The organism is Acetobacterium sp. KB-1 (assembly GCF_003260995.1).
Lineage (GTDB): Bacteria > Bacillota > Clostridia > Eubacteriales > Eubacteriaceae > Acetobacterium > Acetobacterium carbinolicum.
This window is the reverse complement of record NZ_CP030040.1, coordinates 173,015-288,357: the sequence shown is the minus strand read 5'-3', so window position 1 is coordinate 288,357 and position 115,343 is coordinate 173,015. Positions and strand designations below refer to the sequence as shown.

At 40.7% G+C, this 115,343-nt stretch carries 104 protein-coding genes, 2 tRNA genes and 1 riboswitch (2 of these 107 running past the window's edge); of the genes, 14 read left to right on the top strand and 92 right to left on the bottom strand.

Annotated elements, in window-relative coordinates; genetic code table 11:
• The 3 genes from DOZ58_RS01345 to DOZ58_RS01335 all read left to right on the top strand — a co-directional run.
• Nucleotides 1–286, top strand: partial view of a nucleotidyltransferase family protein gene (locus DOZ58_RS01345; RefSeq protein ID WP_111886650.1) — the final stretch only. The gene continues 959 nt to the left of window position 1, outside the view; the window shows 286 of its 1,245 coding nt (coding positions 960–1,245); the start codon falls outside the window, past its left edge; it ends in the stop codon at nt 284–286.
• A gap of 73 nt (nt 287–359) precedes the next feature.
• Complete coding sequence (locus DOZ58_RS01340; RefSeq protein WP_111886649.1) at nt 360–1,916, top strand: carboxylesterase/lipase family protein; 1,557 nt, start codon at nt 360–362, stop codon at nt 1,914–1,916.
• Nucleotides 1,917–2,112: 196 nt separating this feature from the next.
• Nucleotides 2,113–4,686 (top strand): chemotaxis protein CheW, encoded by a 2,574-nt coding sequence (locus DOZ58_RS01335; protein ID WP_242988569.1) that lies wholly within the window; start codon nt 2,113–2,115, stop codon nt 4,684–4,686.
• Between the two features lie 91 nt (nt 4,687–4,777).
• On the opposite strand, the gene DOZ58_RS01330 is transcribed toward DOZ58_RS01335, so the two are convergent.
• Entirely contained in the window at nt 4,778–5,164 is a 387-nt protein-coding gene (locus DOZ58_RS01330) for a Rieske 2Fe-2S domain-containing protein (protein WP_111886648.1), read from the bottom strand.
• A gap of 117 nt (nt 5,165–5,281) precedes the next feature.
• Between DOZ58_RS01330 and DOZ58_RS01325 the strand changes: the two genes are divergently transcribed.
• Nucleotides 5,282–5,554, top strand: coding sequence for a DUF5661 family protein (locus DOZ58_RS01325; RefSeq protein WP_111886647.1), 273 nt, complete (start codon nt 5,282–5,284; stop codon nt 5,552–5,554).
• Nucleotides 5,555–5,704: 150 nt separating this feature from the next.
• Here the strand turns inward: DOZ58_RS01325 and DOZ58_RS01320 are convergent, their stop codons facing one another.
• The 6 genes from DOZ58_RS01320 to polA form a co-directional block, all read right to left on the bottom strand.
• Nucleotides 5,705–6,391, bottom strand: coding sequence for an adenylate kinase (locus DOZ58_RS01320; RefSeq protein WP_111886646.1), 687 nt, complete (start codon nt 6,389–6,391; stop codon nt 5,705–5,707).
• Nucleotides 6,392–6,417: 26 nt separating this feature from the next.
• The gene (locus tag DOZ58_RS01315; protein ID WP_111886645.1) at nt 6,418–7,488 is read right to left on the bottom strand and encodes an HD-GYP domain-containing protein; all 1,071 of its coding nucleotides are present in this window, start codon (nt 7,486–7,488) and stop codon (nt 6,418–6,420) included.
• A gap of 269 nt (nt 7,489–7,757) precedes the next feature.
• Nucleotides 7,758–8,585 carry a DUF1002 domain-containing protein gene (locus tag DOZ58_RS01310; protein WP_162624372.1) on the bottom strand — a complete coding sequence of 276 codons (828 nt, stop codon included), beginning with the start codon at nt 8,583–8,585 and terminating at the stop codon, nt 7,758–7,760.
• Nucleotides 8,586–8,767: 182 nt separating this feature from the next.
• Nucleotides 8,768–8,854, bottom strand: a tRNA-Leu gene (locus DOZ58_RS01305).
• A gap of 150 nt (nt 8,855–9,004) precedes the next feature.
• Nucleotides 9,005–9,583 carry a dephospho-CoA kinase gene (coaE, locus tag DOZ58_RS01300; protein ID WP_111886643.1) on the bottom strand — a complete coding sequence of 193 codons (579 nt, stop codon included), beginning with the start codon at nt 9,581–9,583 and terminating at the stop codon, nt 9,005–9,007.
• A gap of 12 nt (nt 9,584–9,595) precedes the next feature.
• On the bottom strand, nt 9,596–12,238 hold the full coding sequence (polA, locus tag DOZ58_RS01295; RefSeq protein WP_111886642.1) for a DNA polymerase I: 2,643 nt from the start codon (nt 12,236–12,238) through the stop codon (nt 9,596–9,598).
• A gap of 204 nt (nt 12,239–12,442) precedes the next feature.
• Between polA and DOZ58_RS01290 the strand changes: the two genes are divergently transcribed.
• Nucleotides 12,443–12,640 (top strand): helix-turn-helix transcriptional regulator, encoded by a 198-nt coding sequence (locus tag DOZ58_RS01290; RefSeq protein WP_371414202.1) that lies wholly within the window; start codon nt 12,443–12,445, stop codon nt 12,638–12,640.
• A gap of 4 nt (nt 12,641–12,644) precedes the next feature.
• Nucleotides 12,645–13,388, top strand: a complete 744-nt coding sequence (locus tag DOZ58_RS01285; protein ID WP_111886640.1) for a DUF3169 family protein — start codon at nt 12,645–12,647, stop codon at nt 13,386–13,388.
• 304 nt (nt 13,389–13,692) lie between these two features.
• Here DOZ58_RS01285 and DOZ58_RS19150 read toward each other — a convergent pair whose 3' ends face one another.
• The 15 genes from DOZ58_RS19150 to DOZ58_RS01215 form a co-directional block, all read right to left on the bottom strand.
• The gene (locus tag DOZ58_RS19150) at nt 13,693–17,199 is read right to left on the bottom strand and encodes an FAD-dependent oxidoreductase (RefSeq protein ID WP_111886639.1); all 3,507 of its coding nucleotides are present in this window, start codon (nt 17,197–17,199) and stop codon (nt 13,693–13,695) included.
• Between the two features lie 14 nt (nt 17,200–17,213).
• Complete coding sequence (locus DOZ58_RS01275) at nt 17,214–18,965, bottom strand: NADH-quinone oxidoreductase subunit NuoF (protein ID WP_111886638.1); 1,752 nt, start codon at nt 18,963–18,965, stop codon at nt 17,214–17,216.
• Nucleotides 18,962–19,528 carry an NADH-quinone oxidoreductase subunit NuoE gene (nuoE, locus tag DOZ58_RS01270; protein ID WP_111886637.1) on the bottom strand — a complete coding sequence of 189 codons (567 nt, stop codon included), beginning with the start codon at nt 19,526–19,528 and terminating at the stop codon, nt 18,962–18,964. Before nuoE ends, DOZ58_RS01275 begins: the two co-directional genes overlap by 4 nt.
• Before the next feature lie 365 nt (nt 19,529–19,893).
• Nucleotides 19,894–20,202 (bottom strand): iron-containing alcohol dehydrogenase, encoded by a 309-nt coding sequence (locus DOZ58_RS19195; RefSeq protein WP_371414187.1) that lies wholly within the window; start codon nt 20,200–20,202, stop codon nt 19,894–19,896.
• Nucleotides 20,186–21,067 carry an iron-containing alcohol dehydrogenase gene (locus tag DOZ58_RS01265; protein ID WP_371414186.1) on the bottom strand — a complete coding sequence of 294 codons (882 nt, stop codon included), beginning with the start codon at nt 21,065–21,067 and terminating at the stop codon, nt 20,186–20,188. The genes DOZ58_RS19195 and DOZ58_RS01265 overlap by 17 nt, the downstream gene beginning before the upstream one ends.
• A gap of 571 nt (nt 21,068–21,638) precedes the next feature.
• Nucleotides 21,639–22,136: an acetolactate synthase small subunit gene (ilvN, locus tag DOZ58_RS01260; protein WP_111886636.1), complete on the bottom strand. Its 498-nt coding sequence runs from the start codon at nt 22,134–22,136 to the stop codon at nt 21,639–21,641.
• An 11-nt stretch (nt 22,137–22,147) separates the two neighbouring features.
• Nucleotides 22,148–23,791 carry a biosynthetic-type acetolactate synthase large subunit gene (gene ilvB / locus DOZ58_RS01255; protein ID WP_371414201.1) on the bottom strand — a complete coding sequence of 548 codons (1,644 nt, stop codon included), beginning with the start codon at nt 23,789–23,791 and terminating at the stop codon, nt 22,148–22,150.
• A gap of 105 nt (nt 23,792–23,896) precedes the next feature.
• On the bottom strand, nt 23,897–25,069 hold the full coding sequence (locus DOZ58_RS01250) for a DUF362 domain-containing protein (RefSeq protein WP_111886635.1): 1,173 nt from the start codon (nt 25,067–25,069) through the stop codon (nt 23,897–23,899).
• Nucleotides 25,059–25,898, bottom strand: coding sequence for a S1 RNA-binding domain-containing protein (locus DOZ58_RS01245; RefSeq protein WP_111886634.1), 840 nt, complete (start codon nt 25,896–25,898; stop codon nt 25,059–25,061). The genes DOZ58_RS01250 and DOZ58_RS01245 overlap by 11 nt, the downstream gene beginning before the upstream one ends.
• A 73-nt stretch (nt 25,899–25,971) precedes the next feature.
• Nucleotides 25,972–26,418 carry a hypothetical protein gene (locus DOZ58_RS01240; protein WP_111889651.1) on the bottom strand — a complete coding sequence of 149 codons (447 nt, stop codon included), beginning with the start codon at nt 26,416–26,418 and terminating at the stop codon, nt 25,972–25,974.
• A complete protein-coding gene (coaD, locus tag DOZ58_RS01235; protein ID WP_111886633.1) occupies nt 26,415–26,912 on the bottom strand; it encodes a pantetheine-phosphate adenylyltransferase in 498 nt (165 codons plus the stop codon). The genes DOZ58_RS01240 and coaD overlap by 4 nt, the downstream gene beginning before the upstream one ends.
• Nucleotides 26,875–27,471 carry a 16S rRNA (guanine(966)-N(2))-methyltransferase RsmD gene (gene rsmD / locus DOZ58_RS01230; RefSeq protein ID WP_111886632.1) on the bottom strand — a complete coding sequence of 199 codons (597 nt, stop codon included), beginning with the start codon at nt 27,469–27,471 and terminating at the stop codon, nt 26,875–26,877. Before rsmD ends, coaD begins: the two co-directional genes overlap by 38 nt.
• Before the next feature lie 8 nt (nt 27,472–27,479).
• On the bottom strand, nt 27,480–29,522 hold the full coding sequence (recG, locus tag DOZ58_RS01225) for an ATP-dependent DNA helicase RecG (RefSeq protein ID WP_242988568.1): 2,043 nt from the start codon (nt 29,520–29,522) through the stop codon (nt 27,480–27,482).
• A 38-nt stretch (nt 29,523–29,560) separates the two neighbouring features.
• Nucleotides 29,561–31,174: a DAK2 domain-containing protein gene (locus tag DOZ58_RS01220; protein ID WP_111886630.1), complete on the bottom strand. Its 1,614-nt coding sequence runs from the start codon at nt 31,172–31,174 to the stop codon at nt 29,561–29,563.
• Nucleotides 31,175–31,186: 12 nt separating this feature from the next.
• Entirely contained in the window at nt 31,187–31,531 is a 345-nt protein-coding gene (locus DOZ58_RS01215) for an Asp23/Gls24 family envelope stress response protein (protein WP_111886629.1), read from the bottom strand.
• A 138-nt stretch (nt 31,532–31,669) separates the two neighbouring features.
• Here DOZ58_RS01215 and rpmB point away from each other — a divergent pair, with 138 nt between their 5' ends.
• A complete protein-coding gene (gene rpmB, locus DOZ58_RS01210) occupies nt 31,670–31,858 on the top strand; it encodes a 50S ribosomal protein L28 (RefSeq protein ID WP_111886628.1) in 189 nt (62 codons plus the stop codon).
• A gap of 167 nt (nt 31,859–32,025) precedes the next feature.
• On the opposite strand, the gene DOZ58_RS01205 is transcribed toward rpmB, so the two are convergent.
• From DOZ58_RS01205 to DOZ58_RS01145, 14 genes are all read right to left on the bottom strand, one after another.
• Entirely contained in the window at nt 32,026–32,661 is a 636-nt protein-coding gene (locus DOZ58_RS01205; RefSeq protein ID WP_111886627.1) for a thiamine diphosphokinase, read from the bottom strand.
• Nucleotides 32,661–33,548: a ribosome small subunit-dependent GTPase A gene (rsgA, locus tag DOZ58_RS01200; RefSeq protein ID WP_111886626.1), complete on the bottom strand. Its 888-nt coding sequence runs from the start codon at nt 33,546–33,548 to the stop codon at nt 32,661–32,663. The genes DOZ58_RS01205 and rsgA overlap by 1 nt, the downstream gene beginning before the upstream one ends.
• A 186-nt stretch (nt 33,549–33,734) precedes the next feature.
• Entirely contained in the window at nt 33,735–35,654 is a 1,920-nt protein-coding gene (gene pknB, locus DOZ58_RS01195) for a Stk1 family PASTA domain-containing Ser/Thr kinase (protein WP_111886625.1), read from the bottom strand.
• Entirely contained in the window at nt 35,644–36,390 is a 747-nt protein-coding gene (locus DOZ58_RS01190) for a Stp1/IreP family PP2C-type Ser/Thr phosphatase (RefSeq protein WP_111886624.1), read from the bottom strand. The genes pknB and DOZ58_RS01190 overlap by 11 nt, the downstream gene beginning before the upstream one ends.
• The gene (gene rlmN, locus DOZ58_RS01185; protein WP_111886623.1) at nt 36,387–37,418 is read right to left on the bottom strand and encodes a 23S rRNA (adenine(2503)-C(2))-methyltransferase RlmN; all 1,032 of its coding nucleotides are present in this window, start codon (nt 37,416–37,418) and stop codon (nt 36,387–36,389) included. The genes DOZ58_RS01190 and rlmN overlap by 4 nt, the downstream gene beginning before the upstream one ends.
• Before the next feature lie 158 nt (nt 37,419–37,576).
• The gene (gene rsmB / locus DOZ58_RS01180; protein ID WP_111886622.1) at nt 37,577–38,902 is read right to left on the bottom strand and encodes a 16S rRNA (cytosine(967)-C(5))-methyltransferase RsmB; all 1,326 of its coding nucleotides are present in this window, start codon (nt 38,900–38,902) and stop codon (nt 37,577–37,579) included.
• Nucleotides 38,899–39,600, bottom strand: a complete 702-nt coding sequence (locus tag DOZ58_RS01175; protein WP_111886621.1) for a zinc metallopeptidase — start codon at nt 39,598–39,600, stop codon at nt 38,899–38,901. Before DOZ58_RS01175 ends, rsmB begins: the two co-directional genes overlap by 4 nt.
• 58 nt (nt 39,601–39,658) lie before the next feature.
• Nucleotides 39,659–40,600: a methionyl-tRNA formyltransferase gene (gene fmt, locus DOZ58_RS01170; RefSeq protein WP_111886620.1), complete on the bottom strand. Its 942-nt coding sequence runs from the start codon at nt 40,598–40,600 to the stop codon at nt 39,659–39,661.
• The gene (gene def, locus DOZ58_RS01165; protein WP_111886619.1) at nt 40,597–41,037 is read right to left on the bottom strand and encodes a peptide deformylase; all 441 of its coding nucleotides are present in this window, start codon (nt 41,035–41,037) and stop codon (nt 40,597–40,599) included. The genes fmt and def overlap by 4 nt, the downstream gene beginning before the upstream one ends.
• A gap of 26 nt (nt 41,038–41,063) precedes the next feature.
• Nucleotides 41,064–43,457: a primosomal protein N' gene (gene priA / locus DOZ58_RS01160; protein ID WP_111886618.1), complete on the bottom strand. Its 2,394-nt coding sequence runs from the start codon at nt 43,455–43,457 to the stop codon at nt 41,064–41,066.
• 12 nt (nt 43,458–43,469) lie between these two features.
• Nucleotides 43,470–43,733, bottom strand: a complete 264-nt coding sequence (rpoZ, locus tag DOZ58_RS01155; RefSeq protein ID WP_111886617.1) for a DNA-directed RNA polymerase subunit omega — start codon at nt 43,731–43,733, stop codon at nt 43,470–43,472.
• Nucleotides 43,734–43,735: 2 nt separating this feature from the next.
• A complete protein-coding gene (gene gmk / locus DOZ58_RS01150; protein WP_204355449.1) occupies nt 43,736–44,407 on the bottom strand; it encodes a guanylate kinase in 672 nt (223 codons plus the stop codon).
• Nucleotides 44,408–44,424: 17 nt separating this feature from the next.
• Entirely contained in the window at nt 44,425–44,667 is a 243-nt protein-coding gene (locus DOZ58_RS18780) for a DUF1732 domain-containing protein (protein WP_242988566.1), read from the bottom strand.
• Nucleotides 44,582–45,157 (bottom strand): YicC/YloC family endoribonuclease, encoded by a 576-nt coding sequence (locus DOZ58_RS01145; RefSeq protein ID WP_242988565.1) that lies wholly within the window; start codon nt 45,155–45,157, stop codon nt 44,582–44,584. The genes DOZ58_RS18780 and DOZ58_RS01145 overlap by 86 nt, the downstream gene beginning before the upstream one ends.
• A 336-nt stretch (nt 45,158–45,493) precedes the next feature.
• Here DOZ58_RS01145 and DOZ58_RS01140 point away from each other — a divergent pair, with 336 nt between their 5' ends.
• Nucleotides 45,494–47,263: an NFACT family protein gene (locus DOZ58_RS01140; RefSeq protein ID WP_111886616.1), complete on the top strand. Its 1,770-nt coding sequence runs from the start codon at nt 45,494–45,496 to the stop codon at nt 47,261–47,263.
• 1 nt (nt 47,264) lies between these two features.
• Here DOZ58_RS01140 and DOZ58_RS01135 read toward each other — a convergent pair whose 3' ends face one another.
• From DOZ58_RS01135 to mutL, 49 genes are all read right to left on the bottom strand, one after another.
• Nucleotides 47,265–48,182: an RluA family pseudouridine synthase gene (locus DOZ58_RS01135; protein WP_111886615.1), complete on the bottom strand. Its 918-nt coding sequence runs from the start codon at nt 48,180–48,182 to the stop codon at nt 47,265–47,267.
• Nucleotides 48,183–48,203: 21 nt separating this feature from the next.
• A complete protein-coding gene (locus tag DOZ58_RS01130; protein WP_111886614.1) occupies nt 48,204–48,941 on the bottom strand; it encodes an RNA-binding protein in 738 nt (245 codons plus the stop codon).
• A gap of 35 nt (nt 48,942–48,976) precedes the next feature.
• Nucleotides 48,977–49,246 (bottom strand): YggT family protein, encoded by a 270-nt coding sequence (locus tag DOZ58_RS19190; RefSeq protein WP_162624371.1) that lies wholly within the window; start codon nt 49,244–49,246, stop codon nt 48,977–48,979.
• Nucleotides 49,247–49,253: 7 nt separating this feature from the next.
• Nucleotides 49,254–49,742 carry a cell division protein SepF gene (locus DOZ58_RS01120; protein WP_111886612.1) on the bottom strand — a complete coding sequence of 163 codons (489 nt, stop codon included), beginning with the start codon at nt 49,740–49,742 and terminating at the stop codon, nt 49,254–49,256.
• Between the two features lie 14 nt (nt 49,743–49,756).
• A complete protein-coding gene (locus DOZ58_RS01115) occupies nt 49,757–50,404 on the bottom strand; it encodes a YggS family pyridoxal phosphate-dependent enzyme (protein WP_111886611.1) in 648 nt (215 codons plus the stop codon).
• A 13-nt stretch (nt 50,405–50,417) separates the two neighbouring features.
• On the bottom strand, nt 50,418–51,488 hold the full coding sequence (locus tag DOZ58_RS01110) for a hypothetical protein (protein ID WP_242988564.1): 1,071 nt from the start codon (nt 51,486–51,488) through the stop codon (nt 50,418–50,420).
• A 187-nt stretch (nt 51,489–51,675) separates the two neighbouring features.
• Nucleotides 51,676–51,752, bottom strand: a tRNA-Pro gene (locus tag DOZ58_RS01105).
• Between the two features lie 128 nt (nt 51,753–51,880).
• A complete protein-coding gene (locus DOZ58_RS01100) occupies nt 51,881–52,351 on the bottom strand; it encodes a SoxR reducing system RseC family protein (RefSeq protein ID WP_111886609.1) in 471 nt (156 codons plus the stop codon).
• Entirely contained in the window at nt 52,351–54,120 is a 1,770-nt protein-coding gene (gene aspS / locus DOZ58_RS01095) for an aspartate--tRNA ligase (RefSeq protein WP_111886608.1), read from the bottom strand. The genes DOZ58_RS01100 and aspS overlap by 1 nt, the downstream gene beginning before the upstream one ends.
• 88 nt (nt 54,121–54,208) lie before the next feature.
• On the bottom strand, nt 54,209–55,267 hold the full coding sequence (locus DOZ58_RS01090; RefSeq protein ID WP_162624370.1) for a glycosyl hydrolase family 18 protein: 1,059 nt from the start codon (nt 55,265–55,267) through the stop codon (nt 54,209–54,211).
• Nucleotides 55,268–55,282: 15 nt separating this feature from the next.
• On the bottom strand, nt 55,283–57,142 hold the full coding sequence (locus DOZ58_RS01085; RefSeq protein WP_111886606.1) for a glycoside hydrolase: 1,860 nt from the start codon (nt 57,140–57,142) through the stop codon (nt 55,283–55,285).
• Nucleotides 57,143–57,172: 30 nt separating this feature from the next.
• Complete coding sequence (locus DOZ58_RS01080) at nt 57,173–59,074, bottom strand: glycosyltransferase (RefSeq protein ID WP_242988563.1); 1,902 nt, start codon at nt 59,072–59,074, stop codon at nt 57,173–57,175.
• 24 nt (nt 59,075–59,098) lie between these two features.
• Entirely contained in the window at nt 59,099–61,780 is a 2,682-nt protein-coding gene (locus DOZ58_RS01075; RefSeq protein ID WP_111886604.1) for a polysaccharide deacetylase family protein, read from the bottom strand.
• A 16-nt stretch (nt 61,781–61,796) separates the two neighbouring features.
• Complete coding sequence (locus DOZ58_RS01070; RefSeq protein WP_111886603.1) at nt 61,797–63,116, bottom strand: nucleotide sugar dehydrogenase; 1,320 nt, start codon at nt 63,114–63,116, stop codon at nt 61,797–61,799.
• A 79-nt stretch (nt 63,117–63,195) separates the two neighbouring features.
• A riboswitch (cyclic di-GMP riboswitch) is annotated at nt 63,196–63,290 on the bottom strand.
• Nucleotides 63,291–63,466: 176 nt separating this feature from the next.
• Nucleotides 63,467–64,918, bottom strand: a complete 1,452-nt coding sequence (gene hemZ, locus DOZ58_RS01065; RefSeq protein ID WP_111886602.1) for a coproporphyrinogen dehydrogenase HemZ — start codon at nt 64,916–64,918, stop codon at nt 63,467–63,469.
• A 7-nt stretch (nt 64,919–64,925) separates the two neighbouring features.
• Entirely contained in the window at nt 64,926–65,555 is a 630-nt protein-coding gene (locus tag DOZ58_RS01060) for an MBL fold metallo-hydrolase (protein ID WP_111886601.1), read from the bottom strand.
• Nucleotides 65,556–65,574: 19 nt separating this feature from the next.
• Nucleotides 65,575–66,027, bottom strand: a complete 453-nt coding sequence (gene dtd / locus DOZ58_RS01055; protein ID WP_111886600.1) for a D-aminoacyl-tRNA deacylase — start codon at nt 66,025–66,027, stop codon at nt 65,575–65,577.
• A gap of 9 nt (nt 66,028–66,036) precedes the next feature.
• Nucleotides 66,037–68,208 (bottom strand): bifunctional (p)ppGpp synthetase/guanosine-3',5'-bis(diphosphate) 3'-pyrophosphohydrolase, encoded by a 2,172-nt coding sequence (locus tag DOZ58_RS01050; RefSeq protein ID WP_111886599.1) that lies wholly within the window; start codon nt 68,206–68,208, stop codon nt 66,037–66,039.
• 32 nt (nt 68,209–68,240) lie between these two features.
• A complete protein-coding gene (locus DOZ58_RS01045; protein ID WP_111886598.1) occupies nt 68,241–68,759 on the bottom strand; it encodes an adenine phosphoribosyltransferase in 519 nt (172 codons plus the stop codon).
• A 12-nt stretch (nt 68,760–68,771) separates the two neighbouring features.
• On the bottom strand, nt 68,772–70,790 hold the full coding sequence (gene recJ / locus DOZ58_RS01040) for a single-stranded-DNA-specific exonuclease RecJ (RefSeq protein ID WP_204355448.1): 2,019 nt from the start codon (nt 70,788–70,790) through the stop codon (nt 68,772–68,774).
• A 214-nt stretch (nt 70,791–71,004) separates the two neighbouring features.
• Complete coding sequence (gene secF, locus DOZ58_RS01035; protein ID WP_111886596.1) at nt 71,005–71,898, bottom strand: protein translocase subunit SecF; 894 nt, start codon at nt 71,896–71,898, stop codon at nt 71,005–71,007.
• A 13-nt stretch (nt 71,899–71,911) separates the two neighbouring features.
• Nucleotides 71,912–73,180, bottom strand: a complete 1,269-nt coding sequence (secD, locus tag DOZ58_RS01030; RefSeq protein WP_111886595.1) for a protein translocase subunit SecD — start codon at nt 73,178–73,180, stop codon at nt 71,912–71,914.
• 27 nt (nt 73,181–73,207) lie between these two features.
• Nucleotides 73,208–74,683: a glutamate--tRNA ligase gene (gene gltX / locus DOZ58_RS01025; RefSeq protein WP_111886594.1), complete on the bottom strand. Its 1,476-nt coding sequence runs from the start codon at nt 74,681–74,683 to the stop codon at nt 73,208–73,210.
• A gap of 76 nt (nt 74,684–74,759) precedes the next feature.
• Complete coding sequence (gene queG, locus DOZ58_RS01020; protein ID WP_111886593.1) at nt 74,760–75,692, bottom strand: tRNA epoxyqueuosine(34) reductase QueG; 933 nt, start codon at nt 75,690–75,692, stop codon at nt 74,760–74,762.
• A 144-nt stretch (nt 75,693–75,836) separates the two neighbouring features.
• On the bottom strand, nt 75,837–76,421 hold the full coding sequence (gene yihA / locus DOZ58_RS01015) for a ribosome biogenesis GTP-binding protein YihA/YsxC (protein ID WP_111886592.1): 585 nt from the start codon (nt 76,419–76,421) through the stop codon (nt 75,837–75,839).
• 36 nt (nt 76,422–76,457) lie between these two features.
• A complete protein-coding gene (lon, locus tag DOZ58_RS01010) occupies nt 76,458–78,842 on the bottom strand; it encodes an endopeptidase La (protein WP_111886591.1) in 2,385 nt (794 codons plus the stop codon).
• A 145-nt stretch (nt 78,843–78,987) separates the two neighbouring features.
• Complete coding sequence (gene clpX, locus DOZ58_RS01005) at nt 78,988–80,259, bottom strand: ATP-dependent Clp protease ATP-binding subunit ClpX (RefSeq protein ID WP_111886590.1); 1,272 nt, start codon at nt 80,257–80,259, stop codon at nt 78,988–78,990.
• A gap of 11 nt (nt 80,260–80,270) precedes the next feature.
• A complete protein-coding gene (gene clpP / locus DOZ58_RS01000; RefSeq protein ID WP_111886589.1) occupies nt 80,271–80,888 on the bottom strand; it encodes an ATP-dependent Clp endopeptidase proteolytic subunit ClpP in 618 nt (205 codons plus the stop codon).
• Nucleotides 80,889–80,915: 27 nt separating this feature from the next.
• Nucleotides 80,916–82,214, bottom strand: coding sequence for a trigger factor (gene tig, locus DOZ58_RS00995; RefSeq protein WP_242988562.1), 1,299 nt, complete (start codon nt 82,212–82,214; stop codon nt 80,916–80,918).
• A 186-nt stretch (nt 82,215–82,400) separates the two neighbouring features.
• Nucleotides 82,401–83,105 (bottom strand): ABC transporter ATP-binding protein, encoded by a 705-nt coding sequence (locus tag DOZ58_RS00990; protein ID WP_111886587.1) that lies wholly within the window; start codon nt 83,103–83,105, stop codon nt 82,401–82,403.
• 10 nt (nt 83,106–83,115) lie between these two features.
• Entirely contained in the window at nt 83,116–83,874 is a 759-nt protein-coding gene (locus tag DOZ58_RS00985) for an ABC transporter ATP-binding protein (protein ID WP_111886586.1), read from the bottom strand.
• Complete coding sequence (locus DOZ58_RS00980; protein WP_111886585.1) at nt 83,871–84,878, bottom strand: branched-chain amino acid ABC transporter permease; 1,008 nt, start codon at nt 84,876–84,878, stop codon at nt 83,871–83,873. The genes DOZ58_RS00985 and DOZ58_RS00980 overlap by 4 nt, the downstream gene beginning before the upstream one ends.
• A 3-nt stretch (nt 84,879–84,881) precedes the next feature.
• Nucleotides 84,882–85,787: a branched-chain amino acid ABC transporter permease gene (locus DOZ58_RS00975; RefSeq protein WP_111886584.1), complete on the bottom strand. Its 906-nt coding sequence runs from the start codon at nt 85,785–85,787 to the stop codon at nt 84,882–84,884.
• Nucleotides 85,788–85,872: 85 nt separating this feature from the next.
• Nucleotides 85,873–87,024, bottom strand: a complete 1,152-nt coding sequence (locus DOZ58_RS00970) for an ABC transporter substrate-binding protein (protein ID WP_242988561.1) — start codon at nt 87,022–87,024, stop codon at nt 85,873–85,875.
• A gap of 88 nt (nt 87,025–87,112) precedes the next feature.
• Complete coding sequence (gene nth / locus DOZ58_RS00965; RefSeq protein WP_111886583.1) at nt 87,113–87,754, bottom strand: endonuclease III; 642 nt, start codon at nt 87,752–87,754, stop codon at nt 87,113–87,115.
• Entirely contained in the window at nt 87,751–88,107 is a 357-nt protein-coding gene (locus DOZ58_RS00960) for a cupin domain-containing protein (protein WP_242988560.1), read from the bottom strand. The genes nth and DOZ58_RS00960 overlap by 4 nt, the downstream gene beginning before the upstream one ends.
• Before the next feature lie 9 nt (nt 88,108–88,116).
• Nucleotides 88,117–90,321, bottom strand: a complete 2,205-nt coding sequence (locus DOZ58_RS00955; protein ID WP_111886581.1) for a transglycosylase domain-containing protein — start codon at nt 90,319–90,321, stop codon at nt 88,117–88,119.
• Nucleotides 90,318–91,181, bottom strand: coding sequence for an RluA family pseudouridine synthase (locus tag DOZ58_RS00950; protein ID WP_256372212.1), 864 nt, complete (start codon nt 91,179–91,181; stop codon nt 90,318–90,320). Before DOZ58_RS00950 ends, DOZ58_RS00955 begins: the two co-directional genes overlap by 4 nt.
• Before the next feature lie 535 nt (nt 91,182–91,716).
• Nucleotides 91,717–92,718 (bottom strand): 4Fe-4S binding protein, encoded by a 1,002-nt coding sequence (locus DOZ58_RS00945; RefSeq protein ID WP_111886579.1) that lies wholly within the window; start codon nt 92,716–92,718, stop codon nt 91,717–91,719.
• A 12-nt stretch (nt 92,719–92,730) separates the two neighbouring features.
• Complete coding sequence (rsxA, locus tag DOZ58_RS00940; RefSeq protein ID WP_111886578.1) at nt 92,731–93,309, bottom strand: electron transport complex subunit RsxA; 579 nt, start codon at nt 93,307–93,309, stop codon at nt 92,731–92,733.
• A 12-nt stretch (nt 93,310–93,321) separates the two neighbouring features.
• The gene (locus DOZ58_RS00935; RefSeq protein WP_111886577.1) at nt 93,322–93,912 is read right to left on the bottom strand and encodes an RnfABCDGE type electron transport complex subunit E; all 591 of its coding nucleotides are present in this window, start codon (nt 93,910–93,912) and stop codon (nt 93,322–93,324) included.
• A gap of 14 nt (nt 93,913–93,926) precedes the next feature.
• The gene (locus DOZ58_RS00930) at nt 93,927–94,550 is read right to left on the bottom strand and encodes an RnfABCDGE type electron transport complex subunit G (protein WP_111886576.1); all 624 of its coding nucleotides are present in this window, start codon (nt 94,548–94,550) and stop codon (nt 93,927–93,929) included.
• On the bottom strand, nt 94,550–95,506 hold the full coding sequence (locus DOZ58_RS00925; RefSeq protein ID WP_111886575.1) for an RnfABCDGE type electron transport complex subunit D: 957 nt from the start codon (nt 95,504–95,506) through the stop codon (nt 94,550–94,552). The genes DOZ58_RS00930 and DOZ58_RS00925 overlap by 1 nt, the downstream gene beginning before the upstream one ends.
• An 11-nt stretch (nt 95,507–95,517) precedes the next feature.
• Nucleotides 95,518–96,849 (bottom strand): electron transport complex subunit RsxC, encoded by a 1,332-nt coding sequence (gene rsxC, locus DOZ58_RS00920; protein ID WP_111886574.1) that lies wholly within the window; start codon nt 96,847–96,849, stop codon nt 95,518–95,520.
• A gap of 325 nt (nt 96,850–97,174) precedes the next feature.
• Nucleotides 97,175–98,611, bottom strand: a complete 1,437-nt coding sequence (locus DOZ58_RS00915) for an aminopeptidase (protein ID WP_111886573.1) — start codon at nt 98,609–98,611, stop codon at nt 97,175–97,177.
• Nucleotides 98,612–98,639: 28 nt separating this feature from the next.
• Nucleotides 98,640–98,813 carry a DUF896 domain-containing protein gene (locus tag DOZ58_RS00910; protein WP_084633607.1) on the bottom strand — a complete coding sequence of 58 codons (174 nt, stop codon included), beginning with the start codon at nt 98,811–98,813 and terminating at the stop codon, nt 98,640–98,642.
• 30 nt (nt 98,814–98,843) lie between these two features.
• Nucleotides 98,844–100,166 (bottom strand): methionine gamma-lyase family protein, encoded by a 1,323-nt coding sequence (locus DOZ58_RS00905; RefSeq protein WP_111886572.1) that lies wholly within the window; start codon nt 100,164–100,166, stop codon nt 98,844–98,846.
• Nucleotides 100,153–101,118 carry a tRNA (adenosine(37)-N6)-dimethylallyltransferase MiaA gene (gene miaA / locus DOZ58_RS00900; RefSeq protein ID WP_111886571.1) on the bottom strand — a complete coding sequence of 322 codons (966 nt, stop codon included), beginning with the start codon at nt 101,116–101,118 and terminating at the stop codon, nt 100,153–100,155. Before miaA ends, DOZ58_RS00905 begins: the two co-directional genes overlap by 14 nt.
• Nucleotide 101,119: 1 nt before the next feature.
• On the bottom strand, nt 101,120–103,267 hold the full coding sequence (mutL, locus tag DOZ58_RS00895; RefSeq protein WP_111889648.1) for a DNA mismatch repair endonuclease MutL: 2,148 nt from the start codon (nt 103,265–103,267) through the stop codon (nt 101,120–101,122).
• Between the two features lie 84 nt (nt 103,268–103,351).
• Here mutL and DOZ58_RS18625 point away from each other — a divergent pair, with 84 nt between their 5' ends.
• Entirely contained in the window at nt 103,352–103,489 is a 138-nt protein-coding gene (locus DOZ58_RS18625) for a hypothetical protein (RefSeq protein ID WP_204355447.1), read from the top strand.
• 32 nt (nt 103,490–103,521) lie between these two features.
• Here DOZ58_RS18625 and lon (DOZ58_RS00890) read toward each other — a convergent pair whose 3' ends face one another.
• Together lon (DOZ58_RS00890) and DOZ58_RS00885 are read right to left on the bottom strand one after the other, a co-directional pair.
• Nucleotides 103,522–105,909, bottom strand: a complete 2,388-nt coding sequence (gene lon / locus DOZ58_RS00890; protein WP_111886570.1) for an endopeptidase La — start codon at nt 105,907–105,909, stop codon at nt 103,522–103,524.
• 37 nt (nt 105,910–105,946) lie between these two features.
• Complete coding sequence (locus DOZ58_RS00885; protein WP_242988559.1) at nt 105,947–106,366, bottom strand: MarR family winged helix-turn-helix transcriptional regulator; 420 nt, start codon at nt 106,364–106,366, stop codon at nt 105,947–105,949.
• 295 nt (nt 106,367–106,661) lie between these two features.
• Between DOZ58_RS00885 and DOZ58_RS18775 the strand changes: the two genes are divergently transcribed.
• On the top strand, nt 106,662–107,420 hold the full coding sequence (locus DOZ58_RS18775) for a peptidylprolyl isomerase (protein WP_111886568.1): 759 nt from the start codon (nt 106,662–106,664) through the stop codon (nt 107,418–107,420).
• Nucleotides 107,421–107,487: 67 nt separating this feature from the next.
• Here DOZ58_RS18775 and DOZ58_RS18425 read toward each other — a convergent pair whose 3' ends face one another.
• The 3 genes from DOZ58_RS18425 to DOZ58_RS00870 form a co-directional block, all read right to left on the bottom strand.
• Entirely contained in the window at nt 107,488–107,655 is a 168-nt protein-coding gene (locus DOZ58_RS18425; protein ID WP_162624369.1) for a hypothetical protein, read from the bottom strand.
• A 175-nt stretch (nt 107,656–107,830) separates the two neighbouring features.
• Nucleotides 107,831–108,037: a YjfB family protein gene (locus DOZ58_RS00875; RefSeq protein ID WP_111886567.1), complete on the bottom strand. Its 207-nt coding sequence runs from the start codon at nt 108,035–108,037 to the stop codon at nt 107,831–107,833.
• A 197-nt stretch (nt 108,038–108,234) separates the two neighbouring features.
• A complete protein-coding gene (locus DOZ58_RS00870; protein ID WP_111886566.1) occupies nt 108,235–109,611 on the bottom strand; it encodes a GntP family permease in 1,377 nt (458 codons plus the stop codon).
• Nucleotides 109,612–109,766: 155 nt separating this feature from the next.
• On the opposite strand from DOZ58_RS00870, the gene DOZ58_RS00865 reads away from it, so the two are divergent.
• Entirely contained in the window at nt 109,767–110,183 is a 417-nt protein-coding gene (locus DOZ58_RS00865) for a hypothetical protein (RefSeq protein WP_111886565.1), read from the top strand.
• A gap of 53 nt (nt 110,184–110,236) precedes the next feature.
• Here the strand turns inward: DOZ58_RS00865 and DOZ58_RS00860 are convergent, their stop codons facing one another.
• Nucleotides 110,237–110,881 (bottom strand): HAD hydrolase-like protein, encoded by a 645-nt coding sequence (locus tag DOZ58_RS00860; protein WP_242988558.1) that lies wholly within the window; start codon nt 110,879–110,881, stop codon nt 110,237–110,239.
• A gap of 16 nt (nt 110,882–110,897) precedes the next feature.
• On the bottom strand, nt 110,898–112,718 hold the full coding sequence (locus tag DOZ58_RS00855) for a sensor domain-containing diguanylate cyclase (protein ID WP_111886564.1): 1,821 nt from the start codon (nt 112,716–112,718) through the stop codon (nt 110,898–110,900).
• A 372-nt stretch (nt 112,719–113,090) separates the two neighbouring features.
• Between DOZ58_RS00855 and DOZ58_RS00850 the strand changes: the two genes are divergently transcribed.
• The 3 genes in view from DOZ58_RS00850 to hisD are tightly spaced (at most 55 nt apart) and all read left to right on the top strand, a layout consistent with a single transcriptional unit that may run on beyond the window.
• On the top strand, nt 113,091–114,347 hold the full coding sequence (locus DOZ58_RS00850; RefSeq protein WP_111886563.1) for an ATP phosphoribosyltransferase regulatory subunit: 1,257 nt from the start codon (nt 113,091–113,093) through the stop codon (nt 114,345–114,347).
• Nucleotides 114,348–114,968 carry an ATP phosphoribosyltransferase gene (hisG, locus tag DOZ58_RS00845; protein WP_111886562.1) on the top strand — a complete coding sequence of 207 codons (621 nt, stop codon included), beginning with the start codon at nt 114,348–114,350 and terminating at the stop codon, nt 114,966–114,968.
• Between the two features lie 55 nt (nt 114,969–115,023).
• On the top strand, nt 115,024–115,343 hold the beginning of the coding sequence (hisD, locus tag DOZ58_RS00840) for a histidinol dehydrogenase (RefSeq protein WP_204355446.1). It continues 961 nt past the right edge of the window; the window shows 320 of its 1,281 coding nt (coding positions 1–320); its start codon is at nt 115,024–115,026; its stop codon lies off the right edge, out of view.

The following is a 115,343-nucleotide window of genomic DNA, read 5'->3' as shown; positions in this document are numbered from 1 at the left end:
CCTGGAACTTGATAAAGAGCTCTTAAAACTTTTCCTAACTGAATCCTTTGTTCCTTATCTACGGGTACTGGGGTTTAATGAAAAAGGCAAAACTATCCTGAGAGCGATTAAAGCTCGCGGACAACTGCCTATTTTAACAAGTTTAAAAAAGAGTCGGTTTTCATTGACCCCCACCCAAAGAAAAATGTTATACTACGATTGTCGAGCGACGGACTTTCATAATCAATTTTACGAAATAAACTATTGCTATCATCGGGATTACATTCAAGGCCCCATTCAATTTTAAATCGCGCGTACCCGTTCACAATCATTGCGAACTGTTTCGCTACAACTTAAGTTTCACTAAAAAGGAGAACACCATGTCATTTTTCACCACTGATAAAACAGCCTTACCAAAACGACCAATCCTCAGGCCCCACTGCGGGCCTGTTCAAGGACAATTCCGCCGGGGACTGTCCTACTATAAAGGAATTCCCTACGCGATGCCGCCGATCGACAACCGGCGGTTTAAAGCGCCCGAACCAATGCCACCCTGGGAAGAGGTCCTTGACTGTTCAAAATACGGTAATTCCTCGCTTCAAATGGGGGGGATAACCCTTGATTCCCCCGGCACCTATCAAATGGACGGCAAAAGCGAAGACTGTCTGTTTTTAAACGTCTGGACGCCAGCGCTAACGCCAGAGGATCGCTATCCGGTTTATGTGTTTATCCACGGTGGTGCTTTTTCCTCGGGCTCCGGCTCTGAAATTGTTTATGACGGCGGACGAATGGCTCAGGAAGGGGTGGTGGTGGTCACCATTAACTACCGGCTCGGTGCTTTGGGATTCCTCGCTACCCGGGGGTTGCTTGAGGAAGCCGGGACCACTGGCAATTACGGATTACTGGATCAGATCCTGGCCCTGCAATGGATTCAGGAGAACATTGAAACCTTTGGCGGGGACCCCCATCAAGTCACCATCGGCGGTCAGTCAGCCGGTGCATATAGTGTCACGGCCCTGATGCTTTCCCCGCTGGCCAAAGGTCTTTTTCACCAGGCCATTGTTGAAAGCGGATCGATCTTCTCAATTTCAGCTTTTTCTGCGCTTAACCGGGGTGATTTGGAAAAAACGATGGATAACGGAAAACTCTTATGTAACTTATACGGCGTCGAGGATTCTTTAAATGGTCTGGATCAGCTAAGAGCCCTTCCCGGTGACGTTTTTGCCGCCCTCTCAATGGTCAAAGCAGACCAGTCGAGTGTTCCCAAAGCTTTCGGTTTCTGGCCGGTATATGATGGCGTAGTTCTCCCCAAAGATCCTGTTAAGGCGCTCAAAAGCGGTGACGTCAATACGGTTAAAATGCTGGTCGGGTACAATACTGATGAATCTTCCTTATTTATAAAGGGCCACACCAATCTGGGTATTTATCAGATGCTCTGCTATCATACCTTTGGTCCTGAACGTGCACCAAAAGCGCTGGACCATTTTTTTGTCGACGATGACCACTCACCTCTCGATCGAGCCCTGGAAATCTATACCTATTCGGCTTTCCTAATTGGAATGGTGATGATGGCTAAAGTATACGCACAGTTGGGAGAAGATGTCTATTTTTATAATTTTGATTTTGATCCGGCCATCCTCAAAATTGTCGGACTTAATACGGCCCATGGCATGGAATTGCCCTTTGTCTTTGGTAACGGAATCGGACAACGGCGAACAACTAAGGTCAGTAATTTATCGTGGATCATGCAACAATCCTGGGTCAATTTTATTAAATTTGGTAATCCCAATTTCAAAGAAGAATATAAGGGACAGATCGTCTGGCCAAAATTTGACCCGGAGAACAAATACATCATGGTTTTTGACGCCCGTCTTTCCAGTAAAAACCTCCCCAATCAGGATGATCTGGATTTCCTAGAGATGCTGATGTTTAGCTAGAACACGCTTTTCCCCATCGATTTGAGCGCAATCAGTTATTTGCCGAAATCGTATTGAGTTCCGCTATTCTTACCATAATTGACTTGCAAAAGAACCAAAAAAATGATACATTTAGCCGATACTAAGATTAAACGAATGATGCTTAACTCGGACTGATCATTTCAGAAGGTGTCATATTATTTTAACGAGGAGATTTATGATGATTATATATAAGCAAAAAGATTTTTTAAATTACATGCCCGACGTCCAGGAATGCAACAAGAGCATTTCTGATCTGAATGACCAGTGGGATAATATTAAACTACTTTCAGAGATCAATTGTCCCATCCAATCAAAAAGTGTTCTCCCCAATATGACTAAAATCCAAAGCGGTTTTATCGATTTACAAGAAGAACTGATTGATACCCTTGTTTCTGAGAAGTTAAAAAAAATGGAACAAAAAATCATTTCAAAAACCCAGGTAGCCATCGATATTCTGATCCGCAACCTTTTTGAACGAACTGCCGACATTGGTTTCCTGGCAACCGATGATGACATCCGCCGCTTCGTCGAAAATACTGACCGTAATGAAAACGACCGCAATATGATTTTATCGCGGATGCGGGAGTATGTAGCCAAGTATTCCGTTTATGAAGACATCATCGTTATGGATAATAATTATCGGGTGCTGGCAAATCTTGATGAACAAAACAATATTCTCGGCAAACAGATTAAAGGCCCCAATCTGGTCAAGACAATGGATGGCGAACAGAGTTTTGTGGAATACTTTAAAAACTCAAAACTGCAATACGGCAATAAGAACTCCCATATCTTTTCCAGTCGAATCTGTCGGGAAGGTACAACCCAAGCCATTGGCCTGATCTGCTTGTGTTTTCGCTTTGAAAATGAAATGACTCAGATCTTTGAAAAACTGACCAATGATTACGATGGTTCCGTTATGACCATCATCGACGATGACAATATGGTTATTGCTAGCAGTGATGAAAATCACGTGCCAATCGGGATCATTGTTGAACCGGTTGAGTCCGGGGTCAATGGTGTTGTCTATTATCGCGGTGCGGATTATATTTCTAAGACCATTGCCACCCAAGGGTACCAAAAATATTATGGGCTTGGTTGGAAGGGTCATGTTATGATCCCTCTTAGCCTAGCTTTTCGGGATAATCGCAATCTCAAAAGCATTGACTCCTCTGTCACAACCGGCCTGATGCATCAGGCCGATTCGTTCTCCACTGAACTCAATGAAATCATCAATAAAACCCAAACCATCAATGGCTCACTAAAACGGATCGTATATAACGGTCAGATCATTGCCCGAGATGACAGCATTGATGCTGAGTACTCCCGTCTAAAACCAATTCTTCGCGCAATCGGACGGATCGGTACCAACACCAGTAGCCTGTTTCAGAGCTCAGTTTCTAATTTATTTTCAACTGTCGTATCAACCAGCCTTGTAGACACCAGCTTTTTGGCCTCGCTTTCTGTTGATATCATGGATCGAAATCTCTATGAGCGAGCCAACGATTGTCGTTGGTGGGCACTTGATTCAAGCATTCGACGGATTCTCGCCAAAGATGATATAACCGCATCGGATAAAAAACAATTAACTGATATTTTAATTTATATCAATGAACTCTACACGGTTTATAGTAATTTATTTGTCTTTGATCAAACCGGCACCATTATCGCCGTGTCCAACCCCAAGCGCAGCGAAGATATTGGCAAGACCCTCACCGACCCCTATATCAATGAAATTTTATCAAATGCAAAACCAGAAAAATACTTTGTTTCCACTTTTGATAAAACCGAGTTATACGATCATCGTTACACCTATATCTATGGTGCCTCGATTACTGATTTTAGCAATCACAACCGCACAGTCGGAGGGATCGGGATTGTGTTTGACAGTGAATACCAATTTAAAACTATCCTTGAAGAATCCCTTCACTCTGATAACAACACCTTTGCGGTGTTTACCGATCGTAACAAAATGATCCTCTCAACAACTAATGATACCTATAAAGTAGGTGAAACCTTAACTTTACCAGACGAGCTGTTTACCGTACCGAACGGCAAAACCCGTTCCGAAATCTTAGTTTATGAAAACAGCTATTATTCGATCGGTTGTGCCTGTTCATCCTGTTATCGTGAATATAAAAATTCAGATGGCTATCATAATGATGTCCTTGCCTTTGTTTTTGAAAAAATGGCAGACTATGCAGAAATCACGGTAAGTAAGTCTAATGATAAAGAAATTGAACAATCTGATTTTGCCTTCTCAATGACTAATGAGTATAAAAAGCTGGCCACCTTTATTATCAATGGACAAGCCTATGGTCTGGAGCAATCCTATGTAGTTGAAGCCTTAGAAGCCAGTAAGGCCATTTCTGTCCCAGGTACCAATACGGTTATTCGGGGTGCTGTGGAATTTAATGATCGTTATTATGCCGTGGTGGATGCGCTAGCACTATTTGATAAGAATCAGCCCAGTCGCAACGCCTTACATGTATTGATGCTTCAACTGTCTGACGATGAAATGATCGCTATACAGGTTGAAAAACTGGTAAGTGTTCTTGAAGTTAATACAAATGACATTCAACCCGTAGAAATCTCATCAGCGATTACCGGCATTATCTGTTTAACCGATGGTTCCGAACGGACGATTTTGGAAATGGATCCTCAGATCATTCTTGAAAAGCTGGTTGAAAACCAGGTCGATGAAAATCTGGAAGCCGCACTTCCTTTACTGGAATCAATCGATAGCAATTAAAAATCATTCGTATTAATAAATCAGAACCCGGATCAAACAAAAAGTCCCAGGTGCAAAAAAGTTACAATGCAGCTGGGGCTTTTTAATTATTTTATGTTATATCAATCAGTATATTACGGTCCTCAATCTTAACCGGATAGCTACGATCATCTTCTAATTTAAATTCAAAAAATAAAATCTTCGGTTTCTTTAGACCTTTACCAGTCTTTGCATCATATTTGGCACCATGTCTTGGACAAGTGATGACCCCGTCCTGTAAGTCACCTTTAAATAACGATCCTCCCATATGCGGGCATTTGTTGGAAATAGCATAATATGCACCCGCCACTTTTGTCAGCAAAATGGCTTTGTCGTCCACTTCAACCAGTTTTTTTTCATTCTCTTCAAAATCTTTTATTTCTGCAACTTTTTGAAATCCCATTTTTTCCTCCATTTTTTCAAGTTTTGTTATTTTATTTACCCTTTTACTTAACTTCAAAACAAATCCCTCTGGTCCTTGATTGACAAATTTAAAAATTCTGCCTATAATGGGGTTAAATCATTATGAAACCAACCAGAATCGTCATATTTTGAAATTTTAAGAAGAGGTGATCTTATGTCTGCAAAAAAAGTATTTACGACCGAACAAGCAAAAGAAACGGGTAGAATGCTTGGAATTAGTTGGAACAAATTTGACATTGAACAGTTTCGAATGGGCATGGATGTTGAGCTTGAGCATGGCACGGATAATTCCCGCACAAATGTAACCGGCGATGATCCTTTCGTCACTGGTAAAATTGCCTTGGCTCATTTAAATGAGTTTCCCGATTATTATACCCGTCTTGAAAAAATGGAAGAAGAGGCTGAAGCTTTTTGGGAAGGTAAATAACTAGTTATCCTTCCTGTTGCCAGCACGTTAAAAAGAGCGTCCCAGAACTTAGGGATGCTCTTTTTATGAACTTTGCAACTTATTAAACAAGCCGTTTTGGGACATTTTTAAATCTGATTGTCAAACATACTGCTTAACCCGATCCGAAAATCAAAGTCTTGGAGGACTCATTTCCCAAGGTGCCTTTTTTTGCTCTTTTTCTATAATCTCACTGATTTGGGAAAATATTTCATGGATCCCGCTATCACCTTTTATTTTATGAAGAATCGCTTTCTTCTCATAAAATTCCAGAATCGGCTGTGTTGTTTGATTATAAATATCCAGGCGCTCCAAAATAATTTCTTCCTGGTCATCCGCCCGGTGAATCAATGCGGTTGAGCAAACATCGCAGGTTGCCGATATCTTTGGTGGATTATATTTAATGTGATAACTTTCTCCGCATTTTGGGCAGACCCGTCTCCCTAAGATACGATCGACAATAATTTCTTTGGGGACATCGATTAGAAAAACATAATTGATCTGTTCACTCTTTTTGTTCATAAAAAGATCTAGAGCCTGCGCTTGCTTTTTATCGCGCGGAAATCCATCCAGTAAAAAGCCCTCTTGGCAATCTTCTTTTTCTAATCGTTCCTCCACAAGCGCAATCGTGATACGATCTGGGACAAGCTGCCCTTTGCTGGTATAAGCACTTATTTCTCTTCCTTCTGGCGTTCCCGATGTTATTTTCCCACGGAAAATATCTCCGGTCGAGATATGCGGAATATTAAAACAATCACATATCAATTTCGCCTGCGTTCCTTTTCCACCGCCGGGTGTTCCTAATAAAATAATTTTCAAATAACCAACCTCCAAAATTTGTTGTACTACCTGATAAAATCGACAACGGTAATATTTAAGGCCCGACGATCGGCCAGGCAGATATCAAAGGGTTTTACATTCTCATCACCATTTTTAAATACCCGAATATTCGGGCGCATGCAGTAACTTTCAAAATTGTCAGTCACTACACCCGTCATACCATTGCTTAATTTAACCGAGGTTCCAATCGGGTATGGCGCGATTTTTCTGACAAACAGACTAACGAGATCTGGATCAAATAAGCTTTCAGTTCCGCCCATGATGTACTCGATCGCTTCTGATGGAAGTAACCCTTTTCGGTAAGGCCGATCCGATGTCAGGGCATCATAAACATCGGCGATTGAGATAATTCTTCCATAGAGTGAAATTTCCTCGCCTTTGGCATTATTGGGGTAACCACCACCTGAAAACTTTTCATGATGATCCAAAATACCGGTCTGAGCTCCAACACTTCCTACATATTCATTTGTCAGATATTCAAACCCTAGATAGGAATGCTTTTTCATTTCTGTAAATTCACTATCAGTCAATGGTCCTTGCTTATGGAGAATATACTTCGGAACAAAAACTTTTCCGATGTCATGCAGTAATGCACCAAATCCCAGATTACATAAATCTGTTTTATCAAGGCCTAAAGCAGTCCCAAGGCCAATCGATAAAACCGCTACATTGACCGAATGAAAATAGGTATAGTCATCAAATACTTTCAGATCAACCATATTGAGCATCATTTCTTTGCTTTTAAGAATTGCGTCCACAATCGTTTCAACCTGGTTCTCCATTTTTGTGAATTGTTCTTTTGGGACCGACACGTTATTCTCTTTGCAAATAAATATTTCTTTAATACCATTGACCGTCTTCATTCTCACATTGCTGTTGATCGTGTGTACGATGGGTATATTTACTACCTGTTCTTCTTCGACATACAGGCCACTACATTTATACTTACGAATTTTATTAATTAATGCTGCATCTAAAACAGTTTTTCTTGCCAGAATCAGCTCTCCTTGTTCCCCAAAAAAGTCTGAAACAATAACCATCCCTTCTCGCAAGCAAAATATTGGCACAAATCTCATGGTGTCTTCCTTCCACCGTAAACAATATAAACCACTCCGTTTTGAATGATTTGTTTTTTATTTAGGAACTATTAAAAAGCTAGTTTCTTATTGATTAAAGTTTGTTTCTTTAAATACGATGATAACTTTTTACTTAATCTTTGTCAATCTAAATTTGCAAACGTTTGTTGCCTGAGATAAAGCTAAAACGTCATCATAATCCACCGGACTACAATGACGTTTTAATTCTAATTCTTTCTTAGTTGATTAAATAATCCGACTCGCTGTCCTTAAAACAGGTTGCGAAAAAAGTTACCAATTTCCTCGAAGAAGGTCGATGCTTTCTGAAAAAAACCCTGAGTGCTCTGGCCGGCTTCGACCAATTTAAGAAATGTATCCGGGTCCATATTCAACTCATTAAATTTGTTGACAAGACTCAAAATCTCTTCAATTTGCTGGTCATCCAAAACAGTGTCATATTTGTCTGCGGTCTCAACAATCAGCTCCCGAATTTCATCATCATTCATTGTCTTCGTTTGGGCAATCTCGCTCTTTAAGCTATTAATAATGTTAACTGCATCATCGCCAATGGCATCCTGTAGTTCTCCAACGACCACCACTTCTTCAACTGCCGTCGTTTTTGCTGTTTCATCAAGACGGGTATCGGTTGCCACTTCATAGGCTTTATAAATGCCGGTTAAGGCACCTGTACCGGATACCGGGGTATAGGCTGCGACGATTACTTTCGCATTTTTGATACCGGCCGTTCCCAAAGCTGATTCATACATCTTATCGGTTACCCAATCAATATTATGGGTTTCCAGATCGATTCCTCCCGACGATTTTTCTTGAACATAAACACTGGAAAGGGCCAGCGTTCCAATTTTATCAAGGGATACCAAACCTTCTAAATACTCCCGTTCATCCGCATTGGTTACAACAGTTTCTTCAACATCGCCTCTTTTAATCTTGAAATAGTCATAAACTGTTTTTAGTTGCGCTTCAGTATTATCAGCTCCAATCGCGACACCGGCGCTTTTTGAATCTGCCAGTACGGGACTCACCATTACCATTGATAACACAATCGCTAAAATTCCTGTTATTATTTTCTTTTTCATTCTACACCTCATATCCTTACTGTTTTTTTATAAAGTCAACTTAAAACAGCGGTATAATCATAACAATTAATCCTATTTTTTAACTTAATTTTGTGAACGCACGAGACGAATTACCGAAGTCTCGCAGCTTCAAAAAAAAGAAAAGCCGACTGCTTGCGCAATCGACTTTTTGTTCTAAATAGTGGTGCGAGAAAAGGGATTTGAACCCTCACTGCATTGCTGCAACAGATCCCTCAAACCTGCGTGTCTGCCAGTTCCACCATCCTCGCATAAGTAACAGGTGTTTTGACCCTGTTTTCTTATTATAAAGGAATGAAAGAAAAATATCAACTATTTTTTTATTTTATTTACTAACCCATTCTGTTTTGATATTTATTTAACCAGAAGCTTTCGCCTGGTAAAATAAGCATTCGTTGTGATCAGAAGAGATCAGAAGAGATCAGAAGATCATCCAGACTACCATTGTTCTCAATGATCGTATCAGCCAGATTGATCTTATCCTCGTCAGACATTTGCATCTCAATACGTTTTGTAGCCTGTTCTCTGGTTAGTTTATCTCTTTTCATTATCCGGTTAATGCGAATCTCTTTATCGGACACGACCAGAATTGTTTCATCGACACAATTTTGCAGATTCGTTTCAAAAAGTAGCGGACAATCATAAAAAACTGTCGGGATCCCAGATTTTTTATAAAAAGCGATTTGCGAATCATACAATTTCTTTATTACTGGATGAACAATGGCATTTAGTTTTTTTCTGGCCTGTTCATCATTAGCAATCATTTCTCCTAACAGACTGCGGTTTAGTTCACCGTTTTCTTTGATGACTTCCTGTCCAAAGACTGCAGCTATTTTTATTAAACCGGGACTCCCTCTCTCTACGGCCTGTCTGGCTAATTGATCAGCGTCGATGACAATATAACTAAACCGTTTTTTTAGGATGTCTGTGACAGTGGATTTACCTGAAGCAATCCCACCGGTTACACCTATTACTCTCATCACCGGCTCCTGCTATTTCACATCATACCAGGACATCCCGGTGTTCACATCAACAGTCAGCGGCACAAAAAGCTTAGCCGCTCCTTCCATTTCTTCTTTAATCAGACGTTCTACCCGCTCATGTTCATTTTGAGGGGTATCGATGATTAACTCATCATGCACTTGCAAGATCAATTTGGCTTCCAGACGCTCCACTTTTAAACGGTTATACACCTTGATCATAGCAAGTTTGATAATGTCTGCCGCACTCCCCTGGATGGGCGTATTTAAGGCCATTCTTTCCCCAGCCTGAACCAGCATGGCATTTCTGGAGTTCATTTCCGGAATGTAACGTCTTCTTCCCCAGATGGTGGTGACATATCCTTCTTCTTTGGCTTGGCTCTTGACATTTTCCATATAGGCCTGTACCTTTGGATAGCGGGAAAAGTAACGGTCGATATAATCCTGGGCTTCGTTTCTTGAAATTCCCAAATCTTTCCCGAGACTAAAGGCCTGCTTGCCATAGATCAGGCCAAAATTGATGGCTTTGGCCTGGCCGCGTTGGGTTCTTGTGACCGCATCCAGGGAAACGTTAAAAATCTCCGACGCGGTTCGGGTGTGGATATCCTGTTCTTTTTTAAATGCATCAATCAGATTCTCATCACCGGAAAGATGGGCTAAGACCCGAAGTTCAATCTGAGAATAATCAGCATCCACCAGCATTCGATCGGTCGCCGATGGCACGAATACCCGTCTGATTTCTCGTCCCATTTCGGTTTTTACCGGAATATTCTGTAAATTGGGATTGGAACTGCTAAGTCGTCCGGTTGCTGCCACGGTCTGATTAAAGGTCGAATATATTTTATGGGTTTTGGGCTCAACAAAAGCCATCAAACCCCGACCGTAGGTTGAATCCAACTTCGACAGCATCCGATATTCGATGATTTTTTCAATGATTGGATGAAAGTGGATGAGTTGCTCCAAGACATCAATATTGGTGGAATAGCCTGTTTTAGTCTTCTTTATTACTGGTAGCTTTAATTGTTCAAAAAGAACGGTTCCTAATTGCTTGGGCGAATTAATGTTAAAATTTTCTGTTTCAGCTAACGTATAGATATCACTGGTGAGGCTGGTAAGCTTATTTTCAAATTCGCTGGATAAAACTTCCAGCTGGTCTAAATCAATTTTAAAGCCCAGCTCCTCCATCGACACCATCACTTCCAGCAAAGGCATCTCAATGGTTTTAAACAAGGTCATCATTTTTGTTTCATTGAGTTCTTTTTCCAGAACGGTTTTTAAATCTTTAATGGTTTCACAGTTTTTGATCATATAATCAGCCAGTAACTGCTCATTGAGTTCTTTGGCTTTTTGCATTTTTTTACCTTTTCCAAACATCTCCTCATCATCCCGAAGGGTCCGATTGAGATATTGATAAGCTGCCGATTTTAAATCATATCGCTGATCTCCGGGGCTTAAAAGATAGGTGGCGATATAAGTATCAAACGCTTCGGTGACTTCGAAAATGTCATTTTTATGAAAAATATGGATCAGATTCTTTAAATCCTGACTGATGATCGCCAATGTTTTAATCGTTGGAAGTTTTTTGAGTTTCTCAAAAAATTTCAAGTCATTAACGGCCAAACAATCCAGATAATAAAAACGGTCTGCAATTCCCAGGGCTAAATAAATCTGCGTCTCCTCCCGATGATAATAAATGATCACTTCTTTAGTGTTTTCGAGATCATTAAACAAACCATCCATATCTGAGTCAGTTTTAACCCAGCTAAACGCCACTGATTTTTCAATGGTATCCACTGTTTCGGCGACATCTATTTTTGACAACAACGTATTAAATTCCAATTCTTTGAGCAAGGTGATACTCTCCGGATTAAAAATATTATGAAAGGCCAGTTCTTCAAAATCGCCTTGCCAGGGAACATCCAATTTAATGGTTCCCAGCATTCGGCTCATAAACGCATCCTCTTTTCCGGCGATTATTTTTTCCTTTTGCTTACCTTTTTGCTCGTCGATATGCTCATAGATCCCTTCCAGATTTTTATATTGTTGAACCAGCTTAACTGCTGTTTTTTCGCCGATTCCGGCAATACCGGGAATATTGTCAGATTTGTCTCCCATCAGAGCTTTTAAATCAATCAAATCTTTAGGCGTCAATCCGTACTGGTCTTTGACCCAGGCTTCATCCACCTCTTCCAGTTGGGAGATCCCTTTTTTTGTATACAACACCTTAATTCTCGGTCCAACTAACTGAAAGGCATCCCGATCGCCTGTGATGATTTCTGTATCAATCCCTTTTTCTGACCCAATGCTTGCCAGGGTCCCTATAATATCATCGGCTTCAAAGCCTTCCAACTCGACAATGGCAATATCCATCTTTCTAAGCAACTCTTTTAGAATTGAAAACTGCTCGGCCAGAAGCTCAGGCATATTTAGGCGCCCACCCTTATAGTCGTCATAGGCTAAATGCCTGAAGGTTGGTCCTTTTAAGTCAAAGGCAACGCCTAAATAATCCGGTTGGTATTCCTCTTGAATTTTAACTAATATATTAACAAAGCCATATAAGGCATTTGTCGGTACGCCCTTCGAATTTGACATTTCCCGGATGGCATAAAAGGTCCGGTAAAAAAGACTGTTTCCGTCGATTAAGATACTTTTCATTTGATCTCTCTTTCTATCTTTTTCTGCTTAATTAAACAAATATTATTATACCAAAAGTATCGCGAATTGAACATTGAATAAATCCAAATTCCTCACTTGACAACTATCTTTGTCAGATGTATACTATTAATGACAACTTTATTTGTCGTTTTGACAATTTTATTTGCCAAATTTAAGTTTGGCTTAGGAGGTACAAGCATGGTATTGGAAAATCGTTTAAAAGAATATCGGGCCCGAAACAATCTAAATCAGTCTGATTTGGGAAAGCTGGTCGGTACATCCCGGCAAACCATTAGCCTGATTGAACGCGGCGATTATTCGCCATCTGTTATTTTAGCGTTAAAAATCGCCAAGGTTTTTGGTGCAACTGTTGAAGAACTATTTTTATACAAAGAGGAGTAAACTTATGAAAAAACTAAATTCGACGATCAAATTTTTTATTATCCTGGTTTTATCTGCTTTTATCGGCGGCCTATTGGGAGGTAGTATTGTTTATGGTGAGGCTGCAATCAACAGAAGTCTTAACAGTTTTCAAAATTTTATAATTACTAATAACTTGTTAATCCAGGCGATTCTTCTTGGACTCTGTGCGATTCTTATTTTAATTTTATATTTCTCGGCCAAACTTAAGGTGAAACAATTGGAAGAAAATAATGATATACTCTTTGATCAGATTGACCGTCAGCTGGGATTTCTTGTTCCTTTTATCTCGGTTACCATGATTACCGGATTCTGCCTTTTCGGTATTACCATTGCTAATACCCTTGAAGATTTTGAATTTTTAGGCTTCTTTATCTTTTTGGCAAATACTGCATTCACCTTGATTATGACAGTCCTTACCATAAAATTGACAAAGGTTTTATATCCTGGAAAAAAAGGAAACCCGCTCGACTTTAACTTTGACAAAGAATGGGTTAAAAGCTGTGATGAAGCTGAAAAATTCATTATCTACAAAGCGGCTTATCGATGCTATCAACTCATGAATATTGTTTATTGTGGTGCCGTGACACTTTGTATGCTTACTTCCATTGCTGTTAATATCGGTATCTTTCCCTATTTACTGATTGGATTTTTATGGATAACCCAGACCTTAATTTATGCGATATCAGCCAATCGATTTCAACACGGACAATTAGATAACGGACAATAATTATATTCCAATAGGAGTAATGAAAAAAAACAACCCATCCTTTGAAGTGCAAACTTGCATGTTAATGTCACCCGAGAAGTATTTTTGATAATCTGTAAAGAAGATTAGCAAACCCATCGTTGCTCTCTAATTTTATTACTATTCGATCTCAAAAAAAGTACCGTTCTGATATGTAAACGATCAAAACGGTACTTTTTGTATGAAAGAAAGCTCTGGTTATTCAGTTTATCTCAATTATATTGCAAGCAAATATTTAGTACTTGTAATTACTAAAACGATTCAGAATTTTAAAATGAATAAACTTTTAGTGTTTTATAACTTGATTCAACTTCCCTTGAATCTCATTCATCAGGTAATCAGTATAAGGAATCTCGGTAAAGAGCCGTCCTTTACTATAAGGCTTAAATTCCACCCTGACCGCATCCGGATCTTGGGTGTTTAGAATCTCACCAATGTCAACGTTTTTAAATGCTGGGGTTGTTTCCCCAATAGCCTTTAGAATTTTTCCTGGACAAACTGAGCCAAGATCCTCCGCCAAAATTTCAGCAATTGCCTGAACCATCTTAATATTGTTAATTCCCAACGGATTTTCTACTGACTTTTTCACCTTAAGGAGTCGGCCTTCTGTGTTCACAAAGGTACCGTTCACTTCCGCGAAAGCCAGTGCCGGCAATACCACATCGGCATTCTGGGCAGCCGAACTCAGGTGAGTATCCTGAACCATTAAAAATTCGTATCCGCTTAGATCTGCATTGGGTTCCTCACCGAAGAGCAGCAGCGCTTTCGCCGTTTTTAGAACCGTTGGTGTGTTAACAACCCCCAGCGCTTTTAAACCCCGGCTGTTGTTCTTAACGGCTACTCTGAAAATGCCACTACGTTTACCATCAAATTTGCCAAGGAGTCCGAGGATATCGCCAACCAGGGCCGAAGCTTCTGCGGTGATATACTTATCACCCATAACGACGACCAGGTTTTTAGCATTAACCAGGCCTTCACCAATAATTTGAGCTTCATCACCTATTTCAAAATCCGCAAGCGATGCTTTTAATGTGTCCAAATTTGTCACATCCGCTTTCAGTTTACCATTTTCAAGGACATACCTGGTGATTTCTCCCAGGAATTCAAGATCATCACATTCAGTAATAAACTCATCCGCGATATGATCATAACCACTTTCTAAGTGGTTAATGACAAAAATATTGGCGCCTTTTTTTGATGCCTGAGTCAGTTTATATTTGACAATGGGGTTGTTCACTGGTAACAATCCGAGCACCAGAATGGTATCCGCGGTCACAATTGCATTCATGTCGCCAATTGCATCGTTGCCAGGCAGAACCGTGTCTTCACCCTGTTCCCGATTGGAAAAACTAAAGGTCTCTGCTCGAAGCACCTTAGCCAGTTGAGTCATGTTAAAAATTTCTTCATTTGTATATTTAGGTGATATGCCCATTTTTACGGCATCACTTCCGTATCGAGCAGCAATGCTCTGGGATTTTTTTGCAATCATCACAAAGGCATCGTACCAACTGGATTCTTCCAGTTCACCCTGTTTATTGCGAATCAACGGGGTCGTCAGTCGATTTTCCCACTGCACCAGATTGGTACCGAATCGCCCCCGACCGCACATAACACCTTGATTGATATCCTGGTGGTTTTTCTGCGGAATGGCCTTGATAATGGTATCGCCCTTCGACTCAATGATAATTTGGCAACCGGCCGAACAATAACCGCAGGTCGATTCGGTTTTATCTGTATCCATGGGCACTTGTTTAATGCCAATAAGCCCTTCTCTTAAGGCGCCTGTGGGACAAACAGCAATACATTGTCCACAACTGACGCAGCTTGTATCTTTAAGAGGCTGGCGCAGGGCCGGTTCCACAATGGTCTCAAAACCACGATCCACCAGACCTAACGCTGAAACGCCGATAATATCCTCGCAGACCCGGACGCAAAGGCCGCAGGTAATGCACTTGCTGTTATCCCGAATTACAAAGGGGTGGTCATCCTGGATTTTTGCTTCCGGGTTCTTGCCTTTAAAGCGCTCTGGCTTAACCTCATATTCGTTGGCATAGGCGACCAGCTTACATTCGAAGTAATCCTGACAGCCACATTCAAGACAACGCTTTCCTTCTTCCACCGCTTGAAGCGGGCTGAATCCTTCCACCACTTCCAGAAAATTATCATTACGGGCATCTGGTGCCAGGTGAGTCATCACCGGTCGTTTGTTTTTCTTAATGCTTTCCAAATAGTCCTGATCCACCGATTCACGAATCACAAAGTAGGGTTCATGGTAAGCAATAGCTTCTCCACTTAAGTATCCTTCGATAAAAGGAACCGCTTTTTTGGCATCGCCGACGGCTTTAATGACAATGGAAGCACCGCTGTTAATACAATCTCCACCAGCAAAAACGCCGTCTAAATTCGTTCGGAAGGTTTGTTCATCGGCCAGAACGGTGTTCCATTTGGTCAGTTCCAGGTCATCTAGTCCTTTGGGATTGATCCCCTGGCCGATGGCCAGAATCAATGTATCGACATCAATGATCTCTTCTTCACCGTCGATAGGAACTGGCGATCGACGACCGCTGGCATCCGGTTCTCCCAGGGCCATTTTTTGAAGTCGAATTTTGACGATCTGTCCATCCGTCCCTTTAATAACTTCAATGGGGTTGGTCAAATTTTTAAAGATAACCCCTTCTTCTTCAGCTTCGATAATTTCAATTTCTTCCGCCGGCATTTCTGCTTTGGTTCGACGATAGATATTATAGACTTCTTTGGCACCAAGTCGCAGTGCGGTTCGGCAGGCATCCATGGCGGTGTTGCCACCACCGACGATGGCAACTTTTTCGCCAAGCACAATGGGTTCGTTATTGGCTACCTGTTGCAGCAATTCGATCCCACCGATGACCCCTTTGGCGTCAATGCCTTCACACCGTAGTCCGGAACTCGTCCAGGCACCTAATGCGACATAAACAGCATCGTGGTTTTTACGGATGGTTTCAAAGGGAATATCGACACCGACCCGGGTGTTATTTTTAAAGACAACGCCCATCTCTTTTATCAATTCCACTTCTTCATCCACCACCCCTTTGGGTAATCGATATTCAGGGATTCCATAGCGGAGCATCCCCCCCATTTTGGGCATAGCGTCATAGATGGTAACAGCGTGACCGGATTGAATCAGATAGTAGGCAGCGGTAAGTCCGCCCGGTCCACCACCGATGATCCCGATTGTCTTGCCACTCGCTTTTGCGATTTCGGGCATAAACATGTCATGAGTCATATCGAAGTCAGCGGCAAAACGTTTGAGCCAGGCGATGGCGATGGGTTCATCAACTTCGCCCCGGCGACAGGCCGTTTCGCAAGGATGTGGACAGACCCGGCCAATCGCCCCAGGCAATGGCAATTGTTCTTTGATCAGCTTTAAGGCTTCGGCAAATTCACCATTGGCGATTAAGCCAACATACCCCTGACAGTCAGTGGTGCCGGGACAAGCCCGTTTACAGGGTGCTACACAGTCCCCAATATGTTTTGAGAGCAACAGCTCCAGATTGGTTTTTCGGGATTCAATGACCCGGGGGGTCTTCGTGTTTACCACCATATTATCGGTGATTTCGGTGGCACAGGCTTTTAAAATTTTGGGGATGCCAGCAACCTCTACGACACAGAGTCCGCAGGACCCATAAATCTCCAGGCGTTCGTCATAGCATAGGGTGGGAATATCTATTGCATTTTCCCGGGCTACTTCTAAAATGGTTTGTCCCGGACGACCGGTTACTTCTTTTCCATCGATGTTCATTTTATATTGTTTCATTCTCCCACTCCTTTCTAGTCAATGATGACAGAATCAAATTTACAGACAGAGAAGCATTTGCCACACTTGATACAAATGTCCTGACTGATTTCATGCACTTTTTTCTTCTCGCCGGTAATCGCATCCACAGGGCAATTCTTCTTACAGGCCCCACAACCGACACATTTTTCTTTATCAATCGTATAGGTCAATAGCGGCTTGCAGCTTTTAGCGGTGCATTTTTTATGATAAATATGATCTTCATATTCGTTTCGGAAATATTTGATGGTGGTTAACACCGGGTTAGGCGCTGTCTGACCCAAACCACACATGGAACCATCCTTAATCTTATAACAAAGTTCTTCTAGCAGTTCGATGTCACCGTCCAGACCCTCGCCCTGAGTAATTCGATTGAGGATTTCCAGCATTCTTGTGGTACCAACCCGACAGTAAGTGCATTTACCACAGGACTCTTTACAGGTGAAGTCGAGGAAAAACCGGGCCATGTCGACCATACAGGTGTTTTCATCCATAACCACCATCCCACCGGAGCCCATGATCGCGCCGGTTTTAGTGATTTCAGCGTAGTCGATCTGGGTATCAAGGAGACTCGCCGGGATACATCCTCCGGATGGTCCTCCCATTTGAACGGCTTTAAAGGCGATATCTGCTTTAATCCCCCCACCAATCTCGTAAATAACATCTCTTAAGGTTAGTCCCATGGGAATCTCTACCAAGCCACCCCGTTTAACTTTGCCCGTTAAAGCAAAAACCTTAGTCCCTTTGCTCTCAGCAGTACCCAAAGCCGCGTAGGCTTCGCCACCGTTTCTAAAAATCCAGGGAACATTGGCAAAGGTTTCGACGTTATTGATATTGGTTGGCGCATTCCAGTAGCCTTTCTGGGCCGGGAAGGGCGGTTTTAATCGGGGCATGCCGCGTTCGCCTTCTAATGAAGCAATCAGCGCCGTTTCTTCACCACAGACAAAGGCACCGGCACCGGCTTTGATACGCAGATCAAAGTCGAATCCGGTTTCAAAGATGTCATTACCCAAAAAACCATTTTCCCGTGCCTGATCAATGGCTTTTTGTAAACGTACAATCGCCAGGGGATACTCAGCCCGGACGTAGATAACCCCTTCATTGGCGCCAATGGCTTTAGCACCGATTAGCATTCCTTCGATCAAAGCATGGGGATCACTTTCAAGAACAGATCGGTCCATGAAAGCACCGGGATCGCCTTCGTCGGCATTACAGACCATGTACTTGGTTTTTCCGGGTGATTTTCTAGCGGCGTCCCATTTGAACCAGGTCGGAAATCCGGCACCGCCCCGACCTTTTAAACCCGCTATTTTAACAGTTTCAATAATCTCTTCCGGGGATAGTTCAGTGAGACATTTTTTAGCAGCTAGGTAACCATCTACCGCCTGATAGTCTTCAATCCGCTCGGGATCGATGATGCCGGAGTTACGCAAAACAATCCGCTTTTGTTTTCCGATCATGGTAAGATCAGAATCCGAGATCTGCAAATCTTTCAGCTCATCCTCGCCCAGCACATAATCCTCAACAATTCGTCGGGCATCGGCAGTTGTAACATTAACAAAGGTTAGTTTTTTACCGTCCTCAGTAATCAGGTCAACAATTGGTTCCAAGTAACAAGTACCAATACACCCCGTTTGTTCAATGGTCAAGTCCAGGTTTTTTTCAGCAAGGATGGCTTCAAAAGCAGTCTGCACCTTGTGTGCTCCGGCAGCAATCCCGCAGCTACCAGCTCCAATTACAATTTTCATGCTGTCACCTCCTGCGCAAGCTGTTCTGCTCCGTTGGCACCGCTGCTGGCATTTTCTTTTAGCTCAGCCAGAATGCGGGTTACCTTTTCTTTGGTCAGTTGTCCATAGGTATCATCATTGATCATCATCACCGGAGATAAGCTGCAGCACCCCAGACAAGCGACGTTGTTGAGGGTAAACAGACCATCTGCTGTGGTCTCACCTTCATTGATCTCCAGGTAATCCATCACCGCTTCTTCTACCAGTTTGGACCCGTTGACATGACAGGCAGTTCCCTGGCATAGCATGATCAGGTATTTTCCTACCGGTTCAAACCTAAACTGGGTATAAAAAGTAGCTACCCCGTAAACTTTAGCAATGCTGGTATTGGTTTCCACCGCAATATGACGCATCAGAGCAACCGATAAAAAGCCGTACAGTTCCTGAGCTTTCTGCATGATGGTGATCAGACTTCCGGGGATGTCGGCGTAGTGGTCCAAAACCGGATCCAGTTCCTCAAAAGGCTTTGGTTGATCTCCATGACAACCACAGCTACATCCATGTTCATGTTTTTCTTGATTCATGTAAAACTCCTTTCGGGTTCAATTAATAATTGGCATCAGCAAACACTAATGCTAGTAATAAACGTTTTTTTTAACATACTCCCTACGGACTAAAAAAAATACAGATTTGAAGACGATTCGCCTTAAGGAGTGTCCATGGTTAGTTTACCATATTTACCAATAGTTAAAAGCAAAAAAGAAAATTTTCTATTAAATTAATTCTCTGGTTACGGTTTCATAATAAACAACTGGTTCGTGCGGTAAAAATTTCAAGCGGGTCACCCGTTCCCGAGCACAATTTTTTATCAGCTTGTGCATCGGTACGAATCACCCGCAATTGTAATTCTATCAGTATTATTTTGTTATCTTTAGTATTTTTTTGTTAACTAAATTTCTAAAGCCGATGTTCCATAAAAAGCGCATTCATAGATTTTTTTCACATCTTCCGGGGATGACTGTCTGGGGTTCGTCAATGTGCAGGGATCTCCAAAAGCATTTTTACTCATTCTGTCAATCACTTCAAGGTATTCTTTTTCATTGATTTCAACTTCATCAACTTCTTTTAGCGTCAATGGAATGTTTAAACGTTTATTTAAATCTTGAATAGCGACCGTTAAGTTTTCAATTCCTAATTGTTTTTCCAATTCTTCAACTTTATTGGTTGCTTTTCGATTGTAATCAATAATATATGGCATTAATATCGCATTTGCAAGGCCGTAAGGCCGTAAGGCCGTGGGTAATTCCAAATTCACCACCAATTTTATGTGCCAGACTATGAATAAGACCAAGTGAAGCATTTGTAAAGGCCATCCCGGCAAGTGCTGAGGCATTATGCATATCTTCTCTGGCTTTAATATCATTGGGTTGTTTAAACGCCACTGGCAATTGTTTTAATACCAGCCGAATCGCTTCATAAGCTAATGGATCTGTAAAACTTGTGGCTTCTGTTGAGACCCAAGCTTCCACAGCATGAGCCAATACGTCCATGCCCGTATTGGCTGTAATATGAGCTGGCATTTTCGAGGGAATGACAGCATCTAGTAAAGCGATGTCTGGCGTCATTTCATACGATACCAAGGGGTATTTTATATGGTTTTTAGTGTCGGTAATCACTGAAAAGGCGGTAATTTCTGAGGCCGTTCCGCTGGTTGAAGGCACTGCGATAAATTTTGCCTTTGTTCTAAGCTTTGGAAACTTTCCAGCAACCAGATCTTCAAAAACAGTGTCCGGATATTCATAGTATACCCACATGATTTTAGCCGCATCTAATGCTGATCCACCACCAATGGCAACGATCCAGTCCGGACCAAATTCTGCCATTTCCTGGCCCCCACGAACGACTGTTTCAATTGATGGATTTGGCTCAACGCCATCAACAATAGACACTTCCATGCCTGCTTTTTCGAGCTGTGCTTTTGCTTCATCCAGGAATCCATTCTTTCTCATTGAGCTGCCACCAGTGACAAGTGTCGCTCTTTTACCTTCAAGCCCCGCTAAATATGAAAGTGCTCCTTCCCCAAATACGATGTCTTTTGGAACTCTAAACCAATTTAATCCCATTTTGTTTCCTCCTTATAATTTTTTTAATCCATTATCCCTAAATCTTACCACTACTTTGTTGACATATTCTAATCGTCATTTTCGTTTAAACAATCATTGGCTAATCTAATCCAGGATTGGATACGTCTGTAAAGCACATTCCCTTTAGAATAACCACCTGCCAGCCTATTCGTATAATCGATTACATCTTTAAGTCTCGTCACATTTAAACTGTGCACCGCAAGTTCACCTCTTCCTCCTTAATTTCATGGTAACACCGATTTTATCATTTTTCAATGAAACCTTTACCATCAATACATATCTATTTTGTTGTTGTTCTATATCATATTTAATATCCCTCTTAACTCGGTCCTGAATAACTTACACTTACTTCTTCTTAATGACTTCTTCAGCTGCCTTTTCGTGTTCCTATACCTTATTAATGGGGCACACCAAAAACCGATGGCCGCCATCCACGTTTTAACGATTAAAATTTGCGCACTTAAAAAGACCCTTGAAAAAATGTCTTCAAAGGGTCTTTGTTTTATTAATAAGGTTTATGTTTTATTAAGATCTCACAAATGTTGACTATTTAGACCGAAAGAATCTTTCCGCCCCGCTGCAAACCAGTATCTCCAGATCGGACGAACTCTAAAATACCATAGGGTTCAACCATTTCAAAGAAGCCTTCAATTTTATATCGGGTACCGGTAATTTCAATGACCAGACTTTCTCTGGATACATCAACAATATTGGCCCGGAACATATTGGCAATCTCGACAATCTGAGAACGGGTGGTGTCATCTGCCTTCACCTTAATAAAAACCAACTCTCGAATAATGGAATCATCGGGTTTAAGTTCAATAACCGTAATCACATCAATGAGTTTATTTAATTGTTTCTTTATTTGGGTTAGAATTTGATCGTCTCCGGTAACAGTAATGGTAATCCGGGAAAGCTCGGCATTCTCGGTAGTACCTACTGTCAAGCTGTCAATATTATAACCGCGTCGTGCAAAAAGCCCTGAAATGCGGCTTAATACACCAAAATTATTTTCTACCAGTAATGATAAACAGGTTTTTTTCTCCATAACCATTCTCCCTATATTCTTATGAAATCCGGATGAACCTGGCATTGAATCAAGGTCGGGCCCTGGTGTTTAATCGCTTCCGGTAGCACCTTGTTAAAGTCGACGTTTTTATCAACCTTATAATTTTTTATACCATAGGCTTCAGCCAGCTTCATAAAATCAACGTCAAAATTAATATCCGTTCCGCTATAATGTCCTTTTCCATAGTTATCAAACTGTAGCTGCCGTACCATCCCCAGCTTGGAATTGGTAATCAGAATGATATTAACATTTAACTGATGTTCAGCAATGACTCCCAGTTCACCCATACTCATCTGGAAACTGCCATCACCGCAGACGATGAAAATTTCCTTAGGCTTGTCTAGGGTTGCGAAAGACGCACCGCAGGCTGCTGGAATACTGTAGCCCATCGTCCCTAATCCACCAGAAGTATAGTATTTTCGGTTTTTAATAATCTGGTAATACAAGGCCGACCAGATCTGATTTAATCCCACATCACCGACAACCGTCGCGTCATCCGCGGTCATTTCAGACATATCCTTAAATAGTATTTTTGGATTGATCAGATCGCTACAAGGAGGATCGGCATCATAAACGAGCGGATTTTCACTGCGAATGTTTTCGATTTCAGCAAGCCAGGCGTTATGTTCTACTAAGGTATCTTTTTGAATCAGCTCCGATAAAACAGTCTTTGCATCCCCAACAATCGGAATATTTGTTTCCATGTTTTTGCCAATTTCCGCTGGATCGATATCAATATGAACAAAATCGGTGTCTTTTTCAAATTTAGTCAGATGGGATGTGGCCCGGTTGGACATTCGGGCACCAATATTAATGATTAAATCGGCACCGTTCATTACAACATTGGAATACTTATAGCCGTGGCTACCGACAATACCACAGTATAGTGGATGATCTTCCGGAAACGCACCAATCCCCATCAGTGAGGTAATTACCGGAATCTTGTTTTTCTCAGCAAAAGCAAGCAGTTCCTTTTGAGCCTTTCCCAGCACAACGCCACCACCAGCATAAATAACTGGTTTTTCCGCTTCTTTAATCTTTTTGATGGCTCGTTTAATCTGTCCGCTGTGGCCGTTTAAATTGGGTTTATACCCCATAATGTCAACCTTGTCACAAGTCAGCCCGGTTTTAACATTTTCAAGCTGAACATCTCTGGGAATATCGATCAAAACTGGCCCGGGACGACCTGTTGACGCGATGTGAAAAGCTTCTCTAATAATTCTCGGAATGTCCGCCGCACTCTGAACAAGATAACTATGTTTTGTAAAGGGAGCGGTTGCACCAGTGATATCTGCCTCCTGAAAGGCGTCTGTTCCGATCAGCGCCCGATCCACCTGGCCGGTGATGGCGACAATTGGAATTGAATCAAGGTAAGCGGTTGCAATACCTGTTACCAGATTAGTTGCACCAGGTCCGGATGTTGCTAAACATACGCCAACACGCCCAGATTCTCTGGCATATCCACTCGCATAATGGGGTGCTGTCTGTTCGTTGCGCACTAAAATATGCTTTACCGGAGATGTTCTGAATGCTTCATAGAGAGGCAGCAAGGCACCTCCCGGATAACCAAACACATACTCAACATTTTCTCGTTCGAGACATTTTAAAATTAATTTTGATGCTAACAGTGGAATCACTCCCTTTTTAAGTATTTCAAAATATCATATTAAAATTTACGTATTTTGTCAATGCTTTTTTCTCTTTAAAGAGAAGATATTTTGGACAAAAGCAAATGAAAGTTAGTCTTTATAAATTGTTAATTTTCCCAGGAGTGGCGTTTTGACTGAAATAGCGCCGACCGGGCACATTTCCTGACAACAGTAACAGCGTATACAACGGCTGTAAAAATACAACGGATATTTTCTGCGCTTGCGATTAACAATGCGGATGGCTTTTTTCTCAACCGGACAGCTCGCTTCGCAGATGCCACAACCGATGCACTTTTCCTTATCAACCACCGGCTTTTGAATAATAAAATCCTGTATCGGTTTAAAAAACGAAAGGGTCGATGGTTCACCTTCATGGACAGGAATCCGAACCACATCAAAGTCAGGCTTATAAAATTTTTCGAGGGGTTCTCCCAACATTTCAATGTTTTCTTCGGTCCAGTAGCCCAGCTCCATTTCTTCACCATAGGTAATGGTTGGGATAAAGGTGGGATCCAGATTGATCATTCTGGCAAAAGTCGCATCTAAAGCAACGGGATCGTCAGATACAAGCAACACCTTCATGGGAACGGGTTTTCCCGATGCCGGCCCATTACCTTCCATGGCAACAATTCCATCCATCACAAAAAGCCTCAGCTTTGGGATCAGATAGCGATTCAAATCTACCAACATTTTTGAAAAAATTCTGACATTCGGATAATGGGCATGGGACATCCCTTTATTTAATCCGTAGACGCAACCGAATTGGTTTTTGATCGCCCCGGTGATCCGGGTCAGGCCATGGGTTTTCATTTTTGAAAGACTGATGATGGCATCGCTCTCTAAAACCCCCTGGGCGATATCAAATTTCTTGGTTCCGATGCCAAGCAGGAAATCCATCTGCTGACCGCTACTGAAATCTTTTAAGGGTACCTCATACTGCGCCGCAATGGCCGCGAGACCGCTTTCTTTCGCAGCTCCGGCGGGAGAACCAAAGCCAGGCGAATCGCCATAGAAAAGGCGGTTGTAATCTGCCTCTTGTAGCAATCGGATCATCGCTTCAAATACTGCTGGATGTGTGGTAACCGCAGCGTCTGGCGTTTTTCCTCTGAGTAGATTGGGTTTGAGCAAAATCCGCTCTTGCCTGTTTACGAATTGTTCAATCCCGCCAAGAAGTTCCACAGCTGACTTTAGTTTTTCATAAACCAGTTCATTGTCATAGGATTCACACCCCATAATAACGACCCGGGATTTTTTATTTTCCATTTTTCTCAATGCCTCTTTCTGTTATCCTGATTTTTTTCTCTTTTAATAATTTACCCACCGCACGCTTAAAAGAACTCTTACTCATATTAAATTCTTTTTTTATTATAAATGCATCGGTTTTATCATTATACGGCAAGAAACCTTGACTTTCGTTTAACTTTGTCAGAATAACAACAGCATCTTTAGGTATTTCTTTATAAGCTTTTTTATTGGGACTCAAGACCAGTTTTCCGTCGTTTCGGATTTCGGATACCCGGGCATGGATTTTTTCCCCGCAATGTATGTCTGAATTTGCATCTTTGATCAGAATTAAGCCGTGATACAGATTATCAATAGCCACAAAAGCACCAATTTCCGGATTAATCTGATACACATAGCCTTCAATCCAATCCCCCAATTTGTAGGGCCCACCGACTTTCAGTAGGGGATAGATTTTCATGGTCGCACATAAGCGGTCACTTTTATCGGCATACAGATTAACCAGGTAGTCTCGGCCTTTTTGCACCTTGACGGTTTGCTCATTGTAAGGAAGTAAAAGATCTTTCTCCAGTCCCCACTCCAAAAAAGCGCCTACTTTGGTAACATCTGCAACCTTAAGCACTGCAAATGAGCCTAATTGGATTTTCGGTTCTCGAGTCGTTGAAATCAGACGATCCTTAGAATCCCGGTAAATAAATACGTCGATTTGATCACCAGCTTTAGCATTCTTTTGCACTTCTTTTTCTGGCAACAAGACCACGTCGGTTGTATCAAATCCATCCGATAAATATGCTCCAATGGGCGTTATCCGTTCAATTGTCAATGTTTGTACTTTTCCTATTTCAATCATTTTTTCACCTCTTATACTTTAGTAGTTAGGCATAAAAAAGGCCGTGTTCATCACACAACCCCTGACATACCAATTATTTCATATTTTTTAATTCACGCCGATTCTGTTCAATTTGATCGTTTAATTCTTTTAACTGTATCTGAAAACTATAGAGTAGCTTATCAGCATAGTTTTGCGTGCCTGTTTTTAAAGCCTTCGCACTTGTGTTTGCGTTTCGCATAATCTCATTAGCATTAGCGGTCGCGGTTTTTGTTATTTCATTGGTGTCAATTAATTCTCTAAGTCGCTTTTCAGCCTCAGCTTTGATATGGTCAGCTTCACTTTGGGCTGCAAAAATAATTTTTTTCCGCTCGGCAACAATTTTTTTTGCTTCTGCCAGTTCTTCTGGCAGTGAATCCCTGATTTCATCAATAATTTCGATCACTTCTTCAGGATTTACTAACGCTTTTGATGAAAAAGGAAGCGTGTTTCCTTTTTCCACGACTTCTTCTAATTCTGCTAATAAGTCAAGTACCCTCATTTCATACATCCTTCCTCATACTTCTTTTGTATCGCTTTCTCTACACTTTTTGGTAAAAAATCAGATACGTCGCCCTGATATTTAACAAGTTCCTTTACCAACGTCGAGCTTAAATACGAATGTTTATTACTTGTTATCATAAAAAATGTTTCAATCTCATTATCAAGATGCTTATTGGTTAATGCCATTTGAAATTCATATTCAAAATCCAAAAAAGCCCGAAGCCCCTTGACAATGATATTGGTTTTTCTCATTCTGACATAATCGATCAGAAGTCCGTCATAAAAATCAACCTCAACGTTTTCGATTCCAGAAAGAACATTTTTAATCAACGCGACCCGTTCTTCACAGGTAAAAAGATAATTTTTGCTGCTGTTAACCATCACACAAACGATCACCTTATCGAATATTTTTGCTGCTCTTTCAATCATGTCAAGATGACCTTTGGTTATGGGATCAAAACTCCCGGGGTAAACTGCAATTTTTGTGTTCATAATTCTCCCTAGAATAATAACTAATTGTCGTGATACCATACTTTTTTGATTTGTAACACGTTAATTTATTTTTTACTAATGGCATTATAACAGATTTTTCTGTTTCTATCACTAATTTTCCATTTTCAGTCAGAATTTCTTTTTCAGAAATCATTTCAAGTAATTGGTAAATCTCATCGACCTGACAGTAAGGAGGATCCATAAAGATAATGTCACACTGGACCTGATCGCGGGTCAGCATTTCCACCCCACTGCGGGCAGACTGATTAAATACCCGGGACCGGTCTTCATAACCCAACAGATCAATGTTTTTTTTTGTTGTTTTTATACTTTCACTGGAGCAATCAAAAAAATACCCCAACGCCACGCCGCGACTCAACGCTTCCAGACCCATCGCCCCCGTACCCGAAAACAAGTCCACAAATACGGCTGCTTCTCTAATTTCATTCTGGAGACTATTGAAAATTGCCCCTTTGATTTTGTCTGCTGTTGGTCGGATCGTATCACCAGTGATCGTCACCAATTTTTTTCCACGCTTCTCCCCGGCAATTATTCGCATTTTTCCTCCTAGTTAAATGATATATCTGCTATCTCAATATAAAATGATTTTAATACGTCGTGTTGAAAGGTCATCATTTCCTGACTGGTAGATTCAAAAATAACCTCGGCGATCTCTTTTGTTCGTTTAATCAAGACCAGTTCCTGGGTGGGATCAAGTAAACCCAATTTGGGCAAGCCGTGCTGTTTAAACCCAAAATAATCTCCTGGTCCCCGCAATTTAAAATCCTCGTCGGCAATCTTTCGTCCGTCACGATTGTTTACAATCACCTTCATCCGGGCCAGGGTATCTTCGCTTTTAGAATTGGTGACCAGAAAGCAAAAAGACTGATGATTTCCCCGCCCCACCCGACCACGCAGCTGATGGAGTTGGGATAGCCCAAATCGTTCGGCACTGAGAATAATCATTGTACTAACGTTAGGCACGTCAATACCAACCTCAATAATACTGGTTGCCACCAGACAATCGATCTGACCCTGATTAAATGCCTGAATGATCGCTTCTTTAGTCTCACTTTTTAGACGACCATGAAGGCATGCCATTCGATATTTCGGATCAATTTTTTGTAGTAATTCCAAATACACCGATTCCGTATCGCGAACCTCTAGAAGCTCATCTGATGCCTCGATAAATGGACATATCACAAAGGTCTGCCGACCTTTTGACATTTGCTCCTCGACAAAGCCCAGAATTTTATACAGTGACGCTTCATTATAGCAGTAGGTTTTAATCGGTTTTCGGCCTTTGGGCAGTTCATCGATATAAGAAACCGACAAATCTCCGTACAGGATCAAAGCCAGGGTTCTCGGGATTGGCGTAGCACTCATAACCATGGTGTGGGGCTTTCTACCTTTTAATGCTAACTGACTCCGCTGCTTTACCCCAAAACGATGTTGTTCGTCGGTGATCACCAACCCCAGGTTATAGTATTCCACCGACTGTTGAATCAGCGCGTGGGTGCCGATAATTACCGATACTGCTCCCTTTGCTACCCGCTCAAGAATTTCGCGCTTCTCTTTGGCTTTGAGACTTCCGGTTACCACTTCCACAGTAATGCCGGCGTTTTTTAAAAGGTCAGCAAAGTTACGACCATGCTGCATAGCCAATATCTCAGTTGGAGCCATGTACGCTGTCTGATAGCCATTTTGTGCCATCAGACAGGCCGCAATCACCGCAATAACGGTTTTACCAGATCCCACATCACCTTGAACCAGCCGATTCATGACCTGGCCGCTTTTTAAATCAGCAATCATGTCACCAATTACTGAGCGCTGACTGGCAGTCAGATCATATGGCAAGCTGCCAATAAAGGGCTCTAAACCGGCAAACAGATTAATGTCAATATCCGAGTACCTTTTTTCCCGGGCCCCGGCCATGATCCCCATATTTATTTTTAGTGCTTCATTGAATTTGAGCCGGTCAATCCCCCGAACAACATCTTCAGGCTTTTTCGGAAAATGAATCGCCTTTAAAGCACTTTTCATATCCAGCAATTTTTCAGAGGAGCGGATTTCCGCCGGCATCGCGTCAGGCACCTCAAGTTCGGCCGTAAAGAGTTGACTCAAGGTTTTGGGTATAACGCTACCGGGAAGCCCCTGAATCTTGCGATACACTGGTGTCAACTCAAAGAAATTACCCGGATGATTGGCACTCACAAACTGCGGATTAGTGATCTTTATATCCCCATGGTTTTTTTTCACCTTGCCATAGAAATAATAATCCTGATTCTCCTGGAAGGACCCTTTTAAATAGGGTTGATTAAAAAACACCGCCGCGATTTTTTTTTCTTCCCATAGTAGCGGCACTGAAAAAATCGATAGATTTCCCCGTATTCGATTGAGCCGACCACGATCTAGAATAGTCGCTTTAATCGAAATTTCCTGATCCTCATAAACTTGTGCCGAACTCCCAAAGACGTTTCGATCAATGTATCTTCTGGGATAATATGACAGCAGATCACCCACTGATTTAATTCCGGCCTTCTCCAGGGCTTCACGCCGCTTGGGTCCGACTCCTTTTATTTTTTCCAGTGAATCTTCCCATTTCATCATTTTTCCTCATATTTATCTTGTACTGGCCCGATTTAAGACTACTCCACTGACACGATATAATAATACAGGGGTTGTCCACCGTAATGCATTTCTACATCGCATTCTTCAAAACGATCGGCCAGTTCCTCAGCCAGTGCATTCGCGTCGTCTTCGGAAACATCTTTTCCGTAATAAATCGAGATCAGCTCGCTATCCGCGTTTACCATATCACTGAGCAGTTCTTTGGTAACGTCCTCAATATTTTTCCCGGTGAACTTTATTTCGCCCCCGCTAATCCCGATAACATTGGATTTCTTGATTTTTAAGCCATTGATTTTTGTATCTCTGACGGCATAGGTTACTTCCCCAGTAGCGACTTGTTTAATCGCTTCTGACATGGCCGAAGCATTCGCTGCGGCGGCTGTTTCAGGAGAAAACGCCAACATCGCAGCGATACATTGGGGAATATTTTTTGATGTGATGACGTGAACCTGCTTATCCGATATTTCGCTGGCTTGCTTGGCGGCCATAATAATATTGCTGTTGTTGGGAAAAATAAAAATGGTTTGGGCATTCAGTTTATCCACTTCGTTCAAAAAATCCTGGGTGCTGGGGTTCATCGTCTGACCGCCGGCAATAACCCGAGTTACCCCAAGGTCTTTAAAGAGCTTGGTTAGTCCCTCTCCAGGTGAAACAGCAATAAACCCATAGGGTATTAAGGTGTCATCTGCTTTTTTTCCCTTGGCCGCAAATTGTTCCCGCATGTTGTCAATTTTAATTCGGATTAAGCCCCCGAGACTTCCAGCCCGCTCCAATGCCAGGCCTGGATTGTCGGTATGCAGATGGACCTTAACGATCGCATCATCCTTGACGACGACGACGCTGTCTCCAAGCGTATTTAAATACGTTCTTAATTCTCCTTCATCCACTTCTTCAGCTTCTTTAATAATAAACTCAGTACAATAGCCAAAGGTAATATCTTCTGGTTTCATATGCGAGTCATCGACAAACTTGTCCAGATTACTTGGCTTAATCTCCAGCTCCACACCCAATTCTTCGTTTAACAGGGCTTTTAATGCTCCTTCGACAATACAAATAAGGCCCTGTCCCCCTGCATCAACTACACCCGCTTCTTTTAACACCGGAAGTAAATCCGGAGTTTTTTTAAGGGTGACCTTACCGTGAGCAATGACATCCGTCATAAAGTTTTCCAGGTTGTCGTAAGTTGAGTATTTCGCCATGGCAAACTCGCCCATTTCCCGAGCAACGGTAAGAATTGTGCCTTCGGTGGGTTTCATGACGGCCTTATAAGCGACATCTGACGCCAGTTTTAAAGCACCAGCCAGTGATGGGATATCCAGGTCTTCCCGGGCTTTGCAGCCTTCTGCAAAGCCTCTTAACAATTGTGAAAGAATGACCCCCGAATTTCCTCGTGCACCAATCAAGGCCCCTGACGAGGCTGATTTGGCCACACTATAGACATTCAATTTTTCTATTTTATCAAATTCAGAAACCGAATGACTAAAGGTAAGCGACATATTTGTTCCAGTATCACCATCCGGCACCGGAAAAACATTGAGTTCATCCACTATTCGTTTATTGATTTCTAAATTTTTAGCCCCATAACGAAACATTTTTATGAGCATTTCACCGTCAATTGTCTGGGTTTTCATTCTGTCCTCCATCTACACACGCACGCTGACTACATTTACAGAAATACGTTTTACTTTTAGTGATGTTTCTTTTTCAACTCGATATTTTACATTGGATATGATATTTTCAGCGACAACTGAAATTTTAATCGCATACTCGACAATGACATACAAATCAATCACTAATCGATCATCTTCGATGATTACACCGACACCTTTATTGGCCTGATCACCTGAAAGAATTTCAATCAAGCCGTCTTTTCCCCGTTTATGTGCCATTCCGACCAGACCATAGCACTCCATCGCAGCGTTTCCGGCAATATCTGCAATTGCTTTTCGGGTAATATCAATATATCCTAATTCACTATTTACTTTCATAAAATTGCTCCTTCTTTTGTTATTTATCTATTTTACATAATAATTCCACTTAAGTCAAAATTTCTGTTGCTTTATTTTTTATTTTCATGATATAATACACCTTGTTTTATAAAAGGTAAGCGTAAGGGAGGTTATGTCATGGCTAAAGAATGTTTTGTATGTAAAAAAACCGTTGTTAGTGGCAACCAGGTTAGTCATTCAAATAAACACAATAAACGAGTTTGGAAACCCAATTTGCAAAGAATTAAAGTTGTAATTGAAGGTACACCACAACGAATTAGTGTTTGTACACGTTGTTTGAGATCCGGTAAAGTCGAAAGAGCTTAGGCTCTTTTATCTTCGGAACAATAGTTGAAGAGTCTTTAATGAGACTCTTTTTTCTTGTGTCAAAGCAAAATGCCAAACGAGCACACTGCTCGTCTGGCAGCTGTTTGACAGCGATCTAATTTCCACGCTGCTTAACATCTTACTGTTTGTACATTCTTCTCACTTTTTTAATCTTTCGGAATAACCATCAACAGCGTTCCCTTTTTTAAAATGATCTGCTGAGTGCTTTTATTTGTCACATTGCTGATGCCATACGGTTTGTCCATGACCATTTGTCCTGCAGTGATGGGATACTCAAATCCGGTAATCGTCAGCTCCTCGACATCGCCATCAATTGGCAATAACGAAATAATCGTACCGATCGGAAAGTGAAATTCTGTTGTTCTACCAATTAAGCGAATGCGATTATTTTCATTAACTATTTCAGCTTCAATTCCAACATCCATAAAGCGCTTCAGCAAATAGATATTGGCAAGGCTATGATCCATCCGGGAACCCAGGCCACCAAGGATAACAACCTCACTTGCCCCTTTTTCTATCGCATGAGAAATTGCCAACTCAGTATCTGTTTCATCTTTTTTAGGCGGATACGACGCATACCTGGTTTCTTTATAAAATGCTTTTGTTTCCGCCGTAATCGAATCCATATCCCCAATGATAATATCAGGGTAAATGTTTAGTTCTCTGGCGTAATTCGCTCCACCATCAGCACAGATCAGATAATCTGCCTTGATTTTATTTACATAATTCGCGTAAAAAACTTTATTATGATACTCACCATTTGTAAAAATGATCGCTTTCATCAGTATTGATCCTTTTTTATTTCATCCAATAAACTTAAATAATGTTCGTATCGAACGGCACTGATTTTTCCCGCCGCAACAGCTTCTTTTACATCACAGCCTGGCTCTTCTTTGTGGAGACAGCTTTTAAATCGGCATTCCCCGCGGGAGAATTCTGGAAAGTACTCCCGCAATTCTTCCGGTTTGATCATTTCCGAAATCTGGTAAGATGAAAACCCAGGGGTGTCTAACAAGAAACCACCGTTTTTAGTTTCTAACAATTCCACATGACGGGTCGTATGTTTCCCTCTTTTTAATTTCTGACTCAGGGTGCCGGTCTCCATGGTTTGGTCTGCACATAAGTAATTTGCCATGGTCGATTTACCAACTCCTGACGGGCCGGCCATAAAAGCTGTTTTACCGCCTATTTCGCCGATAATCTCATCCATGGTGCCGGTATCATTGTGACTGAAAAAAAACAGTTTATACGGCGTTTTTTCGTAGATTTCTTTAATCGCCGTTTCGTCCACAGAACTTGTCAAATCTCTTTTAGTAAAGCAGACAACCGGTGTAACATTTTGAATCTCCGAACTAATTAATAGCATATCAAGAAGTAATAAATTCGGTTTGGGATGTGTCATTGAAAACACAATCAGGCCAATATCAACATTGGCCACAGGGGGTCTGATAAAGATGTTTTTTCGCGGGAGAATCGATTCGATCATCCATTCTCCAGGGTTATCGGATTGAATCATCACTTCATCACCAACGGTTGGTATGATTTTCTGGTGCCTTAAGACACCTCTTGCCTTACACTCCAACACCTCATGGCCGTGATTTGTTTTAACATAATAGAATCCGCCAATGCCCTTAATAATTTTTCCCGTTACCTGTTCGTTTGATATCAATCTAATCCTCCTTGCGCAACTTTTCTCTCTTCTGATATCGCTACATCTGAAAATTAAATACGGGTCTGTATAATCAATTGAAACATTGTTCCAGTCGAACCTTTCATGGAAATGTACGAATTGAATGCTTAATTGTTATATAAACCCGTAGTATCAGTTCAGTTTTAATCAACCAATTATTTATCTTTAAAAATCAATATAGCCCGTTCCAACGCTGGATCCATCAATAAATACCTCATAGGTTTCGCGATCAATACCCTCGACATTGACTGAAAAGACGTCGTCAGACAGATTTGTTCCTTCATAAATTACCGTTTCGGTATTATCTGCCGCAGTTAAAACAACTCTAACCTTAACCGATTTTGCTGGAGTCGTTTGAATATACTCACTTAAATCAATGGTCAATTTCTGCGTCGATTTCTTCCCGCTGCTGATAACAATCGCTACATTTGATCCGTTAGCAACCTGATTCCCATCGGTGGGAGACTGTTTCATAACCATTCCTTTGGTATAATCACCACTGGTTTCATAGCTAATTGTTCCAACTGTCAACCCCGCCTTCGTAATGGTATTTTTAGCATCGGCTTCCGTTTGACCAATTACACTTGGTACAGTGACTAGATTTTCGCCCTTACTTACGTAAATCGTAACCTTCGTTCCTTCATTGGCCGTCGTATTTGCGTTGGGATTCATTTGAAAAACAATGTCCGCATTATAATCGCTGTTGAACTCTCTCTTTATCTCACCAACCACAAAATTAGCCGCTTCAATTGCTTTTATTGCCTCTGTTTCACTCATCCCGATAACGGTCGGGATATTTCCGGTCTTGACTCCTTTGCTGACTGTTACCTTGACTGTTTTCCCACTTTGCAATTCCTTGCCGCTTTCCGGATTCTGAGTAATGATCAATCCCGCTTCTACTTCTGCATTATAAACTTCTTTTTCAATTTCCAGAACCAGATTTAATTTCTCCAGCGTGGTTTTCGCTTCTGTGGTCGTTTTCCCCGTTATATTCGGGACATCAACAGTTTTTCCTGAAAAGAAGGCATATGCCATAGCACTTATAGCCAGAATGCCCACAACAGCCAACACTGAAAGAAGCACCATCTTACGCTTCTTTTTTCTAGCTGCCGTTTCTTTTGGTGTTTCATAATAATATTCGTCATCATCCTCATCATCATCCGGATTAATCGTCGCATGACTGCCAGTGTTCTCAACATGAAAAAGTCCTTCTCGAATGATGTGGGTGTCATTACTCAGATGATTGCCATCACCTGCCCCAACACTTAAGTTTTCTAACAGTGCTTCAAGATCTTCCATAAGTTCATCGGTATTCTGATAGCGCTCGTCCGGTTTTTTTTGAGTCAGCTTGATGACAATCTGATTAACGCGTTCTGGTATTTTGGGCTCCAGCAACTTGGGTGGGACAATCTCTTCCTGAATGTGTTTGATCGCAATGGTGACGGTATTTTCTTCGTCAAAAGGAAGCTTTCCCGTTAACAGCTCATAATATAAAATCCCCAATGAATAGAGATCCGATCGCTCATCCACAAATCCACCCTTGGCTTGTTCCGGCGAAATATAGTGAACCGAACCCATCGTTTGATTGGTCATGGTGACCGTTGAACTGGTAATCGCCCGGGCGATTCCAAAGTCTGCAACCTTGGGAACCAGATCCCGAGTCAAGAGAATATTATGTGGTTTAATATCCCGATGAATAATTTTGTTCTCATGAGCACACCGCAGAGCATTTGATATATCCATTACAAAGCGGGTGGCCTCAATATAATCAAGGCGTCCTTTTCTCATTAAGTATTGTTTCAGGGTAATCCCATCGACATATTCCATGATAATGTAGTAAATATTATCCTGAACGCCAACGTCATAGACGCCGACAATATTAGGATGAGATAGACAGGCGACAGCTTGAGATTCCCGATCAAATTTTTTAATAAACTGTTCATTTTCAGTATACTCTTCACGTAGCACTTTAACTGCCACATAACGATTCAGTTTTAAATCCCGAGCTTTATAAACATAGGCCATCCCACCTCGTCCAATTAATTCCACAATCTCATAACGTTTTCCTAAGGTTCTACTTAGCATTTGGCACCCCTTCCAGAGGCTTAAATAGGACAACGGTGATATTGTCCTTGCCTCCGTTTATGTTTGCCAGATCGATGAGTTTTTTTGCTGCATCTTCCAGACTATTTTCCAAAATAACGGTCTTCATATCCTGGTCGCAAACCATATTAAAAAGACCATCCGAACAGATCATATAGATTGCTTCCGGATTGATCTCATAACGATAAAAATCAACATTCACTGAGTTATCGGTTCCCAGAGCCCGGGTAATTACATTTTTCTGGGGATGTATTTCTGCTTCCTCTTGGGTTATTTTTCCTTCATCAACCAGGATTTGAACAAGTGAGTGGTCTTTCGTCAGGCGGATAATTGCATCCTCTGTAATACTGTAGGTTCGGCTGTCGCCGACATGACAAATACACAAATAATTTCCATCAACGATACACATGGTCAGGGTTGTTGCCATACCCAAACGTGCGGGCTCATCGTCACCATTTTTTTTAAGTTCTAAATTAATGGCTTTTACAAAAGACATCATCTCTTCGGGATCAAAATAATTTTTAATTCCCGATAAATTATTCTTAATAAAATCGACCGCTGTTTTACTTGCTATTTCACCGCTGCGATGCCCTCCCAGTCCATCTGCCACTGCAAAAACATAAGAAAGACGATCAACATTTTTTATGGTTGCTGCCAAGTAGGCATCTTGATTTACCTTTCTCAGTGATCCAACATTGGATCCATAGGCACATTTCATACACTCACCTTATCCTCATATCTTTTTTTTCGAAGCTGACCACATGCAGCGTCAATTTCTCTTCCCATTTTTCGCCTCAACGTAACATTAATGCCGTATTTTTCCAGCTCCCCAAGGAAGTATTTTAATCGGGGACTCTCTTTATAATCCGTTTCCTGGATCTCATTTAAACCAATCAGATTCAAATGGTTTTGACTTCCTTTTAACAGTTTGATCAATCCCACGATATCTTCATCACGATCATTATAACCGTCGACTAGGGCATACTCATAGGTAATGCGTCTTCCGGTTTTTTTGAAATATGATTTACAGGCCGCCATCAATGGCTCAAACTCATAGCGACTTGCGATTGGCATCAACACTTTTCGTTGCTCTGAAAAAACAGAATGCAGCGATATGGCAAGATTAATCTGCAAATTTTCATCCGCTAAAGCTTCGATCCCCGGAATAATTCCACAGGTGGAAAGACTGATCTTACGTTGACCGATTCCAAAGCCCGTATTGGCAATACGAATAAACTTGATCACTTCATCATAATTATCAAGCGGTTCGCCAATCCCCATGATGACAACATTAGAAATTCGCATATTTTCTTCTTTTTCTACTAAATAAATCTGATCCAATATTTCTCCGGCGCTTAAATCTCTGATTTTACCGCCCCTTGTGGAGGCACAGAATTTACACCCCATGTTACATCCAACCTGTGTTGACACACATAACGAAGCGCCATGTTCATAGTGCATTAACACAGCTTCAATGTATTGACCATCTTTTTGCTCAATTAAATATTTTTTTGTACCATCATGATGATCTTCCTGCTTGGTTTGAATGCTACCATGAAATAATTCATATTTTTTTGATAACTTTTCTCTTAAACCGCAGGAAAAATTGGTCATCTCACTAAAGTTTTCACATTTTTTCTCATAGAGCCATTGATACAATTGTTGCCCACGATACCTGGCTTCACCAAGGCCGATCATGAGTCCTTCACACTCACTGATGTCTTTGCCAAAAATATTTTCCTTCATGTTTTACTCCTATACTATCAGAGAAGCATTACACTAAACGGGATGCTTTACATAGATTGTATTATTATATCAAAACAATTGAACAAATTCAATTTTTTCAAAATTCTTTTTCTCTGGTTATTGTTTATCAAAGCCCGCCCGTTACAAAACCAGCCTTGCTATTTTTTTAATAAACACATAAAAAAACTGTCGCAGCCATCGATTAGAGGGCTGGTATAGGTATAGTCATTGCCTTTGTTATCGGGAATGATCTGCAGTCGGGGAAATTTAACCAAAAGCTTTTTTATTTGATTTTCATTTTCATCTTTGTTAACGGTGCAGGTTGAATAAAGCAGCTCACCACCGGGTTTTAGATAGCGGACGGCATTTTCAAGTAAGATCGCCTGCATCTTTACCAATGCTTTGCGGCCTTCTTTGGTACTATGATATTTTATCTCCGGTTTTCGTCTGATTACCCCAAGACCTGTACAGGGAGCGTCCAATAGAATTTTATCAAATGAGGCTTCATCGGCTTGCGAAAAATCACAGCCATCCTGATCTTCAAGACTGATATTTGTACAACCCAGCCGCTGCATGCTTTGTTTGATAAGCTCCAGACGACTGGCGTATACATCCCGACCAATGATCTGTCCCTGATTTTTTATCATCTGACTCAGATAGGTTGTTTTCCCGCCCGGTGCCGCACACATGTCCAAAACCCGATCCCCCGGTTTGGGATTTAACCGCTCGACCGTCAGCATCGCGGCCTGATCCTGAATTAGAAAATGGCCATCTCGGTATAAATGAAAATTTTCAATGTTACTCTCAAAAATCCCCAGGTTAGTCAGGTGGATGGCATTGGGCGACAAGGTTCCGGGTATTACATCGACCCCGGCACCCTGAAAGTCTTTAATCAATTGATCTTGTGATGTTTTCAAAGTGTTACAGCGCACCGTAAATGGCGGTTTTTCATTTAACAGGGGAATGATTGCCTCGGCTTTTTCCACACCAAAAACTTCATAATACTTATGGACAATCCACAGTGGCACCGAATAGCGTATTGACAATGCTTCCTTTTCATTTCCCCAGTTCTCAAATTTAAATTCTTTTCCATCACTTTCAATTTTTCGCATAATGTTTCGCAGTACACCATTAATGAATCCTTTAGCCTGCGGCTGAAGCTCTGCGGCCAAATTGACTGATTCATTGACAATCGCATAATTGGGAATCTTATCCAAAAAATAGAGTTGATAGATGGCTATTCTTAATATCTCACTAACCTCTTTGTGCAACTTATTTACGGGTCGACTACTTTGCTGTTTGATTAGATAATCCAAATAAATCTGATTTTGAAGACAGCCATAAACAATATTTAAGTAAAGGCGACGGTCTTCGTCTTTAATGACAAGGCATTGCAAGGTTCTTTTGATTTCCAGATTGGAGTAGGCTCCATCATAGTCAATTTTCAGTAGTGTTTCTAAGGCAATTTTTCGAATATTTTTCAATCTCTTGAACCTCTTAATACGAGTAACCGAATCAATGTTAACAAAGCCATTAGCGCAGCCGCAACATAAGTGAGCGCCGCTGCTCTTAAAACCTTTTTAACACCAACTTCTTCTCCCGGCTGCAAGAGATTATTGTCAACGAGTGCAGTAATGGCACGCTTGCTGGCATTAAATTCCACCGGTAAGGTAACGATTGTGAAAAAGAGACTAAATGAAAAGAGAATGATTCCCAGATTCATAAACGTCACTCCCCAACCAGAGGTTTGTCCAAATAAAAGCCCGATAAAAAAAAGTGGCCAGGCTAAATTTGAGGCAAAACCAGTGATGGGCACAATAAAACCTCTAAACCGCAACGGCCAATAGCCTTCCTTGTCTTGAATTGCATGACCCGTTTCGTGAGCGGCAATCCCGACTGCTGCGACGCTTGCCTGTTGTCCTACTCCGGAAGACAAGCGCATGATTTTATGCCTTGGGTCGTAGTGATCGGTTAAATTTCCTGCCACGTTTTCAATATTGATGCTATTTAATCCATTAGCGTTTAACAGTAGACGGGCTGCGTCTGCCCCAGTCATCCCATTTTTAGTTGGCACCCTGCTATAGGTTTTGTAAGCGCTGCTTACCTGGTGCTGAGCATAGGCCGCAAAAATGATTCCCGGAACAAGTATCAGCATCGTCCAATAATACTCTAAAAAAAACATTGCATATCCTCCTTTATTTTTTAAAATCTTAGCATCGTTTCCTAAAGAACTGCTTAGACTAGTTTAAAACTGTTCCAGTCTCCATTTTTTTCCCGCGTAAAAAAACAGTGGTTTCCATCCGCTTTTTACCTGGTGCTTGCACGGAACCAATCTTTAAAGCGCCATCCCGGGTTTTCACCGCTAGTCCGCTGCGATCACTGGCGATAACAATGGTTCCCGGTTTTTCTAGCCCTTCCCAGGCGATAATCTCAGGAAGAAAGCATTTTATTTTTTGATCCCGATAAACCGCATGTGCCCCTGGCACAGGATCCGTACCGTTAATCAAAAATAGTATCTCTCGACTGCTTTTTGTCCAATTGATATGACCGGTATCTTTAAGTATTTTCTGGGCATAGGTGGCCAAGGCATCATTTTGGGGCTCCGGCGTCAGCGATCCTTCAATCAGATTTTTTACCGTTTCAATAAGTAAAGCTGCGCCTAAAACTGATAGATCACGATAGAGGCTAAAAAAAGTTGTGGTCTCCGTAATTGGACATTCCGCCTTTGCCAGCATATCTCCGGTATCCATACCTTCGGCCATTTGCATAATGGTAACACCTGTTTTTGCTCTTCCGTCGATGATCGCCCATTGAATTGGTGCGGCGCCCCGATATTCCGGCAATAACGAGCCGTGGATATTTAAGGCGCCATAGACTGGTATCGCTAAGATTTCTTTAGATAGGATCTGTCCATAGGCCGCAACGATAAAAATATCCGCGGCAAAACGCTTTAATTGGTCAATGAATTGAGGTTCCTTAATGTTTTCAGGTTGTAAAACCGGGATTCCCAGCTCTAATGCTTTGGTTTTTAACGGAAGCATTTCAATTTTTTTACCTCTTTTGTTGGGTCGATCCGGCTGACAAATTGCTGCGACGACCTCATATCTGGCGGCTATCAAACTTTCCAGCGCAGGAACACCGAAATCGGTTGTTCCCATAAATATCACCTTAATATTTTTCATTTTTCAACTCGATCAATAAATAAAATTCCATCGAGGTGATCAAGTTCGTGGCAAACTGCTCTTGCCAGCAGATCTGAACAGAAAAGTTGAAAAACAGTGCCTTCCAGATCGGTTGCTTCAACAACTAATGATTGTGGTCGTTTGACTATCCCCGACTGTCCCGGAAGACTGAGGCAAGCTTCTTCATCTTCTTCTTCACCTTCAGTAGAAATGATAGTCGGATTAATAAAGGTCATGGGTCCATCCCCTACATCGATAACAAACAGCCGTTTTAAAATACCGACTTGGGGGGCAGCCAAACCAACCCCATCGGCTTCTCCCATGGTTTCCACCATATCGTCATTTAATATTTTTATTTTTTCATCGATTGCTTCGATAACCCGGGACTTTTTTCTAAGAATTGGGTCCTCATCAATTCTGATTTGTCGAATTGCCATTTTATCCTCCTGATTCATTGAGTCTTTTATAAATCTATATGAACAGATACCTTCGATTTTAACGCTTCTATTATACCAAGCTTAATGATTTTTGGCATTAAATTTTGAAAAACCTCTGCCTTTAATGTCTTGAGCACAATTTGATAGGTAATGTTTCCACCTTTAGTTGCTCCGACTCGCACCGGCTTGTAAACTGTATGCCCATCGCCAAACATTTTTAATTCATTTTTTATGGCAACGTACAACGAAAACGCATCGTTTTCCGCTTCTTTTTCATTCTTTTGAAAAACACTAAAACTAACCATGTTAACAATTGGCGGGTATTTCATCAGTTGACGATAGCGTATTTCACCCCGGTAAAACTCCTGGAAGTTTTCATTCTTGATGGAATAAATTGTTTCATTTTCAGGCTCATGGGTTTGAATCAGTCCCTTTGTTGTACCATCCATGGCTTTTACAAAAAAACGACTGTATGTCTGATAGACTGTTTCTGACGCCTGATAGTTCCCCTGATTAAGATCGCGATCAATCAAAACAGCGGCAGCAACACCAACATTGGTAAAATTAAAGTGTTTGATGATAACCTGGGTTCCAATTAATATATCGATCTCACCGTCGCTGATCGCCCGATTCATTTTTTTTATTTCAGTACGATTCATCGCCCCCTGGACAATTCCAATTCGCGCGTCTGGTAAAACTTTACTAAGATACTCTTCTAACTGATCGAGCCCAAAACCCATGTGTCTAATTTTTTCGCTGTTACATTTCGGACACTTTATTGGAACCGCTTTTTTGTAGCCGCAGTAATGACAATGCAATGAATGATCCTGATTGAAGTATTTTAAAGCGACGCCACATTGGGGGCATTTCTCAACATGGCCACAGTTACGGCATAAAACACTGTTGGCATAACCCTTATTATTAATAAATAAAACACCCATGCGTTTATGTAATAAGCTGGTTGTCAAATATTTAACCAGGGTTCGGCTTAAAATACCCATGTTTCCCTGGTGCATTTCCTTTTGCATATCAACAATTTCAATGGCCTGTCGAAGCTTCTGTTCGACACCAATTTGGATCTTGGCGATCTCATTTTTTTCGATTTGGTACCAAGTCGCCACCCGTGGCGTATCATCCGCGATAAGATAAGTTGCACCCATTAACGCACTCACTTTTTTAGCAATATCGGCGATATGAAACCGCGGTGTTGAGATACTGATATGTGACGGGTCGTGGTCATCATCAATAATGATCAGACCCAGATTTTGGTATGGTAAGAACAGGGCCGTTCGCACACCAATGACCACTTTAAGTTCCCCATCGCGTACTCGCCGATACAGATCTGTGCGTTCTTTTGGGGTGAGCTGCCCATGAAAAACCCCTACTAGGTCACCAAAGTACTTGTAAAACATTTCCATTCGCGAAAACGTCATATTGACTTCCGGAAAGATAACGACAGCCGACTTCCCGGATTTTAGCTGGTCTTCAATTGCTTTGAAAAACAGTCGATATTTGCTGGTCCCATCAAACACATGAAAAAAAACACCTGATTTCGCTTTCGTCAGTTCCAGGTACCGCTTGTAATTAAGCTGCTCATGAGCTGTTAAAACAACTGATCGTCTTTGCTTTTCAAATCGAGATGAATTGTGTGCGTTTTGATGAGGTGAAGCCTCATATTCAATCACATAATTTTTTAAGATCAATGGGTTTAGGCTTTTTTTAAATTGTGCCGATAGCATTTTTAGATCTGCTGCCATCATATCATTATTTTGCAGACTTTTTAGTAGTTCAAGTTGCTTTTTGCCCATCCTTTTATTGCTGTCAATGGCTTCGCGTCCAAGATCAGTTAGGTGATAGCTTATTTCTCCCACAGTTTCTGCGGCAGTGGGATCACTCAGAATTCTCCATCTTTTTTTTGCAGCGAGTATTTTTCTCTCAACCAACTCAACCAAAATAACTCGGTCTTCCGGTTTTACTTTTTTTTGTCGAAGGGTCTTTTGATCTTTTGGATAATAATGCTCCAAAAACCAATTTTCTTTCAAATTCAGGTCAAAACTGCCCAGGTTTTTGTAATAATAGGTCTCATCTTTAACTTGTATTGACATCGTAAAATAAGAAAGGGCTTCATAAAATAAAGAACAATAGGTGGTCTTCATCCAAAGACACAATTCTATTTGTTCTTTATTTAAAATTGGTTGACTATCAATAATTTCCGTAATTTCTTTGATTCTACCGGTAAAATTAGTTGTTTCTTTAATTGATATAATAAACCCTTCAACCCGCCGATTTCCGATCCCGAACTGTACAACAACACGTATTCCTGCTTCAATGACTGATTCTAGCTGTTGAGGAATACGATAGTCATAGGGATGATCGATACGTTTGTTGGTCTGGTTTAAAAAAACTTCGGCAATTTTCACAGTCAGTTAATCCTATTCTGCTAATAATGCTGTGTCCTGATTATCAGCGGCCTTTAAAGAACTCAAATCCTCATCCGGTTCATGAACTTTATGTACACAATGGATCATTTCTTCCGAAATCTCATTGGTTGCGATTGTAACCGGATTATCGATTTTTATTTTCACCAATGGCTCATCACCTTCTACTATTTCTCTCGCCCGTTTAGCTGTTGCCAATACTAATGAATATTTATTGTCCGCTAATTTAATTAAGTCATTTAATGCAGGATATCGCATTGTTACCTCCCAAGTATATCTTCAATTTTATTTTTTAGTCTCTCAGTTCGGCATTTTTCAGCCGTTATGATACTTTGTACCCGTTGTGCCGCATCGCCCAGATCATCGTTGATGACGATATAACTGTAATCATCGGCATTCTTCATTTCTTCATAGGCGCAATTTAAACGCATATCCATTTGTTCTTTACTTTCCGTTCCCCGCTCTTCAATTCGCCGTTTCAATTCCTGCATCGATGGCGGAACAATAAAAATGTAAATACCTTCTTTATAGTTGGTTCGAACCTTAGCTGCGCCTTGGATATCAATTTCCAGAATGACATCAAATCCAGATTCCAATAGATCTTCCACATAATCTTTAGGTGTTCCATAGTAGTTTTCATAAACTGTTGCGTATTCCAGATACTGTCCTTGCTTAATTCTTTCTTCAAAAGCGGCCTTAGAAATATAAAAATAATCTCGCCCATGCTTCTCACTGTTTCTTGGCTGTCTCGTGGTTTCAGAAATTGACAGCCTGAGATCTGGGTTCTTTCGACAAATAATTTTACATACACTACCCTTACCGGCGCAGGAGGGTCCTGATATTACAATGAGAATACCCTTTTCTCGTTCGAAAAAAGATTCTGTTAAATGTTCTTTTTTTAATTCCTGGTTTACTACTGGACAATCACTCATAGATTTATTTAACACCCCTACTCAATATTTTGTATTTGTTCTCTAATTTTTTCGATCTCACTTTTAACATCAACAACACTATTAGCAATCGCTAAATCGCTGGCTTTTGATCCAATGGTATTGATCTCACGGTTTACCTCCTGGATCAGAAAATCCAATTTTCTGCCAACCGGTTCAGTTTCTTCGACCATACCTTCCAACCGATCCAAATGGCTTTGCAGACGGGTTAATTCTTCGTCGATGTTTAACTTGTCGGTCATCACAGCGACTGACAACATCAGCTTTTAAGGCACTTCCTTCACGTTCACGACTGGCATCAACTTCTTCAAGGGCCTTTATTAAAATCGGCTGAATTTTTAGCCAGATGCTCTCATAGTCATCGATATCTTCTTCAATTATAATGACATCTGGAAATTTAGAAATTAAGGATAAACTCAGGTCATCCCCTATCATTGAATCAAGTCGACGAATTTCATTTAATACTGAAATGTAATTTTTAGCAAGATCACGATTAAAGACAATTCGACGATTCTTGATCCCGAATTCCGAATATTTTATAAATATCTCGATTCGTCCTCTGGCAATACTTTGCGAAACTGTATTTCGGATTTTTTCTTCGATTGGATTAAGGGTTTTGGGAATTTTAACAAAAAAATCTCTGAATCGATGATTAATTGTTTTTATTTCTATTGAACAATCAAATTCCTCATCACGATAATCTTTTCGCCCGAAGCCTGTCATACTTTTCATGATGTTTCTCCATTTCCATACACCTAGTAAATTTCAGCATATTTAAAAATCAAACTCATATCCTGGCCACTGCTTTTCTTGTAATTTATGCATTATTTAAACAAAAGATTATTAAACACTATGGCACAATTTTTATCATAGTTGTTTAATCAATACACTATATCTAATCCTTATAAAAATGTCAACGATTCCCTACTCATTAAACACTAAATAGATTTTGGTTACACTTTACTTAATCAATTCTTATTTCTTGATTTTAAAAACCCTTTTATATCGGTGAATAACATGATAAAATCATCCTATCACGATCTGACTACTTGAAAGGAGCATTTTTATATGGCTTATGATGGCGTAACCCTGTATCACTTAATCGAAGAATTTAAACCCCTCTTAATTGGAGGTCGAATACGAAAAATTTATCAACCGGAGCTCGATGAAATCCGGCTTTTAGTTAACCATGGAAATCAAAAACACCATCTCTTACTTTCTGCCAACACCGGCAATCCCCGCGCCTATTTGACAGAAAAAATGAAAGAAAACCCCAGTGCGCCGCCAAGTTTTTGCATGGTATTGAGGAAATATATTCTCAATGGTACTATTGTTGCGATTACCCAGCATGAAACTGATCGCGTCATGGAATTATCTATTTCATCCAAAAATGATTTCAATGAAACGGTTGTCCGAAAATTACTGGTTGAAATAATGGGTCGAAACAGCAATATTATCCTGGTTGATGAATCCATGAAAATTCTCGATTCGATGAAAAAAGTAGGTTCGACTTCCAGTCGTTACCGTCAAATTCTGCCGGGACGAGATTACGTTTATCCTCCGGAGAATAATCGCCATGGATTTACTGGAATTGACGAGAAACATTTTTATGAACTCTTAACCAATCATCGCAACTTGTCAGTAGAAAAATTTTTTATTCAGGCGTTTCTCGGTATCAGTCCCAACATCGCTAAAGAGATTGCCTTCCGCAGCGGTGTCGACCCCCATTCTAATGGATCCGATCTCACCAAAAAGCAAACGCAATTTTTATATGCAGGATTTGCTCAGGTTGTTAACGAAATAGAACAACACGCTGTCCCTGTGATTCTCTATCTGGGGCGGAAAATGGTCGATTTTTCGACCGTTGACCTCCACTATTTACGGGCCGATCATCGCAGTGAGACATATCCGTCTATTTCAAAAATGCTTGAAGCCTATTACTTTAAACGGGATAAAGCGCTACGCTTCAAAACTCGGGCGGCCAATCTTAGTCAGCAGCTTGATCTTCTGGTCAAAAAAAATATTAAAAAGCTGGCCAACCTCCAACAGGATGTGGAGGCCTCCCACAAAAGCGAAAAATTTAAACTTTACGGCGATTTAATCACCGCCAATATTTATGCCATCCAAAAAGGTCAGGAAATTGCGACTCTGATTAACTACTACGATCCCGACTGTCAAACCCTCGATATCCCGTTAAAAGTCAATCGTACCCCGGCTCAAAACGCCCAACACTACTATAAAAAGTACAACAAAAGCAAAATTGCACTAAAACATCTCGTTGGTTATATTTTAGAAACTGAAGAAAAAGTCTATTATTTGGAGAGCTTGGTCAACAGTTTAAACCAGTCCACTGAGTTAGCCGAACTGGATGAGATCCGCCATGAATTTCTCCATTCTGAATTTAACAAAAAGGCGCTTTCGAAAGAAGATAAGAAAAAACAGGTTCCTTCAAAACCCTTGCATTATATTTCATCCGAAGGCTTCCATATTTTTGTTGGTAAAAACAATTACCAGAATGATTTCATATCCACTAAAATGGGCAAAAACGAAGACTGTTGGCTTCATGTCAAAGATGCTCCTGGTTCCCATGTACTGATTGTGGCTGGTGGACGCTTCATCACTGAAAAGACACTACTGGAAGCTGGCAATTTGGCGGCATGGTATAGCAAGTCAAAAGGTTCAAGCAATGTCGCCGTTGATTACCTTGAGTTTAGGTACCTCAAAAAACCCAGTAAAGCCAAACCGGGCATGGTTATCTTTACCCATCAAAACACCATGTATGTAACTCCAACTCAGGAAGCTATTGAATCAATGGACGTTTTTGTCGATTCGGTTTAGCTTATTTTAGATTCTTTAATACCAATTTAAACGCTTCTGGAAGCGGTGTTCTAAAAACTAAACGTTCACCCGTTCGAGGATGTGTAAAACCCAGAGTATGAGCATGGAGACATTGACCTTCCGTCTTAAAGGGGTTGTTCTTGTCTCCCTTCCCGTACAATGGATCTCCTACCAACGGATGGCCGATTTTTTCCATGTGTACTCGGATTTGATGCGTCCGGCCGGTTTCCAGCTGAAAACGCAGGAGGGTATACTGGGCATACCGCTTAACAACTTCAAAATGCGTAATCGCTGATTTTGAGTTTTTTTCCACCACCGCCATTTTTATTCTGAGCTGTTGATGTCTGCCAATGGGCATGTCCACCGTACCGCGATGGGGCTTAACACTTCCTTTTACCAGACCGTAATAGCGTCTGAGGATACTATGCGCCTTAAGCTGCTCTGATAAGCTGTGGTGTGCTACATCATTTTTTGCGATCATCAATAAGCCAGAGGTATCCTTATCAATCCGGTGAATAATCCCCGGTCGCATTACCCCGTTAATATTCGATAAGTTCTTGGTGTGAAAAAGCAATCCGTTAACAAGGGTTCCACTGCTGTTTCCGGGAGCAGGGTGAACGACCATTCCCTGGGGCTTATTAACAATGATCACATCGTCATCTTCATAGATGATGTCAAGTGGTATGTCTTGAGCTTGCATATGACATGGGACCGGATCTGGAATCGTTAAGGTGATGTTTTCTCCTGATTTAACATGATAACTTGCTTTCTTTTTCTCTCCATTAACCAAGACATCTCCAGCCGTGATCAATCGCTTAATATATTCTCTTGAATAATCTCCTGGCAGCGCGCAGCAAAAATGATCCAGTCGCTGCTCTGTCTCTTCTGGTACGCAATATTCAATTCGCTGTTTAGTCATAAAGCACGCTCCCCTTTTTTATCATATGTATCGATCCACTTCTAAACGAATATTTCCTTTTTTAGTTCGCTCATCCATACTGATTATTTTCGCCTTACCTTTGCCGCGTAGTGAAAGAACATCGCCGGGGTTCAGTCGAAAATCATTTTTACTAATCTCTGTATAATTCACCCGCACCTTACCCTGCTTAATAAAAACAAGACTGTTCTGTCTGGAAAACCCCCATATTTTATTAATAATCCCATCAAGTCGGTTCGAAGCCACAACCACCGAGATCCGCTTGAAGTTCTTTTCAACGCTCTGGATCTGCTGATAATCTTTAATCTCTTTTTTTATTTCTCTACCTTTTACCTGATTGAAATTAATCCATAAAAAATCCCGTAGTCGTTGATGCGCAATGATCTGCACCTTCTCCTCGCCGACATCGATATCACCAATGCTCTCACGGGTTATTCCCAGATGCATGAGTTCCCCGAGCACATTACGATGATCTAAAGGGATTGTTTTATTAAACGCAATGGCAAAAATTGGCCATTCTAGGTCATCTGAGCATACATAATCCGGATAGATACAGAGCATTTTTCGTTCAGCATCCGGATGTCCTCCAAAAAATAGATAAGGGACACCACTTTTTTTAATGGTGTCCTCAATTTTCTTTTGAAAAACTTCATCATAAAAATCAAAGAATCGGGGTTCGAAATTTTTCTCACAGGCATCAATGATGCGTGATAATAAAAAAACATCTTTTTTTTCGGTCATAAGACATCCCTTCAACATTTACGTATGAATTTAATTTAAAATATAAGCATAATCAACATTTTATAAAGCGGAAACAACACCATTTGCAAGATTAGTATTGCTGCAAACGCCGACAAATCCAATGAGCCGATGACTGCAAATCGTCGCAACGGTGATAAAATAGGTTCGGTTAAACCATAAATCGTCTTAACGACAATATTATCCGGATTTGGTCTTATCCAACTAAAAACAATGTTAATAATAATTAGAAATGTTACCAATCTTAATAATAAGTAACCCGCCTGAATGAGAATCCCCTGAATCATAGACGTCCTATTCCATATCCTCATCCCACTCTAAAATAGGGGCATTGAAATCCAAATCATCTTGCTGAGGATTGGTCAAAACAGCGACAGCTTTAGGCGCTAAAATGAATACATTATCGGCTATTTTATTGATCGATCCATCTAATGCAAATAAAGCCCCACTTAAAAAATCAAATATTTTTCGTCCGTTTTCATAATCGGTATTTTTTAAATTCAGTACCACAGTCTTATTGTTGCGAATCTTATTACAAATACTTGGAGCATCTTTAAAAACCTCAGGCTCTAATACTAAAACTTCTGGCCCATCGTCAAGGGATAATTCATTTCGTCTTGAAGGAATCGTCTTTTTTGCCTTTGGCGCACTGAAGGCACTTTTCGAATCATCGGTGTCATCATCGTAAACATCTTCCTCATAAATTTCGTCATATCCATCCTCATTATCCACTTCCATGCCAAAAACCTTAATAATTTTATCCTTAAATTTTTCTGCTGCCATTGTATATCTCCTAACTAACTAAATATTTTGCGTCCAACTCGTATCATATTGGAGCCTTCTTCTATTGCAATGGTATAATCATCAGTCATTCCCATGGATAGGTAATTCATTTTAATTACCTCACCCCAAGATTCCTCTTTTATTCTATCATAAATTCGTTTTAATTCCATAAAAATCTCACGAATTTTTTCATTATTTTGGGTTAATGGTCCCATTGCCATCAGTCCTTTGACTCTGACAAACTGACAACTGGGTATCACTTCTAATACCGCATTTAGATTTTCAGCAAGAATTCCTGACTTACTGTCTTCCCGAGCCAAATTTAATTGGAGCAAAACGTCCGTAACAATGCCCTGCTTTTTACTTTCCTTTTCGATTACATTCACTAATTCAATTGAATCAACTGAATGGATCAAAAATGTTTTTCCAATCAGATACTTTACCTTATTTTTTTGCAAATGACCAATGAAATGCCATCGCGAACGATCCCCAATAACCTCATATTTTTTGAGGAAATCCTGAACCCTGCTTTCACCAAGGTCATGGATACCCGCATCCAGTACCGCCATGGTATCTTCGATACTTTGATATTTGGAAACAGCCACAAGGGTAACATGATCCGGTATCTCTGATTGTATTTGTTTAATATTTTCTGAAATCACAGTTTTCCCATCCTTATGGATAAATACTAATACGCATACCACTACTTAGCTTTGGATTATCCACCGTTTTAAGAATCGCGTTACCACCATTATATTTTTCTACCACAACTGGCAATGACTCATTGAAATACCCCTTAGTCACTGTGTTGATCATCGTTTCTTCATCTTTTTTATAAACAGCACTTTTGGGTATTTCATAGGCACTATAGTCCTGAATGTAGACCTCGGTTTTACCAATTACGACCTTTGCAAAATCATTGACGTAATCTTTAAGCATCAAAACGATGATTTTCTGATTTCCTTCCTCAACAACATCAACAAAATAGCCGGAGTATACTTTTTCTTCATATTCAAATCGAAGTTTTGGAAAATAGTAAAGCTGATCCACTCGTTTGATCAGAAAATCATAGTATTCCTGATTGATTCCACTGTCAGCCGTACCCATTAATTCAGTTTTAAAAGAAATGACTTCTTCTTCTCCCATAACTATTGTATCACTGGGCATGGAGAAGGCGACATAGATATGGTCGTTATTAACAACCTTCAAAACTTTTTCTGATTCCTGATCGACTTTACCGGCTGTTTTAAGGAATGTCGTATTAACATAAGGAAGCATGCTCTCGCTCAACGCTTTTTCAACGGGTTGTATCGATGTGTAGACATATCCACTTGACAACAGTCCCAATTGATTAAGGGCGATATTCCGGGCTTCTCCACCCAGTAATCCCACCAGAGTCTGCCGCTTTTGCTGAAGTGCCGATAAATCAAGTCCCATGTATTGGACCGATTCAATCAAAAACTTTTTCTTCTCCCGCTCAGTTTCTCCAATCTGATTAGTAATACTCGAAATCCCCTGATAATTCGACACGATATCACCAACAATCCGGCTCCAATTGTTATAATACTCTTCTTGAATAATTGTGTCAATCACTTCGATTTGTTCATTCAGATAGTTCGTATTTACAACCTTGGGTGTATTCGTCAACGGTTTGTATCCATTCGCCTTTTCGCCTTCAATAAGCGAAAGATCCGATCCCTGAAAATCATCGATCATCCGGTAATCAATATCTTTAAAAAAATACATCTCTGTTTTATATGATTCGGTATATTCTTTTCTCTCAAGCAATAAGCTCATATTACCTCGATAACTCGAAATAAAAATTATTGCTACAATAAAAAAAAAACGATGCCAACAACAATTTTCTTTAAAGAATTGACTCGTCTATTATTTTTTCTTTTAATTTGTCCCATATATTCACCTTAAATAGAAATGGTCTGAGTGAGAGGATTTGAACCTCCGGCCTCTTGACCCCCAGTCAAGCGCGCTACCAAGCTGCGCTACACCCAGACAGTAAATATATTATAATGATAAACGCAGGATTAATCAAGCTTTTTTTTATTTAATTCATTTAAACCGATTAAAATACATCAAAAATTAAGGGTATCGACGTTAATAAAACGTCGATACCCTTAAGGTTAATTTCCCATCCGCTTTTCCAGGGGTGTGGAAACAGTGTCAACTTTTTCAACAACAGCGATAATCACCGGCTGATATTTACTGCTGAATCGTCCCTGTCGATCAATCTGTCGAATCACCAGATAAGCAACAGCCGTCAGACAAATGCCAGTAAAAAATGAAGTCAGGACTTGATCCCATCCAAGATTTAAACTGCCCACCAAATAATACGCGCCACCACTCCCCAAAATAAAAGCAAGTAGCGGTATTCCATACATAATAAATGCCGCCACAAAAACATTGGCAAATTGCATCTCAACCTCAACGGTTTCACCGCTTTTTGCATGGATTGGGTTTTTGGCTGTTGTCAGCATAACCGATTGATCTTTACTGACATGACAGGCTCCGCAATCACCACAAGCCGAATTGCGTTTAATCTCAACTTCAGCCGTGCTACCCCGAAGCGTTTTTACGGTCCCTATTTCTTTCATTACAATTCATCCACACTGATACCCAAATCAATGAGTTGATCAAGACTCGCACTAGCTGGCGCATCCATCATCAGGCAACCATGATTTTGAGTTTTTGGAAAAGCGATGACGTCGCGGATGTTATCATTGTCAGTAAGCAGCATCACCAGACGATCCAACCCGAAAGCTAAACCACCATGAGGCGGTGTCCCATATTTAAGCGCCTCAAGCAAAAATCCAAATTGCTCCCATGCCGATTCCTGGGTAAAGCCAAGGGCTTTAAACACTTTTTCCTGAATATCCTGATTATGAATACGGATGCTTCCACCGCCCAGTTCAATCCCATTCACAACCATATCGTAGGCATCTGCCCGAACTTTCAAGAGATCTATTTCCAAATACTGCAAGTCTTCTTCTAAAGGCATGGTAAAGGGATGATGTTTCGCTGTGTAGCGGCCAGCTTCCGGATCGTATTCGAGCAGCGGAAAATCAGTTACCCAGAGAAAATTATATTGATCGCTTAAATCAAATTCCAATTTACGCGCCAGTTCCAGTCTTAGTTGGCCTAAGGCATTACAGACTATTTCATTGGTATCGGCAATAATGAAAACTAAATCCCCCGGTTTGGCATCGGTTTTCGCAAAAATCGCTGCTTTTTCTTCGTCTGAAATGAATTTCAGAATTGGTGATTTCATCTCGCCTTCAGATACATCAATCCAGGCCAGGCCTTTGGCCTTATAAATCTTTGCAAAATTTTCCAGTCCTTTAATGCCCTTTTTGCTCAATTTATCCTGGGCGCCTTTTGCATTAATAGCACGAACACTGCCGCCTTTTTTAACTGCGCCGGAAAAAACTTTAAATTCCGAGTTTTCCACGATTTCAGATAAATCAATCAGTTTTAAGTCAAATCGGGTGTCCGGTTTATCTGAACCATATTGATCCATGGCTTCCTGATAAGTCATCCTCAACATTGGTGTTTGGACCTCTACCCCTTTTACTTCCTTCATGATTTTAGCAATCATGCCTTCGTTAATCGCAATGATATCATCTTTATCAATAAAGGACATTTCCATATCAATTTGAGTAAACTCCGGCTGACGGTCCTGTCTTAAATCTTCGTCACGAAAGCATTTTGCAATTTGATAATAACGGTCAACTCCGGAAATCATTAAAATTTGTTTATAAAGTTGAGGTGACTGAGGCAAACCAAAAAATTTTCCTTTTTGTACCCGCGATGGCACCAGAAAATCTCTGGCTCCCTCAGGTGTCGGTTTGGCCAGTATTGGTGTTTCGACTTCCAGAAAACCTTTTTCATTTAAAAAATTTCTGGCAATGGCAGCCGCCTGATGTCGCGTTCTTAGTATTTTCTGGTATTTGGGTTTTCTCAGATCAAGGTAACGATATTTAAGTCGCACAGCTTCATTCGTCTGATCGTTGTCTTCGATATAAATCGGTGGTGTTTCTGATGAATCCAGAATTTTCAACTCCATAATTTCGACTTCAATTTCACCGGTCGGGATATTTTTGTTGACATTTTCCGGGCTTCGCAAGACTACCTTGCCTTTGACCGACAAGACATATTCATTTCTGACCTTTTCGGCAATCGCAAAGGCTTCTGGTCGTTCTTCGTTAACAACCAGTTGAATCTTTCCAGACCGGTCTCTTAAATCAATAAACAGTACCCCGCCGAGATTTCGGCGATTATCTGCCCAGCCAGCCAGTTCAACAACTTGATCGATATCACTTGCCGTTAACTCGCCACACATGGTATTTCTATAATAAGTATTCATTCTACCTCCGATAGCTTAAATTATTTTATCTTCTTAACCTTTATATTATAATGAAGATGTCGGGGTGATGTCAAGTGGGAAAAAGTAGTTACACTATTGTTGATATATTAACATTTCCTCCCAGTCGCCAAATTGATATTCCAAAAGTTCCGTTCTCCTCGATTGTTTTTATCCAGCCATTTAGCGTTATATCATCTGCAAACCATACTTCATGCAGGATATCACTTTTATCTGAATATTTATAATTCAAACTACCACTACCAGCATCTCTTTGGACATTTGATCCGGATTCATTAAGTAAGCTAAATGCTTGCTCTTCAGTCAATGCTGTAACTTTCCCATCTGAACTCCAGTCAAAGCCGCCTGTTGCCAAAGCAAAATTCTTATCACCTTGGATAGTTTTCATGTCTTTAATCAGGTTTTCGATAAATTCAAAATCTGCTTTAGGTCCAGGGTCATTGTGAGTCCCATGTAAGTTGTAGCACATCATTACATATTCAGGGCCTTCGGGAAATTCAGCTTTATCAAACGGAGTAGTTGGTTCTAATACTATCCTCAATTTTAAACCTTCATTTTCACATCGTGCATTCAATTCTATTATAAAGTCAATGAAAAGTGCCCATAAGTCATAATTCTTTCTAATTCTTTCGTAATCAATTTCTAAACCTTCATATCCATTTGCTTTAGCCAGGCTTATAATATCATCTATATGCTGATTTCTCGTTGTTTCATTTTTTAGCAGTTCTTCTAAAAGATTCTGATCTTTCAATGACGATTTCCCATTTGACAAGACTTTATCATTAACAATCGTCAGGTATTCTATTAATTCATTTTGATTTTTATCCAGGTTGATTTTTTTTTTCAATTCGTCAATTTCGTCTGGAAGTATCAATTGATTTGATTCATTAAAATATGCTGCAAAATAACAAACTTTGTTAATTCCCTTAGAATTGAGCAGTTCATTTTTTCCATTTTCTGCATCCCAATACACCATCCAGGCTAAAAGATCACTTCCTTCTTTTTCTTCCTTAATTAATTCCGGCTCTTTTTGCATAATAACCGATACTTCCTCACTCTTACTACAAGATATAAGAAAAAACGATATCACGATAATAAATGCAATACCAATACTTAGTTTTTTTTTCACATTCATCTCCCACATTTAAAGCGTTTTTATAAACCAGTTTATAATGCTGCTCCATGCTTTTTTGATTTCGGATAGCCATAATTCTGCTCCATGCATATTAGTTTCAAAAATAATTGTTCCATTCTCCGCACCGAAAACAGAACCATTCTCAGTAATCATAATTTTATCAAAAACGCCATCGTATACATCATCTGTTAAGTTTCGTTGGCTATATCCATACCCACCCCAAGCTGACTCGAGATAAAAGGCTCCATTTGCAGAGTTGTCAATCTTTATTTTATCAACAACCAGCTTATTATCAACTTTTACGGACAGTGTATCTTCATAAATTGAAATATCCAGCTGTCGTTTTCCATTTTCTCTAATATCTATCATCGGTTCGTAAGCCATAGAACCGTCTTCTACCGTACGTGCTTCCTCCTGCAATTTCCGATTCAACAGTTCCGTAACAGCTGTGGCTTCATTTACACTTGAAGCATATTGAATTTTTGTTTTTAAGGCTTCAATTTCAGCGTTCTTTTTATCTTCTTCAATCGATTGGATTTCAGTCCCGTCAATACCTTTTAGTTTAATGTCTGCTAAAATGGTCTCTGCATCATTCGATTTTTCTTTGAGAATGAGTTGATCATTTGTTATCTCTACCGATAATGCCGACGCCAAGTCATCATCCGCTCTGAGATATACTTTTTGAACACCAAATACATTCCCGAGTAAACTCATTGATACGTCAATGTTTCTAAAATTCTCACTATTATTCAAGCGCATCAGTCCGGTTCGTTCAGGAAGTGAGGTCAATATAATTTTTTCATCTAAAAATTCACTTGCACCACAAATTATTTCCCATTTCGATTTTTTATCGGCATTTCCTGAAACATAGTCAATGTCTTGCTGCGTATCATTTTGTATTTTCATTAAAAGATGATTTGTTGACCAATAAGATTGCGGTTGCAAACGAGTTAAATCATAAATCGAAGAATCTAAACTGTTGCAGGCATTACCCTCACGATTGTAATTCATATCGAACAACTCTTTAATCTTTTTCTCATTAATTATACTAACCTTGTCATTTGATGCAAATTGTCCTGTGTTAGAATGCATTAGAATGTATAACTTAGGTAACTCACCTGTTTCTTTAGTATAAATATTTGCCATTTTTTCGTAATCATTACTTACTCTTTCCGACATTTCTTCATAAGTTTCCGTTGGTATATCATATTCATCTCTTAAATAATCCATTAAATAATGATTGTAATCCCGTCCTAAATAGTATGATACGTTTGCAAACTCCAAGGAATCTAATTGACCTAGATAGTTATAGTAGCGGTCAAAAACATTGATATATTCCAATCGGTAGCCATTTGTTCCAAGTTCCCAAAATGTACTTTTTTCCATTTGAATTAGATCATCCGGTGATAGAAATTTAGGATCTCTTTTTTCGAATTTGTCGGCATAGGTAAGCATTGTTGCTTTAAAATTATACTTTTCCATAATTTCCTGAGCAAAAATTGCAGTATCACGTCGTCCATCTTCAAAAATCAGAAACAGAGCTTTCTCCGGCAATTCTTTGCCATTTTTGTAGTAATCCAACACATCCTGTTGACTAATCGTCACGTAACCTGTTTTATGCAACGATTCCAGATGCTGACTTAACAACTTTGTACTAATTAACGTATCATCACCAGTTTGATCAACACCAAAGTAGGAAATCGCAATAAAGCCGTGATCTCCATTAATGCTATTTTGTGAAGCATCCGCATACTTTTTTAAATTAAAGGTCGCGTTGATGATCAAGACAGAAACCCCAATTAAGACAATAGCTTGTATGATACTTCTGATAACTTTTCTTCTATTCTTATTTTGAACTAAATTTTTCATGTCTTCCCTAAACCATTCTATTATCCAGCATTATTGACTATCAGCAATATCTTCTGTTGATCTTTTTGCTTCTCTTTTTTCTCTTTGTTCATCTTTTTTTCTTTGTTCTTCAATATCTTGAGGGGTCATTCTTGTTCCCCAGGTTGATTTCCAGAAAGTAACCCAGGCAATCGGCATTTGCCATAGTAAAATTGCTTCATAATATAAACAAAACAACAAACCAAACACCCACGTTGTACTTTTTCTCATGAACAACTGCATCAAACTCATTAGTAAAGCCATCATTAGTAATCCGACGAAAAATGTTGTCGGAAAAACTCGCAAAACAAGTGGGATATAAATAAGATTATAAATCACGACAATAGGGGCGGCAATAGGAACAACTAACCCCATATAGAAAAAAACCGCCATAAATGGTTCCTTCTTCCAGATAAAAGAACCTGCAATCAATGACTCTCTCAGCCATGAGCGTTTCCAACGCATTTGTTGCTTTAAAAAGATATTATAGCGATTTGGTACAATTGTTGAACATACCGCACTGTCTTGATAACTTGTTCGATGATTTTGAAGCACAAAATTTGTCATACTACGATCATCCCCAAAAGTCGCTTTTTGTCCAAAAAATGTTTGATTTAACCATTGTTCTTTATTATCCAAAACGATTTTTTTTCGATAGCATGAAAGTGGGCCGGACAAACAGGTGACAGCATCGAAATATGCTTCTGCTGCTTTCATAATCCGAAAAGAAATGTAATATCGAACCGCTTGCATTTTTGTTAGTCCGTTTGTATAGGTGTTTGCAACATCTGTTCTTCCTGCAACACCACCCATTTTGGGGTCCTGGAACGGCTGCACAATATTGCGAATTGCGAACGGATCAAGAAAGCTGTCTGAATCTACAAATACAAGCAACTCATGCATGGCCCTCTCGGCACCCCAAGCTAAAGCATCACGCTTTCCTTTGTTTTCACTTTGAACTAGATATTTTAATCTATCTCTGGTTTGATACCGATTCGCTTCCTGATACAAGATTTCAACTATTTCTTTAATCTTTTCAACCGATTGATCATTTGAACAATCATCAACAATAATTACCTCAATTCTATCCGCAGGATAATCCTGATTAATGCAACTTAAAATACATCGTTGAATCCATTCTTCTTCATTAAAACACGGAACTATAATTGTGACACCCGGTGTGAATTCCGGATTAATAGGCACCTGTTTATACATAACCCCAAAAAGGTAACGGCTTAATAAAAAAACTGCTGCGATAATACTATATAAATAAAGTGCTTTATTAAATTTGAAATATATTACGCTTTCAGCACGCATCAATATGATAAAAATTGAAACCGCGAGCAGAAGCCCACTCGCAACAACCAGAGAATAACGATCCTTTTTTTTACTGGCATACTCACTCAATGTCTTATTAAACTCCATGCCGCAGATAATTTTGTTATCCGCAGCAGCCCTTCTCCTTACCATCTTCGCCTTGATGTTAACTTTCATTTCATAGCCTTCTGGCATCGATCCCGGAATAATTTCGAATTTCAAAGCATACCATTCAAATTCTTCAATCCGCTTACTGTCTTCTTCCGTAAGTATAATTGATAATCCCGTAGAGGAAATATCTTCAACTTGACAATGAATTGTTTGTTTTTTTCGGCCACTTTTACCACAAACTAACAGTGCTTCAAAATCTACCTTGAAACGTGTTCCGGCCTTCTTTCCCTGAGATAATCGTTTTATGTCATTTCCATCTCCGAATATTTTTTCACCCCGTCGATCAACGTTCGATCTGATTTTTTCAACATCAGGTACATTAGAGAGTAACCTTCGATCGCCGTTCTCCGCTAATAAAACATCTTCAATATTTCTACTTTTTTTCTTTGAGAAAATCATGTAATTTTTTCCATTTCGATTATTCACTCCGCTTCTTTTGTTAAGTAATCATCACTCTTCATTCAGATAATCGCTCAATTTTGCGAACTCGTACCGTTCTTCTTCTGGTTTATTCGCATTTTCCGTGAGAAAAATATCCAGCCCTTCCGCTGTAAATCCGCTTTGATCATTCATATGTAGGATTACGATGCTTCCCGCACCAATCTCATAGGTTCCATTTCCATATTCTAATGTATTAAAAACCTCCTCAGCACTTGTACAGTCATAATCATGTACGGAAAAATCTCCACTGATGCTTTTTTTATAGCCACTTTCAAAAACAGTTTGTAAGCCTGTTTGCGATACAGCAAGTGTTGGTGGTCTAAAAAAGAGTTTCGGTTCAGCAATATCACCAACTATCATTGAAAGTGTTTTATAACTTCTGACAAGTTCATGTTGAAGGGTTTCTTTTTGTTTAAGGTCATCATCAATATCAATTAGCATATGAAAATAGTTATGACTGCAAATATCATGACCTTTCAGTGCCATTTCTCGCAGCAGATTAGGATTCGGACTGACTTGCTCTTCTTTTGGCAAATCTTCCTGATCGATATCAATATTCTTGGCGATAACGAAAAATGACGCCTCAACTTGATGTTTTTCTAAAACATCGAGAATTGACATAATTACTGGATCACCACCCCAATCATCAAACGTTAAATAAATGACGTTTTCGCTATTTTCATCAATTTTACCAGTTGTGTCAATACCGGTTGTATCGATAAAACCTTTCAGTTGCGAACCTGATACGCTTGGATTACCAATATAGTTTGAGTAAATCATTTGATCCGCAGTTTCTGAATCAATCTTATCAATCTCAACCGCTTCGCTTGGTGACTGAATTGAGTACAACCCTCTTGTACCAGTTTCAAAATTTTCATAGGTATTGATCATGTGAGATAAAGGTAGAATTTCAAAATTAATAGGAATTTGTCTTGTTTCAAATTTCGAATCTTCTTCCGTACTATCCACACAAACTGATACATAGCCGTTGAAAACATAATTCTCAGCAACCAGACTGACGAGTTCTCCTACCATTTCCGCGTTGTCATTAAATACAGTCGAATCCATGCGGAAATACGCGATATCACCACGCTTAAGCGATTTATAAACATAGACAGGCAAACATGTTTCTATGATTTCGTCAGCAGGCATCGTGGAAAAGGAGTTTCTAACCATCGAGACAGTATAAGTTATTAAATTGTATTCTTTTTCACCATTACTGATAACCGAAACGGCCTCTCTGATATTTCCTTCTGTATATCCATAGCCAGGCATATAATTGTTCGAATTAACCCCTATGCTTGTCAGCAGTAAATCGCATCTGTAGATTTCTTTGCAGACTTCTTCTACACTGAGATTTTGCAGATGTGAATCCTGAGTAACCCCGCCATTTCCTAATTCATGACCTTTTTCGATTATTCTAGCGATTCGACTCGGATACGCTTCAATTTCTTCAGCGGTGACAAAAAATGTTGCTTTGGCATTTCCCATATCCTCCAATTCCCCTAAAACATTATCAAGAACTACTTCATTACTGATGCCTCTAAATGTGAAAACGACTCCTTTTTCCGAGGTGTATAAATGACTGACGACTGGTGCTTTCTTTTGTTCGTTTTTTTCAATCATGGGTTTAAAATCAGGGTAGTCAATTTGATCTGTTTTGGAATCATTGTTTTTTTCTGGCAGCTTTGTTTGTGAACTCGATACTATCGGTAATCCTAAAAAGGCTGCAGTTTGACTTCCTTGTGATGAACCCTTACTTTCTTGAGAAGTTATTATCGCTGCTGTTGTTAAAGCGTCATCATCAACAAATACAGTTCTTACACCATTTTCTTTGAGAGCTTTCAACAACCATGTAATCATTTGAATCAGCTGCTCTTCCTCAGTGACACTCTCTTCTGTACTTTTTTTATCAAGTGTTTTCTTATCAATAGCGGGCTGAATAGGTTGATTTGACTTCCTATATTCGGATTCATCTAGTACATCATCCAGTTTTATTGAAACAATGGTTCCAGTTTTAATATTTCTTATATAGTTTGTCGTCATCTCGTATGATGAAAAACTTTGATAGCTAAGGTACTGATTCGATAAAACAACCTTATTCAAATTACTTGCATATGCTGATTCAAGGATTGAATCACCATAATGTGTTGTATTGCATTTCAGTAAAGTTGGAGTAATTCCCAATATGCTCTTCAAGACTAGGTTAGCCCTGCATAAATCTTCAATCTGTTCCTGCTGTGAAAGATTCATAATGTCTTTTGATCCGGAAAGTGTGTAGTTACCAACCATTTGATTATTTGTAACAATATTCTTCACAGCTTCACCATCTTCTGCAGCTTCTATTCCCGAAACAAAAAATGTTCCATTCATTTTATTTTCATTCAGTAAAACAATAATTTTATCCATTGTTTCCCGGTCTGAAAGACCGTCAAAGGTTAGTGCTATGACACCATTATTTGTTTCTGTACCTACTATAATGTCGGCTTTCTGACGATCATTGCTTAATCTGGTTAAAGCGTCATCAATCTCTTTTGAAGCATCATACTGAATTTTATTTACGATCATTTCACTTATCAGAGTACTTGAATCTTTAAAAAGAAAGTAAAATACTAAGGTAAGTAATAAGATCAGGAAAACTGCTACACTTATGATTTTAATCCCATTTCCAACATTTCGAAAGCTTTTCAAACTCAATCCCCTTTATCTACAGATTCCAATACTGAAAGCCAAAGTTTTCAGCCTCTTTTTTATTGAATATACTTTTTATATCAATCAATACTTTACCAGCAGTTTCAATTTTGCGATACATCTTTTTAACTTCATTCAGGGAAAGACACTTAAAATCATCATGTGCAACTGCGAAAACAATACAATCAGCATCACTTATCTGATCAACATCAACCAAACAACATTGATACTCTTTATATACTTCTTCCTTATCTGCAGTTGGATCGCATATCATTGGATTTAAATAATACCCTTTTAATAATTCAATAATATCCCATACTTTTGAGTTTCTTAAATCTTTGCAATTCTCTTTAAACGTAATACCTAAAACATAGATATTTGTCTCTTTGATACTAATATCCGCTTTAATTAATTGTCTAAATACTGCTTCAACAACAAACTTGCTCATATCATCATTGATTCTTCTTCCAGCAGATATAATTTGTGAATTATAGCCAAGTTTTTCTGCTTCATATATAAAATAATATGGATCTATGCCAATACAATGCCCCCCAACTAGGCCAGGGTAAAAATTCAGTGCATTCCATTTTGTGTTCATTGCTTTGATGACGTCCTCAGTATTTATATTCATATGATCAAAGATCATTGCTAATTCATTCATAAATGCAATATTTATATCTCTTTGTGCATTTTCAGCAATTTTAGCCGCTTCTGCTACCTTGATAGATTCAGCCTCAAAAATATCTGCTTCCACTACCAATCGATATACATTAGCAATTATTTGGCGCGTTTCAATATCTAATCCAGCAACAATTTTGGGTATGTTTTTTAGTCGATGTTGCTTATCTCCCGGGTTGATTCGTTCAGGCGAATAACCGACTGAAAAGTCAATTCCCGGAATCAAGCCTGATTCCTGTTGTAATATTGGTATACAGATATCTTCGGTAACTCCCGGATAAACTGTAGACTCAAAGACAATTATGGTATCTTTCTTCATATATCTACCAACCATTTTACTTGCCTCAATCACCGGATTTAGATCTGGCCTTTTATCTTGAAAAATTGGTGTTGGAACTGTAATAATAATGAATTTAGCATTTGCAATACATTTTTCGTCACATGTAAAATCTAATGCTGTCTTTTTTATTCGCTCATTTCCGACTTCATTTGTCGGGTCAATTCCGTTTTTATACTTGTCAATTTTAGTTTTATCAATATCAAAGCCGATAACATCAACCTTCTCCGAAAATCCAATCGCCAAGGGGATTCCTACGTAACCAAGGCCAACAACAAGAATTTTCTCCTTCTTTTGACAAATTTCCTCAAATATGCCCATAAATACCTCTTTCATATATTTGTAATAGACTTAAACTGCTGCAAATAACAATTGCGAACAAAAAAAAAGCTACCATAATTATGGTAGCTAGACTATCATAGTCGCACAATTACATGCGACTTTAGACTCTATGCTTTGCGTCTTCAACTTTCGTTAAGTTTGCCTTTACTTAATATCACACTATGCAATTCTTGGAGCAATTAATAATAGCATGAGCATTTACAAATTGTCAATATAATTTTGAATAATATTACAACTACATTACAAAATATCTTTTTCCGTTACTATTTAGGAAATTACAGCCTATTATTCTTTAACCGTTAGTAAACATCTTAATTTGTCAAACCCGTTTAAAGTGTTTGTTTATAAGCTTCACACTTCTTCTCCACAATCTCCTCAAACCGTTCATTATAAGTCCTCACGTCCTTAACCGTAAAGACCTTTCTGATATTATCGGTAACTGGATCATAGAGGTTTCCCGTTGCTCCGGCTCCGATACCGATAGTAGACTGGCATTCAGCCATCATCAGAATATTATAAATCCCTTCATGTCCCGGCTTTGCATACCCCGTATTCTCACTGTTATCTCTGGTGTATTTTAAACGATACAGATAATAGGGTTCAAAACCTTCACCACTTAAACGGCTCTTCACCGCCTGATAAAAGCCTTCACCATAGCCCTCTTTAACGACAATCCCGTTTTGATCTTTGATTCTGGAGCCCTTTTTAATCGATAGATTATGGATCGTTATATTTTCTGGTGCAAGTGCAATAACAGCGTCCAGTGATCGTAAAAAATCATCCGGTGTTTCATTTCCCAATCCCACAATCAGATCCATGTTCAAGGTTTTAAAGCCGAAGGATTTGACGAGTGCTACCTGTTTCTCGATCAGTCCGGCTTCCCATGGTCTTCCCACACTTTGCAACGTTTGCGGATTCATCGATTGGGGATTGAGACAAAGCCGCTCCACGCCATGATCTTTTGCAACCTTTAGCTTATCTCGGTTAATGGTTTCTGGTCGCCCTGCTTCTAAGGTATATTCTCTGAGATGGGATAAATCAAGGGATTCTTCCAACGATGACATCAGCGCATCCAACTGAATGGCGCTTAACACCGTCGGCGTTCCACCACCAATATATAAAGTATCAATCCGTAAATCTGAAGCGCTTAGTATTTCGCCAGTTTTTTTTATTTCAACAAGCAAATGATCAAAGTACTGTTCAAGATTTTCACCCTTTTTGTCGACGATCGTGGATACAAAGGAGCAATAATCGCATTTGGACGGACAAAGCGGAATCCCCACATATAGACTAATCAGGTGAGAATTTGCACACGCTTGTACAGCGGGAATAAAATCAGCTTGTTTTTTTGCAATCCGCATCAATAAGTCCGTGCGGTCACGACTGACCCGATAGTATTTTCTGAATCGATTGTTGATTTCTGTTGGACTCCACCCTTGTTTTACATACTTTTGCACCATTTTAACGGGTTTGATTCCTGTTAATGTTCCCCACTGCAGCTGCCTGTCAAAATACTCAGATAAAAAATCATAAAGAAACCCCTTGTAAATACTATTTTCAAGAGGATCATCACTGTTATTAACTTGAAAGGCCCGAGTTAATGTTTTTCCATCGTCCCATGTCAGGGTCAGAATGACTTGATTCCCCCGCTTTCTTTGAGATAATACACCATCAGCAGCTCCCGATACGACGTTTTTTACGCCTGGGTCAAAGGCCTGATATAATTCGTGGAAATAATACTCCAATTCCGGTCGTTCTAAATCAAAGCGAAGTACTCTCATCGGCTCTCTAAAAACGCCCCTTTAAAAAAGGATTGTTCGTTTTTTCGTACCCAATGGTCGTATTCTCGCCATGTCCCGGCAATACAGTGGTTGCATCGTCCAGAACAAACAATTTTGATTTAATTCCATTTAGCAATTCATTCAAATCACCATCGGCAAAGTCAGTCCGACCAATGGAGGTATTAAAAAGGGTATCTCCGGCAAAAAGCTGATCCTCTGCCAGAAGACAGATACCGCCCTTTGAGTGGCCTGGTGTATGAATCACCCGGAAAGCAATATTACCTAAGGTAATGGTCTCATTTTCATTTAAAAAACCATCAGCCGGTTCCAATATCATCGACATGCCTGCCAGAACCGAAAGGTTACGTCGCGGATCAATAAGACAATCAGCATCATTTTCATGAATGAGAACCTTGGCACCGGTTAACTTTTTAATCTGATTGACACCACCAAGATGGTCAAAATGACCGTGAGTCAGCAAAATATAATTCACCTTCAGTTTGTTTTCATTAATGATATCAGATATCCGCTGATCCTCAAACCCGGGATCAATGACTGCTGCTTCCAACGTTTTTTCATCCCAGACCACATAGCAGTTCGTTCCCATCTGTCCCAGGGATTTTTTTATTACTTTCATCTGTTTCTCCCTAATTTATCTAAAATTTCTTTTCACTGTCAAGTAACAAAGTTACCGGCCCGTCATTGACGATTAAGACTTCCATTTCGGCCTGAAAAACACCGGTTTCAATTTTCTTTATTGGCTGATCTTTCAATTTATCAACAAAAATAGCATATTTTTTCTCGGCCTGGTCCACTGGGCCACTTCGGGTAAAGCCTGGGCGCCGCCCTTTTCGACAGTCACCATAAAGGGTGAACTGAGAAACCAGCAAAAGTTCCCCATCCACATCAAGAATGGACCGATTCATTTTTCCATCAGCATCTTCAAATATTCTCAGGTTGACCAGTTTATTAATAATATAGTCCATATCGGTTTCGGTATCGTCTTCTTTAATTCCGAGAAGTACATTGAGTCCTTCGGCAATTTTTCCCACCGACTCATTACCAATCCGTACTTCTGAAGCGGATACCCGCTGTATGACTGCCCGCATAACGTCTCCTTATACTCGGTAAATCTGGATAATTTCTTTTATTTTGTTTAAATTTTTAATTAATAAATTTAGTTCCCGACGGCTTTTAACTTCAAGGGTGGCTGAAAAAAAGTCGTATTCATTTTTTTCATTTTTGGCATTGAGCGCGGTCACGGGTATGCCCATATCGAGAAAAGTCTTTGAAATCTGGATGATCGTTCCAGGGGATTCCTTAGCTTTGATGTGAATTTCTGCTGTAAAAGAACCCGTACTGTATTTATTCCATTCCACTTCCACAATCCGATTGGGATCGGTAAGGTTTAAAACATTAGAACAATCCGCTCGATGAACAGAAATACCCCGCCCTTTAGTAATGTACCCAACTATTTTATCGCCGGGCACCGGATTACAGCATTTAGCAAAATGAACATCAATTTCATTATGTCCGGCAACAATGACGGTGCTACTGGTTTTCTTGGCATCCTTGGTGGGCTTTTTTAAAACAATTTCTTCAACTTCTTCAGGAAATTCCTTGGGAAAAAGCAGTTTCATTTTCTGAAAAACAGTTCCAATTTTTATCCCATTATAACCAATGGCAGCATAAAAATCATTGAGGTTTTTAAAACTGCATTTTTCAGCCAGAAGTTCCAGGTTATTCAAGTTCAAAAGATTAGAGTGTTGCAACCCCTCACGCTTGATTTCCCGTTCCAGAATACTTCGACCCTTTTGCACATTTTCGTCTTTTTCTTCTTTTTTAAAATACTGCTTAATTTTATTCCGGGCGTGGGCACTTTTGACAAAGGTCAACCAGTCCCGACTGGGGCCGTTGGAATTTTTAGAAGTCATGACTTCGACGATGTCCCCGCTTTTTAAAGGGCTGTTCAGTGGCACAATTTTATTGTTTACCCGAGCCCCGACGCAGCTGTTTCCGATATCACTATGAATCCGATAGGCAAAATCTAGGGGACATGATCCCGCCGGCAACGGAACCACCGCACCTTTGGGTGAAAAAACATAGACCTCTTCGTTTAGCAGATCCACCTTGATGGTTTCCACTAGTTCCCCGGCGTCTTCCGAATTACGCTGGAGTTCAAGCATTTGGCGCAGCCAGGACATCTGTACTTCATACTTGTTGTCCTTGGCATCCATTCGGCCTTCTTTATACTTCCAGTGAGCGGCAATCCCATACTCTGCGGTTTCATGCATTTCTCTGGTGCGAATCTGAATTTCAAAGGGCTCCCCTTTGGGGCCCATAACCGTTGTATGAATGGATTGATAGAGATTGGGTTTAGGCATCGCAATATAGTCTTTAAACCGTCCCGGAATCGGCGTCCATTGAGAATGAACCACTCCCAGGACGCCATAACAATCTTTTAATGAATCCACAATAACCCGAACTGCAATCAGATCATAGATTTCATCAAAGCTGCGGTTCTGATTCTTCATTTTTCGATAGATGCTATAAAAATGTTTAGATCGTCCGTAAATTTCAGCATGCGTGCCGACTTTATCAATTTCTTTAGCTAAAACATCAATTACATCAGCAATATAAGCTTCCCGGGCACTTTTTTTAATTTTAATTTTCTGAACCAGATCATAATATCCCTCTGGGTCCAGATACTTTAGTGCTAAATCTTCAAGCTCCCACTTGATCGTAGAAATTCCCAGCCGATTTGCCAAGGGTGCATAAATATCAAGCGTTTCTTTGGCTTTTTCAAGCTGCTTTGCTTCGCGCATGTATTCCAGGGTCCGCATATTATGTAGCCGGTCAACCAGCTTGATTAGAATAACCCGAATATCTTTCGACATCGCCAGAATCATTTTGCGAAGGTTTTCGGCCTGACTTTCCTCTTTGGATTGAAAACCAATCCGTCCAATTTTTGTGACACCTTCGACCAAATCTGCAATATCTTCATTAAACTCTTCCTTGATATAATCATAGGAATAGATGGTATCTTCAATTACATCATGTAAAATGGCAGCAACAATTGTTTCTGTATCCATTTGCATTTCAGCTAGAATGTAAGCAACAGAAACCGGATGAATTACATAGTCCTCTCCAGACAAACGTTTCTGATCTTTATGGGCTTCCCTAGCCAGGTCATAGGCCTTATTGATCATATCCGTTTCGGCATCTGGATTGTTAGCTTTTACCAGGTTTATTACATTGTCAATTTTTCCTTTTACTGCGTCATTATCCATATCGTTTCTGCCTTTTTAATTAATGAGTACTTTTAGTAGGGGTAGGTCACAATCGAGTGTACAAAATAATTCTTAAGCAGCTCGCGGCCGCCTAAATCTGTCAGTTCAATCAGCGTAATAATACCTGAAATTTCCCCACCCAGATTTTCGATCAGTTTAGTCGCCGCCATCATGGTTCCGCCGGTGGCCAATAAATCATCGACGATGATAATCCGGTCTCCCGGCTTGATGGCATTTTTTTGCATCTCCACAACATTTGATCCGTATTCCAAATCATAGGCTTCTGATGAAATTTCACCAGGTAATTTACCTGGTTTTCTTATCGGCACCAGACCCGCTCCGATTAAATAAGCCAGTGGCGTGCCAAAGATATAGCCCCTGGCTTCTGGAATTACGATGATGTTTGCATCCAGAGCTTTTGCAACCTTAGCCATCTCGTCAATGACATACTGAAAAGCCTTGGGGTTTAAAATCAGGCTGTTAATATCCTTAAAGCTAATGCCTTCTTTTGGAAAATCTTCATAAATGCCAATATTCTCTTTTAGATCCATCTTAAATCTCCCTTATCGTTCACTAATCATTTTTTTTAATTTTATCATTAGTTTCGTGTTTTGAATATCCTTTTTTTTCCTTGTTTCTATTATTTTGGAAAAAAGCAAACCATCCTTAAATCCATACGCAATCAACCCGACTTCCCTTAATACTTCACATGCCATTAAAAAATGAAATGGCGATAGGTCAGGATTCTTTTTTGAGTAAACGGATATCCCACTTCCTGACGCATTACCAAGGATAAGATAAACGTGTTTGACCGTCTCTCGCAGTAAATGCAAATCTCCAGGATTAATGTTATCCGTTGCCAAGTCAATTAAAGCTCCTGGATTTTCTGATTGGACAATCGCTTTTACTAAACGCTTGGCCGTTTCCAAATTCCAGATGGGATTCAACCTGATGTCTTTTACCAACAATTGCAGGGTTTTATTTCCCCGATATTCATTTGCGTCTAAACGACATAACAATTCCACGCCCTGATAACCAGTCAGCGCTAAATCCGGCTGCGTGCGATAAAAATCACCAAACCCAAAACCAACGCCCTTGATATCATTTCTCAAGCTCAAACGTAAATGATTAGCTTCCTTCCCCATGGTTCCCATTGAAATAATGTCTGGCTTGTCAATGACAAACTGTACCCCGGGATTACCAAGACCGCAGGGTTCAAAACGAGAACAGACTTCAAAAAGTTCCCAGGTGATTTCATCTTCACTGATAATGGCATCATAGGGAATTTTTCTGATCAGGTGCTTTTTTATTCCAACAGACTCCCCGTAATTTTTGATTTTTTCAATCATTGTTCCAATATTTTGTGCTTTAATACTAAAACCAGCAGCTTGATCATGGCCGCCGTAACTGCTGAAATATTCGCCACAGGACTTAAGCGCCTCAAAAATATTAAACCCTTCAACACTGCGACACGATGCCTTCCCAATACCATCAACGACGCTGATAACGATCACCGGGCGATAGTATTTCTCCTGAATCCGGCTGGCTACAATACCAATCACCCCGGAGTGCCAGTTCTCACCCACAACGATCATGATATCATCCTTATTCAACTCCTGCGATTCGACTAGCACAAGGGCGTCCGCCAGGATAGCCAGCTCCAAATCCTGACGTTTACGATTCTCCTCACTTAAAAACTTAGCCAATTCCATCAGCTTTACCGGGTCGCTTCCGGTGAGTAAATCAACAATGTGATGTGCTTCACCTAAACGGCCGGCGGCATTAATCTTAGGACCCAAAACAAATCCAAAATGCCAGGCCTTTAACTGCGTCAATTCACTGGCTTCTATGAGTGCTCGAATGCCAGGATTTCTAGGACTAGAGTTTAAATACGCTAGTCCCAGAAAAACCAAGCTTCGATTCTCGTTCTGAAGCGGAACCAGATCAGCAACGGTGGCCAAAGCCACACACTCTACAGCATTCTGTAAATCCAGATCGACGTTTAACCGGATACTTATTGCTTGGGCCAGCTTAAAGGCCACACCAGCACCACATAATTCTTTAAAGGGATAGTTTGAACCGGGCACCTTGGGGTTAATGATTCCAAGTGCTGCCGGAAGCGTCCCATGACACTCATGATGATCGGTAATGATCACGTCCATTTTATGTTGATTGCAGAATTCGACTTGATCGTTGGCCGTAATGCCGTTATCGATCGTAATCAGCAGGCCTACCCCCTCGTCAACTAATGTCTGCAATGGCGTCGTATGAAGTCCATAACCTGTAATCAACCGATTAGGAATAAAATAGGTGACATTAAATCCATTGCTCTTAAGAAAGTGAAGCAGAATCGATACTCCCGTTGTGCCATCGGCGTCATAATCACCATAGAGACATATCTTTTCATTGGCTTCCTGCGCTTTTACAATCCGCTTTACAACTTTTTCCATATCATTAAAAAGAAACGGATCATGCAAATCATCATGAGAGGGATTGAGGTAACGTTTGGTTTGTAGAATCGAGTCCATCCCACGATTAATGAGTATTTCGGCAGCACGGCTTCCCAAATCCAAATTTTGCATTAACTGCTTTTTTAAACTTTCATAGTCTGATGGATTTAAATGACTGTTTTTATTTTTCCTCAATATCCATTTGGTTTTATCTGACATCTTTACCTCGAGACTGAATCCAAAATAAACTTCCTGAATTCTTTAACACCTAAAACGAAAGCGTCAGGGAGTTGCCTCCATGACGCCAAATCATTCTTAAATCACGTTTGTTATCTTTTTTGTAACACTAGTTTTTGAGCGCTGTTTTCTTGCTTGCCTGAAATTCTTTGACCTTACACCAAAGCGTACTGGCAACAAAGATCGACGAATAGGTTCCGCTTACAATCCCTACCATTAACGGTAATGCAAAATCCTGTACTGCCGGGACCCCAAAGACATACAAGGCGCCGATCGCCAGTAAGGTAGTAAATGACGTATTGATACTTCGTTGTAGCGTTTGAGATACACTGGTATCAACTAAGTTAGCGAAATCATATTTGCCGAATTTGGGACGGTTTTCCCGGATTCGGTCAAATACAACAATGGTATCATTGATGGAATAACCCAAAATCGTTAACAAGGCTGCGATTAATGGCGAATTGACTTGAATCTGGAAGATCGAGTAAACACCCAACACGATGATCAGATCATGGATTAAGGCAACCACTGCTGCTAGTCCAAACATAAATTCAAAACGAAAGGTAATGTATACCAGCATCAGTAAAACCGCGACAACAGCAGCAATCATGGCACTGTTGGCCATCTCCGCACCGATTGAAGGGCTCACTGTATCAATCGATAACAAGTCGGTATCCTCTAAATTGTATTTTTCCTGAAACTTAGCAAATAATGCCTGTCGGTCATCAGTTGATAAGTCTTTTTTAGTGGAAATAATCACCTGAGTTTTGGCTTCACCGGCATAGGTCACATCGGCACTTGAGTCATACTCTTCAATCAATGCCTTGGCATCACTGGTTTCAAAGGGTGTATTAAGTTCAATGGTTACAATGGTTCCGCCAATAAAGTCAATGCCGAAATTTAGTCCATTGATAAATAGCGAACCGATACTGATGGCAATAAGTATCAATGAGAAGGCAAACCATATTTTGCTTTTTTCTACTACTTGAATGTTCTTTTTCATTATGGTCTCCTTTCTATATTCCGTAAAACGTATTGCTTTTAAACAATTCCGTTTTTACAAGTAAAATAATCAGTTGCTTGGTAATCACAACGGCGGTAAACATACTCACCAGTATTCCTAAAATCAAGGTGACGGCAAATCCCTGGACACTCCCACTTCCTAAAAAGAAGAGGACAAAACCGGCAATTAATGTGGTCACATTTGAATCCAGAATCGTTTTAAACGCTCTTGAAAAACCATTGTCAATCGCTGTCAGCAAGGATTTCCCTAATCGTGCCTCTTCTTTGATTCGCTCAAAAATAATAACATTGGCATCTACTGCCATCCCAATGGTGAGAATCAGACCAGCAATACCCGGCAGTGTCAAAGTGACATTGAGAGCTGTCAAAATAATCATAAAAAAGATGATAAAGATAACCAGTGCCAGATCGGCAATAATTCCCAGACCACGGTAAAAAACGAGCATAAAGATGAGTACCAGGCCAATTCCGATCATCCCGGCATAAATGCTTTTATCGAGGGAATTCTGACCTAAGGTTGGTCCCACTGTTCTTACTTCAATGGGTACCAGTTTGACTGGCAGGGCCCCGCCACGAATGAGTGAGGCCAGATTTCCCGCTTCATCGATGTTTCCAATGCCTTCAATCACAGCTTCTCCGTTAGTAATTGCCACGTTAACCGTTGGTGACGAAATAATTTCGTCATCCAGTTTAATCTTAATCGCCTGTCCAATGTATTTTTGGGTGGCATCAGCAAAAAGCTTTGTACCTTCATCGCTGAATTTTAAGGTAACAACCGCTTTTTCTAAGCCTGAACTATCTGTTTGCATAACACCCTTGGAATCAACAACGTCTTTCCCAGTTAGGATAACGGTTTCGTCAGGTCCCACAAATTCCAACTGGGCTGTTTTTCCGATGAGTGTCAGTGCTTCTTCCTGATCACTAACTGATGGAATCGAAACCCGGATCCGGTTATCACCCTGTTTGGTGATCGTTGGTTCTGAAACGCCCAGGGTATCAATTCGCTGCCGAATCGTTAGCATGGCGGACTCAATTTTTTCTGCCGTCACTGGGTCATCATCCGTTGCTTCAGCTTCCAAGACTACATTTACCCCGCCGGTTAAATCCAAGCCGTAGTTGATATTATTGCCAACATTACCGATGTCATAAACACCCACTGACACCCCACTAAAGAGTATATATCCCACTAACGCAATAAACAGTGTAATCAGGATCAATTGAATGCCGCTTTTTCTCTTATTATTTGATTTTTGCTTACTCATGTGCTTTCCTCCTTTGTTTTTAATTTATCATTGCATAATCGATGCAACTGACTTGATTCGGCTTAAAACCTCATCTTTTCCCAATACATCCATAATTAAAGTCAGATCCGGTCCATGCATTTCCCCTGTGATCATGATCCGGGCTGGCATAAAGAGCATCTTTCCTTTTATTTTTTCTTCTTTTTGAATTTCTTTGAGCATCGCTTTTCCTCGGGCGGCGTCCAGTACTTCGGTCGCCTCGATTTTAGCAATAAGGGCTTCATAAAGGCGTTTTGACGATTCTTCGTGTAATAATGCCAGCGCTTCCTCGTCCTCAATGATAAAATCATTTTTAAAGATCAATTCCAGTTCCTGAGGTGCCTGGGCAAAATATTCAATCCGATCTCTTAAAATCTGTGCAACCTTGAATAGCCATTCCTGTTTTGCTGCTACTTCTTCCTGAGTAATCACCGCGGCATCGACTAAAAAAGGCGTCAGATGACTAACCAGCGCTTCGATTGGTAATTCTTTGATATAATGGGCATTCATCCAGTTGAGCTTGGCCCGATCAAAAACAGCTCCAGATTTATTGATTCGTGAAAGATCAAACGCCTCGATCAATTCCGCCATGGAAAATATTTCTTGTTCATTCTCCGGACTCCAACCAAGTAATGCCAGAAAATTAACCAACGCTTCCGGCAAATACCCTTTCGCCAAAAAATCACCTACTGATACGTCACCCTGGCGTTTGCTAAGCTTTTTACGGTCATCATTTAAGATATTGGGCAAATGAACAAATTTGGGCGGTTCCCAGCCAAAACATTCATAAAGATAGGTGTGTTTTGGTGTTGATGGCAACCACTCCTCTCCCCGAATAACGTGGGTAATCGCCATCAGATGATCATCAACGACGACCGCCATGTGATAGGTCGGGAATCCATCTGCTTTTAGCAGCACCTGATCATCCAAGTCGTTGGTATTCATCTCAATGACTCCCCTAACCATATCATCAAAGGTAATTACATGGTTTTCCGGTAATTTCAATCGGACGGTGTAGGGTAGCCCCGCTTCAAGCTTAGATGTGATTTCCGCTTTTGATAATTCTCGACATTTGCCATCGTACTTAGGGGTTTCGCCCTTTTCCTTTTGGCTATTTCTGACCTCATCCAACCGATCTTTAGTACAGAAACAATAATAAGCTTGTCCCTGATCCAGGAGTATCTCAATATATTTTTTGTAGATATCCAGGCGTTGCGACTGAATATAAGGGCCATGCTGACCTTTTTGAATGACCTTATGATGTTCTTTTATTAAGCCTTCATCGGGAATTACACCAGTCATGTTCAGTGCATCCAGTAAATTATCCACCGCACCTTGTTCTAACCGTGTTTGATCGGTATCTTCAAGACGAAGCAGAAATTCTCCGTCCATTTTTTTCGCATATAAATAGTTGTACAGTGCTGTCCGTAGGCTTCCAACATGAACATTCCCTGTTGGGCTCGGTGCAAAGCGATCTCGTATCATTTTTCCTCCATGTTTAACTAAAATAAATATAAAAAGTTCTTTAACTTAATTATTATAACACTTAATCTGCAATTATTCATGCCTTTTTTAGGATTAGTTGGGCATTTCGCATAAGATTTTTTTTACCCCGCCATCCACTTGCTGTTTTTCCATAACGAATTTTATAGTCCCTGTTCGTCAACATCAGAATTTCTGACAGCGGTGGCGAGGCGGTCTCTGCTTCAATCCAAAAGGCTTTCTCCCGCGTTTTCTTCAGGTCCTGGTTGTAGGGACACACCTGCTGGCAAAGATCACATCCATAGAGATAGGTGCTGATCCGGTTTTCTTCATCGGGTGTAAGGGATTTCTTTTGCGTAAGATATGAAATACATCTTGACGGATCCAGGCTGAAGCCTTCGCCGAGGGCTTGATTGGGGCAAACATCCAGGCAGCGTCGACAAGTACCACAGCCATTTTCAACCAATTGGGGTTTTGTAAAGGTAATGTAAGTATCCACCAGTATTTGTCCGATAAAGAAAAACGAACCGAAATGGTGATTGATCAGACAATTGTTTTTACCGAAAAAGCCCAAACCGGCACGGTAAGCCGATCCCCGATCAACTAACGGACTATTATCAACAAACACCTGATAATTCATCGGTAATTCTCCTGAATTTTGCCGTTCATCGTTTATGGCTTGCATCAATTCATTCATTTTTCGCCTCAACACCCGATGATAATCTTCTCCCCAGCTAACTGAAGCAAAATGACCACGCAGTTGACCATCCACGATTCCCTCAAAGGTCTGATAGTTATTGACACCGATAACAATCCCCGCTTTTGCAAACGGATAGGCGCTGCGATAATCAATCCTTTCAATGGGCACTCCCCCCTCAAAACCAGTGGATAATCCAGCCTGGTGACGCTTGAGCAAATGAGGTAGACATTCTGTTAGCGGTTCCACCGCAAAAAAACCAACAAGATCGATTTCGAGTTGTTTTGCCAAACACCGAATTTTTTCTTCAGTCATCGTTTACCTCATTTCTAATCACCGCAGAACTGGAAAAAGCTTCCTGCTAATAGGAAGCTTTTTCCAAGACAACAACGCAAAGTTCAGATCAGTTCGATCATTCTAACGTAGTCATCTGCTTGTATCCCATCAGGAAGCCCTTTTTTACTTTAAGACCTTTTCAATGTGTTCCCAAACTTCTTCCTTACCCAGCTTTGTTTCTGCTGAAAAAAGAATCACTTCCCGGGAACTTCTCAGATTCAATGATTTGGCAATATGGCTAAGTGATTTTTTTTGATTAGTTTTTGATATTTTATCCGCCTTGGTGCCGATAATCATGGGATTAAGACCGTAATGGACCAACCATTCATACATCAGCAAATCGTCTTCGGAAGGATCATGCCGGGAGTCAATAAGCTGAAAAATCATTGCGACATTTTCTCTGTTTCTTAAGTATTTCTCAATCATTTTTCCCCATTTTTCCCGTTCCGTTTTTGAAGCTTTGGCATAGCCGTATCCGGGCATATCGACAAAGTGAAACCGGTCATTAATCCGATAGAAATTCATGGTTTGGGTTTTTCCCGGTTGAGAGCTGGTTCGTGCCAGTCTGCGACGTTCAATCAAGGTGTTAACAAAGGTTGACTTTCCAACATTTGAACGCCCCAGCAGCACTATTTCTGGTAGATTGTCATCCGGGTACTGAGCTTCCGCCACAGCACTGATGACAATCTCTGCTTTTGTTACTTTCATTACGTTCTCCATTTCCTGGGAGTCTGGTCAATCTCTTTATTGTAACTGTTTAAAGACGATTTTTGTAACCTCGCTCATTTTTGAAACAGACTGAATATGTAAAGCCTCCAAAACGACATTTGGGACATCTTCCAGATCTTTTTCATTTTCTTTTGGTAAAATAATTTCTTTGATTCCGGCGCGATGGGCGGCTGTCAATTTTTCCCGCAGTCCACCAATTGGCAGAACTCGACCGCTCAGAGTTATTTCCCCGGTCATCGCTAAATTTTGCGGCACTGGCGTATTGGTCAGTGATGAAATCAGGGCTGTCGTAACGGTGATCCCTGCCGATGGACCATCCTTAGGGACGGCACCCTCTGGCACATGGAGATGAATATCTTTTTTAGAGTAAAAATCTGACTCGATCCCCAACACCGCAGCCTGAGAACGAATGTAACTAATGCCCGCTTTGACAGATTCTTTCATGACATCACCAAGCTGACCGGTAATTTCAATCTTTCCAGTCCCATCGACAACAATCACTTCAATTTGCAGGGTATCGCCACCAACTGGTGTCCAGGCTAAACCATTGACCAGACCGACTTCTTTTTTGTCACCAACGGTATCAAAGGAGTAACGATGCTTTCCTAAGAATTTTTCCAGGTTCTTCTGGGTAATGCTGATACTTTTTTTCTTATGCTCAACAATTTCTTTGGCGGCGACCCGACAAACCTGGGCAATTTTTCGCTCCAGTTCCCGGACACCGGACTCTCTGGTGTAATACTCAATGGTATTTTTAATCACCGCTTCACTAAATTTACAGGTCGATTTTTTTAACCCATGAATTTCTAATTGTTTTGGAATTAGATAACGCTGCGCTATTTCTACTTTTTCACTTTCAACATAGCCGTTTACTTCAATGATTTCCATACGATCCAGTAGTGGCCTGGGAATACTTGATAACGAATTGGCCGTTGTCAAGAAAAGTACCTGGGATAAGTCAAAAGGCAGTTCCAGATAGTGATCGGTAAAGGTATTATTTTGCTCTGGATCTAACACTTCTAAAAGTGCTGAGGCCGGGTCACCATTGAAATCCTGTCCCAACTTATCAATCTCATCCAGTAAAAACAGTGGATTCCGGGTTCCGCATTTTTTAATGTTGTAAAGAATCCGTCCGGGAATAGCACCAATATAGGTTCGTCGATGACCTCGTATTTCAGCTTCATCCCGCATCCCGCCCAATGACATCCGAACATATTCACGGTTAAGTGCCCGGGCAATAGATTTTGCGATCGATGTTTTACCCACTCCAGGTGGTCCCACCAGACAGATTATTGGTGATTTCAAGCTTTTTGAAAGCTGGAGCACTGAGATATACTCCAGTATTCGCTCCTTTACCTTTTTTAAGGCGTAATGATCTTCATCCAATATTTTTCTGGCAATTGAAACATCGATGGTTTCTTCGGTTAATGTATTCCAGGGAAGATCGAGTATCCATTCCACATAAGTCTGAATTAACCCCGCTTCAGAAGAACCCTGTGGTACTTTATTTAATCGGTTAAGCTCTCCTAAAACCTTATCCCGAACCTCATCGGCAACATCCAGGGCGGCCAATCGTTCCCGATAAACATCCAGTTCATTTTGAACGTCGCCTTCTCCTAATTCATTTTGAATCACTTTTATCTGTTCCCGAAGATAATACTCCCGCTGGTGCTTATACATTTCACTGCGAACTTTTTCGTCGATATTGTGTTCAATCTTAATCATTTCCACTTCTTCGACTAGAATTTCATAAGTCAGCACCAATCGTTTATTCACATCGGTTTCCTGGATCAGTCGCTGGCTATCTTCCAGATCTAAAAACAAATTGGCGCCGATAATATCAATCAGCTGATCGGGATCATCCAAGGAATCCATTGCCAGAATCAGATCGGTAGCGACCTTCCGGGTCACATTCATATAATTGGCAAACGACTCTCGAATCATTCGGACTAATGTGCGATTCTCTTTTGTATCATAGTACACCGAACGAACCGGTCTGGTGGTAACTAGAAAATAGGGATCCAAGCTTTCAAATTCGACAATTTCCCGTCTTTCCTGAACTTCAACCAGAACTCTGACAAGATTATCTGGCATTTTAAGCAATTGTTTGACCTTGACTCTGCAACCAATACGATAAAAGTCATCCGGGTTGATATCTTCTTTGATGACTTCCTTTTGGGTGACTAAAAATGCCATCTGGTCCCGCTCCATCGCAGCTTCTAACGCTTTGACAGACTTTTCTCGGCCCACATCAAAATGAACCACCATACCTGGAAACACACTCATTCCCCGTAGCGGTATGAGTGGCAGGGTTTCTTTTTCCTGAACAAATAGCTCCGGTTCAGTCAGACCGATCGGGTCAGTATTTTCTTCCGGAATTTCTTTTTTTTCGATACTCAAATTAATCAACTCCTTACCGCTTTTATTATAATAGTATTTTACTATTTCTGATAAGCCAAACTTTAAAAAAAGCCGCGCAAAATTTCAAATACACGGTATTAAATACCAAAGAGTAGTTGGTCTTTTGAACGGCCCTATAATAAATCTAAGATACTACATCATTTTTATTAGTTTTGCTATCATTTTTTTGTCCTAAAATCATAATCGGTTCAACTTGTTTCTCAACCACTTCTTTAGTGATGATTACTTTTTCAATATTTTCATTGGAAGGTACTTCAAACATAATATCGAGCATAATATTCTCGATGATCCCCCGAAGACCTCTGGCACCAGTTTTGGTATCCATGGCTTTTTTGGCAATCGCTACCAGGGCATCCTGATGGAATTCCAACTCAACCCCTTCGATTCGAAACATTTTAATATATTGTTTTACCAATGCGTTTCGCGGTTCTGTGAGTATTTGAATCAATGACTCTTCATCCAGGTGTTCAAGTGAGGCGATCACCGGGATTCGTCCAATAAACTCTGGAATCAGTCCATACTTTAGCAGATCCTGGGGTTGTACAGAACTTAGATTATCATCTTCGATTTTTTCTTTGGAACTGCGAATATCTGCTCCAAAGCCCATCGAACTTTTTTCCGTTCGCTGTTCAATGACCTTGTCCATGCCATCAAATGCCCCACCACAAATAAATAAAATATTATTGGTATTAATCTGGATAAAATCCTGATGGGGATGTTTACGTCCACCTTGAGGCGGAACATTAGCCACTGTGCCCTCTAATATTTTTAAAAGTGCCTGTTGAACACCCTCACCACTAACATCTCGAGTGATCGAAGGATTATCACCTTTTCTGGCAATTTTATCGATCTCATCGATGTAAATAATACCTTTTTCAGCCTTGGCAACATCAAAATTAGCGGCCTGAAGAAGTTTTAACAAAATGTTTTCCACATCCTCACCAACGTAGCCCGCTTCAGTTAACGAGGTGGCATCAGCAATTGCAAAAGGAACATTTAAAACCCGAGCCAGTGTTTGGGCTAAAAGGGTTTTTCCAGATCCAGTAGGTCCAATTAAAAGAATATTACTTTTTTGCAATTCTACTTCCGCATCATTTTCGTCCATCGCGGTAATCCGCTTGTAGTGATTGTAAACAGCCACTGCCAGCGCTCGCTTGGCGCGATTTTGAGCAATCACATACTCACTCAATTTTTGCTTGATCTCTTTCGGTTTGGGAACATCGTCAAAGACAATGTCTTCAGGCATACTGTCCACATCCATGATTTCTTCACAGAGTTCAATACATTCATTGCAAATATAGACGCCTGGTCCTGCAACCATCCGTTTTACCTGAGATTGGCTTTTACCACAAAAGGAACATCGCGCATTTTCGATGCTATCTTCATTTCTTGCCATTTTTAAGCCTCCTATCTCGACACAATGATCTCATCAATCAATCCGTAGGCCTTGGCTTCGTCAGGATCCATAAAATTATCGCGATCAGTATCTTTAGCAATAGTTTCCAGGGGTTGCCCGGTCTGCTCGCTAAGTATTAAATTTAGTTTTTCTCGTGTTTTGATCAGACGTTTTGCATAAATTTCCACATCCGTACTTTGACCCTGGGCACCCCCAAGAGGTTGATGAATCATAATCTCACTATTTGGCAGGGAAAAGCGCTTTCCTTTTTCACCGGCCGCCAATAAAAACGCCCCCATCGATGCCGCCAAACCCACACAAATAGTGGAAACATTACAGCGGATATAGTTCATCGTATCGTAGATGGCAAGCCCCGCTGTAACTGACCCGCCGGGACTGTTGATGTAGATTTGAATATCTTTTTCAGCATTATCTGCTTCTAAGAAAATCAATTGTCCAACAATCAGCGACGACAGATTTTCGTTTATTTCGCCATTTAAAAAGATAATCCGTTCTTTTAACAACCTTGAAAACAGATCATATGATCGTTCGCCCCGGCCTGTCTGTTCAACGACCATGGGTACTAGATTGTTAGAAATTAATGATTGAGTTGTTTTACTTGTTAGCATGAATATATTTTCCTGCTTTCTTATTTATTACTCAGAAATATTAGTAGTAGCTACATCTACCAGCATTTCCACTGTCTTTCTTCTAATAATGTTTGCCTTGATATAGTCTAGCATTCTTTCCTGAAGGCCTTTTTTATAGTCTTCAAAGTCATGACCATAGGCATCTGCAAACACTTTTATTTCTTCATCCATTTCTTCATCAGTTGCTTCTAACGCTTCTATTTCACCAATTTTCGAAAGAATCAATTCGGTTTTTATATTTCTTTCCGCATCTTCTTTCAGATTTTCTCTAAACTCATCGCGATTAACATTGGTAAATTTAAAATAGTCATCTAACGAAATTCCCTGTTGTTTCATTTGCGATTCAAAGTTTTGCAGATTATTGTCCACTTCTTCTTCAATCATTAAATAAGGAACATCAATTTCGGCATTTTCGACGGCAAAATTAACCGCTGCTATTTCTGCCGCTTTTCTTAGTTCGGCAGTCTTAGCGTCTTTCAAACGTGCTTCAACATCTGCTTTGAGTTCATCCAACGTGTCAAATTCGCTGGTATCTTTGGCGAAATCGTCATCGAGTTCCGGCAATTCTTTTTCTTTGATTCCCTTGACTGCTACTTTAAACACTACCGCTTGACCTTTAAGGTTTTCAGCATGGTATTCATCCGGGAAGGTCACATTAACGGTTGTTTCTTCACCGATTTGGACGCCAATTAATTGCTCTTCAAAACCTGGAATAAAGGCACCACTACCAATAACCAGCTCATGATCGGTATCTTTACCGCCAATAAATGGCTCATCATTTAAAAATCCTTCATAATCAATGGTTACTGTTGCACCATCTTTGACTTCGCCGGTTTCTAAGGTAACCAAGCGAGCATTTTGATCTTGCATTTTAGCAAGTTCTTCAGCCATCTCTTCGGCGGTAATCACAGCTTCTAAAGAATCCACTTCAGCGCCTTTGTATTCACCCAATTTAATCTCAGGTTTAACACCAACCTTAACAATAAAAGTAGCACCTTCTTCTTCACTGATCTTTTCAATATTCTCAAGATCAGGGCGGGTTACCGGTTTAATTTCAGTTTCTTCCAATGCACTGGTATAAGCTGGCGCAAAGGCAAAATCGATGGCATCTTCCATAAATACATTTTTACCATAATAGGATTCAATTACCTGTTTAGGAACTTTTCCTTTTCTGAATCCTGGAACTGAAAAACGTTTTTTATTTTTATCATAGGACTTTTTGACAGCCTGTGAGTATTCCTCCGGACTAATTTCAATTTTTAAGGTGGCGATATTTTTTTCAATACTTTCTACTGTAGCACTCATGTTATCCTCCGTATCTTTCACTATAAATTATATTCACATTCAATTTTAACAGTATATCATAGGTATATTTCCATATCAAGGATGAAAATCAAGGTGTTTAAGAAATATTATCGGTGTATGCAGTCAATTTTATTAAAGATGAAGCACCTCATTAAAAAACTGCCTCGATAGAGACAGTTTTTTCGCTCAGCCGCCTAAGTAAGCTTGCTGAACTTCCGGGTTGACCAGCAGATCTCTGGCATTACCAGAAAGTTTGATATATCCGGTTTCCAGAACATAAGCGCGATTGGCAATATGCAAAGCTTTGTTAGCATTCTGTTCCACCAACAATACGGTCGTTCCGGCATCATTAACTGTTTGGATCATATTAAATATCTCATCAACAAGCAGCGGAGCCAATCCCATTGACGGCTCATCCAGAAGAATCAGTTTGGGTCGCGTCATCAAAGCCCGGCCCATCGCTAACATTTGCTGTTCGCCACCACTTAAGGTTCCGGCAATTTGTTTAATGCGCTCTTTTAGCCGTGGAAAATTCAGAAATATTTTTTCCATATCCTCCTGGATCGAAATCTTATCTTTCCTGATATAGGCGCCCATCTGAAGATTCTCCAAAACCGTCATTTCGGCAAAAATTCGTCGTCCTTCCGGAACATGAGCGATTCCCATCATTGGTATCTGATGGGCCGGTACCTTGTTGAGATTCTCTCCTTCAAAGGATACCATCCCTTCGCTGGGTTTTAATAGTCCCGAAATAGTCTGTAGAATGGTGGTTTTACCGGCGCCGTTGGCTCCGATAAGGGTAACAATCTCACCTTCATTCACCTCAAAACTAATGCCTTTAATGGCATGAATTTTCCCGTAGTGTACATTTAAATCTTTTACTTTAAGCATCTGCGGCCTCCTAATCACCTAAATAAGCACGAATAACATCAGGGTTGTTCTTGATTTCATCCGGAGTGCCTTCGGCAATCGTTTTGCCATAATCCACGACAATGATTCGTTCACAAATCCCCATCACCAACTTCATATCATGTTCAATAAGCAAAACGGTAATATCAAATTTATTTCTAATAAAGTGGATGGTTTCCATCAGTTCGGTCGTTTCATTGGGGTTCATTCCCGCCGCTGGTTCATCTAACATCAATACTTTTGGATCAGAAGCCAAGGCTCTGGCTATTTCAAGCTTTCGCTGCTGTCCATAGGGCAGGTTTTTAGCCAATGTATCGGCATACTCACCCATATCAAAGATATCAAGCAACTTCATACATTCTTCTTGAGCTTTTTTTTCTTCCACCCAGAATTTTTTGGTTCTGAACATTCCCTGAATCATATTGTAATCGATAAAATTGTGATAGGCTATCTTTACATTTTCGACTGCTGTCAAATCTTTAAACAAACGGATATTCTGAAAGGTTCGACTCGCACCCAGTTTGACGATTTCGTGGGCCGACTTTTTAATAATACTTTGATCATTTAGAAAAATCTCGCCCACAGTTGGCACATAAACTCCAGTGAGCATATTGAAGATGGTCGTTTTCCCAGCGCCATTGGGTCCGATCAGGCCAACCAGTTCGTTGGCGCTCAGATCGAGATTAAACTGATCAACGGCAGTTAAACCGCCAAATTGCATGGTTATATTTTTTGCTGATAAAACGGTCATGATGCTTCACCTCCGTCAATAGAATTCTTAACCTTTTTTCGTTGGATCAGTGATTCAATAAAAGCTGTTAGTGAGAATTCAGATCGTCCAAAAATTCCCTGTGGCCGGAAAATCATCATGATAATCAAGACTAGCGAATAAATTAGTAGCCGATACTCGGAAAAACTGCGAAGCATTTCCGGTAATACTGTCAAAACAATAGCTGAAATAATCGAGCCGGTGAGGCTTCCCAGTCCTCCTAAAACGACAATCACAAACATTTCAATGGAGAACATGAAGCCAAACTTACTGGGCTCCAAAAAAGATTGGTAGTGCGCATACAAGGCACCGCCAATTCCGGCAAAAAACGCTGCCAACGAAAATCCCAATACCTTATATCGCGTTGTGGGAATTCCTGCCGCTTCGGCAGCAATCTCGTCTTCCCGAATCGATATAATCGCTCGCCCCTGTTTGGATCGTCCCAAAGTGAAGATCAGAATGGCGACCAGAATTGTAATCCAATAAACATTATGAAAATTAACCAGTCTGGTAATCCCTTTTAAACCGGCCGCCCCACCAGTTGGTCCGAAATTGATAAAAAAGATTCGAATGATTTCAGAAAAACCAATCGTAACAATGCCAAGGTAGTCACCGCGCAACCGCAATGTTGGTGTCCCGATAAGGAAGCCAAAAATACCGGCTACAACACCACCAACTATCATGGCCAAAATAAGAATAAATAGCTTTGGCAATGGCAGGCCGCTATCGACCAGAGCCATCGAAAAAACGGCCGATGCATAAGCACCAATGGCCATAAAACCGGCGTGTCCTAAAGCCATTTCTCCTAAAAAACCGGCAACAATATTCAAACTCATCGCCATGATAATCATAATGCAGGTCATAATAGCAATTCCGACAAAATAATTATTCATGGTTTTCGTTTGAATTAACACAAAGAATACGAGATAGGTGGCAACAATGGCGATTGTATTAATTAAATATGCTTTTTTCTTATTGTGATCCATTGTCTATACCTTCTCTCTTGTATTTTTACCCAGAATACCGGTGGGTTTGAAAAGCAGTACAATGATCAAAATAGCAAAGACGATGGCATCTGCCCAGGTTGTCGAAAGATAGGCTTTTGTCAAGGTCTCGACCATCCCAATGATAAACCCACCTAACATTGCTCCGGGTATGATTCCGATACCGCCTAAAACAGCCGCGATAAATGCTTTTAGACCAGGCATAACACCCATCGTCGGGTAAACCTGAATATACGCGACACTAAAAAGAACCCCCCCCAATGCGCCAAGCGCAGAACCCACAGCAAAGGTGAGTGAAATGGTCCGATTAACGTTAATACCCATCAGAATCGCAGCATCCTTGTCTTCTGATACGGCACGCATGGCACGACCCTGTTTCGTTTTTCGGATATAGAGATCCAACAAAACCATAAAAAACAATGACAAACCTATGGTAATCAGAGTGGTTGAACTGATTTCGATTTCACCTAATTTATAAATCGTTTCAGGAAAAATCTTGGGCATAACCTTTGGGTCCGGCTTAAAAATAATCAGTGCCAGATTCTGTAAAAACAGACTTACACCAATGGCTGTAATCAGGGCTGATAGTCTGGGCGCATTTCTAAGTGGCCGGTAGGCAACGAATTCGATCGTCACACCAATAATGGCCATAATAACCATTGAAGATAAAAGAACCGCCCAAACCGGCAATTGAAAACTGGTAGCGGCAATGAATGCAAAATACGCACCGAACATCATGATTTCACCATGGGCAAAGTTGATAAGTTTTATAATGCCGTATACCATGGTATAACCGATTGCGATGAGCGCATAGATACTCCCTACGTTTAGCCCGTTAATCAGCTGTTGCAGAAATAAATTCACGATGTATCCTCCTTTGTAGAATAACATATGTAGAATAACATAAAATGGATATAGAAGAGATGTGTCTCTCCTATATCCCTTTTGTTTAGTGTAATAATAAATTTATTAAAGACTAGTTATTAACCACTGTGGAATCAAATTTTAATTGACCGTCGTCAATTTTAATAATGGTAACTTCTTTGTCTTTGGGATTGCCTTCTTCATCAAACTTTAAGGTTCCAGTAACACCAGCATGATCAGTGGCATTTAATGCTGTGATAATGCCTGCCGCCTCTGTTGCTCCCGCCGCAGTAATTGCTTCTACCATGGTATAAACAGCATCATAACCTAAAGCTGCAAACGAGTTTGGCACTTTATTATACTCTGCTTTGTAGGCCGTAATAAAGTTCTGAACGGTTTCTGAGGGTGAATCGGCTGCATAATGATTTGTGAAGTAATTTCCCTGCGCGGCATCAGCATACTCTTCCTGTACGCCATCCCAACCATCCGCTCCGACAAATTTTGCGGTAATGCCCATTTCTTTAGCTTTTTGAAGAATAGGACCAACTGTTTGAACATAATCTGGAACAAACACAACATCCGGATTCATTTCCTTGATCTTTGTTAATTGAGCACTAAAATCTTTATCCGCTGTTCCATAAGATTCGCTGCCGGCAATGGTACCGCCTTTGGCAGTAAATGCAGCCTTAAATGCTTCTGAAACACCTTCTGAATAGGGATTACCAGTTCCAATTAATAAAGCTGCTGTTTTGGCGCCTAATGTTGTCGCTGAGAAGTTTGCCGCAGCTTGTCCCTGATAATCGTCCAGGAAGCATGCTCTAAACACATTTGGCGCTTCTTGCGTTACTTCAACCGCCGTAGCAGTTGGCGATAATACTGGCATATTATCCTGTACCATGATATCTTTCATTGCTAAGGTCTCACCACTTAAGGTTCCCCCAATTACAGCAACAACACCATCCTGGTCTCTTAATCGGTTGTAGGCATTGATCGCTTCGGTTTGATCAGCTTTTGAATCATAAGCAACCAATTCGACGTTTTTCCCATCAATACCACCAGCCGCATTGATTTCCGCTACGGCTAATTGGGCCCCCTCTTCAGCTGAGCTCCCGTAGATGGCCGCATCGCCAGTCATTGGTCCAATAAAACCAAGCTTGACAACATCTGCGTCTGCACTACCACCGGATGTAGAACAACCTGCAAATGCAAAAATAGAAGCGGTGAACATCATTACGAGTAAAACACTAATCACTCTTTTCTTCATTTTTTCCTCCTTTTTCTTTTCAATGATTATTTATAGTGATTATCATAAACCATTCTTAAGAAAAACACAAGAAATAATTGATCACATCCTACGCTTCTTTATTATTTCCCCTGCCAAAATTACAGAGGCTTCGCAGCATACAACCACTGCAATTGGGATTCCTTGCCGTACAACATTTTCTACCATGCCAGATCAACCAATGATGGGCCTGAGACCATTTATCTTTGGGGATGTTTTTCATCAATTCTTTTTCAACTTCCAGCACATTTTTCCCTTGGGCTAAGCCAATTCGTCGGGAAACCCGAAAGACATGGGTATCCACTGCAATCGCGGGAATATTAAAGGCATTGCTCATTACCACATTGGCGGTTTTGCGACCAACGCCTGGAAGCGTAAGTAGTTGCTCCATTTGATCAGGCACCGTGCCATTATATTCTATTAGTAGACGGTGGCAGGTCAAGATGATGTTTTTCGCCTTTGTTCTTGCTAAACCGCAGGTCTTAATTTTTGTGAGCAGGGCTTCCTCTCCCAAAAGTAGAATCGCTTCAGGTGTCTTGTAGTTTTCAAACAAATCTTTAGTGACAATGTTCACGCGAACATCCGTACATTGTGCCGAAAGGATGGTCGCAATCAGCAATTCAAAGGGAGACTTAAAATCTAAGCCACACTGTTCCTGGCCGTATCGGCTTTCCAGTGTGGCTAAGATTTGTTCGATCTTCTTTTTTGTCATGCGTTTTCATTAAGTATCAGTGCCATAAACACAAGATCTTCATCACCGGTATTGATAACACTATGGCTGCTTTGATCAGGAGTCACCATCACGTCTCCGGGCCCAATTTCAGCCTCCTTGCCATTGTCGATAACGATGCCTTTTCCCTGTAAAAAATAGAATACTTCCCGCTCATTGATGTGCTGATGCTCCCCAATGGAATCTCCAGGTTTCACCGTAATCTGGGCAAAGAGGCGACAATTCTTACCCAGAATTTCATTATTGGTGATATGAGTAATTTCAATATCACCCTTGCCACCCCGCATGTTTTGTTTAATTTCCAGTCTTTTTGATTTGCTTTGTTCAATCATCATCTTCCTCCGTTAGGTAGTAGGCGTTGTTGGTTCGGTTGGTTCGGTTGGCTCCGTTGGTTCCGTTGGCTCTGTTGGATCGGTTGGATCAGTTGGATCAGTTGGTTCTGTCGGTTCGGTTGGCTCCGGCGGTTCGGTTGGCTCCGGCGGTTTGACAGGCTCAGTCGGTGTTGTCGGCTCAGTCGGTGTTGTCGGTTTCGTCGTCGGCGTTTCCGTTTCAGTCTTCTTTTCCTCTTCTGTTGTCTTTTTGGTCGTGCCTGCGTCAATGGTAGAGGCTCCCGATGTTTCGCCTTCGTTCGACGTTCGCTCCATTTCTGTGATCGTCAGCAGATCCTGATTGATGACAGAGCTCATGTAATTCCCATAAATACCTGCCGCGATATAGCTGCCACCCGATAAAATATAATTTTCAGGACTACCAATCCAGACTGTCGTGGTCAAATTACCCGTAATACCGGTAAACCATAAATCTTTATTATCGTGGGTTGTACCCGTTTTCCCGGCTGTTGTATAAATCTGAGATGCGGCAGTACCGGTACCATAACTGACAACCCCCTCCAGTATGCCCATCATATTAGTTGCCGTGGTATCGGTCATGACTTTTCTGGTGGTCGTACTGGATGCATTTTTTGTATAAAGAACCTCACCGTTGATCTGTTCCAGTTTTGTAACAAAGTACGGTTGATTGTAAACCCCGGCATTGTTAAAAACATTAAAGGCCGCCGCCATTTCCACCGGTTTAATCCCATAGGTCATCCCACCAAGGGCAGTTGCTAAATTATAATCAGTATCTTCGAAGGTTGATATTCCCATCGTCTGCATAAATGCGACGGCCGCTTCAACTCCAACCTTATCGTACACTTTAACCGCCGGAATATTATAAGAATTTATTAACGCAGTTCGTACCGTCACGGTTCCATGATAACCACCATCGTAATTTCTCGGAGCATAGCCACCAAAATCGGTATAGGCATCGAGAATTGTCGTTGACGGCGTAATCAATCCCTTATCCATAGCCGCTGCATAATAGAGCGGTTTGATGTTTGATCCCGGCTGTCTTGGCGTGTTGGCCATATCAATTTGTGTATTCCCACCATAATAACTTCTTACCGCACCATCTAAGTCGATTGATACCACTGACCCTGTTTCCTCTTCCATGCCATAGTCTGCCAATCCGGTATTAAGACTGTCAATTGCATCATTCTGCATGGAGGTGTTAATCGTTGTGTAAATACGATACCCGCCGCTGGCGATGTTCTCTTTTATATAATCAATAGCCTGATCTTCTGTAAGACCACGCTCCTGCATAACGGATGAAGCTTTCATCCGAGCATATTCATCCAGAGCCCTTCCTACATAGGCTTCGTAATTATCCACAATCTGATCGTCATTACTGATCGTTGCCGGATCTCTGATAACTAATTCCAATGCATAGGCGGCATCTGCTTCTTCCTGAGTAATGTACTTTTCTTTAACCATTCGTGCCAGAACTTCCTGCTGACGCTTTTTGGCTGCTTCAAAATTAGAATTAGGAGCATAGGCACTGGGTGCCTGAGGCAAACCTGCCAACATCGCAGCTTCAGCAAGGTTAACCTGCGAAACCGGTTTGTTAAAATAAGTTTGTGCTGCTTCCTCTATTCCATATGCGCCGGAGCCAAAATAGTATTCATTAAAGTACATCTCCAGAATCTGCTCTTTGGTATACTTTTCTTCTAACTGTAGTGCAATCGATATTTCCTTTAGCTTTCTTATCAATTTCTGATTAAAATTCTGTTCAGTTGCAATATCCGGCAAAAACAGAACTCGAGCCAACTGTTGGGTAATGGTACTGGCTCCTTCACTAATGCTACTGCTAGCAATGTTTGCAAAAAATGCTCGGCCAATCCCCAGTACATCAATCCCGAAATGATCGTAAAAACGCGAATCCTCTACGGATACCAGGGCATGTTGTAATTGTACCGGGATCTGATCGATGGTAATGTTGGTCCGGTTTTTTGTGTACAACTCGGCAATAACGGCATTATCTGCTGAATAGATCTCGGTTTTGTCCTTTGCCTGATACTGATAGTCTGAAATATCCATGCGATTTGCAGCATAGATGGAATACATGACTCCGGCTCCCAGTATTCCCAGCACCAAAAGAACAATGAGTATTTTTGCTCCAATATGTTTTTTCTTCTTACGTCTTCTTATTCCTTTTTTTTGTTTTTCACTCATTCCATCACCTTTTTCTCTTTATTCTCTCTTAAATGTTTATGAAGTTCCGTCAAGTTTTTGCTGTATTCAGCCTGAACGTACAAAATTTTTTTACTGGGAAGTGATAGTAAAAGACGATGCGCATGAAGTGCCTGATGCGGCATTTCAAAAGAGCCTGTTTGCATACACTCGCCATGATACAGAGGATCACCAATAATCGGGTTTCCCAAATGCTTCATATGAACTCTTATCTGGTGTGTCCGTCCTGTTTCCAAAACCAACTCTACCAACGATGCATCCTTAAATTCCTCCAGCACCTTATAGCGGGTTACCGATGGTTTCCCATCTTCCATAACAACCCTGTGGATACTGTTTTCATAGGGTTGACCAATGGGCGCATTAATAATACCTTCTTGATGGGGAAGTTTTCCATGCACAAAAGCATGATAAACCTTAATCACCTTACCTGAATTCGTTTCTTTTTGAACATAATGATGCACATATTTATTTTTGGCAATCGCCACAATACCCGTTGTATCTCGATCCAATCGATTGATAAAACGGATTTTTGCAGAAACACCGCGCTCACCCCAATAATAGCTGATATAATTTGCCAGGGTATCCAATTGATGCGTTTTCGTTGGGTGTGTTACACAGAAAGGCGGTTTGTTAATGACTAACAATTCCTCATCTTCGTAAACGACATTAAGGTTCCCCGATACCGGTTCACCATCAATATCTTCGCAAGGCATCTTAATCTCAATGACATCTCCTGGTTTAATTTGTTGTCCCAGAAAACACTCGCGCTGATTTAAACTGATCTTTCCAATCCGTTTAATTTCTCTGATAAGACGGCTAGAATAACTGTAACGCTTGACCAGTTCCTCTCTGACCAGCTTTTCATGATTTATTGATATTTGATATGTATAAACAAGACTGATAATCCTACCCCCGGTTCTAACTCTACTAAATTTTTTTATGATTAATTAATTTAATTCTATTTTTTCTGCTTTATTTTACAATACCCGGATTCATATGATGCTACTTTAAAACATGCATACTATTATACCCCAATTCGCCCCGAGGCGTTAGATATTTTTTTAGATTTAAGGTAATTACAGACGTTTTTCATGTTTAACAACTCAGATATGACCGACAACCAAACATAATCTGATTCACTGCTGAAATATTGATTGACCCATCAGCATTAATTTGGTAAAAATTTAAACCTGAGTCTCCTCATGTTAGCAATATTACTATTTTAACAGAACCGCAATTTATTTTATACATCTTTCCTAAAATTCTCATTAAAATTTTAATCAAATCATGAATTGTCATAAATTCTTAATAAAAACGGCTCCTCATTTTTCAATGAGGAGCCGTTTAGAACATCTTATTTATCTGGTTCTACTTTATTTATTTGGTCTTATTTGGTCTCATTTCAATCGCATTTTTCCTGCACTTATCAAAACAGATTCCACAGCCAATACACATATCATGATCAATAACGTAGGGTGGTTTTTTAATCTCCCCAGTAATTGCATTAACGGGACAATTTTTCGCACACAACCCGCAGGCAATACAATTTTCTTCAATAATATATGCAGTTTCTTTGCCATATTCCACATCACCCGTAATACAGTTCATCGGACACTTGTCGACGCACTCATAACATTGTCGACATTTATCATAGTCAATTTTCGCACAATTATTCTCGATCGTGATCGCATCAAAGCGACAGGCTTTTTTACAAGCACCACAAGCAATACATGCAGTTGTACATGATAGACGGGCAATCTTTCCTTTGTCAAGGTTATGGCATTTAATAATGACTTCCTGAGTTGCCGGCACCAGGCTCATAATGGCTTTGGGACAGGCATCCACACATTTACCACAAGAAGTACATTTGTCCGGATCAATTTTCGGCAGTCCGTCTTCTCCCATAACAATCGCATCGAAGGGGCATACCGCTTTACAAGTTCCTAATCCCAGACATCCATATCGACATCCTTTTGCACCACCAGAAGCAATCATCGCTTCTCGACAATCCATTTCGCCATAATAATCAGCGCGATTTGGTGCTGTTTCACAGGTTCCCTGACAAATGACAGTGGCAACCTTTTTAACCGCACTTCCGGCTTCCATACCCATAATTTCGGCAATGGCAGCGGTACAATCGGCTCCCCCAACCGGGCAGGCATCGATGGCTGCCGTTCCATTGACTATCCCTGATGCCAGTGCATCACAGCCAGGCAATCCACAACCACCACAGTTTGCCCCGGGAAGAGCAGCTCTTACCATTGGTACCCGCGGATCTTCATATACTTCAAATACCTTTGCCGCAATGGCAAGGCCAATTCCAAACAGTAAACCAAATACACCGAGGATACCGACAGGAACTAAAATCGCATTTAACATTTCTGTATCCTCCTAACCTAATTTCATTCCGGAAAATCCCAAAAACGCAATCGCCATTAACCCCGCAGTTAATAATGCAATCGGGAATCCTTCAAGAGATTTTGGAACTGCCGACGTTTCGAGCCGCTCACGGATGCCCGCAAAAAGCACGATGGCAAGCGTGAAACCTAAGGCCGCCCCAACGCCGTGAAAAATCGTTTCAATAAAATTATATTCAAACTGAATATTTAAAAGCGCAACCCCTAAAACTGCACAGTTTGTTGTGATTAAGGGGAGGTATACACCCAGTGCCTGATACAGCGATGGGCTGGCTTTCTTAATAATCATTTCAACCAGCTGAACCAGCGTTGCAATTACCAAAATAAAAGCAATTGTCTGCAGGTAACCAAGACCCAATGGATCAAGAATTGAATATTGAACTACATAAGTAATTGCCGAAGCCAGTGCCATAACAAAGGTTACCGCAACCCCCATTCCAACAGCAGTTTCAACTTGTTTGGACACCCCCAAAAACGGACAAATACCTAAAAATCGTGATAGTACAAAGTTGTTGACAAAAATTGCACTAATCATTATAAAAATTAAAGTCATTGATATCTCCCCCTATGCCTTTTTCGTTTTCCAGTTAATGAGACCAATCAAAAGACCTAGAGTTAAAAATGCTCCAGGAGGCAAGATCATCAATAATACCGGTTCATAAGCAGCTCCGAATAAAGAAAATCCAAAAATACTTCCTGCCCCTAGAATTTCACGAATTGATCCAAGAATTGTTAACGCCAGGGTAAAGCCTAACCCCATCCCCAATCCATCCGCAAATGAATCAGCAATTCCATTTCCAAATGCAAACGCTTCTGCTCGACCCAGGATAATACAGTTTACTACGATCAAGGGAATAAATAATCCCAACGATGCATCCAAAGATGGTAAATAAGCTTTCATTAACATTCCGACAATGGTAACAAACGACGCGATAATAACAACAAAAGCCGGGATTCTAATATTGTCTGGAATCACCTTTCTAAGTGCCGAAATTACAACGTTTGAACAAATGAGTACCGCACATGTTGCCAAACCCATACCCATACCATTAACCGCTGATGTAGTTACCGCAAGAGTAGGACACATCCCCAGCAAAAGCACGAAGATCGGATTCTCTTTTATGATACCCTTTTTTAGATTTTGTATAAAATTCATCTAATACACTCCCCCTATTCCGACAAAGTCTGGTAAACTAGAATCGATGTATTCACACCTTCAGTAACTGCCTTGGAAGTAATGGTAGATCCAGTTATTGCTTGAATTTCATTACTGCCTTCTTTAGCCGTCCCTTTTACAACGATCAACTCTTCGGTCGCCGATTTTCCGGTAAATTGATCATTCCATTCACCGGTGGCCAGCGCACCCAAACCGGGTGTTTCATTATGTTTAATGATTGTGATTCCAGTAATGACGCCATCCGTCGAGATTCCCGTTAACACTTGTACTTCTCCACCAAAACCACTGCCCGGACCGGTCTTTACTGTGTAGCCCGTAATTTCACTGCCATTTTTGCCAATATAAATTTCTAACAACTCTTCAGGTTTTGCCATGCTGATTTCTGTGGCTATTTTCTCCACATCCGCAACTGGCACTTCTTCAAAATCAGTCGCTTCCGGCAGAACTTCCTGACGCGCTTCAGTGTTTGCTTGAATGTTCATTTCCTCAATCGTACCGGCCGTCACATAATTGGTTAATGCCAGACAGCAAGCTGCTACCCCTGAAATAAGAAGTAAAATAAAACCTAATTTAAAAACAACTTTCCAATCAATCTGAATTTTTTCTTTTGTTTCCATTATGCTTTAGCCTCCTTCTTGGTTTTAGTCACACCATAGATTCGCTCTTTGGTGAAGCGTTCAATAAGAGGTGTTGCAACATTCATTAGTAGAATTGAATAAGAAACGCCTTCAGGATAACCCCCATAAATACGAATGATCATGGTAATTAACCCACACCCCAATGCATAAATAATCTGACCTTTTGGTGTAACCGGCGATGACGCATAGTCCGTCGCCATAAAGAAGGCACCCAACATCACACCACCTGATACAATATGCACAATTGGATCTTGTCCAACCAGAAGGGCAAAAATTCCCACTGTTAATAAATAAATGGTTGGAATTCTCCAGCTAATAATGCCTTTGAAAATTAGATACAATCCGCCAAGCAGCAAAGCAAGGGCTGAAATCTCCCCGATACATCCATACACACCGTTTAAGCCGAAGAATAAGTCCATGGCTGAAGGCATGCTTGCCGCTTCACCAGCTTTTAATAAGGCCAATGGTGTTGCCGTCGTTACCGTATCCGATACTGGCAGATAAGCTGTTGCGGTCATATGTCCCGGCCATGAAGCCAGCAAGAAAGCTCTTGCCGCCAAAGCTGGATTAATGAAGTTTTGTCCTAAACCACCAAAACACTGTTTAACAATAGCAATGGCAAAAACAGAACCGACAACGGCAATCCACCATGGCGCATTAATCGGTAAGTTGAATGCTAAAAGCACCCCCGTGACAACCGCACTCCAGTCATTAATCGTTACTGGTTTCTTAAGCAGTTTTTGAATAACCGCTTCTGTAGCAACTGAAGAAATTATACAAATTGCTACTAATGCCAAAGCCCATATCCCAAAAACAAATCCTGCGACAGCCAATGCAGGTAACAAAGCAATAATGACATTTTGCATAATATTGGCTGTGGAATGTTTTGCGCGGATATGAGGGGATGATGACACTGTAAGATTTAATTCATTCATCAATATTCCTCCTAATTTCCTTTTCTTCGCTGCGCGATAATCTCGCGTTTAGCCACACGAATCGATGATGCCAGGGTTCTTTTTGCCGGACAGATGTAAGAACAACTTCCGCATTCAATACAATCCATGGCGTTATTTGATTCGCATTTATCCCAATTATTCCGCTGGGAATATTCGGCGATGTAAAGAGGCTGCAGGTGAATTGGACAGACTCCCACACATTTGCCGCAGTGGATACAGTTTGATGGTGTGGAAATTTTTGCTGATTCTTTGGTTAGACATAAAATTCCTGATGTTCCCTTCATAACAGGGATCGCCGTTTCAAACTGGGTAACCCCCATCATCGGTCCGCCAGAAATTACTTTTCCCGGTTCAGCCGAGAAGCCCCCACATTGGTCAATCACCGATTGAAATGGTACCCCTACGCGAATTTCAATGGTTTGTGGGTTTTTAATGGCATCGCCAGTACAAGTCAGGTAACGTTTGTACAAAGGCATTCCTGTTGCCATTGACTCTGCTATTTGAGCTGCTGTTCCGACATTCATAACAACAACACCCGCATCTGCTGGCAACCCGCCCGACGGTACTTCTCGACCAGTGATTGCCGCAATCAGTTGCTTTTCAGCTCCCTGCGGATACTTTGTATGTAATGAATAAACTTCCAGTCTGCTATCGTTTCCAATTGCTGTCACAAGTGCTTCAATGGCGTCGGTTTTATTATCTTCGACACCAATAAAACCTTTTTCAACACTTACCGCTTTCATGACTGCTTTTAATCCCATGACAACCTTTTCAGCTTGATTCAGCATCAAATGATGATCAGCAGTTAAATAAGGCTCACATTCGGCACCATTTAAAACAACGCAATCAACCTTTTTGTCCGGTGGAATCGCCAGTTTAACATGAGTTGGAAAGGTTGCCCCACCAAGACCAACAATCCCGGAATTCAGAATCATTTTTTTGATTGACTCCGCATCCATTTCTTCTAAAGTACCATAGGGTTTAATACTTGAATCGATGGTATCCAAACCATCTGATTCAATCACAACCGACATAATCCGATCCCCTGATGCATGTGGACGTTCCTCCACCGCAACAACTTTTCCGGATACACTGGCATGTACCGGAGCGGAAACAAAACCATTCGGCTCGCCAACTTTCTGGCCCAGAAATACCTGATCGCCTTTTTTCACAATCGGTGTACAAGGTGCCCCAATGTGCAACGACATGGGTATGATCACCATTTCCGGCTTTACGCCAAAGCCCAACGGAACTTCAGCTGTACTTTCCTTTCTATAGGGTGGGTGGATTCCCCCCTTAAAGGTTCCATGTTTTACATTCATCTTACGTCAAACACCCCTCAAATTAAATTTTTTACACAAGAGAAACTGTATACTTGTATATATAGGCAGTATCATAACATATAAATTATTTTTTTTCCATACGAATTAATAAATTTGTTTAAAATAATACTGTACCCACCGGGCCCAGAAAAAAAATGGTAATATATAGCTCTAAAAATATAATATTTAGACTATAACCACCATTTCAAAGTGACCATTCATAGGGACAAAACGATTAATGCACTAAATGGCATATGTTAATATATTAACACACGCCATTTAGAATAACCTTTCTGTCTTAAAGGGTATTATCTTGTCATTTTTTCTAAGCCAAAAAGGTTTTATACCCTTTATAGCACATATACAAATCAACCTTAGATGCTAACTCGAAGGGCGAGTGCATGCTCAGCAGTGCCGGGCCACAATCCAGTACATCCATTCCATATTCTGCCAGAATATGGGCAATCGTGCCACCGCCGCCAAGATCCACCCGGCCGAGCTCACCCATCTGCCAGATCACGCCGGCAGTTTCGAGCGTTTGTCGCATCTTCCCCATAAACTCAGCATGAGCATCATTAGAACCTGATTTCCCGCGGGCACCGCCGTACTTTGACAAAACCATTCCCTTTCCAATATATGGGGCATTTCCTTTATCGTGGGTACCTGTATAATTAGGATCGACGCCGGCAGTGACGTCAGCAGAAAGCATTTCTGAACGCATTAAGCAGCGACGAATGGCTATTTCAGGCTTTTTAACCGCCATCAAATCGATTAGCTCTGCGACCGCGCCCTCAAAAAAGCGCGAATGCATACCCGTGTTACCGACGCTGCCAATTTCTTCTTTATCAGCCAGAATCACACAAAGCGTTCGCTCCGGTATCGTCTCCTGATCAAGAATCGCCCGCAGTGCTGTATAGGCGCAGATACGATCATCCTGACCATAGCCACCAATCAGGCTTTCGTCAAAACCAACGTTTCGGGCAGCTCCTGCCGGCACTACTTCTAATTCAGCGGTGGCAAAATCTTCTTCCACCATACCATATTTTGTGTAAAGATGATTGAGAATATTGAGCTTAACCCCGTCTTTTAAATCTTTTTCAGGATAGGGCTGACTGCCGACAATAATATTAAGCCCTTCCCCGGTGATTCCCTCGGTCATTTTTTTGGTGTTTTGTTCCTGAGACAAATGAGGCAATAGATCGGTGATGCAAAAAACCGGATCTTCTGGCGCTTCCCCGATGGAAACGTTAATCGTTTCGCCATCTTTTTTTACCACGGTCCCATGCATGGCCAGGGGGATCGTCACCCAATGGTATTTTTTTATGCCGCCATAATAGTGGGTCTTGAAAAAAGCCATATCATCACTTTCATACAGAGGTGATGGTTTTAAATCAAGACGAGGTGAATCAATATGGGCACCAACAATAGCCATTCCCTCCTCAATCGACTTCCTACCGGCCACAAAGAAAATCACGGTTTTGTTTTTGTGAACCGTGTAGAGTTTATCTCCGGAACTAATTTTCCCGGCTTCCGAAAAAGAATCCAGCGGCTTGAATCCAGCTTTTTCGGCCAGATCAACACTAAGTGTTACACACTGTCGCTCGGTTTTTCCGGCGGTCAGAAAGCGGATGTAATCATCGCTGATCTCTTTTACTTTGATAAATTCTTCAGCGCTGAGGTCTTTCCAGGCCAGTTCCCATTTTTTACCCAGCTGCTCCTGAAGCAGCGTCCCAGGACTTTTTTCTTTCTCTTTATTTTTCATAACAATTTGCTCCTTTGCTTTTTTTATATTACTTATCGACGATTTCGATGTTATCCAGTTGCGCTCTTAAATTTGTTCTGACAGCCGACAGATATTCAGCCCGCAGTGTCATTTGCTCATCCGATTCGTCTTCGGTCAATCCACATTCTTTTTTCTTTCGGGCCAGTTCATTGATTCGATCAATTTTTTCCTTTGTTATCATGATTCTCCTCATTATTTCTAATCTTAATTTTTAAATTTTCACAAGTTGTTTATCGAGTAGGCGTTGGAGGCTGAGCAATACACCCAGCTTACCGTGAAAATGTGTCAGACCGCCTTGAAAATAAACATAGTAAGGTTCCCGCATCGGGGCGTCAGCCGAAAGTTCGATGGAAGAACCTTGAATAAAAGCACCGGCTGCCATAATAATGGGATCCGAATAGCCGGGCATATCCCATGGTTCAGGGGTGGCCTGGCTGTCCACCGGAGCCGCTTCCTGAATCGCCCGACAAAATGTTTTAACCGCTTCGGCGGTTTTTAAACAAACACTCTGAATGATATCACTGCGATAGTCCATCACTTCGGGGCAAACGGCAAAACCCAGCTTTTTATAGCAAGCGGCCAATAGCACCGCCGACTTAATTGCCTGGGCCACCACCGTTGGAGCCAAAAACAGACCTTGCAGCAAGGTGCGGTTTATTCCCAGGGTGGCACCGGTTTCTCTGGCTACTCCGGGAGCCGCCAGACGGCAGGCGGCCAAATGGACCAGATCCGCTCGACCAGCGACATAACCGCCGGTCGGCGCTAAGCCGCCACCGGGATTTTTGATCAGCGAACCGGCCATTAAATCGGCACCGATTAACACTGGTTCGACCCGGTCCATAAATTCGCCATAGCAATTGTCGACAAAAACAATCACATCTGTTTTTACTGCTCGAATTTTTTTAATCATCTCTGCCATCGCGTTGATGCTTAGTGCCGCCCGCCAGCTGTAACCCGTGGATCGCTGCAGATAAATCATTTTCGTATTTGGGGTAATGGCAGAAAGAATCGCCACTTCATCAAAACTGCCATCAGCCAGCAATTCGATCTGATTATAGGTGACTCCAAATTCTTTAATGGTTCCCTGCCCAACACAAGTCTCTTCCAGACCGATCACGGAGCGGATGGTATCGTAGGGCGAACCGGTAATGGCCAGTAAATGGTCGCCGGGGCGAAGGACCCCATACAAAGCTAATGCAATCGCGTGGGTTCCCGATGAAATATGCGGCCTCACCAAGGCATCTTCTGCTCCGAAAACATCGGCATAGATGGTTTCAACCACTTCCCGTCCGACATCGTCATAGCCATAGCCAGTCGAAACAGTAAAGTGTCGATCACCCAGTCCCGCCTTTTGCATCGCTTTGATGACCCGATACTGATGAAGCTCTGACAGATCATCCCGTTCTTTTAGTTGGGAGTGAACCTCATTTTCGACTTTTTTTACGAAATCGATGACTTCTGCTGAAATCTCAAATTCCTGTTCAAGATAGGTTTTAATGTCTTTTTGTATGTTCAAACAATTACTCACTTTCATTTATTGGTTCAAATTGAGGAAGAATCAGCTTTAGACACGCCTCAACCTGGGTCTCCAAGTCTTTGGCCTCACTCATTTTCAGCCACTGGATGCGCTTATCTTTGCGAAACCAGGTCATTTGACGTTTGGCGTAGTGTCGGGAATCCCGTTTTAGAATGGTTACCGCTTCTGCCAAGGTGGACACCCCTTCCAGGTAGGGTTTTAGCTCTTTATAGCCAATTGCCTTTAGTGCCGTCAAGTTCCAGTCATAGCCCCGCTCAACCAGCATCTTTGTCTCTTCAACAAGACCTTCCTCAATCATCCGATCAACCCGATGGTTAATCCGATGATAGAGCGTCTCGCGGTCCCAGTCCAACCCCAGAATAATATAATCATAAGGAACTTCCTGTTTTTTTGTCTCTTCATCAAAATGGGATTTCGGCTTGCCAGTGAGCTCATAAATTTCCAACGCCCGGATAATCCGATTTTGATTATTGGGGTGAACACTTTCTGCCGTAACCGGATCCACCGATTTTAGCCGCTGGTATAAGGCTTCCTTCCCCAGGACTTCGGCTTCGGCCGTTAGTCGCCACCGTATTATTTCATCACTGTCCTTTTTTTGAAAATCCCAGGGCAGACTAAGACTATTAATGTATAATCCTGTCCCCCCTATTATAATAGGAAGCTTTCCTTTTGAAAGAATGGCTTCGATGGCACCCAGTGCGGCTTTCTTATATTTTGCGACACTGAATTCTTCATCCGGGGACACACAATCTACCAGATGATGAGGTACCCCCTGCATTTCTTCTAAGGTGACCTTGGCTGTACCAATGTTCATATATTTATAGATTTGCATGGAGTCCGCAGAAATAATCTCACCATTCAATTTTTTTGCAAGTGCCACCCCCAATGCGGTTTTTCCGCTGGCAGTCGGTCCTACCACGACGAGTATTTTTGGTTTTTTTGTTTCCATCTTATACCACCCGCTTGAATAATTTCATTAATTCATATTCCTTTAATCTCATGATGATAGGGCGTCCATGGGGACAAGTATAGGGATTACTGAGACGCCTCAAATCTTCAAGAAGTTTTCTAATTTCAGCCTGGGTCAAAGATTGCCCGCCTTTAATGGCAGCTTTACAAGCCATCATAATGATTTTATTTTTTACTTTTTCTGAAAAAACCGTGTTGCCCTCAGTATTTTCGTTACTTTCAAAAAGATGTTCGTCAATCATCGCTTTTAATAAGTCCGGGCTCTGGGGTTCCCCTAATAATACCGGGACACTACGAACAAGCAAGGTATCATCTCCAAAAACATCACAGTCATAGCCCAATCTTTGATACTCAGCCAACGCATTTTCGATCAGGGTTAAATCTTTGGGACGAACTTTTAAAGGTATCGGTGTCATCAACCCCTGACTGGGAAGACCTTCATTGCGATTAAAAATTCCCATCAGCTCCTGGGTTAAGAAAGCTTCGTGGGCCGCATGTTGATCAAGAAGATAAATTTCTTTTTCACCCTCCAGAAGAATATATACATTAAACAGCTGTCCGACAATTCTCATTTTTGCCAGGTCCTGAACATCTTTTTTAAATCCTGGCACCGCTTTCTCATCATGATCAATTGTCCCGCGATTGATAACATCGCTATTAAAACTAACCGACGCTTCGGCAACACGATTAGAATTGTCGACGACTAACCTCCTTTTGTCCTTAGTCTCAAGAGGCGCTATATCAATTTCTTGCCCTTCTCCCGCGAGACTCACTTTTGTGATCAGATTTGTATCTGCATTCGGAGTCCTAAGCGAATCAAATTTGTCATCATTATGGACTTCAGGCGCTACCTTACTATTTCGTGGCAAGACGGCTTCTTCTCTTTTGATTGGGATATTGGGGGGACTGAATTGACCCTGATATTCAAGTGCTTCCGTTTTTTTTACGAAATCAATGTCATCTTCCATCGAGGACGCTTTTTTAGTTGATGCCATAGTGTCAATGCTGGTCTGATCTTCCAGAAAACTTCTTTGCACACGTGTGTGTTTCTCAACACGTTTTGTATCTATCCCGACGCGATCAGTTTCGAATTTTTTAGCTTCTTCCGTTTGATCATCAACCGTCCCCAGTTCAACGATTAGATTGGTATTTCTGAGGGTTTCCCTGATCCCCTGTTTAAAGAGCAGACAGACCAGGCTTTCATTTAGAATTTTTATTTCGGTTTTAGCCGGATGGATGTTTATGTCAAGCATTCGGCCCGGTAGCGTCATAAAAATAATACCAAGGGGGTGCTGATGTTTCATGCTATAGCCCTCATAGGCTTCATCTAATGCCTGAGCCAGTCGATTATTTTTAATATAGCGTCCATTAATAAAAAACACCTGATCGTCGCGATGATTTCGCATGGTTTTGAGGTTTCCCACTAAACCCGCCAGCTTCATGGGTTTGTTTTCATAATTCAGAGCGATCAAATTAGCCGCCACATCAATCCCATAAAGCCCCGCAACCACATCGATCACCTTTCCGGTACCTGGGGTATCAAGCACAATTCGCCCGTTGCAACTAAGCTGAAAGCGAACCCCCGGATGGGAAATAGCAATTTTTTCTAACAGATCCCGAACGATCATTTCTTCTTTTTTGTCCTTTTCCATATGTTTTCGTCGGGCCGGCGTATTGTAGAAAAGATCACTCACTGTGATTTCGGTGCCGCGATTATAGGCACAAACCCGCTGATTAATGAGTTTTCCACCTTCAAACAAGGTTAAACTTCCAACCTCTTCATTCGTAAACCGGGTAGTAATCTGCACCTTGGCGACTGCTGACACACTGGATAATGCTTCGCCTCTAAACCCCAGTGATTCAATCGATTCCAGATCGTCGATGGTTGATAACTTACTAGTGGCATGGCGTTTAAAGGCCAGCGGAATCTCATTATAGGCAATCCCGCAGCCATTGTCCTGAACTGTAATCCGGTTTTTTCCACCCGCTTCAATGATTACAGTAATCTGGTTGGCGCCAGCGTCAATGGCATTTTCCACCAATTCCTTTACTACTGACACGGGCCGGACAATCACCTCACCGGCAGCTATTTTATTAATTGTTTCATTATTTAGCATCTTAATTTTCATAGAAAATATTATATCATAAGAAAATAAGACCGTCGACAAAACCTGGCAGAAAAAAAAGGGAGCTGTCATCTGACAGCTCCCTTAATGATGGAGCGATTTGCGCTAAACGTCACCTTCCATATCAGGTGTCCATCCCTCAAGCGAAAAAAGATGGTGATTGCTGACCCGCAGGTTCAGACCTTTGCCGCAACAACACTTACGAACCTGTCCGGTTCTGCTTAGGACTTGTTTCTACACCTTTAGTCTATAGTATTTTATTCACCAACCATGCTCAGCTGCACATTGGAATCGCCTATTGGTCGATTAAGAACCGGTTTGCATTCTGGCAGCTCAATTCCCAATGCTTCTCTTAACACTTCTTCAATGGTTGAAACATGAATGATGGTTAAAGCATTTCGCACTTCTTCAGGAATATCACTGACATCTTTTTCATTGTCTTTTGGCAATAAAATTTTAGTGATACCGCTACGCTGCGCTGCGATAACCTTTTCTTTAATGCCACCAACTGGTAGTACCTGACCGCTTAAGGTAATTTCCCCGGTCATAGAAAGTTTAGAATCAACCGGTTTGCCTAAAATCAAGGATGCCAAAGCCGTCGTTAGCGTCACCCCGGCAGATGGTCCATCTTTTGGAGTTGATCCCGATGGGACATGAATGTGGGTATCATTTTTAAAATAGTCAAATCCATTGGCCAAATCACCCAATCGTGAGCGAATCAGGCTCATCGCAATGGTGGCACTTTCTTTCATGACATCGCCCAGTTGACCGGTTAGGGTCAGCTTGCCACTGCCCGGCATCAGGCTGGCTTCGGTAAAGAGAATTTCTCCGCCGACAGCGGTCCACGCCATTCCGGTTACGACACCTGGTTTATTATTTTCACCCGCTTTTTCATGACGTCTGGTTTTATTACCCAATACTTCGCTGATATTTTGAGTTGTTACAATAAACGGCAGTTCAACTTTTTTCGAAACGATTTTTTCAGAAACTACTCTGGCAATTTTTGCCAGTTGTTTGGTCAGGCCACGGACGCCAGCTTCAGCGGTGTAATTTTCGACAATCGCTTCAACAGCTGTTTCTTCAATCTGAAGCATCTCAGAGGTTAAGCCGTGATCATCTAAAACACTTGGCAACAGATGATCAATAGCAATCCGTTTCTTTTCACCGTTGGTATAGCTTGACAGCTGAATTATTTCGGCTCGATCCAAAAGTGGTGCTGGGATCGTGCTAAGGTCATTGGCTGTCGCAATAAAAAATACCTCGGATAAATCATAGGGAATTTCCAGATAGTGATCAGAGAAGGTACAATTTTGCTCAGGATCTAAGACTTCCAGGAGCGCTGAACCAGGATCACCCTGATGAGACATGCCCATCTTGTCAATTTCATCTAAAATGAAAACCGGATTTTTAGCTTCGGCATTGGCAATGCCTTTAATAATACGTCCCGGCATTGCACCAAGGTAAGTCTTGCGATGTCCGCGAATCTCGGCTTCATCCCGCACCCCGCCTAAGCTGGCACGTACATATTTGCGATCAAGGGCTTCGGCAATGCTCTTACCCAAACTGGTTTTTCCGGTTCCCGGAGGTCCCACTAACAATAAGATCGAACCTTGTTTGTCTTCTTTTAACTTCATCACGGCCAAATGTTCAATGATTCGTTTTTTTACATCGTCAATACCAAAGTGATGGGATTCAAGTACCTGTCTGGCGTGTTCAATATCGATTTCTTTTTTCTCACTGGTCCAAGGGAGTTCCAAAAGCAGATCAAGGTAATTCATGATCACATTGCTTTCACCTCCGTTTGGCGGCGAATTTTCAAATTTGCGGACTTCTTTTAACGCTATTTTTTTAATGTCTGCAGGCATATCTGAATCCAGAACTCTTTTTCGATAATCGGCTTCTTCTTCTAATTCTTCATCCAGTTCACCTAATTCTGCTTTAATATTCTTAAGTTGTTCCCGAAGCATCGCTTCACGATAGGTTTTATCCTTACGTTGAGAATATTTTTTACTAATTTCGAGTTGCAGGTGTACGGAATCCTTTTCCCGGATGATATAGTCAATAAAGCTCAGCGTTCTTTCTTTGATTGAATCAATTTCCAGAAGAACCTGTTTGCTTTTTAAAGGAATACCCATCATGGGAATAGTGTAACCCATAATTTCTTCTAAAGAAGGTAATCCTTCCAGAATACTGACAAAGTACTCAGCACCCTTAAAATTATGACTTAAATCTTTCATTAAGCCTTTAATGTACATAATCATTTCCTGTTCTTCGTCAGCATTGATATCCAGAATATCTTCCTGAATGGTATAAGAAGCATTAATCTGTTTTTCTTCAAAGCTGAAGTCCAGAACCTTAACCCGATTGATGGTGGTGATATCAATAACAAAACCATTATCGGACTTTTGGATATTATCAAATTTCATTAACACACCGATACGATAAAACGAATCAGCGGTCAATTGAACGAGTCCTTTATAATCTTTTGTTGATAGACCAATGGCCAAGGTATTATTCTTGATAATCAATTCTTTGATATTGTTTCCAATATCCTCATTTACAAAAATACGATTTGAAATCCCTGGATAAATCACTGTTTCTGTGATCGGAATTAATGGTGCGTTTTTAATTTCTAGTGTGTTCATTTTTCTTCCTCCTCATCCTTTAACAATTTAATTTTTATTAAAGAATTTTGTTTAGTAAGGTGATCAATTGATCCAGCTCATCTTCGGTGAGACTGTTTTTAATCCGTTCAATAACTTGAATCTGGGTTCTTTCCTCGGATCTGGCAATTGATTGTCCCTTTGGTGTAAGATAGATAAAATACACCCTGCCATCCTCTGGCGAACGTTCCCGATACACACAGCCCATGGAAATAAATTTACTAATCAATTCGGTAATCGTCGGTTTCGAATTCTTTGTTTCCTGAGCCAACTGGCTGAAGGTTACCCGATAATTCTTGTCGATGATTTTAAGATAATATTTCTGTTTTGAGGTTACATCTTCCGCCTGACACAAGCAGGTTTCATTTTCATGGAAAGCTGCATTGAGTTTAAGCAGTTTATGATAAGCCTCATATAGTTCATTTTTCTTACATATCATATTATCACCCAACTTTTTTATTAGTTAGCACTTACCTAACTACTTGGTATAAGTATAGCTCCGGTTGCTTATCTTGTCAATAAAAGGTTATGCTTATTCGGAATCGTTAAGTTTTACTTAATTTTTTAGCCGCTTATCGACTTAAAAGATGATCACATTGATCAACTTCAGACAGCTATTTTGCTGCTTCAATCGATTATATTTATATCCCCCGCTCCTTCGTCTGTTGACAAAGCCTCTTTAAAAGGCTATGATTTTAGAATAATAAATTATTTTAGACTTAAAGGAGACCATTATGGAAAAAAAACCGTTGGCTACCGTGGATGGTAAAACGATTTACACCACGGATTTAGATGCCTTAATAAAACAATTACCTCAGGAACAGGCAAATCAATTCACCTCAAAAGAAGGACGACGTCAATTACTAGAAGAACTTATTGCCCAAGAGCTATTTTACTTAGAAGGCAAAAAAGCAAAGGTTGATGAAAGCGAAGAATTCCAGAAAATGCTCATCGATGCAGAAGAAAAGCTTCTAAAAACCCATATGATTGCAAAATTCATGATGGATATCACCATTCCAGATGAAGAAGTGCAAAAATTCTACGATGAAAACCCAAGCCAGTTCATTGCACCAGACAGCATTCGAGCCAGCCACATTCTTTTACCTAATGAAGAACAGGCTTCGACAATTATTGAAGAAATCAAAGCCGGCAAATCCTTTGAAGCAGCAGCAAAAGAATATTCAATTTGCCCTTCTAATGATAAGGGCGGCGATCTAAGCTATTTTTCTAAAGGCCAGATGGTTCCAGAATTTGAAACTGCTGCCTTCGCACTGGAAATAAATGAAATGACTGAGCTACCAGTAAAAACCCAGTTTGGTTACCATATTATTAAGCTGACGGATCGTAAGATTGCTCAAACCATTCCCTTTGATGCAGTAAAGGAAAATGCTCGAAATTACTTATTAAGAGAAAAACAAAACAAAGCTTTTATCGGCAAGGTTGAAGACCTTAAACAAAAATATCCGGTTAAAATGGAAACTACGATTCTGTAATAAAAAGACCAAAGCAACGGGTTTGCTTTGGTCTTTTCTAATTGCTAACTCCAGACGATCTGTTATTTTATTCTTCGTCCTGACTTTTACAACAGCCTTTACCCATAAATCGGTGACCAATGACAAACCCCACTATTGTAAAGGTAATTGTAAGTGCAACCAAGGCACAAGGGATAATTTTATCCTTATGTGCCATCATACAGCATTGGCTATCTTCATTTTTATTACAACACATATTACTTCCTCCAGCTTTCTTTGTTATATCTAATTTATACCCCTGTTTTTGATTTTAAATCAGGGCTTTTTAGACAATCCGCAATAGTTTTCAACCCGACTACAGATCCGCTTATTCTTTTTTTGCATTTTATCTAAAAAAAAATCCAGCCAGTCACCTACCGGCTGGATTCTTCTTAAACAGAAATGTCCAGTAGTTGTCCAATATTGGGGTCAGGTGAGGGGCCAGCAGTCGTAGCAACTGGGGTACTTGTTTCCACCATTGCCATCATATCGGTCATTTGCTCAGTCCCCGTCTCCATTGCCATCTTCATCACCGATACACTAGCCTGTTGGGCGACCTGCATTTGACTCATTCCCATCGAAAGTGCTGCAATATCCATGTTCATTCCACCTTTCTTTGAGATGATTCATAATTTTTATGAATCTTCTCCCTTATTTTAATCGCTATCATTTATTAATGTGTGCAACACATCTATATCTGTTATCGTATTAATTCTAATTTACTTTACTATTATATCATAATTTGTAACACAAACCTTTAATTCACATCCGTTTTTAAATATTATCAAGATTTAAACTATAATAATATCTTTGCTAATATAAATATCGCGGCCATCGCTGTCATCCCCATAATAAAGGTCACAATTGTTTGTGTTTTATAGCCATCCTGGGTTTCCATTTTGCTAAAGTTAGTCACCACCCAAAAGTAACTGTCATTTGCATGCGAAACGGTCATCCCTCCGGCTCCAATGGCCAGCACGGCCAAAACAGCGGCCATCGGACTTGACAAACCTAAAGCAGACATCATTGAGGTCGGATCTGAATAGACGCCCATAATACCCGCTGTGGTCGTGATTGCAACGGTTGAAGATCCCTGAGCGGTTTTTAAGATCGCCGCAATTAAGAAAGGAAAAAAAATGCCGGCCCGGGAAATAATGCCCGCATTTACCTGAATAAAATCAACAAAGCCAGCTGCCACAATCACCTTACCTAAAACTCCGCCAGCAGCGGTTACAAAAAGAATCGGCCCGACAACCTTTAATGTTTCATTGGTCAGTTCGTAAAAATCAGACATCCTTTTCGTCGAAACTAAGAGCCCCAATGCGCACAGCAAGCCAACCGTCAAGGCAATCATCGGAGTTCCTAAAAAAATCATAATTTGTCCGGGAAGTCCACCAATCGCTAACAGACTGGCAAGCGAACCAAGTGTCATCAGTATAATCGGTACCAGAATAGGCGAAAGCGATGCCATACCACCGGGAATTTCCCCGTACTCTAAAACCAGTTCCGCCACACTTTTTTGATAATCCCAAACACCCTGCTCTTCGCGTGATTTAACTTTTTTCGCAATGTACTTCGAAAATATCAGAGCTGCAAGTAAAGTTGGTATCGATACCAGAGTGCCCATCGCAATAACCATTAGCAGGTAATTAGAGACACCCAGAGACCCTGCTGCCGCAATGGGGCCCGGTGTTGGTGGAATAAATACATGCGCAGTATAAAGTCCTGCTGACAAAGCCACTGTCATAGCAACTGACGAGGTTCTTGTTTTAGCCCACATTGCTTTGCGAATTGGATTCAGAATCACAAAACCACTGTCGCAAAAAACTGGCACTGCCACAATCCAGCCCATTATCATTAAAGCGAGCTCCGGATTTTTGGGGCCAATTACTTTTACCACCATGTCTGCCAATTTAATCGCTGCTCCTGTTTTTTCCAGAATCAGCCCAATCAAAGTCCCCAGGATGATCACAATGCCGATGCTTGTGAAAATCCCAGCAAAACCAGATCCTAAAATTCCGGGTATCTCCGAAAGCGGTAAACCAACAATTAAAGCAAGCATTAATGAAACGCCCATAATTGCTATAAAGGGATGCACTCCCCAGCGGGAAATGGCCAGAATCATCAAGCTTATTGCAATGACCAATGCAATCATCAAAGCTAACCCCGTCATAAGGTCTCCTTTCACAGATGCTCTTTTTTTAAATTGTGAAACGCTTGTTATTTTCATTTGAATCAGCATTTCTTTTGCTATCAATCTATGTTATGATAAAAAGAGTACTCATGCACTAAAAAATGGATTATAAAAAAATAGTTAGGAGAATCGTCTTGAAAAAGAAACTGCTTTTATTAGGCACTTTTATCCTTTGTATCATAACTCTTGCTGGTTGTGTATCCTCCTCTGAAAAAAAATCCGATACCATTGATCTGGAAACCACTGACCGCTATGAACTCCTCATTGGACTAAATGATGTGACCACTGGCAAGCAGGTCATGGACACCCAGGAAGCCATCGAAATCGTTAAGCTAAAATTACTAAGCCATGTCAGCGGTGTTACTGTTACAGTATCTAATGGTTACTATTATGTAGGTGCTTTTATCGTCGACGAAACAACACTAAATTGTGTAATTTATGGTGCAAATGATGAAGCCATCGCCGCCGTTGTTGCTGAAATTAATGATGATCTCAATGTCTCCGTACTCGTCTCAAAAACCCCCAGCCAATACCGCTTAATCACACCATAAAATGCGTAGAAAAGCTTTTTTCTTCACGCGTCTAGTTAGCGAGCCAATCTCATTTAAGGTTTGTTGTTTGTTCTAACAATATCAATGACATCCCATATGGTATCAATCATAAAAGTGGGCTTACATTTTTCAAGTGCAAAGGGGGAATTGTATCCCCATTTAACAGCAACCACATCCACCCCGGCCTTTTGGCAGGCTTCTATATCACGAACCTCATCCCCGATATAAAGCATTTCGTCAGGCTTAATGTCATGCTTTCGCAGAACTTTCTTGATTTTTTTTGACTTGGACATGAGTGCGGAACACATGATAAACTCAATCTCATGACTAATATCATAGGTTATTAAAAAATCAGAAACGGTTTTTTTAATATTGGAGGTAAGTATCCCAATATGATCGGTTTCTTTACGCAGTGCTGTAAAAAAATCATGAATATCCGGAGCGAAAGCATGAATTTCGCTTGATTCTTTTCTCATCATCTTTTGTCCATCCCGGATTGCCCGGGGGAATTTGTAAAAAGGGATATCCACAATTTCCTTGATCTCTTTGATGTGAAGATTTTTGATATGCTGTAATTCTTCCATAGTGACTGTGCTGTACTTATATTTTTTTGCCAGACTGTTATATATATTAAAGGCTTTCTCCTCAGTATCCGCAAGGGTACCGTCAAAATCGAAAACCACACACTTATAGGTCATAGATGACTCCTCAAATTTAGTTGTTTAGTTCATATCCATTTACTTTACTTTTTAATTTCTTTCCTAGGGAATCGTGATAAAAATAGCAATCCAGATCCAATCGCTGGGCTTCATGCATCGCAGCACTGCCAAAACGGATCAAATCTTCTTTATTTGTAGCGTGATCCGGATATTTGGAAACACCAATGTGGTTTCTTAAAATAAAAGCGTTTCCTTCAATAATGAAGGGATTACTAAGTAAGTCCGTAATCATCTGACAGATTTCAAGAATTATTTTTATGCTTGAATCACAGGGATAGAATAGCGCAAACTGATCCGAGTAGCGACGAACTAGTAACCCATACTTCCCAATAACATCATATAATTGTTCACTTAAAGATTGGATCAACTGATCTTCAATCGTTTGACCAAAAGCATCACCGACTGTGTGAAGTCCCTCAAGATGAATAAAGATCAAAGCCAGATGCTTTTCCGAATTATTTTTGCATTTACTAAAATAATTTCCCAAAACCTGTTCTAATTTATAACGATTGGGGAGTTTGGTTATCGGGTCTTGGATAAAAGCCGCTTCCAAAGCTTTTCTCTTTTCAATAGTGTCGGTAACGTCGATTCCAAGCAGAATATTGGTATTTTTTCCATCTCTTCTGGTAAACGTCGCATGATCCCATTGGATATAGTGAATATTCCCTTTGTGATCCTTAAAAGGCAACGGTTTTTTGAAATCCAGGTTTTCATTTATGAATTTTCGATGGAGACGTTTAAGATTCCCAAAAATATCCCGTAAGTTCTTATCTTCAACCTCATCATAATTTATTCCACTTAATTGATGAACCACATGATTAATACTGAGGACTTCAAAAGCATTATTGAATTCAATAAACAAAAGCCGGCTATTGTTTAGAACCTTATCTGTAAAAACAAGCTGGGCATTCAATTCTTCTCGCAAATCAACCTGTTTTGTGACATCCTGGAGAATCCCAATTGTTCGCTGATGTTCGTTATCTTTTGTAAAATAATGTCGTACTCTTAAGTAAATGTCCCGAATTTCTCCGCGATTATTTTTTATGCGATAATGAGTATCGACCTTCTCCTGAGCTTGAAATGCCCGCAGGAATGCTTTCCAAACGCGGTTTTGATCATCCTCATAGGCCATCCAATAAATGATGTCAAGATTGGGTTCAACTTCCCCTTCTTCATAACCCAGTATACTATAAAGTTCCCTTGACCAGTAAATTTTTTTTGTTAAATAATTCATTTCCCAGTAACCCAAATGAGCAAGACGTTGAATTTCCAGGAGTTCTTCTTTTTGCTGGCTGATATATGCATCCTTCTCATTGGCCTTTTTTAAATCTTTTCCCGTTATAATCAGATAGCTCTTTTCGCACCCTTTTTTGTCACGCATTTTTAGCGGTTTAAAGACCAGATGAATTGGGATCACTTCGCCGCTTTTATGAAAAAATTTGATATCTCTTTCATAAACACCCTTTTGCGCAATCGCCTTATTCAGTTCATCCCGTTCCTCTTCAAAAACATAATCCATCGGAATACGCTGGATGCTTTTGCCAATAATTTTATCTGCAGGTTTTCCCTGATAATTTAGAAACGTATCATTCGCCTTGAATATAATCCCTTCATTATCAACAATAATGACACTCTCAGTAACCTGGTTAAAAACACCCTGATACATTTTTTCAGTTTGTTGCCATTCTTCACGCCTTTTTTTCATTTTTGTAAAGTGATAGCCTGCACCACCAACCAAACTAAAAAAAACAATGGTTAAAATCACCGCCATCGTTATCAAATTCTCTTCTGAAAAAACATTTAACTCATTCAGCATTCTGAACACCTTACTTTCTGATGTCTTACTGTTATTGATTTAACGCACATCGCCATATTTTCACTAAAGATGATTCTTTTGTATATTTGCCTTCAATTCATAGATATATTATAATACAATCTGTCAACAAAATCCATTACCGACCCTTTTTATTTTGAGTATTATAAAAAAAGCGATTCTCATCTGGATTTGACACCATTTTTCGGGTACGGAATCAAAAATTATTTTTGTCGATACGCTTAAATGGCGAATTCATAAAATAATTAAAAAAACCGCATAAATGCTTTGACAAACCATAAATAAATGTTACAATTAATATATCACTTTATCAGACTACAGTATTAAAGCACGACGTTGAACAAGGAGGTTCATATGCTTTTTAATTATTCCATCGACGGCTTTGAAAACATCCAACACCAGGATTATTTCGCCCTGCAGCAGATCAACGCAAAACTTATGTCACTTTACCGTTCCTTTGGCTATCATCAGATTTCCACCCCCACCTTTGAAACCTATGATCTATACGTCAATGAAGATTCCATTCCCAGCGACGATCTTTTCAAGCTGGTCAATCATCAAGGTAAGGTTCTTGTGCTAAAGCCGGATGCCACCCTGCCAGTCACCCGGATGGCCGCCATGAATCATCCTAATTCTCAGGAGATCATCAAATTCTCTTACCAGACTAATATCTATCGGAATTTTTCATCACCGGAGATCATTAAGAAAGAAATCACCCAAATTGGGATCGAATATTTTGGCAACAACAGCCCGGAATGCGACGGCGAAGTGATCGCCCTGGCGATTCGCTCGCTGCTTGAAAATGGCATTGAGGACGTCCACATTGATTTGGGCCATGTGGGGTTTATTAATTTTTTATTTGATGACCTGGCCTTCTCCTGCAAAGAAAAGGCAACCCTCTTTAAATACATCGAAAACAAAAACATTGGCGATATTGCAAGTTATTTAGAAAAACTGGCCTTGCCTGATGCTAAAAAAACGGTCATCCTTAAATTGCCGCTCCTCTACGGCGAACCGAAAACCGTCTTAAAAGAAATGAAAGCCCTATGCATCAATGACAAAATGCAACAGGTTGTAAAAAAGATTTCTGAAATCTACGCCCATCTGGAAGTCATTGGCCTGGCCGGCTATGTCAGTTTTGATCTTGGATTCACCAATCAGATGAACTATTACAGCGATATCAACTTTAAAGGCTATATCAACAGCTGCGGCGAACCGGTGATCAGCGGCGGACGTTACAACAACCTGTCAGAAAAATTTGGTATTCCCCGTCCGGCCTGTGGTTTTGCCATTGATCTACTAAAAGTGATTGATTACATGGAGCAACACCAGCTACTCCCGCGAGATGATCAAAAGACCGATGTAATTTTTTATGAAAATCCGCAAAAGGCCGATGCCTACAAAATGGCGGAGCAATTACGAAAAAAAGGATCAATCGCTGAAGTGTTTCTGATGACCGAAACGAAAGAAAAACATGTGACATCTTTTAAAGAAAATGCCCTTTATAAAAATGCCGTACTATACTTCCTGATGGATGGCAAACTCTTCTCTGAAATGGACGGGGCATTCTTAGAAATCAAAACAATTGGTTCAGAAAGTGAGGTCATGTAAATGGTGATCCGATTCGCCCTGGCCAAGGGCCGTGTGGCCAAAAAAGCAATTGAGCTGTTAACTGATCTGGGTTATGTTTTTTTAGACTACTCAGAAAAAAGCCGAAAACTGATTTTTACTGACACTACCGGGACGATTGAGTTTTTTCTGGTGAAATCACCGGATGTTCCCACCTATGTCGAAAAAGGCGCTGCCGATATTGGCATTGTTGGTAAGGATGTGCTGTTAGAACATCCTGCCCAGGTTTATGAGATGCTAAACCTTGACATCGGCAAATGCAAAATGTGTGTGGCTGGCTTTAAAAACCAACCGATCCCCTATGGCAAAAAAATGATTGTGGGCACCAAATACCCAGTCATTGCCAAGGATTATTTTCATGCCAAGAACCAACTGGTGGATATTATTAAAATCAACGGTTCGGTGGAGTTGGCTCCGCTGATTGGTCTGGCTGACTGCATTGTCGATATTGTCGAAAGCGGCAATACCCTAAAAGAAAACGGGCTGTCGGTACTGGCAGAAATCTGCGAGATCAGCTCCCGACTAATTGTCAATCAGGTGAGCCTAAAAACCAAGCGGGATATGATTGATCCCATTATCAAGGCATTTGAAAACCAGTTATAGCTATTAGTGAGCTATCGATAAAAGCTGGTTGTTTAAAAAAATGGAGAGGAATATAATGAAAACTATCATCTATAAACAAGGCATGGATCTCGACACCATATTAAAACGCAAAGAAGATGAGCGCGAGGATATTCACAACGCTGTTCTGGAAATCATTAAAGGGGTAAAAAATGACGGCAATGCCGCCCTTTTGTATTACACCCAGGCCCTTGATCACTGTGTCCTGACCCACTTGCAGGTCACTGAAGAAGAAATCGAAACCGCCTTTTCCGCGGTTGCGGATGAACTTCTGGATATCATCCGGGAGGCGGCCCAAAACATTCGTGATTTTCACGAAAAACAGTTAGAAACAACCTGGACCTATTCGCCTAAACC

Bases quoted from the DNA above. Each gene is read 5' to 3' on its own strand.
- DOZ58_RS00990 (WP_111886587.1), bottom strand. From the start codon at position 83,105: ATGCTTAAAGTAAAAGATTTAAATGTACACTACGGGAAAATTCATGCC.
- polA (WP_111886642.1), bottom strand. From the start codon at position 12,238: ATGAAAAGTATCTTAATCGACGGAAACAGTCTTTTTTACCGGACCTTT.
- DOZ58_RS01085 (WP_111886606.1), bottom strand. From the start codon at position 57,142: ATGAAAAATTTAGTTCAAAATAAGAATAGAAGAAAAGTTATCAGAAGT.
- DOZ58_RS00970 (WP_242988561.1), bottom strand. From the start codon at position 87,024: ATGAAGAAAAGAGTGATTAGTGTTTTACTCGTAATGATGTTCACCGCT.
- hemZ (WP_111886602.1), bottom strand. From the start codon at position 64,918: ATGAGAGTACTTCGCTTTGATTTAGAACGACCGGAATTGGAGTATTAT.
- DOZ58_RS00925 (WP_111886575.1), bottom strand. From the start codon at position 95,506: ATGAATGAATTAAATCTTACAGTGTCATCATCCCCTCATATCCGCGCA.
- DOZ58_RS00975 (WP_111886584.1), bottom strand. From the start codon at position 85,787: ATGTTATTCTACAAAGGAGGATACATCGTGAATTTATTTCTGCAACAG.
- rsxC (WP_111886574.1), bottom strand. From the start codon at position 96,849: ATGAATGTAAAACATGGAACCTTTAAGGGGGGAATCCACCCACCCTAT.
- DOZ58_RS00935 (WP_111886577.1), bottom strand. From the start codon at position 93,912: ATGAATTTTATACAAAATCTAAAAAAGGGTATCATAAAAGAGAATCCG.
- DOZ58_RS01245 (WP_111886634.1), bottom strand. From the start codon at position 25,898: ATGATTGAAATAGGAAAAGTACAAACATTGACAATTGAACGGATAACG.
- rlmN (WP_111886623.1), bottom strand. From the start codon at position 37,418: ATGAAGGAAAATATTTTTGGCAAAGACATCAGTGAGTGTGAAGGACTC.
- rsxA (WP_111886578.1), bottom strand. From the start codon at position 93,309: ATGACTTTAATTTTTATAATGATTAGTGCAATTTTTGTCAACAACTTT.
- DOZ58_RS00915 (WP_111886573.1), bottom strand. From the start codon at position 98,611: ATGAAAAATAAAGAGAAAGAAAAAAGTCCTGGGACGCTGCTTCAGGAG.
- gmk (WP_204355449.1), bottom strand. From the start codon at position 44,407: ATGAGTGATTGTCCAGTAGTAAACCAGGAATTAAAAAAAGAACATTTA.
- DOZ58_RS18425 (WP_162624369.1), bottom strand. From the start codon at position 107,655: ATGTGTTGTAATAAAAATGAAGATAGCCAATGCTGTATGATGGCACAT.
- miaA (WP_111886571.1), bottom strand. From the start codon at position 101,118: ATGGAAACAAAAAAACCAAAAATACTCGTCGTGGTAGGACCGACTGCC.
- DOZ58_RS00910 (WP_084633607.1), bottom strand. From the start codon at position 98,813: ATGATAACAAAGGAAAAAATTGATCGAATCAATGAACTGGCCCGAAAG.
- DOZ58_RS00850 (WP_111886563.1), top strand. From the start codon at position 113,091: ATGCTTTTTAATTATTCCATCGACGGCTTTGAAAACATCCAACACCAG.
- DOZ58_RS18780 (WP_242988566.1), bottom strand. From the start codon at position 44,667: ATGACCGACAAGTTAAACATCGACGAAGAATTAACCCGTCTGCAAAGC.
- secD (WP_111886595.1), bottom strand. From the start codon at position 73,180: ATGAGTAAGCAAAAATCAAATAATAAGAGAAAAAGCGGCATTCAATTG.
- DOZ58_RS01315 (WP_111886645.1), bottom strand. From the start codon at position 7,488: ATGAGATTTGTGCCAATATTTTGCTTGCGAGAAGGGATGGTTATTGTT.
- pknB (WP_111886625.1), bottom strand. From the start codon at position 35,654: ATGCTAAGTAGAACCTTAGGAAAACGTTATGAGATTGTGGAATTAATT.
- DOZ58_RS00945 (WP_111886579.1), bottom strand. From the start codon at position 92,718: ATGTTAAATGCGATTTTAGTTCCTGTCGGTATCCTCGGTGTATTTGGT.
- rsmD (WP_111886632.1), bottom strand. From the start codon at position 27,471: ATGCGAATAATTGCCGGGGAGAAGCGTGGAAAAAAATTGGTGACGATC.
- DOZ58_RS00860 (WP_242988558.1), bottom strand. From the start codon at position 110,881: ATGACCTATAAGTGTGTGGTTTTCGATTTTGACGGTACCCTTGCGGAT.
- DOZ58_RS00960 (WP_242988560.1), bottom strand. From the start codon at position 88,107: ATGATGATTGAACAAAGCAAATCAAAAAGACTGGAAATTAAACAAAAC.
- DOZ58_RS19150 (WP_111886639.1), bottom strand. From the start codon at position 17,199: ATGAAACAATATAAAATGAACATCGATGGAAAAGAAGTAACCGGTCGT.
- DOZ58_RS01335 (WP_242988569.1), top strand. From the start codon at position 2,113: ATGATGATTATATATAAGCAAAAAGATTTTTTAAATTACATGCCCGAC.
- rpmB (WP_111886628.1), top strand. From the start codon at position 31,670: ATGGCTAAAGAATGTTTTGTATGTAAAAAAACCGTTGTTAGTGGCAAC.
- ilvN (WP_111886636.1), bottom strand. From the start codon at position 22,136: ATGGAGAAAAAAACCTGTTTATCATTACTGGTAGAAAATAATTTTGGT.
- nth (WP_111886583.1), bottom strand. From the start codon at position 87,754: ATGACAAAAAAGAAGATCGAACAAATCTTAGCCACACTGGAAAGCCGA.
- lon (WP_111886570.1), bottom strand. From the start codon at position 105,909: ATGAACACACTAGAAATTAAAAACGCACCATTAATTCCGATCACAGAA.
- DOZ58_RS01250 (WP_111886635.1), bottom strand. From the start codon at position 25,069: ATGGAAAATAAAAAATCCCGGGTCGTTATTATGGGGTGTGAATCCTAT.
- DOZ58_RS18775 (WP_111886568.1), top strand. From the start codon at position 106,662: ATGGAAAAAAAACCGTTGGCTACCGTGGATGGTAAAACGATTTACACC.
- gltX (WP_111886594.1), bottom strand. From the start codon at position 74,683: ATGATACGAGATCGCTTTGCACCGAGCCCAACAGGGAATGTTCATGTT.
- dtd (WP_111886600.1), bottom strand. From the start codon at position 66,027: ATGCGGGCAGTCATACAGCGGGTATCCGCTTCAGAAGTACGGATTGGT.
- mutL (WP_111889648.1), bottom strand. From the start codon at position 103,267: ATGAAAATTAAGATGCTAAATAATGAAACAATTAATAAAATAGCTGCC.
- DOZ58_RS01310 (WP_162624372.1), bottom strand. From the start codon at position 8,585: ATGAAAAAGAAAATAATAACAGGAATTTTAGCGATTGTGTTATCAATG.
- DOZ58_RS00930 (WP_111886576.1), bottom strand. From the start codon at position 94,550: ATGGAAACAAAAGAAAAAATTCAGATTGATTGGAAAGTTGTTTTTAAA.
- DOZ58_RS01275 (WP_111886638.1), bottom strand. From the start codon at position 18,965: ATGAAAATTGTAATTGGAGCTGGTAGCTGCGGGATTGCTGCCGGAGCA.
- secF (WP_111886596.1), bottom strand. From the start codon at position 71,898: ATGAAAAAGAACATTCAAGTAGTAGAAAAAAGCAAAATATGGTTTGCC.
- hisG (WP_111886562.1), top strand. From the start codon at position 114,348: ATGGTGATCCGATTCGCCCTGGCCAAGGGCCGTGTGGCCAAAAAAGCA.
- nuoE (WP_111886637.1), bottom strand. From the start codon at position 19,528: ATGAATCAAGAAAAACATGAACATGGATGTAGCTGTGGTTGTCATGGA.
- DOZ58_RS01135 (WP_111886615.1), bottom strand. From the start codon at position 48,182: ATGACTAAACAGCGAATTGAATATTGCGTACCAGAAGAGACAGAGCAG.
- DOZ58_RS01240 (WP_111889651.1), bottom strand. From the start codon at position 26,418: ATGAGGGTACTTGACTTATTAGCAGAATTAGAAGAAGTCGTGGAAAAA.
- DOZ58_RS01220 (WP_111886630.1), bottom strand. From the start codon at position 31,174: ATGAAAACCCAGACAATTGACGGTGAAATGCTCATAAAAATGTTTCGT.
- DOZ58_RS01325 (WP_111886647.1), top strand. From the start codon at position 5,282: ATGTCTGCAAAAAAAGTATTTACGACCGAACAAGCAAAAGAAACGGGT.
- DOZ58_RS01120 (WP_111886612.1), bottom strand. From the start codon at position 49,742: ATGGCAGCAGAAAAATTTAAGGATAAAATTATTAAGGTTTTTGGCATG.
- DOZ58_RS19190 (WP_162624371.1), bottom strand. From the start codon at position 49,246: ATGATTCAGGGGATTCTCATTCAGGCGGGTTACTTATTATTAAGATTG.
- DOZ58_RS01070 (WP_111886603.1), bottom strand. From the start codon at position 63,116: ATGGGCATATTTGAGGAAATTTGTCAAAAGAAGGAGAAAATTCTTGTT.
- yihA (WP_111886592.1), bottom strand. From the start codon at position 76,421: ATGAAAGTAACAAAAGCAGAGATTGTCATCAGTGCTGTGGCGGAAGCT.
- DOZ58_RS01175 (WP_111886621.1), bottom strand. From the start codon at position 39,600: ATGTTTTTTTTAGAGTATTATTGGACGATGCTGATACTTGTTCCGGGA.
- DOZ58_RS00885 (WP_242988559.1), bottom strand. From the start codon at position 106,366: ATGATATGTAAGAAAAATGAACTATATGAGGCTTATCATAAACTGCTT.
- rpoZ (WP_111886617.1), bottom strand. From the start codon at position 43,733: ATGCGATATCCTGCATTAAATGACTTAATTAAATTAGCGGACAATAAA.
- DOZ58_RS00855 (WP_111886564.1), bottom strand. From the start codon at position 112,718: ATGCTGAATGAGTTAAATGTTTTTTCAGAAGAGAATTTGATAACGATG.
- coaD (WP_111886633.1), bottom strand. From the start codon at position 26,912: ATGAACACAAAAATTGCAGTTTACCCCGGGAGTTTTGATCCCATAACC.
- clpX (WP_111886590.1), bottom strand. From the start codon at position 80,259: ATGGCAAGAAATGAAGATAGCATCGAAAATGCGCGATGTTCCTTTTGT.
- DOZ58_RS00870 (WP_111886566.1), bottom strand. From the start codon at position 109,611: ATGACGGGGTTAGCTTTGATGATTGCATTGGTCATTGCAATAAGCTTG.
- def (WP_111886619.1), bottom strand. From the start codon at position 41,037: ATGGCAATTCGACAAATCAGAATTGATGAGGACCCAATTCTTAGAAAA.
- DOZ58_RS00955 (WP_111886581.1), bottom strand. From the start codon at position 90,321: ATGAGTGAAAAACAAAAAAAAGGAATAAGAAGACGTAAGAAGAAAAAA.
- DOZ58_RS01100 (WP_111886609.1), bottom strand. From the start codon at position 52,351: ATGAAAGAAATAGGGACCGTAAAAACGCTTCGGGGTAGCACGGCTGAA.
- DOZ58_RS01215 (WP_111886629.1), bottom strand. From the start codon at position 31,531: ATGAAAGTAAATAGTGAATTAGGATATATTGATATTACCCGAAAAGCA.
- recG (WP_242988568.1), bottom strand. From the start codon at position 29,522: ATGATGAAATGGGAAGATTCACTGGAAAAAATAAAAGGAGTCGGACCC.
- DOZ58_RS01265 (WP_371414186.1), bottom strand. From the start codon at position 21,067: ATGGGATTAAATTGGTTTAGAGTTCCAAAAGACATCGTATTTGGGGAA.
- queG (WP_111886593.1), bottom strand. From the start codon at position 75,692: ATGACTGAAGAAAAAATTCGGTGTTTGGCAAAACAACTCGAAATCGAT.
- coaE (WP_111886643.1), bottom strand. From the start codon at position 9,583: ATGAGAGTAATAGGTGTAACCGGTGGGATTGCTTCAGGTAAATCCACT.
- DOZ58_RS00980 (WP_111886585.1), bottom strand. From the start codon at position 84,878: ATGGATCACAATAAGAAAAAAGCATATTTAATTAATACAATCGCCATT.
- DOZ58_RS01340 (WP_111886649.1), top strand. From the start codon at position 360: ATGTCATTTTTCACCACTGATAAAACAGCCTTACCAAAACGACCAATC.
- DOZ58_RS01045 (WP_111886598.1), bottom strand. From the start codon at position 68,759: ATGGATCTAAAAGAGAATATTGGCATTTATGAAGATTTTCCAAAAGAA.
- DOZ58_RS00875 (WP_111886567.1), bottom strand. From the start codon at position 108,037: ATGGATATTGCAGCACTTTCGATGGGAATGAGTCAAATGCAGGTCGCC.
- DOZ58_RS01050 (WP_111886599.1), bottom strand. From the start codon at position 68,208: ATGGATAATGACGCAGTAAAAGGAAAAATTGACAATGTAATAAACCTG.
- DOZ58_RS01060 (WP_111886601.1), bottom strand. From the start codon at position 65,555: ATGAAAGTAATAAAAAAATCCCTGGGACAGATGGGAACGAACTGCTAT.
- DOZ58_RS18625 (WP_204355447.1), top strand. From the start codon at position 103,352: ATGATGGAGCGATTTGCGCTAAACGTCACCTTCCATATCAGGTGTCCA.
- DOZ58_RS01110 (WP_242988564.1), bottom strand. From the start codon at position 51,488: ATGTATTTTTTTAAAGATATTGATTACCGGATGATCGATGATTTTCAG.
- DOZ58_RS01145 (WP_242988565.1), bottom strand. From the start codon at position 45,157: ATGAAAAGTATGACAGGCTTCGGGCGAAAAGATTATCGTGATGAGGAA.
- DOZ58_RS00985 (WP_111886586.1), bottom strand. From the start codon at position 83,874: ATGACCGTTTTATCAGCAAAAAATATAACCATGCAATTTGGCGGTTTA.
- DOZ58_RS00905 (WP_111886572.1), bottom strand. From the start codon at position 100,166: ATGAAAGTGAGTAATTGTTTGAACATACAAAAAGACATTAAAACCTAT.
- DOZ58_RS01140 (WP_111886616.1), top strand. From the start codon at position 45,494: ATGGCTTATGATGGCGTAACCCTGTATCACTTAATCGAAGAATTTAAA.
- DOZ58_RS01130 (WP_111886614.1), bottom strand. From the start codon at position 48,941: ATGACCGAAAAAAAAGATGTTTTTTTATTATCACGCATCATTGATGCC.
- DOZ58_RS01190 (WP_111886624.1), bottom strand. From the start codon at position 36,390: ATGAAATGTGCCTATGGATCCAATGTTGGATCACTGAGAAAGGTAAAT.
- tig (WP_242988562.1), bottom strand. From the start codon at position 82,214: ATGAGTGCTACAGTAGAAAGTATTGAAAAAAATATCGCCACCTTAAAA.
- recJ (WP_204355448.1), bottom strand. From the start codon at position 70,790: ATGCAAAATTTGGATTTGGGAAGCCGTGCTGCCGAAATACTCATTAAT.
- fmt (WP_111886620.1), bottom strand. From the start codon at position 40,600: ATGAAAAATATTAAGGTGATATTTATGGGAACAACCGATTTCGGTGTT.
- DOZ58_RS19195 (WP_371414187.1), bottom strand. From the start codon at position 20,202: ATGCCATATATTATTGATTACAATCGAAAAGCAACCAATAAAGTTGAA.
- DOZ58_RS01285 (WP_111886640.1), top strand. From the start codon at position 12,645: ATGAAAAAACTAAATTCGACGATCAAATTTTTTATTATCCTGGTTTTA.
- DOZ58_RS01205 (WP_111886627.1), bottom strand. From the start codon at position 32,661: ATGAAAGCGATCATTTTTACAAATGGTGAGTATCATAATAAAGTTTTT.
- clpP (WP_111886589.1), bottom strand. From the start codon at position 80,888: ATGCTAACAAGTAAAACAACTCAATCATTAATTTCTAACAATCTAGTA.
- aspS (WP_111886608.1), bottom strand. From the start codon at position 54,120: ATGAATACTTATTATAGAAATACCATGTGTGGCGAGTTAACGGCAAGT.